The 107,691-nt window shown below is 38.0% G+C and carries 100 protein-coding genes (1 of these 100 running past the window's edge); 44 read left to right on the top strand and 56 right to left on the bottom strand.

Annotation, left to right across the window (positions count from 1 at the left end; translation table 11 throughout):
* Positions 1-675 (bottom strand): hypothetical protein (locus G7B20_RS15105; protein ID WP_164112251.1); only part of this gene is annotated, 675 nt, incomplete at its 3' end.
* Between the two features lie 546 nt (positions 676-1,221).
* On the opposite strand from G7B20_RS15105, the gene G7B20_RS15100 reads away from it, so the two are divergent.
* Positions 1,222-1,494 carry a helix-turn-helix domain-containing protein gene (locus G7B20_RS15100; protein ID WP_164112250.1) on the top strand — a complete coding sequence of 91 codons (273 nt, stop codon included), beginning with the start codon at positions 1,222-1,224 and terminating at the stop codon, positions 1,492-1,494.
* Between the two features lie 28 nt (positions 1,495-1,522).
* Here G7B20_RS15100 and G7B20_RS15095 read toward each other — a convergent pair whose 3' ends face one another.
* The 13 genes from G7B20_RS15095 to G7B20_RS15035 all read right to left on the bottom strand — a co-directional run bounded on the left by G7B20_RS15095 (position 1,523) and on the right by G7B20_RS15035 (position 17,695).
* Positions 1,523-2,389 (bottom strand): hypothetical protein, encoded by an 867-nt coding sequence (locus G7B20_RS15095; RefSeq protein WP_164112249.1) that lies wholly within the window; start codon positions 2,387-2,389, stop codon positions 1,523-1,525.
* Positions 2,390-2,444: 55 nt separating this feature from the next.
* Positions 2,445-3,074, bottom strand: coding sequence for a retron system putative HNH endonuclease (locus tag G7B20_RS15090; RefSeq protein ID WP_164112248.1), 630 nt, complete (start codon positions 3,072-3,074; stop codon positions 2,445-2,447).
* Entirely contained in the window at positions 3,071-4,378 is a 1,308-nt protein-coding gene (locus G7B20_RS15085) for an AAA family ATPase (RefSeq protein ID WP_164112247.1), read from the bottom strand. Before G7B20_RS15085 ends, G7B20_RS15090 begins: the two co-directional genes overlap by 4 nt.
* A 295-nt stretch (positions 4,379-4,673) precedes the next feature.
* Positions 4,674-5,138, bottom strand: a complete 465-nt coding sequence (locus G7B20_RS15080) for a hypothetical protein (protein WP_164112246.1) — start codon at positions 5,136-5,138, stop codon at positions 4,674-4,676.
* A gap of 259 nt (positions 5,139-5,397) precedes the next feature.
* Positions 5,398-6,222 (bottom strand): hypothetical protein, encoded by an 825-nt coding sequence (locus G7B20_RS15075; RefSeq protein WP_164112245.1) that lies wholly within the window; start codon positions 6,220-6,222, stop codon positions 5,398-5,400.
* Positions 6,223-6,269: 47 nt separating this feature from the next.
* Positions 6,270-6,920 (bottom strand): hypothetical protein, encoded by a 651-nt coding sequence (locus G7B20_RS15070; protein WP_164112244.1) that lies wholly within the window; start codon positions 6,918-6,920, stop codon positions 6,270-6,272.
* 13 nt (positions 6,921-6,933) lie between these two features.
* Complete coding sequence (locus G7B20_RS15065; RefSeq protein WP_164112243.1) at positions 6,934-7,707, bottom strand: hypothetical protein; 774 nt, start codon at positions 7,705-7,707, stop codon at positions 6,934-6,936.
* The gene (locus tag G7B20_RS15060) at positions 7,704-9,239 is read right to left on the bottom strand and encodes a restriction endonuclease subunit S (protein WP_164112242.1); all 1,536 of its coding nucleotides are present in this window, start codon (positions 9,237-9,239) and stop codon (positions 7,704-7,706) included. Before G7B20_RS15060 ends, G7B20_RS15065 begins: the two co-directional genes overlap by 4 nt.
* Entirely contained in the window at positions 9,239-10,705 is a 1,467-nt protein-coding gene (locus G7B20_RS15055) for a type I restriction-modification system subunit M (protein ID WP_164112241.1), read from the bottom strand. The genes G7B20_RS15060 and G7B20_RS15055 overlap by 1 nt, the downstream gene beginning before the upstream one ends.
* Before the next feature lie 81 nt (positions 10,706-10,786).
* Positions 10,787-14,035 (bottom strand): type I restriction-modification system endonuclease, encoded by a 3,249-nt coding sequence (gene hsdR, locus G7B20_RS15050; protein ID WP_164112240.1) that lies wholly within the window; start codon positions 14,033-14,035, stop codon positions 10,787-10,789.
* A 554-nt stretch (positions 14,036-14,589) separates the two neighbouring features.
* Positions 14,590-15,540 carry an STING domain-containing protein gene (locus tag G7B20_RS15045; RefSeq protein ID WP_164112239.1) on the bottom strand — a complete coding sequence of 317 codons (951 nt, stop codon included), beginning with the start codon at positions 15,538-15,540 and terminating at the stop codon, positions 14,590-14,592.
* A gap of 2 nt (positions 15,541-15,542) precedes the next feature.
* Complete coding sequence (locus G7B20_RS15040) at positions 15,543-16,601, bottom strand: hypothetical protein (RefSeq protein ID WP_164112238.1); 1,059 nt, start codon at positions 16,599-16,601, stop codon at positions 15,543-15,545.
* A gap of 83 nt (positions 16,602-16,684) precedes the next feature.
* Positions 16,685-17,695 carry a helix-turn-helix transcriptional regulator gene (locus G7B20_RS15035; RefSeq protein WP_164112237.1) on the bottom strand — a complete coding sequence of 337 codons (1,011 nt, stop codon included), beginning with the start codon at positions 17,693-17,695 and terminating at the stop codon, positions 16,685-16,687.
* A gap of 291 nt (positions 17,696-17,986) precedes the next feature.
* Between G7B20_RS15035 and G7B20_RS15030 the strand changes: the two genes are divergently transcribed.
* Both G7B20_RS15030 and G7B20_RS15025 read left to right on the top strand, forming a co-directional pair.
* Entirely contained in the window at positions 17,987-18,364 is a 378-nt protein-coding gene (locus G7B20_RS15030; RefSeq protein WP_164112236.1) for a hypothetical protein, read from the top strand.
* A 45-nt stretch (positions 18,365-18,409) separates the two neighbouring features.
* Positions 18,410-18,682 (top strand): hypothetical protein, encoded by a 273-nt coding sequence (locus G7B20_RS15025; RefSeq protein ID WP_164112235.1) that lies wholly within the window; start codon positions 18,410-18,412, stop codon positions 18,680-18,682.
* 22 nt (positions 18,683-18,704) lie between these two features.
* Here the strand turns inward: G7B20_RS15025 and istB are convergent, their stop codons facing one another.
* Both istB and istA read right to left on the bottom strand, forming a co-directional pair.
* Complete coding sequence (istB, locus tag G7B20_RS15020; RefSeq protein WP_164112234.1) at positions 18,705-19,421, bottom strand: IS21-like element helper ATPase IstB; 717 nt, start codon at positions 19,419-19,421, stop codon at positions 18,705-18,707.
* A 48-nt stretch (positions 19,422-19,469) separates the two neighbouring features.
* On the bottom strand, positions 19,470-21,038 hold the full coding sequence (gene istA, locus G7B20_RS15015) for an IS21 family transposase (RefSeq protein WP_240466020.1): 1,569 nt from the start codon (positions 21,036-21,038) through the stop codon (positions 19,470-19,472).
* Between the two features lie 208 nt (positions 21,039-21,246).
* On the opposite strand from istA, the gene G7B20_RS15010 reads away from it, so the two are divergent.
* On the top strand, positions 21,247-21,573 hold the full coding sequence (locus tag G7B20_RS15010; RefSeq protein WP_164112233.1) for a hypothetical protein: 327 nt from the start codon (positions 21,247-21,249) through the stop codon (positions 21,571-21,573).
* 306 nt (positions 21,574-21,879) lie between these two features.
* Here G7B20_RS15010 and G7B20_RS15005 read toward each other — a convergent pair whose 3' ends face one another.
* Genes G7B20_RS15005 through G7B20_RS14995 form a run of 3 tightly spaced genes read right to left on the bottom strand, consistent with a single transcriptional unit; the run spans position 21,880 to position 27,171 of the window.
* Positions 21,880-23,676 carry a hypothetical protein gene (locus G7B20_RS15005; RefSeq protein WP_164112232.1) on the bottom strand — a complete coding sequence of 599 codons (1,797 nt, stop codon included), beginning with the start codon at positions 23,674-23,676 and terminating at the stop codon, positions 21,880-21,882.
* 11 nt (positions 23,677-23,687) lie between these two features.
* Complete coding sequence (locus G7B20_RS15000) at positions 23,688-24,806, bottom strand: UvrD-helicase domain-containing protein (protein ID WP_164112231.1); 1,119 nt, start codon at positions 24,804-24,806, stop codon at positions 23,688-23,690.
* A gap of 28 nt (positions 24,807-24,834) precedes the next feature.
* On the bottom strand, positions 24,835-27,171 hold the full coding sequence (locus G7B20_RS14995; protein ID WP_164112230.1) for an Hsp70 family protein: 2,337 nt from the start codon (positions 27,169-27,171) through the stop codon (positions 24,835-24,837).
* A 632-nt stretch (positions 27,172-27,803) separates the two neighbouring features.
* On the opposite strand from G7B20_RS14995, the gene G7B20_RS14990 reads away from it, so the two are divergent.
* The 5 genes from G7B20_RS14990 (at position 27,804) to G7B20_RS14970 (ending at position 31,997) form a co-directional block, all read left to right on the top strand.
* Positions 27,804-28,166 (top strand): NINE protein, encoded by a 363-nt coding sequence (locus tag G7B20_RS14990; RefSeq protein WP_164112229.1) that lies wholly within the window; start codon positions 27,804-27,806, stop codon positions 28,164-28,166.
* Positions 28,167-28,184: 18 nt separating this feature from the next.
* Positions 28,185-28,619 (top strand): hypothetical protein, encoded by a 435-nt coding sequence (locus tag G7B20_RS14985; protein WP_164112228.1) that lies wholly within the window; start codon positions 28,185-28,187, stop codon positions 28,617-28,619.
* Between the two features lie 46 nt (positions 28,620-28,665).
* The gene (locus G7B20_RS14980; RefSeq protein ID WP_164112227.1) at positions 28,666-29,112 is read left to right on the top strand and encodes a hypothetical protein; all 447 of its coding nucleotides are present in this window, start codon (positions 28,666-28,668) and stop codon (positions 29,110-29,112) included.
* 315 nt (positions 29,113-29,427) lie between these two features.
* Positions 29,428-30,537: a hypothetical protein gene (locus tag G7B20_RS14975; RefSeq protein WP_164112226.1), complete on the top strand. Its 1,110-nt coding sequence runs from the start codon at positions 29,428-29,430 to the stop codon at positions 30,535-30,537.
* 266 nt (positions 30,538-30,803) lie between these two features.
* Entirely contained in the window at positions 30,804-31,997 is a 1,194-nt protein-coding gene (locus G7B20_RS14970; protein ID WP_164112225.1) for a hypothetical protein, read from the top strand.
* Between the two features lie 127 nt (positions 31,998-32,124).
* Here the strand turns inward: G7B20_RS14970 and G7B20_RS14965 are convergent, their stop codons facing one another.
* A complete protein-coding gene (locus tag G7B20_RS14965; RefSeq protein WP_164112224.1) occupies positions 32,125-32,427 on the bottom strand; it encodes a hypothetical protein in 303 nt (100 codons plus the stop codon).
* 277 nt (positions 32,428-32,704) lie between these two features.
* Here G7B20_RS14965 and msrB point away from each other — a divergent pair, with 277 nt between their 5' ends.
* Positions 32,705-33,205, top strand: a complete 501-nt coding sequence (gene msrB, locus G7B20_RS14960) for a peptide-methionine (R)-S-oxide reductase MsrB (RefSeq protein WP_164112223.1) — start codon at positions 32,705-32,707, stop codon at positions 33,203-33,205.
* Between the two features lie 81 nt (positions 33,206-33,286).
* Positions 33,287-33,859 (top strand): fasciclin domain-containing protein, encoded by a 573-nt coding sequence (locus G7B20_RS14955; protein WP_164112222.1) that lies wholly within the window; start codon positions 33,287-33,289, stop codon positions 33,857-33,859.
* Between the two features lie 667 nt (positions 33,860-34,526).
* On the opposite strand, the gene G7B20_RS14950 is transcribed toward G7B20_RS14955, so the two are convergent.
* The 5 genes from G7B20_RS14950 to G7B20_RS14930 form a co-directional block, all read right to left on the bottom strand.
* On the bottom strand, positions 34,527-34,925 hold the full coding sequence (locus G7B20_RS14950) for a hypothetical protein (protein ID WP_164112221.1): 399 nt from the start codon (positions 34,923-34,925) through the stop codon (positions 34,527-34,529).
* A 44-nt stretch (positions 34,926-34,969) separates the two neighbouring features.
* A complete protein-coding gene (locus tag G7B20_RS14945; protein WP_164112220.1) occupies positions 34,970-35,266 on the bottom strand; it encodes a hypothetical protein in 297 nt (98 codons plus the stop codon).
* Between the two features lie 20 nt (positions 35,267-35,286).
* On the bottom strand, positions 35,287-35,763 hold the full coding sequence (locus G7B20_RS14940; RefSeq protein ID WP_164112219.1) for a DUF4405 domain-containing protein: 477 nt from the start codon (positions 35,761-35,763) through the stop codon (positions 35,287-35,289).
* A 14-nt stretch (positions 35,764-35,777) separates the two neighbouring features.
* A complete protein-coding gene (locus G7B20_RS14935; protein WP_164112218.1) occupies positions 35,778-36,368 on the bottom strand; it encodes an NAD(P)H-dependent oxidoreductase in 591 nt (196 codons plus the stop codon).
* Between the two features lie 76 nt (positions 36,369-36,444).
* Positions 36,445-36,984: a Crp/Fnr family transcriptional regulator gene (locus G7B20_RS14930; protein WP_164112217.1), complete on the bottom strand. Its 540-nt coding sequence runs from the start codon at positions 36,982-36,984 to the stop codon at positions 36,445-36,447.
* Between the two features lie 383 nt (positions 36,985-37,367).
* Between G7B20_RS14930 and G7B20_RS14925 the strand changes: the two genes are divergently transcribed.
* The 7 genes from G7B20_RS14925 (at position 37,368) to G7B20_RS14895 (ending at position 40,458) form a co-directional block, all read left to right on the top strand.
* Positions 37,368-37,862, top strand: a complete 495-nt coding sequence (locus tag G7B20_RS14925; RefSeq protein WP_164112216.1) for a DDE-type integrase/transposase/recombinase — start codon at positions 37,368-37,370, stop codon at positions 37,860-37,862.
* A 52-nt stretch (positions 37,863-37,914) separates the two neighbouring features.
* Entirely contained in the window at positions 37,915-38,271 is a 357-nt protein-coding gene (locus G7B20_RS14920; protein WP_164112215.1) for a hypothetical protein, read from the top strand.
* A gap of 17 nt (positions 38,272-38,288) precedes the next feature.
* Positions 38,289-38,558 carry a DUF6934 family protein gene (locus tag G7B20_RS14915; RefSeq protein ID WP_164112214.1) on the top strand — a complete coding sequence of 90 codons (270 nt, stop codon included), beginning with the start codon at positions 38,289-38,291 and terminating at the stop codon, positions 38,556-38,558.
* Positions 38,559-38,582: 24 nt separating this feature from the next.
* On the top strand, positions 38,583-38,744 hold the full coding sequence (locus tag G7B20_RS14910) for a hypothetical protein (protein WP_021071930.1): 162 nt from the start codon (positions 38,583-38,585) through the stop codon (positions 38,742-38,744).
* Between the two features lie 40 nt (positions 38,745-38,784).
* Complete coding sequence (locus G7B20_RS14905) at positions 38,785-39,006, top strand: hypothetical protein (protein ID WP_164112213.1); 222 nt, start codon at positions 38,785-38,787, stop codon at positions 39,004-39,006.
* 92 nt (positions 39,007-39,098) lie between these two features.
* Complete coding sequence (locus tag G7B20_RS14900) at positions 39,099-39,683, top strand: ORF6N domain-containing protein (protein ID WP_240466019.1); 585 nt, start codon at positions 39,099-39,101, stop codon at positions 39,681-39,683.
* Positions 39,684-40,002: 319 nt separating this feature from the next.
* Complete coding sequence (locus G7B20_RS14895; RefSeq protein WP_164112212.1) at positions 40,003-40,458, top strand: hypothetical protein; 456 nt, start codon at positions 40,003-40,005, stop codon at positions 40,456-40,458.
* An 83-nt stretch (positions 40,459-40,541) separates the two neighbouring features.
* Here the strand turns inward: G7B20_RS14895 and fic are convergent, their stop codons facing one another.
* A complete protein-coding gene (gene fic, locus G7B20_RS19825; protein WP_164112211.1) occupies positions 40,542-41,414 on the bottom strand; it encodes a protein adenylyltransferase Fic in 873 nt (290 codons plus the stop codon).
* Between the two features lie 112 nt (positions 41,415-41,526).
* Positions 41,527-41,736, bottom strand: coding sequence for a hypothetical protein (locus tag G7B20_RS14885; protein ID WP_205600233.1), 210 nt, complete (start codon positions 41,734-41,736; stop codon positions 41,527-41,529).
* Between the two features lie 131 nt (positions 41,737-41,867).
* Between G7B20_RS14885 and G7B20_RS14880 the strand changes: the two genes are divergently transcribed.
* The 7 genes from G7B20_RS14880 (at position 41,868) to G7B20_RS14855 (ending at position 48,781) form a co-directional block, all read left to right on the top strand.
* Positions 41,868-42,125, top strand: a complete 258-nt coding sequence (locus G7B20_RS14880; protein ID WP_164112210.1) for a hypothetical protein — start codon at positions 41,868-41,870, stop codon at positions 42,123-42,125.
* 12 nt (positions 42,126-42,137) lie between these two features.
* The gene (locus tag G7B20_RS14875; RefSeq protein WP_164112209.1) at positions 42,138-43,142 is read left to right on the top strand and encodes a hypothetical protein; all 1,005 of its coding nucleotides are present in this window, start codon (positions 42,138-42,140) and stop codon (positions 43,140-43,142) included.
* Between the two features lie 393 nt (positions 43,143-43,535).
* Positions 43,536-43,763, top strand: coding sequence for a hypothetical protein (locus G7B20_RS14870; RefSeq protein WP_164112208.1), 228 nt, complete (start codon positions 43,536-43,538; stop codon positions 43,761-43,763).
* A gap of 672 nt (positions 43,764-44,435) precedes the next feature.
* Positions 44,436-45,536, top strand: a complete 1,101-nt coding sequence (locus G7B20_RS14865; protein ID WP_164112207.1) for a 6-bladed beta-propeller — start codon at positions 44,436-44,438, stop codon at positions 45,534-45,536.
* Positions 45,533-48,217, top strand: a complete 2,685-nt coding sequence (locus tag G7B20_RS14860) for a hypothetical protein (protein ID WP_164112206.1) — start codon at positions 45,533-45,535, stop codon at positions 48,215-48,217. Before G7B20_RS14865 ends, G7B20_RS14860 begins: the two co-directional genes overlap by 4 nt.
* Positions 48,218-48,278: 61 nt before the next feature.
* The gene (locus G7B20_RS19820) at positions 48,279-48,401 is read left to right on the top strand and encodes a hypothetical protein (protein WP_205600234.1); all 123 of its coding nucleotides are present in this window, start codon (positions 48,279-48,281) and stop codon (positions 48,399-48,401) included.
* Positions 48,402-48,421: 20 nt separating this feature from the next.
* Positions 48,422-48,781 (top strand): ORF6N domain-containing protein, encoded by a 360-nt coding sequence (locus G7B20_RS14855; protein WP_240466018.1) that lies wholly within the window; start codon positions 48,422-48,424, stop codon positions 48,779-48,781.
* Between the two features lie 9 nt (positions 48,782-48,790).
* Here the strand turns inward: G7B20_RS14855 and G7B20_RS14850 are convergent, their stop codons facing one another.
* From G7B20_RS14850 to G7B20_RS14835, 4 genes are all read right to left on the bottom strand, one after another.
* Positions 48,791-48,952 (bottom strand): hypothetical protein, encoded by a 162-nt coding sequence (locus G7B20_RS14850; RefSeq protein ID WP_164112205.1) that lies wholly within the window; start codon positions 48,950-48,952, stop codon positions 48,791-48,793.
* 235 nt (positions 48,953-49,187) lie between these two features.
* Positions 49,188-49,649 carry a hypothetical protein gene (locus G7B20_RS14845; RefSeq protein WP_164112204.1) on the bottom strand — a complete coding sequence of 154 codons (462 nt, stop codon included), beginning with the start codon at positions 49,647-49,649 and terminating at the stop codon, positions 49,188-49,190.
* A gap of 525 nt (positions 49,650-50,174) precedes the next feature.
* The gene (locus G7B20_RS14840; protein WP_164112203.1) at positions 50,175-51,902 is read right to left on the bottom strand and encodes a hypothetical protein; all 1,728 of its coding nucleotides are present in this window, start codon (positions 51,900-51,902) and stop codon (positions 50,175-50,177) included.
* Positions 51,903-52,840: 938 nt separating this feature from the next.
* Positions 52,841-53,542, bottom strand: coding sequence for a hypothetical protein (locus G7B20_RS14835; protein ID WP_164112202.1), 702 nt, complete (start codon positions 53,540-53,542; stop codon positions 52,841-52,843).
* 126 nt (positions 53,543-53,668) lie between these two features.
* Between G7B20_RS14835 and G7B20_RS14830 the strand changes: the two genes are divergently transcribed.
* The 3 genes from G7B20_RS14830 to G7B20_RS14820 all read left to right on the top strand — a co-directional run bounded on the left by G7B20_RS14830 (position 53,669) and on the right by G7B20_RS14820 (position 55,415).
* Positions 53,669-54,208 carry a hypothetical protein gene (locus G7B20_RS14830; protein ID WP_164112201.1) on the top strand — a complete coding sequence of 180 codons (540 nt, stop codon included), beginning with the start codon at positions 53,669-53,671 and terminating at the stop codon, positions 54,206-54,208.
* 146 nt (positions 54,209-54,354) lie between these two features.
* Positions 54,355-54,852: a hypothetical protein gene (locus G7B20_RS14825; RefSeq protein ID WP_164112200.1), complete on the top strand. Its 498-nt coding sequence runs from the start codon at positions 54,355-54,357 to the stop codon at positions 54,850-54,852.
* A 254-nt stretch (positions 54,853-55,106) separates the two neighbouring features.
* The gene (locus G7B20_RS14820) at positions 55,107-55,415 is read left to right on the top strand and encodes an ORF6N domain-containing protein (RefSeq protein ID WP_164112199.1); all 309 of its coding nucleotides are present in this window, start codon (positions 55,107-55,109) and stop codon (positions 55,413-55,415) included.
* Positions 55,416-55,421: 6 nt separating this feature from the next.
* Here G7B20_RS14820 and G7B20_RS14815 read toward each other — a convergent pair whose 3' ends face one another.
* Positions 55,422-55,922 (bottom strand): DUF4411 family protein, encoded by a 501-nt coding sequence (locus G7B20_RS14815; RefSeq protein ID WP_164112198.1) that lies wholly within the window; start codon positions 55,920-55,922, stop codon positions 55,422-55,424.
* Between the two features lie 6 nt (positions 55,923-55,928).
* Positions 55,929-57,071 carry an ImmA/IrrE family metallo-endopeptidase gene (locus G7B20_RS14810; RefSeq protein WP_164112197.1) on the bottom strand — a complete coding sequence of 381 codons (1,143 nt, stop codon included), beginning with the start codon at positions 57,069-57,071 and terminating at the stop codon, positions 55,929-55,931.
* A 92-nt stretch (positions 57,072-57,163) separates the two neighbouring features.
* Here G7B20_RS14810 and G7B20_RS19815 point away from each other — a divergent pair, with 92 nt between their 5' ends.
* Positions 57,164-57,490, top strand: coding sequence for a DUF6934 family protein (locus G7B20_RS19815; RefSeq protein ID WP_410528436.1), 327 nt, complete (start codon positions 57,164-57,166; stop codon positions 57,488-57,490).
* A 95-nt stretch (positions 57,491-57,585) separates the two neighbouring features.
* Here the strand turns inward: G7B20_RS19815 and G7B20_RS14805 are convergent, their stop codons facing one another.
* The 4 genes from G7B20_RS14805 to G7B20_RS14790 all read right to left on the bottom strand — a co-directional run bounded on the left by G7B20_RS14805 (position 57,586) and on the right by G7B20_RS14790 (position 64,668).
* Positions 57,586-58,977, bottom strand: a complete 1,392-nt coding sequence (locus G7B20_RS14805; protein ID WP_164112196.1) for a RagB/SusD family nutrient uptake outer membrane protein — start codon at positions 58,975-58,977, stop codon at positions 57,586-57,588.
* Between the two features lie 10 nt (positions 58,978-58,987).
* Positions 58,988-62,533, bottom strand: a complete 3,546-nt coding sequence (locus G7B20_RS14800; protein WP_164112195.1) for a SusC/RagA family TonB-linked outer membrane protein — start codon at positions 62,531-62,533, stop codon at positions 58,988-58,990.
* 180 nt (positions 62,534-62,713) lie between these two features.
* Positions 62,714-63,868, bottom strand: coding sequence for a FecR family protein (locus tag G7B20_RS14795; protein ID WP_164112194.1), 1,155 nt, complete (start codon positions 63,866-63,868; stop codon positions 62,714-62,716).
* Positions 63,869-64,065: 197 nt separating this feature from the next.
* A complete protein-coding gene (locus G7B20_RS14790; RefSeq protein WP_164112193.1) occupies positions 64,066-64,668 on the bottom strand; it encodes an RNA polymerase sigma factor in 603 nt (200 codons plus the stop codon).
* A 444-nt stretch (positions 64,669-65,112) separates the two neighbouring features.
* On the opposite strand from G7B20_RS14790, the gene G7B20_RS14785 reads away from it, so the two are divergent.
* The 5 genes from G7B20_RS14785 to G7B20_RS14765 all read left to right on the top strand — a co-directional run bounded on the left by G7B20_RS14785 (position 65,113) and on the right by G7B20_RS14765 (position 69,423).
* Positions 65,113-65,814: a type 1 glutamine amidotransferase domain-containing protein gene (locus G7B20_RS14785; protein WP_240466017.1), complete on the top strand. Its 702-nt coding sequence runs from the start codon at positions 65,113-65,115 to the stop codon at positions 65,812-65,814.
* Positions 65,814-66,755, top strand: a complete 942-nt coding sequence (locus G7B20_RS14780; RefSeq protein ID WP_240452851.1) for an NAD-dependent epimerase/dehydratase family protein — start codon at positions 65,814-65,816, stop codon at positions 66,753-66,755. Before G7B20_RS14785 ends, G7B20_RS14780 begins: the two co-directional genes overlap by 1 nt.
* 16 nt (positions 66,756-66,771) lie before the next feature.
* Positions 66,772-67,719 carry a helix-turn-helix domain-containing protein gene (locus G7B20_RS14775; RefSeq protein ID WP_164112191.1) on the top strand — a complete coding sequence of 316 codons (948 nt, stop codon included), beginning with the start codon at positions 66,772-66,774 and terminating at the stop codon, positions 67,717-67,719.
* 269 nt (positions 67,720-67,988) lie between these two features.
* The gene (locus G7B20_RS14770; protein ID WP_164112190.1) at positions 67,989-68,888 is read left to right on the top strand and encodes a sensor histidine kinase; all 900 of its coding nucleotides are present in this window, start codon (positions 67,989-67,991) and stop codon (positions 68,886-68,888) included.
* Positions 68,889-68,958: 70 nt separating this feature from the next.
* Positions 68,959-69,423, top strand: a complete 465-nt coding sequence (locus G7B20_RS14765) for a DinB family protein (protein WP_240466016.1) — start codon at positions 68,959-68,961, stop codon at positions 69,421-69,423.
* Positions 69,424-69,531: 108 nt separating this feature from the next.
* Here G7B20_RS14765 and G7B20_RS14760 read toward each other — a convergent pair whose 3' ends face one another.
* A complete protein-coding gene (locus tag G7B20_RS14760; RefSeq protein WP_164112189.1) occupies positions 69,532-70,062 on the bottom strand; it encodes an NAD(P)H-dependent oxidoreductase in 531 nt (176 codons plus the stop codon).
* A 97-nt stretch (positions 70,063-70,159) separates the two neighbouring features.
* On the opposite strand from G7B20_RS14760, the gene G7B20_RS14755 reads away from it, so the two are divergent.
* Together G7B20_RS14755 and G7B20_RS14750 are read left to right on the top strand one after the other, a co-directional pair.
* A complete protein-coding gene (locus G7B20_RS14755; RefSeq protein WP_164112188.1) occupies positions 70,160-70,513 on the top strand; it encodes a winged helix-turn-helix transcriptional regulator in 354 nt (117 codons plus the stop codon).
* A 279-nt stretch (positions 70,514-70,792) separates the two neighbouring features.
* Positions 70,793-71,851, top strand: coding sequence for a class I fructose-bisphosphate aldolase (locus tag G7B20_RS14750; RefSeq protein WP_164112187.1), 1,059 nt, complete (start codon positions 70,793-70,795; stop codon positions 71,849-71,851).
* Between the two features lie 229 nt (positions 71,852-72,080).
* Here G7B20_RS14750 and G7B20_RS14745 read toward each other — a convergent pair whose 3' ends face one another.
* A complete protein-coding gene (locus tag G7B20_RS14745) occupies positions 72,081-74,618 on the bottom strand; it encodes a tetratricopeptide repeat protein (protein ID WP_164112186.1) in 2,538 nt (845 codons plus the stop codon).
* 478 nt (positions 74,619-75,096) lie between these two features.
* On the opposite strand from G7B20_RS14745, the gene G7B20_RS14740 reads away from it, so the two are divergent.
* The 5 genes from G7B20_RS14740 (at position 75,097) to G7B20_RS14720 (ending at position 78,956) form a co-directional block, all read left to right on the top strand.
* Complete coding sequence (locus G7B20_RS14740) at positions 75,097-75,426, top strand: hypothetical protein (protein ID WP_164112185.1); 330 nt, start codon at positions 75,097-75,099, stop codon at positions 75,424-75,426.
* Positions 75,427-75,710: 284 nt separating this feature from the next.
* Positions 75,711-76,625, top strand: coding sequence for a CsgG/HfaB family protein (locus G7B20_RS14735; protein ID WP_164112184.1), 915 nt, complete (start codon positions 75,711-75,713; stop codon positions 76,623-76,625).
* Positions 76,626-76,657: 32 nt separating this feature from the next.
* Positions 76,658-77,146: a hypothetical protein gene (locus G7B20_RS14730; RefSeq protein ID WP_164112183.1), complete on the top strand. Its 489-nt coding sequence runs from the start codon at positions 76,658-76,660 to the stop codon at positions 77,144-77,146.
* A gap of 1 nt (position 77,147) precedes the next feature.
* A complete protein-coding gene (locus G7B20_RS14725) occupies positions 77,148-78,047 on the top strand; it encodes a DUF6175 family protein (RefSeq protein ID WP_164112182.1) in 900 nt (299 codons plus the stop codon).
* A gap of 6 nt (positions 78,048-78,053) precedes the next feature.
* Positions 78,054-78,956, top strand: coding sequence for a hypothetical protein (locus tag G7B20_RS14720; protein WP_164112181.1), 903 nt, complete (start codon positions 78,054-78,056; stop codon positions 78,954-78,956).
* Positions 78,957-79,143: 187 nt separating this feature from the next.
* Here G7B20_RS14720 and G7B20_RS14715 read toward each other — a convergent pair whose 3' ends face one another.
* From G7B20_RS14715 to G7B20_RS14655, 13 genes are all read right to left on the bottom strand, one after another.
* Positions 79,144-80,724 carry an efflux RND transporter periplasmic adaptor subunit gene (locus G7B20_RS14715; RefSeq protein ID WP_164112180.1) on the bottom strand — a complete coding sequence of 527 codons (1,581 nt, stop codon included), beginning with the start codon at positions 80,722-80,724 and terminating at the stop codon, positions 79,144-79,146.
* A 25-nt stretch (positions 80,725-80,749) separates the two neighbouring features.
* On the bottom strand, positions 80,750-82,207 hold the full coding sequence (locus G7B20_RS14710; protein ID WP_164112179.1) for a TolC family protein: 1,458 nt from the start codon (positions 82,205-82,207) through the stop codon (positions 80,750-80,752).
* Positions 82,194-86,048, bottom strand: coding sequence for an efflux RND transporter permease subunit (locus G7B20_RS14705; protein ID WP_164112178.1), 3,855 nt, complete (start codon positions 86,046-86,048; stop codon positions 82,194-82,196). Before G7B20_RS14705 ends, G7B20_RS14710 begins: the two co-directional genes overlap by 14 nt.
* 92 nt (positions 86,049-86,140) lie before the next feature.
* Positions 86,141-86,719, bottom strand: a complete 579-nt coding sequence (locus tag G7B20_RS14700; RefSeq protein ID WP_240452853.1) for a DUF3347 domain-containing protein — start codon at positions 86,717-86,719, stop codon at positions 86,141-86,143.
* A 271-nt stretch (positions 86,720-86,990) separates the two neighbouring features.
* Positions 86,991-87,545, bottom strand: coding sequence for a DUF3347 domain-containing protein (locus G7B20_RS14695; protein ID WP_240458436.1), 555 nt, complete (start codon positions 87,543-87,545; stop codon positions 86,991-86,993).
* 824 nt (positions 87,546-88,369) lie between these two features.
* On the bottom strand, positions 88,370-89,539 hold the full coding sequence (locus tag G7B20_RS14690) for a redoxin domain-containing protein (protein WP_164112176.1): 1,170 nt from the start codon (positions 89,537-89,539) through the stop codon (positions 88,370-88,372).
* Between the two features lie 59 nt (positions 89,540-89,598).
* Complete coding sequence (locus tag G7B20_RS14685) at positions 89,599-91,008, bottom strand: TlpA family protein disulfide reductase (protein ID WP_164112175.1); 1,410 nt, start codon at positions 91,006-91,008, stop codon at positions 89,599-89,601.
* A 52-nt stretch (positions 91,009-91,060) separates the two neighbouring features.
* A complete protein-coding gene (locus G7B20_RS14680) occupies positions 91,061-92,434 on the bottom strand; it encodes a TlpA family protein disulfide reductase (RefSeq protein WP_164112174.1) in 1,374 nt (457 codons plus the stop codon).
* 13 nt (positions 92,435-92,447) lie between these two features.
* Entirely contained in the window at positions 92,448-93,857 is a 1,410-nt protein-coding gene (locus G7B20_RS14675) for a BT_3987 domain-containing protein (RefSeq protein ID WP_164112173.1), read from the bottom strand.
* 1 nt (position 93,858) lies between these two features.
* Positions 93,859-95,130 carry a RagB/SusD family nutrient uptake outer membrane protein gene (locus G7B20_RS14670; protein ID WP_164112172.1) on the bottom strand — a complete coding sequence of 424 codons (1,272 nt, stop codon included), beginning with the start codon at positions 95,128-95,130 and terminating at the stop codon, positions 93,859-93,861.
* Between the two features lie 104 nt (positions 95,131-95,234).
* Positions 95,235-99,134, bottom strand: coding sequence for a SusC/RagA family TonB-linked outer membrane protein (locus G7B20_RS14665; protein WP_164112171.1), 3,900 nt, complete (start codon positions 99,132-99,134; stop codon positions 95,235-95,237).
* 253 nt (positions 99,135-99,387) lie between these two features.
* The gene (locus G7B20_RS14660) at positions 99,388-100,674 is read right to left on the bottom strand and encodes a FecR family protein (protein ID WP_164112170.1); all 1,287 of its coding nucleotides are present in this window, start codon (positions 100,672-100,674) and stop codon (positions 99,388-99,390) included.
* Positions 100,675-100,837: 163 nt separating this feature from the next.
* Complete coding sequence (locus tag G7B20_RS14655; RefSeq protein ID WP_164112169.1) at positions 100,838-101,437, bottom strand: RNA polymerase sigma-70 factor; 600 nt, start codon at positions 101,435-101,437, stop codon at positions 100,838-100,840.
* Positions 101,438-101,991: 554 nt separating this feature from the next.
* Between G7B20_RS14655 and G7B20_RS14650 the strand changes: the two genes are divergently transcribed.
* Complete coding sequence (locus G7B20_RS14650; RefSeq protein ID WP_164112168.1) at positions 101,992-102,342, top strand: DUF6799 domain-containing protein; 351 nt, start codon at positions 101,992-101,994, stop codon at positions 102,340-102,342.
* Between the two features lie 44 nt (positions 102,343-102,386).
* Here G7B20_RS14650 and G7B20_RS14645 read toward each other — a convergent pair whose 3' ends face one another.
* From G7B20_RS14645 to G7B20_RS14630, 4 genes are read right to left on the bottom strand one after another with little or no spacing between them, the layout of a single operon-like run.
* Positions 102,387-103,655 carry a TolC family protein gene (locus tag G7B20_RS14645; RefSeq protein ID WP_164112167.1) on the bottom strand — a complete coding sequence of 423 codons (1,269 nt, stop codon included), beginning with the start codon at positions 103,653-103,655 and terminating at the stop codon, positions 102,387-102,389.
* Position 103,656: 1 nt separating this feature from the next.
* Positions 103,657-104,790: an ABC transporter permease gene (locus tag G7B20_RS14640; protein ID WP_164112166.1), complete on the bottom strand. Its 1,134-nt coding sequence runs from the start codon at positions 104,788-104,790 to the stop codon at positions 103,657-103,659.
* Positions 104,790-105,746, bottom strand: a complete 957-nt coding sequence (locus G7B20_RS14635; protein WP_164112165.1) for an HlyD family secretion protein — start codon at positions 105,744-105,746, stop codon at positions 104,790-104,792. Before G7B20_RS14635 ends, G7B20_RS14640 begins: the two co-directional genes overlap by 1 nt.
* Positions 105,727-106,428, bottom strand: coding sequence for an ABC transporter ATP-binding protein (locus G7B20_RS14630; RefSeq protein ID WP_164112164.1), 702 nt, complete (start codon positions 106,426-106,428; stop codon positions 105,727-105,729). The genes G7B20_RS14635 and G7B20_RS14630 overlap by 20 nt, the downstream gene beginning before the upstream one ends.
* A gap of 374 nt (positions 106,429-106,802) precedes the next feature.
* On the opposite strand from G7B20_RS14630, the gene G7B20_RS14625 reads away from it, so the two are divergent.
* Together G7B20_RS14625 and G7B20_RS14620 are read left to right on the top strand one after the other, a co-directional pair.
* The gene (locus G7B20_RS14625) at positions 106,803-107,051 is read left to right on the top strand and encodes a hypothetical protein (RefSeq protein ID WP_164112163.1); all 249 of its coding nucleotides are present in this window, start codon (positions 106,803-106,805) and stop codon (positions 107,049-107,051) included.
* A 356-nt stretch (positions 107,052-107,407) separates the two neighbouring features.
* Positions 107,408-107,691, top strand: partial view of a hypothetical protein gene (locus G7B20_RS14620; protein WP_164112162.1) — the 5' portion only. The gene runs 91 nt beyond the window's last position; 284 of the gene's 375 nt are visible here — the first part of the coding sequence; it begins with the start codon at positions 107,408-107,410; its stop codon lies beyond the right edge, outside the window.

The following is a 107,691-nucleotide window of genomic DNA, read 5'->3' as shown; positions in this document are numbered from 1 at the left end:
TAGACATTTGCCGAACAAGGTGCGAACAAGGGGCGAACAAGGTGCGAACAAAGTCACTACCTCTCTCCTGTCGGACACCTCGTTGCCGCCTGCAAAGGCATTACCTATCTGCGGCTCTTTCTCTGGGCTTTGTTGGCGCTTGGCCTGTTTTTCGGTTGTTCCTTGGTTATTTCTTGCTTGTGAACCATCTGCTACGCCACCAGTAGGCGACAGATAAGCAGCGCTAGCCCCTACTGGGTACCTGCCAGAACCTGGGCAAATACCACTTTTCCCCGATGAACTTCCGATCGTTCTCCGATCGCGCCCCGATGGTGACCGGGGATTCATCGGGGATCCATCGGGGATCGACCGTGTTTTGGCAGAATCAAGGCCGGACAAGGGCAGGCCTTGGGCAGAATGAAATCGGTCGTCTTGAGCCCCTACAGGTTCCTTACCTGCTCTGTAGCTACTTCTTACCAAGAGTGGATCTGCTGGATATCTTTTTACCAGATTTATCACGGATTGCCCTGCCTCCCGTTCGTCATTGCGATGAGCTTCGCGAAGAAGCAACCCCGAAGGGCTCATCGTAGATAATCTATCTCGAAATCTATTGTTTTGTTCTATCGGGTGACTAGAAAGATCTTTGTCACTCTGTCCACAGGACAGTCCTTCCCCACCCCTAAAAAAATGTTTCATTTTTCAAGTAATTTAAGTTTGCCAAAAGCCTTGAAGAGCTCTTCGAGGTTTTAAGCTATATTAGCGACAAATAGATGGAAAGTCTTATTTCAGACAGTATTATTTAAAAATCTATATGTCAATAAATTAAACAATTTAACGCTATCGTTATACCTGGAGCGTGTGCTAATAGAAATAATTGGTTTTTATTTGGTGTAACCGATACTTTGAATAAATAAAAATGGTGAGTGAAACATACTATTCTGGGGGACAGATCAATAGCCTAAAAAGCCAACATTTCAGGTTGCCAATAAAATATAATGAACAGAAAAGGAACCTCCCTTGCTCAATGGTTGAGCGTGAGAAACTACGCGACCACGACCTTAAAAAATTAAGGGAGGCCCTATCTGAATATCTACGATTCTTATTTAAGTCTATACTTCTCATTCATACTGGTTTTAGGTTTCTCACGCCATTACCAACGAATGATAATTCAAATATAGTAATCAATTTCAATTATTCCAAATTTGGAATAATAAATAGCTTTTTTAAAATGTCTCTTTGTCTATGGCCGAACAATATATAGATAAGGGAAATCTAAAACTAGTTAGGGAAAGACTATGGTCAATATCTAATGAAAAGGGAATTACTTTGGAGGATATTGAAGACAGAACCGGATTCAGTTATAGCCAAGTTTACCGTATAATTAGAGGCGGAAATAATATGTCGGTAAGTGGTCTTATTGCTGTGTGCAAGGCTTTAGAAATACAACCTTCAGAGGTTTTCAATTTCAACATAGAAATACCTAAACATCTACCCTTACGTAGAGACAGGAAGTAAATAGAAAGAAATTTGTAATCAAATCAACCTACTCTAAAGACCTTAATCTTTCTTCTGATAATCGAAGTGAAATTCTTTCTAATATTTCAGCTTTCTTTATAAGATTTATTAGATCGTTAGAATCTAACGTGTAATGCAACGAATACCTTGCGTCAATGTAACTCCGATCTAACAGTCTATAGAGTCTATAATCCTCTTTTTCATCAGAAGTTACAAAAACAAAATTAAGATCATCTGAAATAACTTTTGTCAGATCACGCAATTCATCTAAATCGTGATTCTTGGGTTTATAACCCCTAAAAATTAAACTCAAACCTGCGTAAAAGCTTTCAAAACTCTGCCTAAGTACAAACAAAAGTTCTTTCAATTCCTCTTGATCCTCCAAAAAATCAGGAAGTGTTATCTTAACAATTCTCAAAAGTCTACTGCCTCCTTTTACATAAGAACGAAAGTAGTCGTTTGCTAATTCTCGCTGCTCCTCTATAGTTAACGGACGTGATGGAGAAAACGTTGTATTGCCATTATCAAACAATGTTATTCCTCTTTCAACTATCTCTTTAAAAAAGAATTGTCCAGTTTCCAAACCATAATTCACATACGATATACTACGCACCATCGGACTAACTCGGTGCCGAAAGCTTTTAGTTCGGTTAACAATTTTGCTTTTAATATTGTAATCTTTCTCATCAATCTGTTCCAATATTACGAGAAAGTCATAGTCACTACGATATTCGAGTTCTGCACCATGAACAAAATCAATATCATCCACCCAATCGTTGCTTGCGAAACTTCCATACAGAATTATTTTTGCAACTGGAGCTACATCTTTAATTACAGCTAAGGCAGCTAGGATCTCTCTCTGTTTATCTTCCGGCAAGTGGGATAATTGATTCATATTGTAAAGATAGGGAATTTTAGATTGGCGTCTTGCATATCACCGGAATATGCAGTTATGTTATCAATTGCCTAAGTACATTAATAATTACTGGCGAAAATGCCTCTAACATTCCAGCAGCATCTGGTGTTCTTAATTCATCAATCATGAGTTCTAAAAAATCAACATCTTCTAATACCATTTCTCCGAGATCATCCACATACTCAAAAATTATCAAATCAATTATATTCTTTCTTTTCTCGCTGAGTGCTGAATTCCGTAAGTTCAAAATACTAATAGTACGTTGTGCATCAGGATTTCTGTGGGTCATCTTACCATTAAGTTGATATATGATGTCTCCCTCGCAATTGCCCATTAAGGGGGTTAATGGAATAGCATTATTCTTCTTAAAATGACCACAATGATTGTTGGAATTACAACTCGCAACAATATTAGTATACTCTAAAGTCAAACTTGCACCCATAGGATCACTTTGCGGAATAATATGCTCATTGTGACTGCTAATATTATCAACTCTATCACAACAGTAAGCACACAATGAGAACTGTTCAGCAATACAGGACTGCCTGATATCTGAACGAATAACACTATATGCACCATCCATATCCTGATACGTAAATAGGGGTTGATCTAGCTTTAGTTGAGTTAAAGAAACGGGTTCTGGACCTTTATTGATACGCCTCATTTTTGCAGCTCGATTTTCCTCAATAATAAGCGTGATTTAATCATTTCGATATGATTGTCGGGCAATTGTTGACTCAATGTTCTAAATAAGGTCCTGGCAAGATCTACGTTTTTATCTGCTATAGCATCTCTAAAATTGTCCACATTGTCTTGTACCTCAGAATTACGAACGTCGGTATTCATTGCTTCGAGTAAAACCTGATTGACATCTAAACCAAATAGCTGATCTACTGGTTCTAGGTCACCATCAGATAATGAATAACAGATAATATCTTTAAAATCGCTAACCAATAATGGCGAATGCGTTGTGTAAATAAATTGACAATTAGGGAACGTATCATTCAACCTCTTAATAAGGCTTCTTTGCCATTGGGGATGTAGATGTAACTCAGCTTCGTCAATAATAACAATACCGGATCCATGCAGCGGGTTATCCAATTTTGGATTTAATATGGCTAAACGTCTAGCAATATCACCTACCATCGCCATGGTTAACTTTTCGCCTTGAGATAATTGTTCCAGATTGAGGTGTTCACCATTTTTATTGACAGCTAAATGTATTCTTGGCTTACGCTCTACCCGTATATTCTCAAACTCGGGCAAAAATGTTGTTAACGCCTGTCGAACTACATTCAACTGTTTATCCGTCGCTTGCCTTAATTCCTCTAAAAAACTGGCATCAAGATTTGAATTTCCGCCAATAGAATTTATTAGTTTAACTTTTCTCTCGTTCTCTAAATCTTCTTTCTCTCTAAACCATTCGAAAAAAGTACGGTAATCGACAATACCTTTCAAAGAATTGTCATACCCATTTAACTGTTCAAAGTTATGTTTTGTTCTGATCCGAACGGGTATATCTAGAACACCTCTATTGGCATCATAATAAGTAAGTAAAGGAAATGAAAGATCATCATCTTGTGTATAATTGGTTCTATATAAATCGGCCAATCTATTGACACCTTCTAAATTTGTCGGCACTTCATTCTTCTTGCCTTTTTTAGACTTGGAAATAGTCCATCGAAATGGGGTATTATGATCTTCTACATCAATCCTTATGTGTCCAGCATTCGCTTTATTGTTAATAGACAACTCTTGAATCTGCATTCCATTACCCTTCTCGCTTTTCACCCTTGATACAAACCAACTCAATGCTAAAGAAATGGACTCTAATATAGTAGTCTTACCGGATCCATTATTACCTATCAAGATGATGTGTTTTACGATTTGGTCATCAGTGTTGGTAAAGCCAATTTCTAGATCGGAAAACCTTCCAATATTGTCAATATGTACATTTTTTATCTTCACTGGATCAAATTAGTTTTTTGTTCTTATTAGATTTTCTATATACAAAGTAATAAAAAAAAGCTAAGATTTGAACAGTATACTTTCTTCTTTCTTCTTTTTGCTTTGGAGATCTGTATATTAGCCGCACTGGCAATACTTTACAAGGAGTGCCTTCTTAAACATTTGCTTCCCGATGGCCTAAGTCCTACGAGAGAAATGCCTCTTTGACGACATCCCGAAAGAAGTACAGCTCCTTCTCAAGCCCCTTATTTACATAATTGCGACATAACTGCAGAATAGTGTAAGGCCGAATGCCTTATTCCCTTTCGCAATTTTCTACATAAGATATTCCTTCTTCGGCATTATTCATTGCTTTCTTTGCGTAGTATTCAATATCTTCGGACGTATCTGAATTATATCCTTTTTTAGCATTACTATACCCATCCGATGCTGACCACGTCGCATTGGAACAATCTATATTATTGGCTTTTGTCTCCGCATTGGAGAAAGCATTCATCGCTTTTTTTAAATAATCTTGAGCATAGTCAATGTCATCACTATTTCTGTAGGCTTTTTTAGCATATTCGTATGCTTCTTCAAAATCAACTTTGTTGTTATCTGAGCTACGCGAATATGTATTGGGTGTATATGTTTTTGTAGAAGTGGAGGTATTGACTCCGTCGGTTGTTGTAGAATACTCTGTAATCGACCCATCGGGATTGACTGTTCGTTTTGTTTCTGTAATTGGTTCATGCCGTAATCCTTCCAAAGGATCTCGCATTTGTTCAGTTTTACTTTGTTCTTCTTGAAGAGCTTGCTCTTGATATTGAACGCTAGGTTGCTCTGTGTAATACTGACTTTCAGTCGATTGATCGTTTTCTTGGTTAGTTCTACTAGAACAACTCGATATTATTGTAGTGACTATTAATATAGCTAATGTATTTTTCATTTATACGTCGTGGTGTAAAAGTGTCCCTTCTTTAAGGATTCTATAAAATATGGGCTTTATATTTTTGTTGTAACGATTAGCAATAAGATAACTAAAACAATTCAGGTTGATGAAATGGGGTCATTTTACAGACATACTCCAAATATGTCTCCCAACCTAGCGCAGGAGCTAAAATGGTGTAGTCGTCTATACGTTCCCAAGACGTTGGTAAGTTATCGTTAAGTATGTCATTGGTCAGGAATACCATGTCATGCATCCGATTGCTGTTCATACTTTTGTTAAATAACAATGCATCATACTTTTTCAAAACGTATGAAACGTCGGCAGTGACCAGTTTGGCTATTTTCATCTCCTCAGCTTCGCCGATTTGTAGGATGTTATCACTTTCGCTTTTAGGTAATCTGTATAATACTTGCTGTATTAGCTGTTCAGTCCGCATCTCCCAACCAGCGGTTTGCATGTCGATCTTCGAAAAGGCATACTCTCCTAGGTAATAGTCGTGATTTGCCGCAGATAAAGTTATGGCTGTTTTATGCTGATTCGATAATTGGTACACCAACTCTATATCACGTTTGAAGTAGTTGTCTATCTCATTCTCTGAGAAAATATTGGCGGATTCTACCATCCTATCTTCAAACCATATCACCGTATCAGCAGGGTTCATTTCGAAAAATAGTATGACGCTCTTTGTTAGCTTATAATCTGCAGAATTAGCTAATGTGGTCAATCGAACTTCATACCCACCGTCTTCTTTGGAAACATCAATACCACGCGTAGAATACCCGTCGCGATAGAAGTATACAATGTCCGGAGAACGACCTATCGCAAATACGGACGGATCAGACTCCCATAGGAAGTCATAGAGTTTTTGAAAGTCTATAGTTGATGGCGTATTTATTTTAATCGTTTTGCTCATAATAATTAGCTATTTCTGCGTCGATTTTTAGTTAAGATTCGTCCTCATTAAATTTTGAGATGCTTTCTAGGAACTTTTACTCTAATTTCTGTAACGATATCTTTTGAAATCTGAATATATTCTTTCAAAACGACAAGAATATTATCGATGTCTAGTTGCATACTGCCAGCATATTTAATCACATTTTTCCATGCATCATCTTGTTGAGTCCATTCCATCCCGACATATTGCATGTACTGTGCAAGGCTTTCTTCAAAGGCATTCTGATTCGCTTTAAATTGAACTAAACAGTTGGTCAGCTCCTCTATTTTGTTATCATACCAGTCATTAAATACATTCGATTCAATATATAGGAATATAGAATTTGCTTCTATCTGATAATCATTTTGGAGCTTCGAAATTATTAGACTTACTTCTTGTAATTTAGGAAATATTGCCTCTAGGCCTTCAGCTTTGTTTTGGTACTCATCCAATGCTCCTTTCATCACTTCAAAGACCTTTTGCATTTCGATGAGCTTTGTATAGTATGTAAAATGATAACCTACGGCTTTTTCTGCCTTTTCAAGAATGCGCAAATGTGTTTGCTTTTTCATTTCCCTTTTGAACCTTACACTATCTTGAAAAAACGTTATGATAAATGTTAGAAGGCTACCTGCGATAGATCCTATTAGGGCAGAATTTAAAATAGTTAAATCCATCTTATTAATTTTTTTAAAACTCCGGATTATGATTGTTCTTCTTACAAAAGCATAAATAGCCAATGTAAGCTAACTGTGAATATAAATCTGATAAATTTTCAAATGCTTCCTTGTCTAAGAAAATTTTAGAACCGTCCTTTGAAAACCTGTAACAAAATATAATTTTTGAAAGATGATCTAAGTCTTCATATCCTTTCTTCTTTTTGTCTACACATTCGTTGTATTTGATAAATTCTTTTTCAAGGTCTGATACTTTACTGTCCGAATGAGTGATAGAATTGCGGAATAGACGCAAATTATGAAGTAATAGAATAGTTGGATATTTGTAGGATACCTTTTTATCGTCCAGTTCTTTTAGCTCAAATTTAAATTCAAGATAGAAATCATTAATAATTTCGAAGCTATTCCTCCTGACTTTTTTAGGTAAAAAATTTTCCAATAAGACTATAAAATTTTCAAAAATAGGAATGCTTAATTGAAGGTAAAGTTGAGATACAGCATCTGGAATAAGCTCTTCCTTGTTTTCCGGTTTTATGTAAAGTTGATTGCCCGAAGGTATTAACTTTCGCCATTTTATAGTATCACCTTCAGTTTTCATCAACCTATTGAAATGTTGAACTTGTTCTGGATCAGTTTGTTCATCTACGTTAAAAGGATCAGTGAAAGCATGATTACTGATGTGATTTTTTAGATTTTCACCCCAGCTATGATCGATTGGTTCTGTTGAAAGTTTGATCAGGAGCGATTTGTCAAAAAAATCCCTTAGTAACTCAGTTGGATTTTTCATTTTTGTTTCTTTTTACCTGCAATTTCTTTCTTCAACGCCATAATCTCTGCTAACAAATCCTTCGCATCACCATCTGTAGGAAGTTGAGGAACCAGTTCGCCTTTGAATGCTTTGTTTAAAATGGCTTGCGGTAAGCAGTCTATTTTGGCTTTTAAGGTTTGGTAACGTGCTTCTATAATGTCGGCTTTGGCAAAAAGGCTTTCTACTCGACGAACGATTTCCTCTTGTTCTTGAAGAGGTGTTAATGGAATTGCAAAATCTCTAATTTCAATTAAATGCAAATCAGGAACTCCAATTCCGGAAACTTTAAAATGTGCCTGGTTAAAAACTAATCCAGAATTAAATGCTATTTCTAAATATTTCGATAGAATTTTTCTAGACGGTTTTATCAATGCTAAACTTACGAAAATGCTAAATTCATAATTTAGTTCTATTACTGAAGCGTATCCGTATGTAGCTCCTATTTTTGTATAAAGAATATCTCCTGCTTCAGGATTACATCTTGTAATTAGTTTGCTGTGCTCTTCCGGAGAAATATATTTTGTATCTGTATCATTAATCGTAAAAGGTCGCACATTTTTAACACTTAGAAATTTGATACCTTGATCTATATAAGTAGGTCGATGGTGCGCACCGTCAGTAACTAAATAACAAATATCTTCACATCTATAATACCTCCAATTGTTTGGCAATTCAGGCAGTATTATATTTCCTTTCTCTGATTTTTTATTTTTCTTTTGATCCTTGGGTTTAGTTAGTTTGTTTCTCTTTGCTAATTCTAACTTATCGTTATAATGATTTTCGAGATCTAATGTTATTTGATTATAATAAACATCTATATCCATCAAGTCATTACCTTCCCGCCATTGTTCGGTTAGTTTTCCCGTGACTGCATGAGTCAATACTTGCTGACGGAAATTTTTTAGCAATTGCGGAATACGGTCAAGTGCTGCTTTTATCTTTTCGTGTTGGGCAAAGAGTTTATCCAACTTGACGACAATTCGTTCTTGTTCGGCTAGTGGAGGGAGAGGGATTTGTATTGTCTCATATTCCTTATATTTTAAGTTACGTAAATTATTACTACCACCTTGATATTTAACAACTTCTCCGCTGTAATAAAAAAAATCTAGATATGAACAAAAATAACTTGAATTGATTTGTGACACGGGGCGAATTAATCTCAAAAAGTTTGTACAAACTAAAGGTAGTTCGGGCAATCTATCAAAGGTATTTTCTGTGATCAAAACCACTCTGCCAACCGGTTGGTCAGGACCACCTCCTGAAATTTCTAAGAGTATGTCGCCATTTATTAATCGTCGACTATCAAGACTCGACTTCTTGATCTTTCTAACTACCGCAGTATCACCAAAATGCGTACTCCAATTTTTAATCTCACTACCTCTAATGCAATATACTTCAACATAATTTTCATCCTCAAAGTCAACATCTTTTCCCCAATCACCACCTAAAACATGTGCTATTAAATTAGTAAATTCCGTCTCTACCCATCCCTTAGGGAATACCTTTTCCATTAGCTCAACTCCTTTATCAAATCTTCCAATTCTTTATTAATTGCATTCAGCTCCAACATAGCTTCTTTTGCGATATCTATTGGTTCGCCGAGATCGTCCCCGTTACTTAACGAACTATCCGCTATTAAACCAATATCCAGCGAATCCCCTTTGGCTGCAATGGCCTCACGGCTGAATACTTGCCAACGGTTATCTTCTTTGGCTATTTCTGCACGTTTAACTTCATCAATATTTCCTTGCCAGTTTTCTTTGGCCTCATCTATTGAAATACCACCAGTATATGCCTTCACGAAATCGGCAAATGCTGCACGGGTGAATGGTGTGCGCTTACCGAAACTTGGAGCATTGGTACGCATGTCGTAAACCCATACGTTTTTAGTGTTGCCGGTTTCAGTATTTTCTCGGGTGAAGAATAAAACGTTCGTCTTGACACCAGCTGCGTAAAATATTCCTGTTGGAAGACGTAGTATGGTATGTAGATTACACTTGTCCATCAAGTCACGACGGATCTTTAAACCGTCACCGTCTTCAAACAATACGTTGTCTGGCAATACCACAGCTGCACGCGCTTTACCATCATTATGTAGTGAACGGTAGATGTGCTGTAAGAAATTCAGCTGCTTATTTGAGCTTAAGAACGTTAAATCCGTACGTGTTGGTCGTTCGCCTCCTTTTTTAGTGCCGAAAGGAGGATTAGCTAAGACACCGTCGTATCCTTTGAAGGATTCGCCTTCTTGGCTCAAGGTGTCAGCTAGTGCTATGGGCGACTCGATACCGTGTAGCTTGGCATTCATTAATGCTAAGCGGTGGGCGTCTTGTACGAGCTCGCAACCTGAAAAAGCTTCGTACTTTTGAAACTGTCTATCTTTTTCCGTTAGCGTGAAATAGTTGTCTGTTTTCTCTTTGAGATAATGGTCGGCTGCGATCATAAACCCAAAAGTACCCGCAGCAGGGTCGTTCCATTTTTCACCGATCTTAGGCACCATGAGATCAACCATTACATTGATCAAAGGACGTGGTGTGAAGTATTGACCAGCACCAGATTTCTTTTCGTTTGCATTTTTCTCTAACAATTCCTCATAAATCGTTGCGATCTGATCTTTCTCTGTATCCTCAAACCAATCGATACCGTCTATAGCTGTCACTAATGTGCGTAGATTGACGGGCTTGCGGAGCATACTGGAAGCATTGGTATAGATCTCTTTTATAGTTGCATTATCTGTTTTTGCAGAAATCGTAGCCAACAACTCACGGTATGTATCGTATAGCTCTTTGTTGTCTTTTACAGATTTGAATCTCTTCCAGCGGTATTCTTCTGGAATTTCATTTTCAAATTTCCTAACCTCTGAAAGCTTAAGGAAAAGGATATATGTTAATTCATTCAAATATTGGTGATAGGTTACTCCGTCGTCACGTAGGACATTACAGAGGTTCCATAGTTTTTGGGCAATTTCTTCAGCACTCATTTTATATGTTGTATTTTCTTTTTATTTTCAATTATTACTATTGCTACCTTAAATAGCTAGGAAGACAAATTAGCTTTAAGATTAAGCCGTTTGATTTCCGTTATACATGTAGGTATTAATTTTTTGCAGGATATCTGGCAACTGATTTCCAAATCTTTTATTGATCCGTTCAAAACCACCGTATTCTGTTGAGAAAGGTTCATTGTCTAGGTCTTCGACGGTAACGATAGCCTCAGCGATCATTTGTTTCTCGATACGTTGAAGCAAGTTCTTTTGGGAGACATTCCAGTTTTGCTCTTGGTAAAGTTTATCAAAAGCCTGTTTAACACGGTCTTCCTTACTCACCAATACGGAGCCCAACATCAAGGTACGTATATAAGCTATAATATCGGCGGCTACATCCTGTCTATTCGCGTTTTTCCATGCTTCACGTAGCGTACGAAGTGTATATCCTTTGGTGTCCAGCAACAAGATGAGTTCTTTTAGATCAGCACGTTTTAGCTGAGTAGGTGATGTCGCAATCAGTTTCAGAGCTGCAATTTTATTTTGATTTTCTTCTAAGAACTGCTTGAAGCCTTCGATATAGTCTTCAGGCTTTTCTGAATCTCCATATCCAATAGTAACTTCTCTCAATACATCAGTGTGATTGGAATAAAATTGGTGTGCCGGAGCGGATCTGAACTCGTCTAAGTATTTCCAAAGTTCATTCGTTTCGGATAAGATTTGGATTTGTTCTGCTATGTTTTTTTCTCGAATATTTTTAATAAAGTCATCTATAGAATCCATTCCAGTGAAATATTTTATCTTTTCCGTATCTAAACCTTTAGCACGTTTTTTACGTTGTAATTTGGCAATGATCTGATCTACTTGTTGTGCGGCTCTGTCTTCCGATTGTATATGTTGAAACTCGTAATTCAACGTCCTAAAGTCGGCGGAAGGATTTACAACCAACGGCTTCATCTCGGTATAATCTTTAATGTTTTCGTACAGGTTGACAGCATCAAAGACTCGAAAGCTTTCTTTGTTGATTTCAGGACATAATCGCGTAGCTCGACCTATCATTTGGTCATAGAGAATACGAGATCTGACACGACGCATGAAAACCAAGTTGCATATCTTTGGTACATCAATACCTGTAGTCAAAAGATCTACTGTGACGGCAATATTTGGGTATTTCTCGTTCTTATATCGTTTTACTTTATCTTCTGGTTGGTCCGATTTTCCTGTAATTTTGACTACAGCATCGTCTGGGATAGGGATTCCAGCAGTATCAAACTCTTCCTTTAAGATTTTGACAATCATGTCCGCATGTTCGTCGGTAGCTGCAAAAATCAAAGTTTTGGCTTCGCTATCCGGATCTATATGGTTTACCAATTCACGGAGAACCGTTCGGTTAAAGTTCTCGGTAATGACACGCTTATTGAATCCTGAAATATCGAATTTCAATTCATCTTCTAACTCATCTAATTCAACAATTTGGTTATCTTCTTTGTCATACACCATGGGCTTTTCACCTTTCTCCCAGACAATTCCCTCTTCCGACAATTGAGTCGTAATCTTAATCGGTGGATCCTGATCTACCAAATATCCATCCAATACGGCCTCTCGCAAGCCGTAATTGAATACAGGTCTGTTGAAAATTCCCGTAGTATGCAAAGCCGGAGTGGCTGTAAGACCAACAGCGAAAGCATCGAAGTAATCTAGGACCTGACGGTACTTGCTCACGTAATCGTCCTGGTCTTTGAAATAGATTTCTTCATCATCCATCTCTTTGTCCAGTAGATATCCGCGGTGAGCTTCGTCGACAATAATGCAATCATAGGTGTCGATACTAAGCGCTTTTCCTTCGCTATCTCCGTGATATAGTCTTTTGACCAAACTTTGTACCGTAGCAAAATGAATCCGGCTGTCGATATCAGGCCATATAGTTTTTAAACCATCGATATGATAGATGTCGTTAAAACTCTTTAGGTCATCGACTTTGTAATCTTTAAACCCATCTAATGCTTGTTTGGCCAATAATGTCCGGTCGACCAAAAACAAAATACGTTTGAAACGATTGGTCTGTATTAAACGATATGCTAGCCCAATAATGGTACGTGTTTTCCCGGTTCCGGTAGCCATTGCCAGTAATGCTCTGTTGGTATCGGGCTGATGGATGACCACATTTTCAACTGCTTGAATAGCCTTAATCTGATAATCGCGTAGGCCAAGTCCAGTTTTGAGCTGCAGGAAATCCAATGAGTTGTCTTCCAGTTTTTTATTTGCTAAGGCAATATCTTGCTCCAACTTTTTCTGTAGATCCTGCGGACTATGGAATCCTTTTACCGACCTGGAATTGTTGTATTTTTGACGAACGTCGAGATACCATACACCACTTTTTGTGGCAATTTGTTGTAGGTACTCTCTCCCATTTGTTGAATATAGAAATGGAACTTTGTAGCCATCCCAATCCCCAAGGATATCGACTCCGTCTTGTGGTATTATATTTAACGCATAGCGTTTGCTCTGATCAAGATTGGTCGATATGTCTTGTCCATATTTTTTTGCTTCGACGACAGCATAGAGGCTCGTTCCAATGAACAAGGCATAATCTGCATAACCTCCAGAGACTGGCCATTCGGCAATAGCTATGTTTCGTCCTCGTTCTGGTCGGGTTTTATGAATTTTGGCGTTTAACACTTTAGTATCGGCTTCCCAACCAATCTTACGTAGATTAAGGTCGATGAGTTCACGTGTCTGCGCTTCGTCCATATCCAGCTTGGACGCAGAGCGCTTAGCGCGTTCTGTTAACGCCTGACGTTGCTCGGCGCTAACCGTTTTGTGTTGCGCAATAATAGCCTCATCATACTGTTGCTTTAAAACCTTGTTTTCTTCTTCTAGTATATGAAGAGCGTGACGTGCGTCTAAGTTTTCTGGTTTACTGAACCTGATATTGGAAATATCACGATTCTTTACTGAATAGGCTTCATAAAACCATTTCCCTAACTTAAAAGCGGAAAAAAGTGAGGATGTAGCGTCTTCCGTGGTACCGACATATTCGTGAACGGCATCATTTCCCTGCTTACGCAAGATCGTAAAATGATCAATCACATTGCTTGGTAGAATGCCCTGATTTCTTAATGTATATACGAGGTTTTGAAATTTGGTATCTTCAGGTAAGTCGATTCCATAGATCTCAAATATCTGTTTGGCCATATACTCTCCATATTGCCTCAATTTAAATAAAGATGTAGCCGGATCTTGATATAGGTTGTACTCAGCCGCTTGTGCTAAGTTATACAGCAAGGCGTATTCTTCTTCTAAAAACTGGAAATTGGATTTGGCCATATTCTCTACTTAATGATTGTTGTCAGTTGGAACCAAATATACTTAAAATGCCGTTATTGGACGTGTTCAATTTGTGTTTAGGTGTTCATTGTAGAATTAACGTTTTCTAAGCTCAGTCGGGTTGTAAATTATTTTAATATAACTCTCGCTTTTGGATAGTTTATTCTTACACGACACACAAAAGAGAAATTGAAATTTACCATCGATTGAATATCTAGTAAAAGAAGACTTGGAAACGCGACATTTTGAACACTTTTCGATGATTTTTATTGACTCACCTCGCTTTCCCTTTAAAAATTGCTCTGCTTGTTCCAGCAGTAACTTGAGGCAGAAGGATTCAATTGAATTTCGAATTTTTAGACTCAATAATTTTTTGTCCTGATAATACAAGAAATGTCCATTTGCATATTCAAATCCAGGATAATGATTTTCTTCCAAATGCTGTAAGAATTTGCGGAGATCTTTTGGAAATTCGTGATTGCAAAGTGGACAGGAAGCGTGTTTCCTTCTGTGACCTTTGCTTTTTTGACTGATGGTCATTACCCCATAATTAATTACTTAATATTTCTCTCGTTAATAACGCTGATTAATTCATTATATCCATCTCTTAAAGCTAGTTTATTTAATGTGTATATAAACCGATCAAACTCCCTATTTAAAATGGAATCATAATCATCAGACATTGCGTTGAAATCGTTCGGCAATAGGTTGGATATCGCATAATTAATTCCGGATAAAACGGTTGGAAAATCGATAACGAACAATTTCCCATCTTTAACTAGCACCTCTACGTCAATGTTTCGAGGTCTACCCAAATAGTCAAAAGTCAATTTCTTGGTTTGAAACTTCCTTTTTAAAGTTTGAAACTGACTATTGACATCGGATGTCAAACGCTCTGGTATAATAATTTTGATGATGCAATCTTGGTACTTTACATTATCATCATTCAGGATGCCATTATTTTGAATGATATGTAAACATGTCGGTTTTATAAAATTTTCATAATATACAGCTGCCAATGTCGATGAAGGAAAAAAGTTTATTCCTGAATCCGATTGATTTTTAAACATGCTCTTTACCTGATTTATAGCTTTGGTGAATGTTTGCAACTTATTCCTTTCGAACCTGGCTAATGATATTCCTTTAATATCAGACAGTACTTTGATATCTTTGTCTATTAAAAATGCACAATTATTCAATCCAAGTCGTCCTATGAATAACCCTAACTCAAATAAAATATTATCCCTTGGTTGCAGATATTCTATTTCTCTAACCTCCACCTTATCGTCCTGCGTACCAATAAGAATTCCAAAATCAAACTGTAGTGTAGCTCTAATTAAATCATTTAGATAGTTGTTGTTTAATTTAAAAACTGCCTTATCCCATACCTCTTCATTCCATATTGTGACCTCAAAGGTGTTGTCTGCCTCTAAAATATCTTTTGCTGCGTTTGCTAAATCCAATTCTTCGCTTGAAGATCCGATAAATATTTTCTTCTTTCTCATACTTATAATTGTGGTTTTAAATCAGATAAAATTAGGTTTACATCACTCATTAGGTTTTTTAGTGATTGTAATTTTTCGGGATTATCTCTAAAAATATATTCTCGCCCATCCACGGAAGTAAGATTATTCGCTGAATACCCGTCAGTCGCAAGCTTATTAAGTTGGTTTAGCGCAACAGCTACAAGCATGTACTTGTTTAAATCTTTGTAGGCAATGACATCGATGTCGTAGCAAATGGCATTGAGATCGAAGCTGCTTAGATCAATTTCTTTATCACTATCGGCTTTAACATTTTTTAGAAAGCGAATCATTTTTTTTAATCGACCTTGGGTGCTTGCGCTCTTCTCATTAATACGCTTGATACTTAAAAAAGGGTAATCGACGTCTCCTTTAGAATGAGATTGTTTGTTATAGACTTGTATTCCACGATAATCATCATTTTTATCATTGATTACGGATTTTACGTCATCATACCAATTAGCAATTACTACATCGACATCTCGCTTAAGATGTTGGTTCGTGATTTTAATAGATTTAGGACGAGTAATATCACAGATATCATATTTATCATCCAGTTTGTACTCTGAATTTATACGATTTTCACGTAAATCTTGAAGAGCAGTATCGGTGCTATAACCTCCACCTTGTAGTTGACTTTTCAGACTGTTAATTTGGGACTCTCTTAGGTAAATCGTTTGACTGTAATCAGTCAATGCCTTCTCGATTCCGCTGCGATCAAAGGTGTAGAATTTATCTGTGATCACTAATAAGTCAATATCACTACTCCCTTTTATGTGTGTATTTGTCATTACCGAGCCTTGATATTTATAAATCACATCAGAGAGCGTTTCTTTTAAATGATTTTTGACTCTTTCACCGGCCTCTTTACTCCTTTCTGTGTAGGAAGGCTCTACGCCATTCATTGCTAGCGTGATATACTTCAAAACATCATTGTATTGAAGAGTAGATAGTTCATCTGAAAAAGCTTTTTCTAACACAACATTTTCCGGATTCGATCTTCTTTGGACATTGCCAATTAGTTGGCCGTAGTTCTTATTCATAATTTTTCTGCTTATAGCTTGTTAATTTTAAATATCAAAACAAAGGTATATGTAATCTGTGCACTCTATGTGCATAGGGTAAATTAGCTTTCATACCTGTCAAAACTTTCTTTGATTTTTTGACGAATTACAGCTCGTATCTCCATTGGCTCTATGATTTCAACCGCTGCTCCAAATCCTAGTATCTGCGCATAAAATTCGTAATTGGGAATAATCTCCAATTGGATAATGGTGTATTCTGCGCTGCGCTCAATAACAGTCTGAGATGGATGTAGTGGTTTGGAATCTATATAAGGCCATAGCGATTTGTTTATCTTAATCTTGACGTACTGACAGTCGCCATCGATCGGTTTGCTGACGCCGATAATGTCCTCGAAATAGTCGTCCGGTGATGCATTGCATGGGATAAACAAAGTGTCATCGGTGACGCTGATACCCACGATACGATCGAGGGCTAGACTGGTCCAGGTGTCAAAGCCCTGGCATTGTCCATAGAGAAACCAACGCTTGTTGTACTGCTTCAGGAAATAGGGATGAATGATTATATCTTCTTCTTCAGTCTGGTTGAAGGATCGGTACTGAATGCTTAAGACTTTCTTTTGATTGATAAGCTTCAGGATATCGCCCAGTAGGTGCAAGTTGCGCAGGTATTCGTTTTGATCGAAGTATATGCTGTGCTCGAGATCTTCTAGCTGAAAGCTTTTCTTGAGCTTTAGCGCCAGTTCTTGTACATAATCAAACTGGGGCAATCCTTTGAAGCGCCCAAGCATCTCTAGTGTGGTCTTCAATAACTCGGCTTCGACTGGATTGATCTGCTGCATGGCCAACGTATAGCTTTTGTCCTGATAGCGGTAGTAGGTCTTTTTCCCTTCTTTTAGACTTTCTATGGGCGCGCGGAATCCTGCTTCGCTGCGCATGAAATCCATATCCTTAAACAGTTGTCTTCTGGAAATGGTACTATCCGTACCGGTATATTTTTTTAGTGCTTCGGATACGTAAGTGATCAAATCGTCTATAAAGAAGTTTTTGCCTCTATTGGAAAAGCATCTGTCTAGGGCTTCGTATCGAATAATTGCATGTTTGTTGGTGGCCATCTTAATTGTATTGGTCTCGGGAAACGAATATACGTATAATGTGTGTATTGTATGTGCACAGTTAAATATTGTACTGTGTCCATAGAGTGCATTGAGAGTAGTAATCTTTGTACAATGATAAGATGCTATTATCATTTGATTTTACGGCGAACCGTAATTATTAAATGTTTGCATTGGATATGTTTGTCAAAATTTTAAACTATGAAATATCCATGTAGTACAGACTGCACAAACACGAATGAATATAGTTTGGATATTCCATATGACAGATAAAAATCAAATTATACACATATGAATAAAATTCTACTTTCAGCACTATTGGTGTTGTCATTTTCTTCTTGTACTAGTTACAAGTACGGCACAGAGGGTAATGCGCAAAAGAGTAACCTCACAATGGGGGTTGTTAAAAGTCATCTCGTGAACGGTAGTACAACGCAAGATGAAGTGCTTAAGCTATTCGGGGCTCCTAACCTTGTCTCGAAAAACAAATCGAACCTGGAGGTGTGGAGTTACAACCGTATGTCGGTGGAGCAGAAAGCGGGTTCGACGGATTTCTTTGCTGGCGAACGTGCCAGTCAAAGTAGCAGTAGTAGGTCTTTTGACTTGATCATCACGTTTGATGCGAATGATGTGATATCGGACTATTCGGTGGTCGCTACGGCTTTCTAAGTTGTCGCTTCCTGTATTATTGTTTATTGGATTTTTTAGAAATATATGAAAAGAGTTATTACCCTATTGATTGCTGTAGCCTTATTCAGCTCCTGTGCTACACAAATGGTGACGCGTACACCTACTGAAGTGAAAATGATGACTACTAAGCAATTTGATTCGGGACAGGATCTTGTATTCAAGTCTATCATCAGCCTGTTGCAGTCTGAGAGTTATATGGTAGTGCGCGCGGATAAGGAGACGGGATTGATTGGATATAATGTTGATGTTGACCCCTCTGCTGGACATACTGACCCCTCTAGAGAGTTTGTGTTTTAGTCCAACTGATGACCTGACAATATTACTTCTTTTTTCTTAGACTTTCGCCTTTAAGCTCGATTCTATATGAACCATGGATGAGTCTATCAAGTATTGCATCTGCAATAGTATCCTCTCCAATGACATCATACCAGCTGGCCACAGGCAACTGACTGGCAATTATGGTCGATGCCTTAGCGTGCCTATCTTCAATTATTTCCATCAGATCCAGTCTTTGCTGTTGGTCCAGATTCACTAGCCCAAAGTCGTCAACAATCAGCAGGTCTGTTTTTGAGATCTTATCCATCAGCTTGTGCAATGTTCCTTCCAAACGAGCCATTTTAGTCTTTAGGAGTAGCTTTTGTAGGTTAAAGTACAAGACTTTATACCCCTGAGCACAGGCATGATGACCCAGAGCTGAAGAGAGAAAGCTCTTCCCACATCCCGTAGCACCGCTGATGAGTATCGGATCTCCTTTTCTGATGTACTCGCCGGTGGCCAGCGTAGTGATCATTCCCTTGTCCAGACCTCGGGTGGCTACGATGTTTATCTCTTCTACCGAAGCCTGGTAACGGAACCCTGCATTCTGCCTGAGGCGGCCAAACCGCTTTTCATCCCGTTCATCTGCTTCTGCCTGCAGCAATAGCGATAGTCCTTCTGAAAGGGTAAGTTCGGTACTCCGTCGTGTTTCATTCAGTGCTTTCCAGTTGCGCTCCATACCATGCAAGCGCAATGCTCTCATTTGTGTTTCAATGTTCATTTTATTATTGTTTTGTTATTCTGTTCAGTTGTAAGCTGGTTATTGTATTCACAGTCCATCCTTTGGCTGATTAAAGAGTGTAGGCTGGTTACTTGCGTAATATGCTCTACCTCTGATGTTCGCATGCTCCGGCAAAGAGCTTTTCACCGAACCCTCTTCCTGATTGTTAGCAGTGCCGTTCTCAAGCACATTCCTAAAGTAGTAGTAGGTGTATAGTTTGTTTTTAAGGACGTACTTACATGCCCTGTCGAACTCTTCTTTAGGGAAGTCCCGCTTTAACCGGAACAGCCCGTCACAGGTACGGAATAACTGTTCGGGATAGCGTGCGCGCTCAAAGAGAGCTTCCAGTAGTTCAGCGAACTCCGCAGAATGGGCTTTTGCCCTTGTTAAGTATGTCTCATGGGATCGGTTTTTATAGGCCTGATGCTCGGATTTTAAGTGCTCTGCAACTGTTGTGTACGCATTTTCCTGATAGCTACGTATATGTGCAGCAACCTGTTTACCCTGACAATAGATTGATACCATACTACGTGTGTAAATGATCTTTACCCTTGTCCCGATATAGGCGAACGGTACGCTGTAATAATGTTTGTTACGCTGTAGGTAGATGTGTCCGTTTTCCCCAACTTTGAGATCAGCGTAGTATTTTAACTCAAACCGTTCTCTGGGAAGTTCACCCAATGTAGATTTTTCGGCACTTAAGAACCGTTCCTCGCGACAGTATGGCTTTTGCTGCATCCGTGTCTGGTTGTGCTTTATCATACAGGTCTTTATAGCTTCATTGAGCGAATGGATATCGAAGAACTGTCGGTCTCTCAATGGCGCAAAAACACGGGTGTATATCATTTTTACCTGATTCTCTACCAGTGATTTGTCTTTAGGACGACCTGCTCGGGCGGGCAGTACAACTGTACCGTAATGGTTGGCGAAGTCTTCCATAGACTGGTTTAAGATGGGTTCGTATTTATCTGCTTTGATCACTGCAGCTTTCAGATTGTCGGGAACAATAGCTTTGGGTACACCGCCCATAGTCTCCAGGCAACAACTCAAGGCGTACAAAAAGTCTGGAGTCTGCTGAGAGGGCACAGCCATGGCAAATGCATAGTCTGAAAAAGGCAGACAGGCTACAAATACCTCACAGGCGACCAGCTCTCCTGTGGAGCGGTCAATGTAATGGAGCTTTTTGCCGGAAAAGTCAATATATAATTTATCTCCAGGGCTGTGCTCCATCACCATGCTGCCCTTCCGGGAGATAAGCTGTTGTCTTAAGTGATAGGTAAACTGGGGATAGCTGTAGCCTGTGGGGTCGCTTTCAATGTATTCCTGCCAGAGCAACTGTTTGGTGACTCCAGTGCGTTTTAGTTCTTTTTCGTAATACGAAAGACGGCTTTTTAGGTATTCAAACTTATCTGCTTTATAAGCAGGGTTACCGGAATGAAATGACTTTTCTAATAAAGGTTCCTCCTGTTTAAGAAGTTCTTCGGTATTGAAACCGCCTTCGGCCATCTTTTTAAGATATGACCTCACCGTATTCTTGCTCATTCCCAGAATGCGGGCGATGGTTTTTATTCCGCTACCACCCTGATACAATCTGATTAATTGTTTTATCTGACTCATTCGTTTTGGTTTTCCAGCCATCAGTGATCCAAATTGTGTAATCACTAAGTAACAAAAACTACTCACTAAGGGGGCAACCCCGATTCTCGGGACAAGCTATGCTCCAGCGAAATGAACTGAAAAAAGAAATTAGGGGGTCAATATCCGCCAGTATGGCATGTGAATATAGGCTTTAAACCCAATATGACTCACTAAAACTAATTCAATTTTGAGGGGTCAGCTTGCTCCAGTATATCCATTGATCAATGCGAATAAGCGTATCGAGAACAAGAATGCTGCTTCGCAACGCTTCTGGACAGGTACGTCGAAGGATGCGAATACGTCTAAGGCTATGTTTTATGTGGAGGGTGTGAATGATGAGGTGACGGAGGTTAAGATCTCTATGTATGAGGGGGCAGAAACTAGTCGTAATGGCTACTGGGGACAGGTGAACAAGGAGAATAAGGAGCAGATGATCTACGAGCCACGTGTATACCAGGAATGGTTCCAGAGTCTGCAGGCTGAGATAGAACGCAGAAAGGCATTGGGCAGATAGATTTCTACTTATTGGATTTAGAACCGAGGCCCCTACCCTTTTGATTGGGCAGAGGCCTCGGTTTTTTACGATGGAATGGTAAATAGCCTTTACTCTCTACTAGCGCTCCTTTGCAAGGGGTGCTACTTGTAAACTTACTATGATTCTTTTAACATTGATTTATGCAACAGCCAAACGACAGCGCTAGCTACGAATAGCGATGTAATAAATACAAAATTGATTACATCTAATGGGGCTAAAATACCCACCAACATAACCAGGATACTTCTTAGCAAGCTCCTCTCTATACAGAATGTAAAATCACACCTATAGATTAATGATGGAATAGGATTTTTTGACCTCCGAATCCAAAATGTAAGATATGTTCGCACTAATCATCCATTCTAATATCGTATCATCAATGTTTTCATCCACTAGCTCCACATCCTTTATTTGATATTTTTCTATTATATGCTTCAAATTACGCTTTATTTCTCCATCAGAATTATTATTTAGATTTTTCACCAAGACGTGACAGTTTGCTCCGAATACGGAACGACAATAATTTTCAATTTTCAATTTATCTCGCTGAAATTCTATTGACTGAACATACTCTAAACTTTCATCTACCATCAGAACAATAACAGTTTCTTTAAAAATTTCCTCCTTCTCATGTTGGCTAACTAAATATTCATAGAAACTCAACAAACTACGATCATATGCCCCTATCTCTATGAAACTAACCAATACTTTTTTTGAGCCATCTATTAATTTCCTAATAGGCTTAGTTTTAATCTTCAAATCCTTCAACCATATCTCCGACTCACTGCCCTTAACTAAATAAAAGGTCACTTCATATGGCTTACTTTGTAGATTTATTAAGAAACCATCTCTTCCAAATTGACATTTATTTCGAATAAAATCGAATGAAAATTGAGAAGGCTCTAGTTCGAATCCCATTGAACGTAAGCTTGACGAATTGACATTATTCTTGTATAAACTTCTTAGCTCTTCTTGCGTTATAATTTTTAGATCTTTTAAGTTTCCGCCTTTTAATAATTGAATGTACTCAGTCAGACGATCATGTTCATTAATGCTAGGTAGGTTTGATTTTGAATTATTTAATTCGATATTTGAACAGAATAAAGAAAGAATGCTTTTCTCTATTATTTCTTGATCTTTTTGAAGAGAAGGAATAAAATACAAAAAGTCGATTTCGTCCTTATATATAGACTGGAAAAAAATTGACCAGAATAAAACAAAAGTATTTTTCCCTAAACCGATCTCATCTAAAATCTGTTGAAGATAAAAATAATAACCCTCGCCCACATTCGCTTCTTCATAAAAAGACGATGCAACATAATAGCCTAACAAAAACTCATAATGGTCAGCAAATATTAAAGGTGATTTTTTTATAGTATCTACAATGGTTTCAGTGTTATTTTTATCACTTAATGCTTTCAACCATTGTTTTCCCTCCGCGATGTGATCATCACTATAAGTATTGTCTTTAGATAAATATTCAAAAGTATATCTGCCCAACCATATAAACCTTTTAAACGCTTCTGTGTGAAATTTACCATCATTAATATCGAGAATCGGATAAAATTGGTTTCTAACAACTTCGTTAATAAAAAGAATATGGAAAGGATCCCATTTTTCCAAACTATTAATCAGTGAAAGTGCAGTGTGAATAAAGGCTTTTGATACCTTTTCATTGATAGCAAGTTGATAGCATTGTAATACTCCTCTTCGTATTCCTTTAAATACAAAAATCTGCTCTTCTGTAATTATGCTTTCAGCTGTACTGTCAAAAATATCCTTAACTTCTTTCCCATCTCTAAATTTACGATCTATTGTAAAGTAAAGGCCTTTAGGTATTTTGAAATGATTTAAAAACAAGCTTTCCTCTCTCTCAGGTATTTCAAAACACTTAATATTACTTGACAGAATTAAAAAGAAATTATCATCAAGCTGAAGAGCCTCATGATTTAGATATATTGCTATAGCCCAACTCTTCTGAGCACGGTCTACAGCTTGTCTATAGCTTGGAATAATTAATGCCTTATTAAAAACTAACGATTCTGCTTCGCTCAAAGAAATATAAATTTTAATATCTTTCATGCTTTAAAATTTTAGAACCAATCACTTGGATCCACAGCTGGCACAGGGGTTTTAAATAAATCAACGTTTTTTAATTCGTCTATCGTGTCCTCAGTCTTTATTATATACAAATTTGCATTTGTCCTTGTAATGCTAACATACAATACATCTCGTAACCTATTTTGATTACGTAGTCGTGTTACCATACCACTACTAGCATTGAAACCGAACAAGATTACATGCTCGAATTCTAGTCCTTTAGCACTGAAACTAGAGATTAATAAAGGCGTGGTTGAAGTAAAATCATGTGTTCTTAAATCTCTATTCTCCGGATAGTAATCGTATTCAACGTCTTTACTACCTAAAAAGTCTGAAAGGCTATCCAATAAATCTCTATCTGGACAAATTATACCAATGCGTTGACGTAAACTCTTTATTGAGGTCAAAATTTCGATAATTTTATCAAATTCATCATCCTTATTACTTTCGATAAACTGTGGTGTAGTTTGTGATAGTTTAATAACTTTAGACTCTAAGTCATCATTCGTACGCGAAAATAAAGATGCAAATTTTGCTATATTCTTATGAAATCTAAATATTTTAGTCAACCGTTCTAAAAGACTAGATTTTGTTATATCGTCTTTAGACAAATCGCTTTCATAAATACCTTGATTAAAGTCTCCTAAAGAAGTAATTCTTTTAGTTAATTTATTTATGAGTTCCCATTCTTTCGGATTTAGATCCTGAACTTCATCTACAACGGCAACATCATATATTTTGCTTAAAGGAATTGATTGCAATCCAGTAAGCAGGTTATCATACTTCTCGTTATAAGACCCGTATCCTGATTCAATATTAAACTCTCTCGCCAGATCCCAAAAAAACTTATCTTTCGTAGCTATTGTAATGTTATCTGCTATTTCCAGCTCTTTCATAGCTGTCTGCAAGTAACCATACAAGCTATGGTTATACATCAAGAGCAAAGGTCTTACTGTCCCTTCTTGAACCATATCACGAAGTGTATATAGACTAATAAGTGTTTTTCCTGATCCAGGAGGCCCCTCTACAAATAGATTTTTTTTCTCACGAGAGATTCTTTTTACAACCTCCTTTTGTTCTTCTGACAAACGATTATAGGAAATTAAAAACATAGTATAAGTTTATAGTAGCTAGTTAAGGTTAAAAAGGCAAATCACTCACTTCTAAATATTTAGACTCATCTTCCTGCCTACGGGTTACTTTTGGATCGATATAAGCATAAGGCTCATCTAACACCTTGAAAAGATCTCTTAATAAGACCTTTCTTTGAAACTCAGAATATCCTGCAGGAGATCTTTTATACTCCTCTACAATCTTCCTAGCTGCCTCACGGTCATTTTTCAAAAGTGTGATCTTACATTTTATATTCCTTTGTTTCTTAATCCCCTCCGTTAAACTCTCTAAATATGCTAACGCTTCCTCGTCGCTATTTTGTTCTAAGATTAAGGAATAGTTATAATGTAATACACTGTCTTCAGGAGATAATTCAATTGCACGATCCAATGCTTCTTTAGACGCCCTTTTACGTCCTAGCTTTGAATTCAAAATGTGATTCATATTCCATACCCATACATCTTGATCATCGAAACGCTTAATGTATAACTCCGTGTTTTCTAGGCCTCCTAAATAATTAATTGCATCATAGTGTTTCTCTATAAGTACACGCAATAAACGTTTTTCTTCAGATCTATTATTAGCTTGGCGTGCTTTGTTTAAAGCGGATTGTATCTGATAAGCCTCAAGCTGCTCTTCAGACAACTTACCAATAGCGAAAGGATTTTCAAACTCTGCATTACCGATAAGTTCATCGCCAGCATAGACCTGCATACTGAAAACCTTATCTTTGGTTATTTCGGCTTGTATTTTGATCGCTGTATCAATTGAATATATTTTCTTCAATGCACAACGGATCTCCCCTATCGGAAAATCCGCACCATTAATACAAACTGGCACCACAACCTCACTCAGCATATTCGTCTGTAGCTTAAAATCTGGAATATCGACTTTTTGAGGTAGAGATCTTCCTTTTTCAATAATAGGGAAGAAACGATTGCTTCTAAGACGAACCCCCAAATTATCACTTGTAATCGGACTGATCAAGGATACACCGTACTGATTCATAAAAAAAGAATACACCGCCGCTCCTTCTGCTACCAATTTATCAGGCTCGGAAGAAATCAACAAATGGGCATTAATCATCTTTTCTTTAATCATAGCCCCTAATAATGGGTTGAATGAACTCCCTCCTACCAGTAGAACATAGTCCACTGCATCTAATGTCTCGTCAGCTTTTTCTACAATTTCGCTGATGGAAGTACTAACTGTCGCAATCGTCTTATCATAATACTTAAACGAATAGCTCTTTCCTCTAAAAAACTTGATAAATAACTCCTTGAACTTTTCTGCAGTAATAGATATATTACCTAAGTCAATTTCTTCATTTTTGAACAAGATTATGTTATGGTTTCTTTGACCAATGATGGAAGCTAATGCTAATTTAGTCACGTCTCCGCTCCCTGCCTTTAGGCTCATGGTGTTACAAACCTGAACTTTAAGATCTTCCGCTATTACGGTCAACTGTGGAATAATATCCTGCTTGATATCACTGATTTGTAAACTGTCAAAATCGGGAATCAACGGTTCTACCATAGGTAATAGATATTCCTCTGCAATAAGCAAATCTATATCTTGTCCACCAAGATCATTATATCTTGAAATAGCCTTATTACTAATCGTAATTCCTGAATCAGTTCTAAAATCGACATTTAATAAAGATAAATCCAAGGTACCTCCACCAAAATCTACGACCAATACATTTTTATTGCGAACTTCTGCCGCCCAGCGATTTTTTTCCAGATCAGCTAATCTATTGAAATAACCAATAAAAGCTGCATTTGGTTCATCCAAAAGCATGGTCTCTGATGTGTTGATTTTAGCCATTGCAGCGGCTTTCAAGCTGTCTTTACGTTGATTGGCTTGGAAAGATGCAGGAACTGTAATAATCGTATTATCCAACGCATAATCCCCTCCATTGGTATAGTTTATCCGCATATAGTTCAAAATACTTCCCGCAATTTTGAAAGGCATATCCAATTTCTCAGATACAGCATTGGGATAGAGAGGATGGTGATCCACCCCCATTTCAACTTTCCAATGATAAAATATATTATGTTTGTACTTGAATTCAGGATGCCCCTTCAAATGATGAAGATTATTCCCCACGTAGGGTTTTCCCTTATACAGTGCAATAATAGATGCTATCTTTTCATCTTCTATAGTCTGATCATAGGGAAGAGGACTATATTGAGGAAAACGTACAAACTGGACTGGTATATGGTTGCTTTTGTCAAAATTTACATTTTGGGTATCCACAGTAGCCATCAAAGAATAGGTTGTACCTAAATCTATTCCTATAGAAATAGGTTTTTCTACTGGTACGTCCTTAACCGCGTCTGGAAATATTTTTGCTAAAGTCATGACTTTTATAATTTTCTAACGTACTATTAAACAAAGTTTCAATCTATTTTTTCTCCAACATTCTTTAAAGCATTCTTTTATTCTTTAAAGAATAGTCAGAAAACAATAAAGTCTAAAGCAAGTCGCAACTTTAAAGCCCACAGTATCATTTAAAAGCTCAACACACCAACTGACTTATATTTTAAAATACAACATTAATATACAAGACTCTCAAACCTCTTCTAAGGTTAATATCATGAAAGAGGATAAAACTTTCATGACACTGTTTTCCAAAACTTAACACTAACAAATAAGTTCAAAAGACAATCTATTAACATCTTGTCAAAAATAGCATTTATACTTTGTATTACAACAAAACATTGAATACCTTAGAGGAAAGTATTAACCACAATTAGGTAATACCTTAGGCCGTATTAAAGGACTGAATAAGCGACATTATGGGAAATTCGTTTATACGGCCCTATTTCTTAACACTATAATGGAGTAATTGGGTTGGATGTACTCCCAGATTATTGGTTTGTAGAGATCGTGGAATGATAGGCCTACATACGGCCTTACGGGAAACTGGAAGATACAATATGACCTATTTGTAGGTTTGCATCTAAAAAATCAAATTAACTAAAGATGAAATTATGAAAGATAAAGTTGTAGCAGCATTACTTGCCTTCTTCCTCGGAGGATTTGGCGTACATAGATTCTACCTAGGTCAAACAGGGCTAGGCTTCCTGTACCTTCTCTTCTGTTGGACTTTCATACCTCTCTTTATTGCGTTTATCGATTTCATTGTATTCCTTGTGACCAGCAATGAAAGCTTTGACGCGAAATACAATAAAGGCTATTATCCGCCTAAAGTGATTAATAATTACGTACCGTACACGCCCCCTACTACTCCACGAAGGGATATTGCTTCTGAAATAGAACGTCTACATGCGTTGAAGGAAAAGGGTATTATTTCGGAGATGGAGTTTGAAGAAGCAAAAAAGAAGTTGTTGTAGTTTATAGACGGAAGAGATTTGAGAGGATTTATATTAATTATTAGTCTTCTGTGCTGCACGCTATGTTTTGCACAGACTGGTACATCTATCAGACGGTGTATCGATGTGGTCAGATCTGACAATGGCAAGTACTACGCCTTGTACAGTGACAATACCTGGGAAGAAAGCACTTATGCTACCGCCGAAGTGATCAAAGTAATAAACAATAAGAATAAACCTCCTGCAAAGACTTCAGCTGCTGCCAACACCTACGGAATAGCGAGTTCCTCTCCTACTAAAACGACGAGTTCTCCGAGTAGAACATCCACATCTAGCAGATCCTACCAAAGCAGTAGAGCATCCAACACAAGAAAATCACTTTCAAGAACATATATCCGAGGGCCACGCGGTGGCTGCTATTACATCAACAGTAATGGCGGTAAGACGTATGTGGATAGGAGTTTGTGTGATTGATAAACAGAATATATATTAACACAGCTTTATTATAAACAATATCAATTTGATACTTTATGTAATCATTCTTTCATACCTAACAGCATGTGGTAACTCTGCACAGGAACATAAAAAAGTCGAACAAGAAAGTGTGACAACTACAGTTGTCAAAGAAGAAACAGCAGCTAAACCAATTCTTATTAATTTTTCTTTTAAAGATGTTGCAAGATTCACTATCTCGTCTATTATGAATCAGCCTTCAAAGAATATTAAAGTCTCTGAAAAGGATGGGCTGTATATACTGTCGTATATTAGGAAGTCAGATTCACAGAAATTCGACTACAAAATCAAATTTGAAGGGAACAATGTTATTTGGGCGAGTATAGACGGCCGCTGGCGTGATGCATCTTATGACGAACGTATTAGCTTCGAAGAAGGAATTGATAATTTAAAGATAATACAAACATTTAGTGACGGATCGGTAGACACTAAAGAATACCAAAAGGGGGATTGATACTTTTTGGTCACTAAGTCCATACAGCAGGCATCTGTTTGTAAAAGAATAAGAATCATCCTTCGCAATTCAACAAATTTAAATACCTTCGTCGAATTTTTTTCATCATAAAGTTTTATTGGGGAACATAAAATAAATGAAATAAAACCGAACCTGGTAGCTCACTTATTAACTTATAATCATATGAAATATCCATGTAGAAGTAGTTGCACAAACACCAATGACCGCGAAGTAGCATGCACAACTATTACAACAATCCGTGCATAATATACTTTGGATATTCCATATGACAGCTGAAAATCAAATTATATATATATGAAAATTAACTTACTACTGGTAGTCCTATGCTCTACTGCAATTCTCCAATCATCTTGTGGTACAAAAAAACAAATTACTAAAGAGATAACTTACAAATCTTTCAAAACAAATTTTGAGCCTTTGTCCGTTACTAGAGAGATAGACGAGGGCTTAAAACTTACAATAAGTCCTATTGATGCTAAAAACATTAACAACGAACTTTTTCAATCTTCCATGCTGGATGGTGATTACTCTAAAGAGCATGTAACGGCATACTATAAAGAGCTTAATAACGTAGACGGCAACTCTAAGATGGGTAAAAGGCCAAGAAAAATGTTAGAAAAAATATTCTCACAAATTGATGGCTTTCATACTAGTGGGAAAATCTCAAGAAGTCAAGCAATATTCTACAAAGAGAAGGTTTATACCAGTTTTATTTTGATCGATAAAACCTATGGTAGTGATGGCTCTGAAACAGAATTATACAAAAAAGAAAACTTCGCAGGCGCTAATCCATATTTTAGCAATGGAAAATACTTGAGTGTTTACAAACTTTCATTTGCTAGTACTGCAGACGGTGTAAAGGATGTTAATATCAATGATTTTCAAATCTTAAGTGAAAATGAACTATTATATCCTTTCCAGAACACATATTTTGAGAATTTGTACGAAAAAGAACAAGAAAAGCTTAAAACAGTTTACAGAATTAATATGCCAGAATCTATCCGTATTGTTAAAAATCAAAATGTTTCTAAGTTTTTTGCTACCCCACCAGTAAACCCATCTAAACACACACTTGTTGTAAACTATATCAAGGATAATAGTGTTAATGAATTTGCGTTTGCTATTACATCTGAAGAGCAGACTAATGTGATTAATTTAGATAGATACTCATTCCGGTTTAGTGATAGTCCACAAACAACAAAATTCAATATTATTGAAGCAGCTGATTACAGTATTAACCTAAAAGAAAATGAATTCTTTATCAATAGATTAGATGCTTCAAAAGAATTTATGTTGAAATGCTTATCTGTTAATTGGTTTGACGGTACTGCTTCTCTGCGGACACAGTCATTTACGCCTAGCAATGCAAACAAAAGGATTATAAAAATAGACAAGAAGGGTTAATGTATATTTGAAAAGGAGGAAGATTACCAAAATAGGTAATAACAAGCTGATCAACCTCCCCCACTCCTTTAGACGTCTATTTATTTCATTGACCAGTGGTCTATTATTTTGATAAATGAAATTGGAAGCGACAAGCTTTTGCAGTCTAGTAGGCTGCCTTTTCGGATAGACTCTAATTTGGAATTTTTATGTATGTTTGCCCGTAACTGCGAAAATCAAGATATTAACTCTTAATGAAACTTTTAATAGCATATTTGCCCCCTATAATGAGAAAGGTACACTTAATGATGTCTCTCGTCATGTTTTTTATACTACCAGCGACTCCTGCTTTATCTCAATTCAATTACTTGGCATTTAACAATGAATCTACACCTGAACTAATCATAAAACAGGTGGATCAATATGATTTCAGTACAGTAATACATTTTACCTACAATACGATATCCAGCCTGAGATTTAACGGTTCTGAAGATATAAAGCTAACACAAGCAGGTGAAGCTAAGGGGATGATTAATAGCTATAACTTGCCGCTGGATGAAAAGGTGCATATGTTTAACGAGACTGGGGAATATCTGAACTTTTCTCTAGAATTTGAAAAGATAGATATTAGTAAACCTTTTGAGATATCGAGTGTAAACAGCAGGTACTTTGATTTTGAAAAGGTAAGTATAGACACTGCTCAAAAGGGTGTATTTCAAAACGTAGATGCATTTGTGAGCCAAACGCCTTCGAGAGAGTATTATGTATTCTATCATGAAGGGTTTCCTGTTTTAAAATATGCGTATAAGGGAATAGTATTGGCTGTAAAATTGCAGTATGATCAAAATTATGGTTCTTTTTTTCAACCGCAAATCATAGTACAGAATTATAATAAAAAGGATGTATTGGTAGATCCGTCGAAAATATTTGCGCAATATGGTATCAAGGGGAAATATTTTAACGCATTGGTGATTGACTATAAGAAGTATCTGAACAACGTTAAAAGGGTTCAAAGCAATGAGAGGTTTTACACAGGCCTAGTCGATGGAATAGCTGCGATATCTGCTGGATATTCCTATATCTCGGCCAATTCTAACACCTATGTCACTGCCAATGGACGCACTCTAAACTATGGTTTCTTTGGAAACAATCTATATGCTAATGCCGGGTATAGCTCGGGCAGTGCATATACATCGACAAATGTCTCGGGACGCTCATTCGACGGGGGGAAAGTGTTTATAGCCGCTCAGGTGGCTAAACAAAATATGGACAATCTGAAGGTACAACAAGTCCAGAAGCTTAATACATTACAAAGTGGATATGTAAAGCTGAACACGATCTTTACTAACTCTGATTATGAGGGTTATATTAATATTCCATACGCAAAGAATGCAGATAAATTTCTGATGAAGATTGAGATAAACAATAATGAGTTTTTCTTTGAATGGGACGATAAAGAGCTAAAGAATCTTATTATGTAGGATCGTAAATCCCTATGATATATTTGCGCTGTTCATTCTCTCATGCTAAGAGGGGTGAATTTCGAAGTCCGGTATACCCAGATGTATATCGGACTTCGCAGTTAAATGGGATAGCTATGGAGGATTTCTATTTCATCCAATATCCTCCACTTCTCGGTGCTCCCCGAAACTCGATTTTATGATCATCTCTTAAGTTTTTGAGCCACCGTTCTATTGTCTTGACAGGGACGGATAATTCTTGTGCTAAAAAAGGTGCTCGCTTTCCTGGATTAGCTTTTATGTGATAAAGAAGTAGATTTACTCCCTCACTTACTCCCTCACTAGATTCTGAAAGTGGACTTGAAGATACAATAACACGAAAGCCATGTTGGAAGTTTTCAAAGATTGGCGGATGCAAAGCCTTCTCTGATGCGCTTGATACCCAATCCATATTTCTCAATAAAATGTGCTTCTTTGAACGTAGCAGATATCCTTTTATTCAGCCTTTCCGAATTTTGGTACTATTACAATTAATGGGGGAATTTTTAATGTTGAAGATGCGAAAACTAAAATGAGTTTGATCTTTAACATAGACAAAGCTGAGTTCCCTTTGTTAGGGAATAAAAACTTCAATATTTTATTTTAGTAAATATTAGAATTAAGTCCATACTATATATAAAAATCCAAATGTAAACTTCTTTCGTACTTATTTATAAAATAATAAGATTATGAAAAAATATTTTGTTTTATCCTTGCTTGTTTTCTTTTCACTCTGCACCTGTAAAGCGCAGACAGAAAAAAAAACTAACCCCTATTATTCTAGAATCGATACCACTTCACTAGTTAATGTGAAGGACCAGGATTGGAAAAAAGTTTTAGACGCAGATCTTTATGAAGTGGCTAGAAAAGGGGCAACAGAAAGAGCCTTTACTGGGAAATATTATGAATATGATGCTAAAGGTGTTTATTATTGTGCTGTTTGTGGCAATAAACTCTTTTATTCAGATTCTAAATTTTCATCCATGTGTGGATGGCCTTCATTTTACGAATCTGTAACACCCAAAAGTGTTATCTACAAACAAGATCATTCTTTCAATATGATTCGTACGGAAGTTTTGTGTGGGAGATGTAATTCACACTTAGGACATGTATTTGACGATGGACCTGAGCCAACAGGTAAACGATTTTGTATGAATTCCATCAGTCTGGAATTTGAATCCGAAAAATGAAAAAGTTTTTTTTTTTCGATTTAGAAATCCGATTGAAAACGTATCTCGTAAATGAAGTTATAAATCAAAAAATACGAAAACATGAAAAAAGTAACAAAAATTATCGCAATGGGGCTATTAACTGCAGGAATTCTTTTTACAACGGAAAGCTTTGCACAGAATAGCTCAAAAGAAAAAACTGTAACAGTAGGTGGTGCACCAATGTATCCTTCAAAAAACATCGTAGAAAATGCAGTTAATTCAAAAGACCACACAACTTTAGTTGCTGCAGTTAAAGCGGCTGGTTTAGTAGAAACATTAGCATCAGAAGGACCTTTTACTGTTTTTGCTCCAACAAATTCAGCATTTGATAAACTTCCGAAGGGAACAGTTGAGACGCTTGTAAAACCAGAAAACAAAACTCAATTGACAGCCGTATTAACTTATCATGTGCTAGCTGGTAAATACAGCACTCAACAATTGTGGGATGCTGTTAAAAAAGGAAACGGAAAAGCAACAATCGCAACTGTTCAAGGATCTGTTCTTACATTTTGGACAAAAGACAAAGATCTATATGTTACTGACAAGAATGGAAACAATGCAAAAGTTACCATAGCTGATGTAAATCAATCAAATGGAGTAATCCATGTTATTGATACCGTTCTCCTTCCCTGAAAAATAACTATTCATTTATTTACTGTTTCTGAGACAGGTTGATTAATTAAAGTCAACTTGTTTTTTTATTTTATCAAACAGCTAGATTATGGGACAGCATCCAGCAAGTGCAGTAGATACGAACCTCGCCGATGAGGCAGTTCTTGAATGATACGACACAGATACATTTAGACCATGCTGTAAAAAAATTGGCTAAAAAGCATGATGGGCATGACAAAAATATAGATCTAATGTTTCCTCAGTATTCAATATGAAACCATATGGAAGAGGAGAGCTACAAACATCATTTTCACTAGGATAAAATGATGTTTTATCGGTTTACCTACATCGACCGCCTAGAAGATAATCTGGATAAGCCTCCCCTATCTGAACGCGGTAAAATCGGATACACCAACTCTATAGCCTGCAGCTCTGCTGCTAGACGGTGAAGCCCCTCCTCTATCTTCTTAAGCTGAGGCTGACTTTTTTTTTCAACCCGGATGAGTAATGATAATTTCTCGGACTTGGTTTTTACTTTGGATGGGAATCCAATCCCGATGACTCTTGGGTTTCTTATATCTTTCCTGTAGTCATAATGCTATTATTGCTATATGGTTTTGTGTATGTAACTTTTTAGGTACCTAATAGTTTCTAATGATTATAAAATGCTAAAATTTGGTTTAAAATATCATTTAAATAAATTTAACTTCCTGCACCAATTAAAGAATCGGGTTAATTCATTCTGACTTAACTGATCATAGTGAAAAATCTTATGTGGAAATGGAATAACATTAGAGTAGACGCCGTCGATTGAGAAAATCAGTGCTGTTTTTTTTTCGTTAACATTCTTTAAATCAAAATATTGGCAGAAATTTTCCTGTTTGCTTTCAAAAAGTAATTCTGTAGGACAATCATCATTAATCAATACTATACAATCACAATATTCCACAATATTTTTATATTCAAACATACTACTATAGTTCTTCCCTATATATACTTGGTTTCCGTTGTTCCAAAAGAAATCTGCAATGTCGTAAACCCATTCACTTTCTTCTTGTGCTTTATTTTCTATTACTAAATACTTCATTATTAAACAAATGTTCGGCTATGTGTAAAATCTGATCACAATCTTCAAGGTAGAAATTCTATTTGTTGTCCGGAAGCTTGTCCAAATAGGGTTGTAACAACTGAATGTTGTCTAAGCCCTTCGGTTGTCAACATTTCTACTTTTCCCGCTAGGTATTTTCCTACACAACTAATGAAACTTCCTCTCTGGCAGGAATAAGGTATATCAATTTCTAATTCAAGTCCGGCAAATTGGCCTGATAGGTAGTTTAATTGTGACTGTGGTTGAGCAAAATATATCGTTATTGCATCGGCAGTTTCCTGTACAATATCATTAATATATAAGACGGTTTTATTGTTCATGTTTTTTTAAGTATAGTTAATTACTCCATAATCAGGTCAAATACTTCTTCGGGGTCGGCGTTGTTTTTAATCCAAATGTCTTCAAGTCTTGTTGCTCCATCGATGGATATACCGTTTGATTCTAATCTCTTAACTGCTCCCGAAGAATCAACATTCAATACTCTAAAAACATCATTGATCGGCGCTTTTATTATTCTGTCTAAAATCATTGTGTCAACTTTAGGATGGAGTTGTTGCTGAATGATAAATAGTAAGGATATGACTGCCACTGCTACCCCAGCAGGAATGAAAACGCCTCTTTTAAAATGGATTTTTAAGGCTTTCCAATTTAATATGATATGAAAAACAGTGCAAACAACGAAGAACAGACCTAAGAACTCGTGTACAATTTCTGTATAACCGTCAAATAAATGAAAAAACATAAACACCCCGGTAAGCCCTACAACTAGGAAAACCAAGGATATGAAAGGGGTAATATAATTTCTATTCAATTTCATAAGTGATCGTATTTTTAGCGATTTTTTGAAAATCTATTTTCAAGGTTATCTAGCCATTTTACCCGTTTTTCTTGGCTTACTGATTTTACGGATGTAAAATTTATCCAGTTGAGATTTTTATATCCCATTGTTTTAAACACACTTCTCAACACTGCTTTCTTGATTAAATTACCCATAAACAGTGAATACATTAATTTGGGCTTATTCATCGTAGTGATGATAGTGATGCTTTTGAGGTTCTTTAGAAGTGGTACTAATCCGTAACCTCTTGGATGATGGTCATATACTACACCCGGGCTTAAAACCCGGTCAATAAATCCTTTAGTCATTGCAGGCATTTGGTCCCACCAAATCGGGAAAATAAGAATCAGGTGATCTGCCTTTTCTAACCGTTGATTATAATCAACAACCTGAGGATCAATAGGTTTGTGAGCCACAAACGCTTTTAAATCTTCACTTGACATTGCGGGATTAAATCCATCATTGTCCAGATGCATCAGGTCAACCTCGTGGTATGCGTTTTTTAGTCCTTTTGTTACAGCATGAAGTATGGCGTTGCAGTAACTTAACTCATAAGGGTGGTTAAATACAATTACTGTTCTCATTTTGTTTCTGTTTAAATGCATTACAAAATTGAGAAGAGATTAGCTTATAGACGATAACAATTGTTAAGAAATGAACTTATTGTCTATTTCTTATCCTGCTTAATGAAACTGATGTAATTCCTAAATAGGAAGCAATATAATGTTGTGGTACACGTTGTACAATGTGTGGAAATTGCGTAATCAATTCTTCGTATCGTTGCTTAGGATTATTTTTCAGGTAAGAAAAAGCAAATTTTTGAGTTTGGAAAAGACGTCTAAATAAATGGGCTTCAAAGTCATTTTTCATTTCAGGATTGCTTTCAATAATCTGCTGAAAATCCTTCTGAGAAAGGGTCTGTAATGTACATGGGTCTATACTTTCGATACTGTATAAACTCATCTTGTTTGTTCTGAAGCTCTCTATTGAAGAAACGCTGTCGCCCTCAAAAAAAAATTGGGTCGTAATCTCTTTTCCATCATTATTAATCCAAGTGCGCAAACAGCCTTTCTCTATGAAATACATGGTTCTGGATATTTCGCCTTCCTGCAAAAGGATGGTTTTGGCGGAAACGTCTATTTTTTTGAAGTATGGTCTGAATATTTCCCAATTTTTTGGAGCAATATATTCTTGTTTCATTGTACGATGCTGTTTTTTAGATATTGGTGAATAGGACTAATGTATAAAATTTTCTTTTATTGTAATTCTTTCCATCTAATTTTTGTTTGTTGCCCCAATATTTGAGACAACTCATGAAAGGAAAAAAATCTTGCCTTGTTGCTCTATTGCACGATAATCGTTCATTGCAATTTCACTTTATTTTAGTAAAAGGCTACGGCAGTCATACTTCATGCTACAAAAGTAAATCAAACAATATCAATGGAGTGGGCGCATAAGTATCAATATCACGAGCAAAACCAAATGAGTAACCGATTAATTGAACCTTTTGCTTTATTGAATACCTAAAAAGCCGTCTGGATTATTACGAAAAAGAACTTAAGCGCACCGGAGTCACCAAACAGTTGCTCTGGCAGGAATACATTGAAAGCGATCCCACCGGTTATAGCTATCCGCAGTTCAACTATCATTTAAGACAACAGCTTGTCTCCCGAAAAGGCAGCATGGTGATGGAGCACATTGCCGGAGACAAATTATATATTGACTTTTCCGGCAAAAAGCTCCATTATATCGACCGCTCAACAGGAGAACTGGTCGCCTGTGAGGTATTTGTAGCCTGTCTGCCTTTTTCAGACTATGCATTTGCCATAGCGGTCCCCTCTCAGCAGACTCCAGACTTTTTGTATGCCTTAAGTTGTTGCCTAGAGGCCATGGGAGGTGTACCTAAAGCTATTGTTCCCGACAATCTGAAAGCAGCAGTGATCAAAGCAGATAAATACGAACCGATCTTAAACCAGTCTATGGAAGACTTCGCCAACCATTACGGTACAGTTGTAGTACCAGCCCGTGCAGGTGGCCTACTCGCTCAACTGGATACTGCTGTCGCAGGATGCCGGTGACCGCTTCTTCCCTATCCCGGATGGCCGTAACTCGAAGATGATGGCATTTAACATGGATACGCTGATACGCCTGAAGTATGTGGATCGATATCATCCGGAAAGCCTGGAAAAGCTGACGGAAAAGAAGAGTTATATAAGCAGGCTGGACAGATCGCTGTACATCGACAGGGATAGCGCGTATAAGGAGATAAATAGCCTGATCAAGGAGATAAGTGTACGGCTGTGGCATGATGATGCGGAAAAGGCAAAGCATCTGTTCTACACGGAGATGCTGCTGTTCTCGATAGCGGACCTGGAGGTATTCATGGATATTACCCGACATTTCAGCAGCATGGCTGGTACGCTGTACGATGTGCCCCGCCAGAGGACGGAATCCTCATTGCCTGCCTCGGCGATTACGATAGTATAACAAAAGAGATTAGTGATGTGACTATTACTAATAATCTTGATACTAAGAAAGTACTTTCCACTGTCGCCAGAGCTGTATTGGACTTTACCGAACAAAATCCGCAAGCTATCGTCATGGCTAAGGGAAGTACCCCTTCGCGCACTAGACTTTATCAAATGGGAATTTCTGAATTTTGGAACGAAATACAAGCTTTATTTGAAGTCAAGGCTTATTATGATGATAATTGGGAGTCGTTTCGAAAGGGTAAGAATTATGATGCTTTTTTATATTCAAAAAATAATAACTAACTTTGAATCAATAGCTTTAAAACTATGAACACAGATAAAAATAAAAGCAATAAGGATATAGATGACACGACGGCACTAGAGCGTCAAAGAATTTATAGTAATTCTACATTCTTTAAAAAGAAAAATGAGGAGGCTATAGAATTTTTGAAAAAGCATCCTATACCTAAAGAATTTTTAAAACGCTAGGCGTTTAATTTATATTTTTCATACTACCACTTTAGGAGTAATGAATTTCGAAGTCCGATATGCCCAGATGTATATCGGACTTCGCGTTTATATTAGGTATTATTTCCTGTTGACTCTCTACCACCCCATCTACCAACCTGATATAACGACCGCTAGCTTTCGAAATAGGAAATATGATGCGAGTAAAGTTGTCGAGCGTAAGATGTACCTAAAAGGCGGTGTGGTGGTTGATGAGTCGGAGATCGCGGAACGGTTGCTTTAGATGCTGGCCATGTGCTGTCACACAAACAAATACTAATATTATTAGTTTTATTAATTTTAATTAGTATCTTGGTATGACCAAATAACTAGATTATGGAACAGCATGCTGAAAATAAAATGGAAACGAGCCTGCCCAATGAGGTACTGATGAATAAGATATACGTCTTTCGTGGGCAGAAGGTCATGCTTGATAGTGACCTTGCGGAACTCTATGGAGTGGAAACTAAAGTTTTTAAGCAAGCTGTACGACGAAATATCGAAAGATTCCCTCCCGATTTCATGTTTGAATTGGATGAATCTGAATTTAATTCTTTGAGGTCACAAATTGTGACCTCAAAGAATGGCCGTGGAGGAAGCAGATATTTCCCAATGGTATTCACTGAACAAGGTGTCTCGATGCTATCATCTGTTCTGAAAAGCAAACAAGCTATTCAAATAAACATCCAGATCATGCGGATCTTTACCAAAATGAGGCAGTTCTTGAACGATACTACACAGATACATTTAGAGCTTGCGGATATGCGGCTCGCCATGGAAAAGCTCTCCAAGAAGCAGGATTCGCAGGGCAAAAACATAGACCTTGTATTTGAATATATCGACCGCCTAGAGAATAAACTAGATAAGCCTCCCCTACCTGAACGTGATAAAATCGGTTACAAGGTGGGGAAAGAGGGATAGTTCGCCCCTCCTATTTATGAACGGTAAAAGAATAAGTATATTAGAGACGTGAACTAACATTAAATATGATAGATGCATTCTTTTTTCACCTTGTATTATTCGCGCCTTTTATCATTTTGCTAGGCCTAATAATATTTGGTGTCTATTGGATCCTAAAGAAAACAGGGCACAAAGTGGCTGGCGTGATACTTTCTTCAGTTTTGGTATTTGCTATTTTATCAGCTGCTATATTCTTCGCTTTTGAGGATTCATTTTTCTCCAAATCTGATGCAACCGAACTATTAAGTAAACTTATAGATGAAAATTTATCGAAGAATTTATGAAGAGAAAATTAGTAGTACTGCCGGTATTAGCTTTGGTATTGTTAATTATAATGCTAATCCTGGAATTTTCTAATATTGGTAGCGATTTCGAATCAACTTCAATAGTATTCATTATTTTCTCTAGCTACTACCTGATTAAAATGTTCATCTTTTGCTTCGGCTTATATAATGATTTTAACTATTTTAAGGCTGTAAATGATCTTCAGAATGGAAAAATCCAACTGCTGCAAGCTGGCCAGTATTATTATTCTTGCGACGAAGAGTACAATGCCATTGATTCTTTATATACAAGCTATGGAATTGCTACCTCTGATATTGGAATTGTAACTCCTGGAATGTATCGATACAATGCGGTGGTAGAAATGTATCTTTCAAATAAATACGGAGAAAACTGGAATGAAAAATTTGGTGAACTAGCTGATTCCATACGTAATATTTATTGCAAAGAATAAAGCTTCTAGAGACAGAAATACAATCAAAAGCACTTGATAGATAGAATATTAATTGTGTTAACCCTTCAGAGAGCTTAACATCATTAATTCTCTTCATAATAATAGGAATAGTCAATTCCCTTCATAAACATCTCTCGGCTGTAAATATCGTCTGTAAGCGCACTCTGCAAAGCTACTTTTAATGGTCGACTGTCTGTTACGCTCCTTACCATCGCATGATGATAATCATTTTTAGCGATCTTACTCCAATCTACACATTTTTTCAATTCTCGCTTGAACATAAGGTCTAACCATATGCGGGTACTTCGTCCGTTGCCTTCCATAAATGGGTGAGCAATGTTCATTTCTACGTACTTGTCCACGATTTGATCGAATGTATTCTCTGCCATGTCATCTATACTTTTTAAGGTGCCTGATAGAAACTGTGCCATTGCAAACTGAAATCCACCTTTAGCAATATTCTTGGTACGTATCTGTCCTGCAAAATCATATAGACCGCCAAACAAATAGGCGTGTACCTGCTGTAAACCTTTGGTAGTGCCGATTTCTATACTATCGATAAAGGAGCTTTCGAATAAAGCATAAGCTTTATTTTTACTTTTGCCATCGATGGACTCGTCACTGTAGGTGAACCACTCTATAAATCGGTTTGCCTTGACTGCGGGAAAGGTCTTACCCAATGCTATAATACCATCATAGTCTAATACATCTGATTTATAAAGTTTGCCATCTGCCGCTAATAACTTCAGTTGGGTAGTGGCACTAACCAACTGATTGTTCTCTTTCTTTAACTTCGCTTTGAGGTATTTCCAATAATTTCGGGTTTTGCTGTAGTCATCCTGATCGGTCAATACCGCTACGATATCCAATACCGAAAACCACCATTTACTTTGCTGATCGTCCCAAATAGCACGTACCTCACGGTCATCAAAAAAACGAATGGAAACTTTATTCATAATGATTAGTCCGTTGTTTTCAAACGCTAAACTTACATAATTTACCGTTGCTATGCAACACGGGGCTGCATCTCTTCGGCGCTTCTTTGAGGGGTTGTTTAGTTAAAGATGTCTAACGTATTATTTGGATTAATATCAACTCCAAAGCCTTTAGCTCTGCTGTCAGATGATGATGCCTCTCTTCCATCTTCTTAAGCTGGGGCTGACGGGGCTTTTTCAATCCTGATGAGTAATGTTGCAGCTGACGCTGATTGATGCCTGTAATCTTCTCTAAAGCGGCATTGGTGAAGATACTTTCGGCATTCTCTGAAATTTCTCCCACTCATATAAGAAACAAATAGAAACGACTTTATCCAAGTGATCTTAAAATACGGAAACCCGTAAAACCCACAACATTTAACACGTAACTTAGTGATTATAAAAATCACTAAAATACAATAAAAACAAACAATTATGAGAAAACTAATGTATGCATGTATTGCACTGGGACTAGGCCTGAGTGCGTGTAAGAAGGAAGAAGCAAAATCTGAAGATAAATCTGATGAAATTGAGCTGAACGGTAAAATCTACTCCTTCAGTTTCTTAAAAGGAGAAATGGCTAAAAATCTAAATGTTCCTTTAGATTCTTTGATTTATATACCATCTGAGAAGGTTTTCATAGTTTCATACTATCCAGCTGCAACCTGGAGCATATACAGATTGGTGGATTAATAAATTACTATTATGAGAATATTACTTACATTATTTAGCATCTTAATATTTAGTGCACTAAACGCACAGGATACGCATGTTTTCGTTAAGACATTCCAAATTCATCCATCCGCGATGAAAAATGGCAAGATATATTACTATAATCCGCAAAACGATACCACTTACAATTTTGGATTTGCGATCGAAATCAACCCTTCTTCTATGGCCGGAAGACCTTTGCAAGTAGAGGCATACGCGGTATTTGCAAGATATGGTGGTTCGAACGAGTATCTGGCTTCTGGTATGATCTCTCTAACCAAAAGCAATTTCAATCAATTCAACAATGAATCCACAGGAATCCTTGAAAGAACATTTACCCTTAAGTCCAATGATAAAGAGGGAACTTTAAAATTCAAATACAGATATAAAACAGACTTACCGGGATACACAGATTGGACACCATGGAAGTACTCAACGCAAATGTATGAAACGGAAAGATACATCCCTCCTGCTCCAACTCCAACCATTACCGGTCCATCCCAGATTTGCTCAGAAGAAACATACATTATTACAGGTGCACAAACAGTTATTCTAGAAGATGCAACAGGAATAGCTACGTTGACGGATCTGGGGAATGGACAATGGAAGGTGACTCGAAATGGAGAAGGATATGCAATATTGAAAGCGAGTAATGGACCAGAAGTAACGACCAAAGTTATTAAGTTGGGAGCAAGTAGTCACTTGGGAACTATTAAATTGAAACCGAAGCTTTTTGCTGCTCAAGGAACTTACATGATTGATTTTGTGGATTCTGGAAATGACTTTAATGACATCAGTTGGTCCGTCTCTAGTTCAACAAATAGCGTTGCGATTACATATGACGGGTACAAAAAGGCTGTATTAAATGTAAATTCATGGAACAATGGTGGATCAAATACAGTAATGGTAAAAATAACAACAACTACAACTTGTGGAGAACCATATAGCAGAGAATTCACCTTGTCACCTGGCGCAGAAATTATTGACCCTGATATCTAAAAATTAATAAAAAGGTTCTTTTTTCAACACACTATATTGCTCATAACAATGCCACTGTTAAAGTGGTATTGTTAAATTGCTTGGGAGTCAATTCGTGTTAATCCTGATTTACCCCTTTAAAATTTACCTTGTGGTTCATTCAGCTCCTTTCAATAGCTTTGTAAAAATGATTGTAGAATAGCTAGCTTTAATATATTCTAACATAATCAACAACACAATGAACAATGAGGAGAAAAAGCGTCTTGAATGAATAAAGCTTTATGAAACCGCTAATAATGCAGACCCTAAATGTAAAGTTGACTTTATAAAGTGGGTCGGCAGATTGCTAAACTATACATTTGACGGTGATCCAATAGTGGATTATAAGGGTATTTCCAATCAAATACTGATATTATGGAATACAAAGTAGTACCTTTTGTAGCATCGATAGACCCAAGGACAGGAACATCGGATCAAGTAGCAAAACAATTAGAAACATTGATCAATCAGGGGGCATCGGAAGGATGGAACTATGTGAGGCTAGAAAGCGTGACGACTTATGTACATGCTGAGAATGGTTGTTTTAATAATAAACCTAGATATACGACAGCAAGACAGATGGTGGAATTTTCAAGGCTATGAGGTCTCTCCTATTGACCGCGATCCGGTTGTACAAAAGTACAGAGACGATTTGTAATCAATTTCCAGATTATACTTTTCGGACGCCCAAGTACCTTGTAAAATCTAAATCAAAGCATCGATAATCTTAATTATCTACGTTATAGGAAGCAGCATTCTGCTGTAAAAATAAATAAATCAATTTAACAAGCTTTATTTATTTAAAACTTAAATAAAATTTGTTAACTAATTAATAACCTCATAATATCAACAATATATCTTTACAGGAAAATTAAAATCCATACTATGAAATATATAATAAAGTTAAATACAAGGAGTGATTATGAGTGATTTTGTTGCTATAATTACTTTTATTGGGAACTCAATAACTAAATCTAAAAATTTGAATCTATATCTTTTTTTATTGTTTTGCTTTATTAGCCAAATTGGTATTGCTTTGCAAGTTATTCCTTTAGGACGGGCGACTCTAGTTGCAGATCGTTACATGTATCTCCCCTTAATTTTTTTGTTAGCATTAATTATTATTTCGCTTAGAACATACCTTAAAAAAGGGATTGGGATCACTTGTTTTTTATTTATAGTACTTTATTTTTTATACTACAATCAACAACTTATAGCTCAATGGGAAAAAATGAATTCAGTGCTAAATTAATCTTAATTATATTAGTTATTATTATGAATTCGCTATTTTATACGTTTAATAGCGTAGCGCAAATCCAATTTGCCCCCTCAGAAAGTAAAGGAGGAAATTTTTCTGATTTGTTTCAATCTGCGGATATCATACCATTGGAAACTAATGCGAAAAGTATATTTGGTTATATCGGCAAACTGGTTGTCTACAATAATACGTACTATATTCAAGATCCCGATACAAGATCAATTCTGCTATTTGATCTGAGCGGTAGATTTATTAGTCGGATCACAAATAGTCTTATTATAGATCCTAAATTAAAAAAACCTATAATTATCGATTTTTTCATTGATAAAGAAAAGAACAATCTCACTATAATATATAATAGTTTAACCCGGCAGGCAACTTTTTCTTTGAACGGAGATTTCAAAAAAATAACATCTCGGAATATAAATGTACAGGGGTATTCGGTCGGTAGATATAAATATACAGCAGATAAATTCATCAATATAGCTCAAAGAAAATTTCAAAGATTAAACATTACCAAAGATGAAAAGGAGGAAAAAATCTATACCCCTATTGATTCCTTTCAAGGAGATAAGTATTATGTAAGTAGCGATATATATCTATCAGATAAATTATTGTATACGCAGAGTCTAGACTATACGATCTACGAACTGAAAGATGGTAAGCGTGATAGTCTGATGAGTTTTGTATTTCCATTAGCTAATACCTTGTTTTTTGGTAAATATAGTAATGACTTTCGTCCTGTCACAGCATTGATAAGGAACCGACCTGACGGTATCTATGCAATATCTGATGTCTATGCCATAGGCGATCTGTTGTTTTTCAGATTAAGGACGCATTCGGAATTGAATGGTTATAACTCGTTTGTATGGAATGGTAAAACTAATATATTCTACTGTTTGAATAATCTAGTTCCCGACACGTCATCTCACCAGTTAAATCTGTTCTCCAATGCAATTGGGTCTGCATTTAAAGATTACAATTTTCTCTATGTTCAGGAAAAAGATCTCTATCTGACAATGCCTCCCAAGGAATATATTAACCAGAAAGGAATCAAAAATGATCTTTCTATAAAAGCAACTGACAATCCCGTAATTATTAAGGTCACTGTAAAATGAGGAATCGTTTAGTGATGAAATACTCTCTTCTTGCGTTTTTTATTTTTGCAGGAATACTGGGTGTTCTTGGCCAGAGCAAATCTATTATTGCGGGTACCGTGAAAGATCTTGAAAACAATAAATTTACCCAAAACATCAATGTTAAGCTATTATCAGTAATGGACTCGAGTCTGTATAAGATTTCATTAACGGATTATAGAGGAGGGTTCGTTTTTGAAGATTGTATCCCAGCAAAGTATATATTAAGATTGCAGCACGTCGGCTATATAACAAAAGATACGATAATAGATGCAAAACAGCAAAACCGTGTAACAGTGGATAATATAAACATAAAACTGAAGAACACGCTCATAGATAGTGTATTTGTCACTCCTGCGATATATTATAAAAAAGACACCTTAGAAATCAATTCTGACTCCTTTGGATTGGATAGTAATGCTGTAATAGAAGACCTGTTAAAGAAAGTTCCTAATTTTGTGATATGGGGCAACGGCGATATAACTTATAAAGGCGAAAAGATAAAAAGCTTTGTACTCAATGGGCAGCAATTCCTAAGTGGTAATCCTGAGATAATATTACAAAATATACCTGCATCAGCCACCTCAACGATTCAATTATACGCTAGATCATCGGATAAAAGTAACAGCAAGAATGATTCTAATCTTGAACTCAATATAAAAACAAAAAGCAAATCGCTAAGTTATTTCGGTGCGCTGGAACATATCTTGTCTAAGCGATATGACTCGTCAGTAGGATTAACTTTGTATCTTCCTAATAAATTTCAGTCTACATTTTTCTTTAATAGGAATAATGTCAACAAAGATGTGACAAATAATCTCGATTTCTTATTGAATTCGGCCTATAAATCAAGTCAGCGTATTCCTTCGGAAGATATTTTAAAACTGGGGATAAATAGAAATCTAGCATTCGGTACAATGCTGAAATATACATTTACTGATAAACCGGATCGGGAAGAGATAAATCGGATCGGATTTGAAGGGTCGAAAGATATCCGCAGTGCCTATTCGAATCGTCAAAGTAATATTGATAATCCCGATATATCTTTTTCTCAAAATCAAGTTCATGTCAGCGAGCGTAGAGTCGCACAAGAAAAATATAACCTAGATTATCAATATAAGAAGAACAAATTATTGATATCTTCGAAACTATCCCTGCTGAATTCTAAAATAGAATCGACAACAAGTGATTCTTCTTTTTTTCAATTGAATGAGGATATCTCAAGCGAAAATATGGAGAGGTTGAATTCGGATCGAGACCAGAATTTGGTATATGAATTAAACTATTCCAATATCCTTAAGAAATCAAAAATCAAGGTAAAAAGTTCAATCCGACTCGGGCTATTTGATAAACTCTCTACTGAAAATATACTTTTCAGTAGAGATGTAGTGAACGATGATCGAGAAATCAACGATAAGGAAAAAGGACATAATAATGTCGTCAAATTTGACTTAAGGAATATCCCTTTTTACCAGAAGCTCAATCTAAAATCTTTCGTAAACATAAGTAATGAGGCTATCAATTTAAAGGATGATCGTAAACTTATAAATAATGAAACCTTCTCTCCATCTCTATCCTATAATAACAACAGTAAAAAAAATATTAATATGGCTAGAATGGGAATAGAGTATGCTAAATATTTATCGTTGACCAATAGGTACTCGAAGAGTTATAATTTTCAGTTATTTGTATCAAGAGAAGCACTGTACGCTAAACAGACCTCATCGAACGCCCTTTTAGGTGATAAATTTTCGCAACAGTTATTTTCTCCAGGCTTATCGTTTAACTACGAAAAAAACGTTCTAGAGCTAACAACCTATAAAATCGACATAAAGGTGGATAAACGATTGGAAGCAATGGAACTGGATTATAGGGTTTTTCTGATTGACACATTAAGCCGATTCAATGTCTTTAGGCCCAATAACGATCTGAAAAGTGGGACCTATCAAAACATTGATCTTGTGTTATCAAAAGACAAAAGCTCTTTTAACAGTTCACTTGAATTTAATCTAAAGCTCTATAATAATGCAATAATAGATCAGATAGACCGATCAACAAGCAGATATGTATATAGGAATAAGATGAATAATGAAGGGGATAGTTATAAATCTACGCTGAGCGCAAACTTTAGAAAATACTTGAAGATAAAAGAAAGTCAAGTGACACTGCGGACAAATCTGGTATGGACCTCGACCGATCTACCGATCATACTTAATAATGATCTTATTAACGGAACGAATAATCGCTTTAACTTCAATTTTTGGGGGGATATTAATATAAATGAGCATCTGTTGATCGGGATATCTAATTCTGCTTCGATTGGCCTTATAAAGAGGGAGACAGATCAAACCTATAGCAATAATCGTCTAAAACTAGATGTCCAGAAGCGATTTATTAAAGATTTTAAGATCAGTGGATCTTCTATATATGACTATGCTAAATTTTCGCAACAAGGTAAATCCAGTACAGTGTTAAATTTTGCCATAGAATATCGTTTTCTTAAAAAGAGAAATGCAGAAATAAATCTCAACCTCTGGGATGCATTAGGGAATAACAAAGGCATTGAAAATTCATTTGACGGTGTCAACTATGTGTATGGTACTGAGTCTCGCATTACAAGATATTTGAGTCTGGGCTTTAAATTCTACCCTAGAAAATTCTAGTGGTAATGTATTAGTTAATACTTAGGTCTCTCCTATTGACCATCTCGCCGAGCTTTACGGAGTGACAACAGGAAATCTAAACAAAGCGGTTAAACGCAACATAAAAAGGTTTCCTATAAAGTTCATTTCTAGATTATTTTTTTATAGGAGAAATGGATTCCTACGGAATTTATGTTTCAATTAACGACAAACGAATGGAAAAACTTGAAATCACAAATTGTGACATCAAGTTGGGGTGGACGAAGAAAAGAACCAAATGTTTTCACTGAACACGGTGTCTTGATGCTATCTAGCGTGTTCAATAGTAAGCAAGCGATCTCAGTCAATATCCAGATCATGCGGATCTTTACCAAGATGAGGCAGTTCTTGAATGATACAACGCAGATACATCTGGAGCTTGCGGATATGCGGCTCGCCATGGAAAAGCTCTCCAAGAAGCAGGATTTGCAGGACAAAAACATAGACCTTGTATTTGAATATATCGACCGCCTAGAGAATAAACGAGATAAGCCTCCCCTACCTGAACGTGATAAAATCGGTTACAAGGTGGGGAAAGAGGGATAAAAGATTTCGCTACACCAACTCTACAGCCTGTAGCTCTGCTGCCAGACGGTGAAGCCCCTCTTCTATCTTCCTAAGCTGCGGCTGACGGGGCTTTTTCAATCCTGATGAATAATGGCCGATAAGGAAAAATTCAGGGAGAAACGATTGAAGCAAGTACAGAAGAATATTCATAATCTAAAGCTTAGTCAAGATGAACTTAATCAACTTATGCAGCGTTGTCTACTTCAGGTATAATAAAGTGTTGTACAGAAATAGCTATACACTAAATTGCAAAGTTTTTGAGCAATACATTAGAGGCGACTATAAGCGGTAGTATAAAATAGATATGAGCTAAAACAAAGCTACCTAGAATCATCTAAGTAACTCTATTTAAAGGCCCTCATCTAAATTTAAGCACTCCGAACGCCTAATTGTCATTTTCTTGCTTAACAGGGCTTCGCTCTACATAACGGTCCACGCAAAAATAGAGTATCAAGGCGAACAATGTACCTAAAGCTAATAGAATCGCAAAAAGCTCTAACCGTTCTCGCATTTCTGTCATCGGCGGACGGAATAAGAAAGCGAAAACAACAGACATAATTCCAAAAAGTATCAGACATTTTTTCCATAGTTTTAGTGCTCTATTGTTTTTATTGTAACAGTAGCTTTTTATAATCTGGAAAGGCAATAGAACAAGTATCAACGAAAATATGTAAACGAAACCATAAGTCTGTCCATATATCTGATACAGCAGCTCTCCAAGTGTTTCAATATGAAAATCATAGTATTCGTATTTACCATACACAACACCATTGTAGATATTAGGCCACCATCTAACTGGAGCTATTAGCGCTACCACCAATAGCGTCAGGAGAAAAGTAAAAACCATAGCTACTGCAATGAGATTACCTGTGTAAAATTGGTTCCCCTCAATGGATCATGGGAATCAATTATCTAATTACTTGCCCTTTCAAACCTATAACGATCAACAACTAAATACAAAAAACCATGAACCATCGAAGAAAAGAGGATTAAGGTGAAAATAAAAGGAATGTTATAGTCAACTGCTCCGTAATCCGTAAATAGTAAATAGCCGTACCCCGTGATGCAAACCAAAAATAGATTAATTGAAATATAAACTGCCAAGGATTTGAGATAATAGCCTTTTTTTATTCTGTATAGCATATGGTACTTAATCAAATGATAAGGCAGTAAAGACGCTAATAACAATACCGTTGAAAAAAGAAAAAAGCCAATGAAAACCCGATCTAAAAAAGGCCAGATAGAATCATATTGAAAAGCCTCCCCCTGATAATCACGATTAATAAGATTACACCAATAATCCTTTATATAAAAAATGGGAAACAAAATATAGGTGACAAATATATTTCCTACGATACTCCTAGTTATGAATTTAGTCATTACAATCTGTACTTAATGTGCTTAGTGGTTTTTTTCCGTCTACAACTTCTTTGATTTTTACCCAATCAGGCCGTTCAATATCAGGTGTTCCAATAGTAGAGCTCCCTTGCCTGCTATCTACAAAACTCTTAACTTTTTGCTGAAAGGATTTCCATAATTCGTCTGCGGCAAAGAATGCAACATTTTGCATACTTGCATCAACCCCCGTTGTTAGTCGATCTACTCCTCTGGTATAAAAGGTATATGACCCATCTGAATTTTGAAAATACCCAAAGTCTCTATTACCAGAAACAGGGTGAATCCCATACTTCGGATCATAGACTGTTGTAAAAGTCCAGCCTATATTATTATGTTTACTTACGATTACCGTTCCATTATCTGGTCCTGCTATATCTATACCAATCATCGTATTCAATGGGTTTGCGGAGTTCCAAAGAGATTCGTCATTAATCCCATGCCATCTGTAAGGTTCAAATTTTGAATAAGCGGTATTAACAAAGCTATTAATATTTTTCCGTATATACTCTTTAAATTGAGAAGCAGTTAATCTTTGTCCGTCCACTACAGGGAGCTGGCTAATTGTTATCGGAAAATAATCCATGTTTACAACAGTACTATAGGCATTATTAATGCTTTGAACATGTGCTATATCTTGAATCTTGTAAGCAGGTGTACCGAGAATCGAAACGTCTACTATATTATTTACAACACTATTTAGTTTGTCTATTTGCGCTTGCTGGACTTGATGTCTCGCCGTTTCTACCCAATTTCTCACTATGTCGCAATCTAAATCACCAAACAAAGCAAAGGGTTTATTTGCTATTTGATTTTTAATCTGCTGTTCTGAAGGCTTACTAATCGGTGGTATTCCTCCTCCTGGGTTTCCTCCACCCCCCGGAGTACCACCACCTGGAGGAAACGGGTCTGGGTATCCATTATCTGGATTATCTTTGTGGCTATTTTGCACGAGGCATTGATAGAAAAGATCTTCAATTACGAAAATAGCAGTCTCATAATCGCCACAGTTCTGCCCATTGTTTCTTAAATGAAAATCCCTGTACCAATCTGTTAGTCTAGAATTAGCCTCAGCCGCGCAAAGGTAAGTGTAAGGGTGTGTTGTTCGATCGATTCGCAGGAGTTCACTACGGATAGAGAGATCAAACCTAGGGTATGCCCCTGGCATCTCACATCTAGTGACCCAAACATCATCTATAACATTTGACCTAAATTTTAGCTTGTTGGGTAATTTGTAAGAAGGAGGAAGCTTAATATCGGTATATTCAGTAAACAGCTGCTCCATATACTTAGGATCAACCATCTTTTTGTCCATCTCTGCATAAATGATAGGGTAAATACTATCGAGGTACACGTCAATATCCTGATGAATAGAATCCTTAAAGTGTTCGTTTAAAAAACCTCTATAATATGCTCTGGCTTTTTCAGAAAAACTAAAGAGCGCTTCTCGATAGGCTAGCGAATCTATCCGTTCCTTTTTACCCTGTTCCAAAGTCTTAAAATGGGAGTAGGTATACCATCTACCTGATCGGGCCTCGGCCCATTTAATTTCTATCTCTTTTTGGGTAAATTCTTTCTGCTTGCCCATAGGGTCTAAAAAATCTCTTTTACAGGCTGTAAGACAGATGACAGCAATAAAGATGGAAACAATGAAAACATTAAATAATCTTATAAGTTCTTTCGTAATAATAATTGATGCTGCCAAAGGTATTATTTTCTATTATTAAGAAATACGGGAATCCGTAATCAGTAGCGATAAAGCCACTAAAAGATGGTCTAGCCCCCTAAAGAACAGGGGACTTTTATATGGATAATTTATGATAATATTTGAAGATAGAATCTAGTTGCCTAATTAATGATTTACAAACTTTAGGGGACACTGCCCACAATGAAATTCAATTCTATTACAAAGGCGCCCTAATACTTCATGATGTTTTTGAGATTCATCGTAACATATTTCATTTCTTTAACGGTACTGGCTGAATACATTACACCCTATTGTAAAATCATCGTAGCATATTTTGAAACCTTAACGCTAATTTTCGAATATATCGTAACATATTTCAAATCCTTTATAAGCTATTGCAAAAACATCGCGAACTGACATTTTCGTTAAACTGTCCTAAATAAACCCCAAAAACCTGCTTTAAGTGTGATGAAACAAAGAAAAAAGCGGCGAACAGGTCTCTGCTTTATAGCATTTTAGGGGTAATATTACGCCAAAAAGTTTTTCAGCCTTTCGGAATTTTGGCACTATTTTACCCCTATTAAGTTGAAAACAATTGTTATATTACAAATCAAGTTCCTTGCTAACAGTCTTAACTGGCTGACTGATTACAGAAAAAGGTATGTTTGTATCATCATAAGATCGCCACACGGACCTAACGCATTAAGAATTGAATATTCATGTGATAAAAAAGCAGAAAATTGAAAAAACAATTAATTAAACGGTTGAATTACTATTATCCAATGGAAACGGGAAGGCTTCAAAAACAGGGAAGTCTACCGTTACAAATAGTTATATAGCTTGTTATGCTAAAGATAGTAAATTGCTTCTAAAGGATAGTACTTACGGCGTCTAGCTTTCTAACTGTTGTAGGAATGAGAATTGATAGAGGTGAAAGATATTTTCTGTCTTTTCTTTTAAAATATACTCCTACCGTATTTTGACTTTCCCTCTCCGATCAATTCCTTCTTTGCATTGTATCGTTTGATGCGTTCTAATATAAACTCGTACTTAAGCTTCGGTTCATTCTCAATCTCTGCGATGAGTTCTGGTGAATTGTCCAAATAATCGGATAGGTTTCTGTTAATTTTCGTTCCCGACACCTGAAAAAAGACAACGGTGCCTGTTTTCCGTAATTCTAATATCTCATTCGTAGATTTCTTCAATGCATAGTAGCGGTCTGATCTGCTGGATGCGCCTGGAGTCATCATTCCATTCGATCCAAAAGAAGGTCCCGAATTTCGATGCAATGAAAATGAATATACGATGATCTCGCCGTCTTCATGGATCTGTGCAAACAAAGGTTTCTCGGTTTCGCGAAGACGCTCGCTGATTTTATACATCTTAGGTTTAGAATCCTCAATTCTGACGATACAGTTCTGGATATATGAAGGTCCGTACAGGTCGGATTTGTCGGCATCGTATACCCTATACACTTGCTTTGGATCTAATGTCGTCTTCTTGTCATTGACTTTGAATTTGATCTTACCATTAGAAATAGAGCGGAATTCGCCATAAACCGTGTCCATATTCATATTGATATAGTAGTCGGCCGATTGACCAGAACAATGGAACTGACTTAAAAACAGGAGACACAGGATCAGTATTGGTAATTTCATTTTAAAATATGGTTTATGAATGTAATGTATAGCGTTTAATCAGCTCAAAAGTAGCAATTATTGCTTGTTTTGCAAGAAAACATTGAATACCTTAGAAGATAAAAACTATAAGCGGACTTAGCATCTATGATAAGGAAATCAATCGGAATAGCGCTTATTGTTTTAATGGTCGCATTGAAGGTATTGCTGAACCATAATATAGAATATTGGGCCACAGTGAAGTCACTGGGTCTATGGATAGGATTTATTGGGTTTGTAGTTCTCTTTTTTAATGTATTTGAAAAAATTGATACGATGAAGCCCCGCAGTTTTAGGATGTACCCTGTGCAGTATTTGCTATATCTGATATATTTTGGTGTATTCTTAACGGCCAATGTGTACGCTATAATTAAATTGGAAGATTTGGCCGAATGGGGCAATAATAAGCTCAAGGAATACTATTTGGCAGAGGACACAGAAGAAGCTGATGCAGTCGTGATGGGAGATACGGATATTTATTATACCATCAAGTATAATAAGCATACGGAGCGATTTACGATAATTGAATACAATGTCGATGACGAGACTATTACCCAGGCGGGCAAAGCTGACGGAAGAATAGTCGCAGGAGATCGAATCAGGTTGATCTATTCGAAAAGACACCCTACTTTCTTTGAGATCAGGTAAGTGATATCAATTCTACTTCGTTTGGCCAATGAAGTAGGTAATCACTTTGGCGGCTGGCCGTCGTTCTAAAAGTGGGATTTACGACGGACAACTTTCTGATGGTGGAATGGCAGTGGATATATGATCCAGGATAGCAATAAAATGACATGAACAGAATTCGGAAACATAGGGGACTCAAAAGATATTATAGAAATCTTGTATTTAAAAACGAACTTAACGACTCGACCTGCCTTGATTTTGACAATCCTGACGCCTGGTTTGACAATTGGCATCTACATTTTGATTGCAAAGGATATGGTAACGATAGCTTTAAAAGACGAAAGCCACATCTAGACAAATTGTTTAGACACTTTGATTTGCTCGTAGACAAGACTAAACAATTGAAAAAAGAATTTCAACTCTATTCTATTGTCCTTGACTTTGACAGTTATAGCGATGCCTTGTTTTTAAATACACATAATCCAAGCAACAGTCAGTTCCCTTTTTATATTCCAAATTTGCAGTTGATATCGACATTGACGAATAGCCAATTGAATAATTACCTTAATAAATTGGACGGCTACGAAAAGCTATATGGACGCGCTGATGAAGCATTCTGCATACTATTTAAGAAAAATGTCGGACTGGGGTTTCGACAGAATTAGCACTGATTGAAATAACTAACCTAAAATAAATCGTGATAATCCTTTACGACCGATAGCTTTATAATTATATATTCGGTATGGTTTTTAGAATTCAAAAGCTAATATATTTAGTTTTTGTGTTTTAGATTAGTATCTTAGTATAACCAAACAGCTAGGTTATGGAACGGCATCGAGCAAACGCAGTAGATACGAACCTCGCAGATGAGGTATTGATGAATAGAATTCATTTTGAGTCAATTGTTTTATAAGGGAAAATGGAGTCCTTCGGAATTTACGTCTTTCGTGGGCAGAAGGTCATGCTTGATAGTGACCTTGCGGAACTTTATGGAGTGGAGACAAAACAGTTAAAAAGACAAGTGCGTCGTAACTTGGAGCGCTTTCCGTCAGAATTTATGTTTGAGCTTACTGAAAAGGAACACCAATCTTTGAGGAGCCAAATTGGCTCCTCAAAGATTGCAAGAGGTGGGGCTGAAAGATGGTATCTACCTGGGTATACTGAAAGAGGATGGCTCGGTGCAGGATTAGGATTTTGTAAACAGATTTTGCGATTGGTGATTGTATAAATAAAATTAAATACGTACACCTATTGCTCTAAACATAGTTATGCTATCCATAAAGCCAACATTTACGGCTTTACAGGCTTCTGGGATCTTAATCTTGTTGCGTGCCTCAGGTCTACTGACCTCATGTGTGATAAGATGGCGGTTATCACGATCAGCGAGTGCATAGGCTACAAGCCATGCATCAGCTTCGTCTGCATGCAGAAACTCACTCAAAGCGGCGGGCTTGTAATGACTAGACTTTGATGTTGCCCATTTTACTACCTCTGCATAATGTGGGATTATGGCTTCGGTAGAGACGAAGAATTCTTTTGTTAAACAATCATCTACCCACTTTGTGAGGGCATCATTGTTATGTCTTAACTCATTGTATACTTTATCTATGCTCACTAGAACACCTTCCTGACAGAGCCTATGTACGGTATCCCAAAAACTTGGGAACACATCAAATGGGTAGTGCTGACGGTGTGCCTGTACAAAGAAGTTGGTATCCAGAATATAACAGGACATACTTGGTTATTTTATGACAATATCTCGTATAAATCTAGTGTAAACGTCTCCAAAGATACCTGTAAGCTTAAATGCATCCTGATAGGTAATAGCACCGCTCTTAACTGCGCTATCTACATAACTGGCGAATGTCGGGCTGACACGTCTTTTACTGGTTCTATAAAAATCTCCCCCTCCACTACTCTGCTCTTTTTTGAGTCGCACAGCTTCCATATACTGGTTGTAAAATTCAAAAAATAGCGCTTTACTGACCATACCTAAATCTAGCGCCCGTCGGGCAATGACTACAGGGCTTACTTTGAACCGTGTAGAAAGCATGCGGATATCTCGAATATCTGTCCAAACATCTTTTAATAAATGGGCAGGTACCAAGAACTCGGCTGCCACGCTATCGCATAAAGACTCTATTGGATCATCGGCCGGCAATAATTGATCTTGGTTAAACCCTGCGCTCTTGCCCAACCATACATGTGCAAGCTCATGAACCAATGTGAATAGTTGCGCTGCCTTGGCATCGCTATTATTGACAAATAGAAATGGTGCATACTCATCGACCAACACAAAACCTCGACACTCGTCTACAGGTATAGAACGGCTGGTATTATTGCCTACTACGCCGTTTTGTATAACTATAATCCCTACCCGCTCTATAGCATCCATGAGCACAGTAAGCGTGTCTTCCCAAGTTGGGCTGGCTAAAGTCCAACCCGCTCTAAGATCTAGTGTTTTGCGAAGATCATGAACAAACTGATCTACCGGAGTACCGACATCGAATCGACCCACATATTCTAATGGCCTCGCATCCAACTGTTGCAGGTAGTCGCGTAGCCAGTCTTGACGTCGGCTTAAATCTAAAATGGTATCATAAACATTGGGGCTCACCTTATAACTCGGTGTTTTATGCCCTGTTCTGAAAAACGGAAATTCTATAGTTTCACTAGGTGGTTCTTCGAGAAAGAGGTAACCAAAAGGCACATGGACCTTTTTGGAGAAGTCCTCTAATTGCTTAACGGTCGGTTGTTTTTCTCCATACAACCATTTCTCGACCTTCAAACTCGGATATTTGAGAGAAAACGCCGTCAAATCATATCCTGCACGTGCTAATGCCCATGTGATAATATGCTCTTTAACTGGAATCGTTACTGCCATAATATACAAAGGTACTTACTTTTGATCTTATTTTGTCGATTAATCCTCTTATCTTCTTTTGCACAAATGATTTACAAAAGGTTCTTACTTAGATTACTAATCATTGTAAGATACAACTTTTTATTGAACTGCGACTGGTAGAAAAAAAATCATATAAGAAAGTACTTTCCACTGTCGCCAGAGCTGTATTGGACTTTACCGAACAAAATCCGCAAGCTATCGTCATGGCCGAAGGAAGTACCCCTTCGGGCACTAGACTTTATCAAAGGGGAATTTCTGAATTTTGGAACGAAATACAAGCATTATTTGAAGCCAGGCTTATTATGATGATAATTGGGAGTCGTTTCGAAAGGGTAAGAATTATAATAACTTTCTATAACGCCAAAAGCCATTTCTTAAACAACAGAAATGGCTTTTGATTTACCTTAATGGCTTTTGATGAGTCCTTTTTAGAAAACTAACAAATTAAACGAATTTATGTCGGCTCATTAAGTGTAAAATTACTATTCTTGAACTACCGTTCATTTTGTGGTAGATTATTGAGTTCAATTTCATTCTTTGGAATCGGCCATACCCACCGGGGACTATTTGGAACGAGCTCATATCTCTTTCCTGCCACTTCACGAACTAAGGTTGTCGCAAATCGGGGATCCTTATTTAACCTGCGCAAATCCTCCCAACGAACTCCTCTAAAAAACAATTGTTTTCTTCTTTCTTTTAAAATAAAGGCCAATATATTGTCTTCACCTTCCACGACGAAGGGCTCAAAGGTTCCTGTTTTATAACGATACTTTAATAGATGATTTACATCTTCCATTGCGCCCTGATAATTTTTCAATCTAGCCTTACATTCTGCGCTCATCAGCCATAACTCATCGGTAGCAAAACCAGTAAACATTGCCGACTGATTAAATTGATAAGAGCCTTTAAAAGTACGCCTACCATCGGGTTGCATAGTAAAGTAAGCTCCTCTTCGTAGGTCATTTAGCTCATACATAGTATAAATCTCATCCGGAATGTTGGTAACCCGCGAAGATGAAAGTATTTCCATTACTATACTCGTGGAAAAATAAAATACTTCGGGATTCGAGACTGCATAGTCGCCGGCAGGAAAGGTATTGACTGTGTTTAAGTTTAAGGTATTATAATCTAATAACGTGTTTTGGATTCCTAAACTTGTATTAACATGTTCCAATGCCAATTCGTATTTACCCATACTCAGATAAATTTTGGCTAATAGATGATTTGCGGCTATCCGTGAAGGACGGAAGATATGCTCTGCTCGATCAGGTAAAAGTTGAGCCGCAGTTCTTAAATCTTCTATCATTCGTTGATACAGTTCTTCGACAGTACCTCGATCGTATTTCACCGTAACATCATAGTCCAAACGAATCGGTACCCCTAGATCGTTCTTTGCCGTTTGTGCGTCGTATGGTTTACAGAAAAGCTGAGCCAGTTGATAGAAATTCAATGCTCGAATAAACAATGCACTTCCTTTCACATTATTCCAGGCATTCTGCTCGCCCGCTTTAGGAGAAACTCTATTTATATCCAAAATCAGATTGGCATGCAATATTCGTTGGTAGGCATTATTCCAATCTTTAGATTCAAGTTCTTCGAACACATCTTTTTCCCACACATAGGCATTTTTCAGATACACGTCAGTACCGGTAAGCCCATTTTCCCATACTTGATCCGAGACCTTATATTCATCTGCTCCAGCCAAACTTAAGGCATAGGATTGTTGGGTATTCATTATCCCCATTCTATCTAATAGCGCCTGATAATCGGCAGTTGTAGAGGGAATTGCCAAAGCCATATCCCTTTTTTTGTCCAAAAATTCTTTCCCACAAGAAGTTAAAGCAGAAAAGAATATTACAACCATTATATGTTTTAATACTTTCATTTCTTCTAAATTAAAAATCAATTTGTAAGCCTAAAGCAAGCGTCTTCGGACTAGTATATTCTGCGTTTGGGTAATCAGGATCGATGTTATGCTTATTGGCTTTCCAAATTACACCGAGATTACGTGCATAAGCATAAATGCGGATTCGTTGAATTTGCAGTTTACCGATCTGCTGAGGTCTCAACGTATAACTAATATTGATATCCTGAAGTCGTATCTGATCACCTTTGGTAATTAATGCCTCGGAATTCCAATACACCGTACCTGAACCTGATATCACCTTGTCTGCTCGTGCCGGGACAACTGTATTTAATTCATCACCCGGAGACTTCCAACGTTTAAAATAATCCATATGGTATTCGCCTAGATATTCAACGCCAGGTGACAATGATGTACGACGAAACACATAGCCTGCTTTCCAGGAAACCAATGCTGAAAATGAGAAGTTCTTCCATGTGAAATCATTTCTAACAGATCCAAAATAGGGCGCTACACTTACCCCTGCCTCAACAAGATCTTCGACAGAAAGACTGTTATAGAAGGCTGTGTAATCACTGGTTTTGGTACCGTCGATATACATTAACTGTTGACCTGTTTCTGGATCTAATCCATACCAAGGTATTGCATAAACTATATCGCGACTTTTACCTATTGAAGGAGCAGAGTTTGCGTTAATATAATTATCCAATCTTACTTTGTTATTGGTATTAAAGTGTGTTATCTTATTCCTGACTTTGCTTACTAAAAATGACGAATTCCATTGAAATGCGCCTACTAGATTCTTGGTGTTTAGCTGTAAATCTAATCCTTTTGTCAGTAAATTTGCATAATTAATGATGTTTGATGATGATGCAGTGCCTCCTGTGACAACGCCCGTGCTAGGTGGTAAATAATCTGCTCCGATCAAATCTTGGGCATCCTTAATATAGTACTCCAAGCTTCCGGCAATCCTTCTATTCTTACTGCCAAAATCAACCCCTAGATTAAGTGTATTGACCTGTTCCCACCGCAAAGACGGGTTTCCAATACTCAAAAGATTGGCATAGGGAAAACTAGTTATTGACTCAATACCCATATTTCGCATTACAGGAAAAGCACTAACGCTTGAATTTACATTACCACTGCTTCCATAAGTGGTTCTTAAACGCAAATAGGGCAACCATTCTACGCTATAAAAACCTTCTTTACTGGCTTCCCAACTTGCTCCTACCGACCAGAGCGGGGTTCCTTTCTGACTGGTTTTAACGCCAAACAAGTTGCTCCCATCCCAACGAGCTGAAGCTGATATTATATATCGTTGATTATAAATGTAGCTACCATTACCAAAATAAGAAAGATAGCGATCTGTAAATCTGGTATTATTCTCATTAGTAAAAGGTATCCGCCCTGTCCCATTCGGACGAGTTGGAAAAGACTTTGTGTAATCATAATACCTTGTACCGGTCAATAAATTTGGGTCATAATTAAATAATTGGTATCCTGGAAAAGTATTCTGAACTACTTCGCGGATATCCGTCCCCACTAGTGCAGTTACCGAATGTAATTCACCAAATGTTTGATTATAATTCAGTTGCGCCCTTCCCGAGTGGGAATAAATTTCGCGGTTATTGGTACTTGAATAAATACCGCCATAAGGGATTTCTCTTTTTCCATTAGCCTGTGTATAACGATTGACCAAATTTCTGACATAATAACTGTCTTTATCGTACTCTTGGATACTTCCACCGCTGCTTTTTACATATTGATAGGTCCCACTGAAATTGAAATGGTCCAAAAAGCTGTAATTTATTCCGCCAGTAAGCTTAATCTCGGTGCTTTTGGATGATCTATCTGTTAACCGCTGCTCATCTAAAGGTCTATAGGCCCAATCTAATAGGCCAGACTCTTGTGCGGCATTGACATACGGTAACCGATAGTCTTTGACGATAGGTAAAGCACCTCCTTCATCCTTCAATCGAATATAAGGGGATAAATAAACAGCGCCTAAACCACTGAGACTACTCAATACTAATCCGTTATTTTGCGCTTTTTGTTGCGTATACCACATTCCTACATTCAACTCCAGCCCTTTCGTAGGTTTAAAGGTGTTTTGTAAGCTGATGTTAAGTCTCTCATTATCATCCCCGATTACATTGCTTCTATTCTTATCTTGGCCTGCAGATCCAAAGTAGCGGTAAAAATCGCCACCTCCCTTTACGTTGAATGCATATTGTTGATTAATGGACGATTGGTATAAGTACTTTAGGGCTTCTTCTCGAACATCTGTATTTTTTAACTGTTGTACTTTTGCTAAAAAATCTGCTTCACTTAATGTTCCATTGCCGTTGTTATATTGAATGAGCAATTCTACATATTCAGGAAAAGGTGTTTGACTAGTGCCGGGCAAATAATACCCCCCCTTTTCGTACTTCTCCTTTTCTATCTGCATAACGACTTCGCTGGGAAGTCGTTTCTGACTATAAAAAAGATCTGGCTTTTCACCTATGGTAACATTGCTATTTAAAGAAACCTTTGCTTTCTCACCAAACTGCCCTCGCTTAGTAGTGATAACGATCACCCCATTTCCAGCACTCGCTCCCCAGATACTGGCTGCAGCTGCGTCCTTCAAAACGGTGATGCTTTCCACATCATTAGGATTGATATTATTGATATCACCTTCATAGGGAAAATTATCGACTACAATTAAGGGGGAATCATGGGACATAATTGTCGCTACCCCTCTGACTCGGATATCCTTTGCCTCGGTGCCATTTGCTTTTACAAACTGTACTCCTGATGCTATCCCTTCAAGTCGCTGTAAAATGTTGCCTCCTACGGCACGGTTTAATGTTGCATTATCGATGTGGGTAAAACTTCCTGTAGCCCTTTCTTTAGGCACAGTATAGAAGCCTGTATTCATTACTACTTCTACTTCATTTAAATCGGCTTGATTAGCGAACAGGATAATTGTCCCCATATCCGCAGATACTTTTCGTTCTTGAGGTTTATAGCCTAGGAACGTTATGATAAGAACGGCATCTTTCTCTACATTTCTTAGTGTAAAGGATCCTTGACCATCTGTTAATACGGCATGCTGTGTCCCTTTAACTTTTATCGTAGCCCCTATTAGTGGATTCCCTATACTGTCAGTCACTTTTCCCTTTATGGTAAGTAATTGCAACGCAATTTCAGAATGCGATAAATTCGCCTTAGGGCTATCCTTAATCACGATTGTCTTATCAATTATCTCGAAACTCAACGGCTGATCAGCCATTATTTTTTTTAAAGCTTGCTCTATGCCGATTCCTTTCAGATCCACAGTTACTTTTAAAGCTCCTTTAAGTGCATTATTCTTGTAGAAGAACGTGTAGCCGGTTTGGATTTCGATCTTCTTGAACACCTCAGTTAAGGTTTGGTTTCTTTCTGATAATGTCACGCTTTGCCCATAAACAGTGCCCGACACTTTCAGGCAAGTTAATATGATGATCAGGATGGTCAGTTTCATGATGATGAGGTATTTAAAGATTGTCTTGTCTCGGCAATTAAATACATGGGGTAAACCTATAGAAAAATTCATAACTTTGTTTTGGTTTAGTTTTAAGAATCTGTTGAATGATAAATGACTATTCCATTTTAACCGGAGCGTTTCCTTACGACGTTTCGGTTTTTTTTAAATGTCCTTTTGTTGGATAATGTGTGGATTGCTATGTCATGGTTTTAGTTTTTTAAGGTGAAAACACTGTGTTTATTATCAAATTTATTGTTGAACAACCAATTTATTTCCTTGCGTAGTTCTTATTAACGTGAACTGTAGCCCCGTTTTTTCGAGAACCTTCAATAAAGAAGACAACGTTGCCTTTCTGCTTATTCCTCCGCTATAGAGTTCCTTGGTCGGTTTTGTTTTATACGCTACTTCTATGTCGTACCAGCGACTCACTTCTTTTAGAATGTCTTCAATAGGGGCATCTTTAAAGTAGATTTGATCATTGACCCAGGCTAGGGAAGTTTTGAAGTCGGCGGGTTGTACTATTATATTCCCGTCTTTATTAATGCTCTCTTGACCCGGAACAAGTAGGATTGGGCTGTTAGGTGCATAAAGATCACTTGTCTTACGGGATGATATTTGTGAAATAGAGCTTACTTGTACAGCGCCTTCTACTAGCGTTGTTTTTATATTGCTTTCATCGGTATAGGCCTTTATGTTGAAGTGGGTCCCAAGGACTCTCACTTCCTGTCCTACACTTTGTACGATGAAGGGCGTATCTTGTGCCCCTTGTTTTGCATCCCTTCTCTTGCGCCCTGAAGCTACTTCAAAGTAGGCTTCACCTTCTAGCTCAACACGGCGATCTTTGCCGGTAAAACGGGCGGGGTATTTTAGCGTTGTGGCAGCGTTCAGGCGTACTTTGGATCCGTCGGGTAAGGTGACTTGGTATTGGCCGCCTTTGGGAGTTGTGAGGGCGAGAGTTTGTACCGGTGTATTCGTATTTCTTGTGGATAATGACCCTGCGTTATCGCGCTGGATGGTAGAAAGAGATGATCCATCTGCATATGAAATTGAGTCTGCTCCAATGATGATTCCTATTTGCTCATCACTTAGGTTAATGGCGCTACCGTCGGCGAGGGTTAGAATAGCACGGTTACCGCCTGGCTTAACATCTAGGCTGATCAGGTCTTTATTCTTATTGTCGCTGAAGCTCAGCTTTTCTTTTTTTGAATAAAAATAGAGTGCGAAGCTTAGGGCAATGATCAAGCAAGCAGCGGCTACGACTGTAAATTGTTTATGATGCGTGATTTTTTGTTTTTCATGGGGAATGGTTCCTATTCGAGAATGTAGGTCAAAAAGGTCAGTTTTTAGGTTTTCTTCCGTCAGTTTGTCCCCTTCTGTATTCATTTGAAGGTACCAATCTTCCACCCAGGCTTTTTCCTCAGGGGTACAAATTCCTTCTTTATATTTTTGTAAGATGGCTTTCGCCTTAAATACATTCTCGTTCATGGTTGTCGTTAAAGGTTCTTTTTCCTTTTCTTACTTACATGACCGTTAACTCGAGGCTATGGGGGGGTATAAATGATAAATATTTTAATCTATTAGAAATAGAGAAGTTGAGAAGACTAAAGAAAAGCCCAAAATAAGTTCCCAAACTTAAGTTTCAAGGCTCTTAAGGCTATTTTTACATAACCACGAACCGTATGTTCAGTAAGATTTAATTTTTCAGCAATTTCTTTATGACTGAGGTATTCTTTCCTGCTGAGTTCAAAAACTTTCCTGATTTGTGGTGGTAATTGCTCAATTTCTTTCTCCACTAAAGCCTTAAATTCTCTTTCACGAACTAAATGATCGGTTGTGTTTGCTGGAGCGTTTAGATATTGCCCAAAGGACTGAATATAACTGGAACTGACATTCTGATTAGCCACATAATTAATCACCCGGTTCCTGACCGATTGATATAAATACGCTGTCAAACTATCTTTAATTTGAAACTTTTCCCTTTTATCCCAGATATACGTAAATAAATCGTGCACGATGTCCTTTGCCACTTCCCTATCCTTTATTTTCTGATAAGCATGTAAATACAGCTGGGCATAATACCGCTCATAAAGTATAGAAAACGCCATGTTATTTCCTAACCTCAGCTTCTCAAGCAAGTATTGCTCACTATCGTCTAGTGCCCTTTGGGTATTTAAGAAATCTTCTGGTTTAGTAAAGGTATTCACAACTAGCTTTGTCTAATGGTTATATTATATCAAATATAGAAAAAATGGATTGGAAAATGAAAATAATCAAAGAAGGCATTGCTTTAAAATCAAGTGGTAAAGGTGTGTTTATTGAATAGCTTGAGCTAATGACAAAAATAGTTTTAGAAATACTTAAAGGTTGGCTGAAAGAGGGGTATTTCAACGACAGCGTTATCGGTAATAGACTTTATCCGAATATATAAATGAGAAATTTACTATCTATTTGCAGCAGAAACAAATGGAGGAATCGAACTGCGCCGTGGTGTGGCTATAAGAATGGGCAGGCGGTGTCGCTGGCTGTGATTGTCTCTATGTCGATAAGCATTAGCAGCACGGAGATTTTGTTACAATTTTCCTTGATGCGGCTACATCAACTTTAATTTTCTTTTGGAACTTTGTATCATTAATAATAGCAATATGAGTATGTTGAAAATTCTAATCGTTGTGACAAACATCAATGCTTATGCGAGCGGCAACCTCGAAACGGGTTTGTGGTTAAGCGAATTAACGCATATCTACCACGCAGCAAAGGAAAAGGGATATGAAATTACGATTGCCAGTCCGAACGGTGGCAATGTGCCGATAGACCCCGAAAGCCTGAAGCCGCTAACGCTTGACAAAATTTCTAAATCATATTGGAATGATCCTGGTTTTCGGGAGTTACTGAAAAACAGCAAGAGTTTAGTGGAAGTGTCTGCGCAAAAATTTGATTGCGTGTATCTGGCAGGTGGACATGGTACGATGTATGATTTTCCGAATGATGCGACCATGCAGACCATCATCAGAAGGCAGTATGAAAGCGGTAAAATGCTGGTTGCGATTTGCCACGGTGTCGGTGGACTGCTGAATGTAAAATTATCCAATGGAGAATTCCTGATTAAAGACAGGAAGATAACAGGCTTTAATTGGTTTGAAGAAAGTCTTGCCCGAAGAAAAAAAGAAGTCCCCTTTAATCTTGAAGCTGGACTGAAAGGAAGAGGTGCTGATTACAGGAAAGCATTCATTCCGATGACTTCAAAAGTGGTGATGGACGGAAATCTGATAACCGGGCAAAATCCGTTCAGTTCAAAGGAAACGGCAAAAGTGGTCATGAAAGAACTGGAAAAACAAACGCAAAATAAATAATGATGCAAACGATATTAGGAGCCAACGGACAGATTGGCGAAGAACTGGCCAGGGTACTCAAACGGAACTTTACCTCTGCTATCAGGATTGTAAGCAGGAATGCCAAGAAAGTGAACGATACCGACACCGTTTTTTCTGCGGATTTATCCATCCGAGAGCAGGCAATAGAAGCTGTAAAAGGCAGTGAAATCGCATATTTTACATTAGGGCTTCCGATAAATTCTGATCTATGGGAGCAACAATTTGCGTTGATTATCCAAAACGTGATTGATGCCTGTAAAATCAATGGTGCAAAACTGGTATTCTTTGACAATACTTATATGTACCCGCAGGATGACCGTGTACTTACGGAACTAACGCCTTTCGCTCCGGTGGGCAGGAAAGGTAAAGTAAGAAAGACGATGGCGGAAATGGTTTTAAGGGAAATGCAGACTGGCGGGCTGGAAGCCGTAATTTGCCGTGCGCCGGAGTTTTACGGTCCCGGTAAAACGCAGAGCATTACCAATACCTTACTTTTCGATAACATCAAAGTGGGCAAAAAATTGAAAGTACCGCTAAGCGATACCAAAAAAAGAAGTTTGATTTGGACACCCGATGCGAGCTGGGCAACTGCTTTAATTGGCAATACGCCCGATGCTTTCGGACAGACGTGGCATCTGCCTGTGGATGATAGCCATCCTACCTACAAAGAGCTTGTTGAATTGGCTACAGCTGTGTACAAGAAAGAATTGAAGTACGCCGTCGTTCCGAAGTTCCTTTTTAAGATAGGATCACTTTTCAATAAAAGGGTAAAGGAACTGCTGGAGTTGTTGCCAAGATATGAACACGACAATGTGTTTGAGGATACAAAATTCAGAAATCGTTTTCCTAATTTTGTGGTGACTACTTACAGGGAAGGTATAGAACAGATTAAGAACGAACAGCTTTCATTACAAAAATAAAAGTGATAATTTAGCGATGTATAAATCTGAAGATCAACAAATGAAAGCCCCGGCAAAAGTTTCGTCGATAAGTGCATTACATCAGTTTTTGGGATTGACGAAACCGTCCAATCCCCTGATTAGTGTATTTGATTTCGATGATGTAAAACTGGCGCCGAAAACCATTTTAAGTGCAGTTACCACAGATTTTTATGTGGTTGCCTTAAAAAAGGATTGTGCAGGCGGTAAATGCAAATATGGTCAGCAATATTATGATTTCGATGATGGTATTATGTATTTTATTGCTCCGCACCAGGTATTGCAATTTGAAGATGTGCTGCTCAATGGAGTAAAGGGCTTTGTTTTGGTTGTACATCCCGATTTTCTTCACGGTTATCCCTTAGCTTCGGAAATTAAGGACTATGGGTACTTTTCTTATGCCACCAATGAAGCTCTTCACCTTGCTGTTAAAGAAGAAAAAGCTATAATGCAGATTATAGAAAATATGGACAGGGAGATAACCGGTAATATGGATGGCTTTACACAGGACTTGCTGATCTCCAATATGGATTTGCTCTTAAAATATTGTGACCGTTTTTACAACCGCCAGTTTCTGACAAGGAAGAAAGCCAATAACGATTTGCTCACGAAGTTGGAAGACTTGCTGGATGCGTATTTTAGAACTGAAAGATTGGCTGAAAAAGGCATTCCTACCGTTCAGTTCGTGGCCGGTGAACTGCATTTAAGCCCCAATTATTTGAGTGATCTGCTCCGTGTTCATACAGGACAAACCACACAGCAACATATTCAAAACAGGTTGATAGAAAAAGCGAAAGAACTCTTATCCGCTACCTCAATGTCGGTATCTGAAATAGCCTATCAGTTGGGTTTTGAGCATTCACAGTCGTTTCATCGCCTGTTCAAAAACCGCACTTCGGTTTCTCCATTGGAGTTTAGGCACTCTTTTAATTCGGGTAAATCTTAGCACATTTTTGGCGATTAGGCTAATATCCGGAGGAAGTAGAGCTCTCAATAACAAGTTTACATATCTTCTTCAAGATATACACTAGAAATGGGTTGAAATGAAAAACTACCCATCCTCGAAAACGAGTTTTTAAAGCATAAATCCTATCGAGCTTTAAGTAACTTATGGTTGTTTGTTTTTGTGATGCTAACTGTCTTTTCAGTCACACTTTTTACCTAAATTTGGGACTCAAATTATATCAGACTATTTTATTTTAGTAATTAATTACCTTGGAATCCGAAACAATAATCAATATTTTGCTTGCTGGAATTGTCGTAAGTAAAACAATAATCGTCATTTTAGCCTATTTATTGGTGAAAAAAAACAGCGTATTGAAAGCTGAAAAAATAAAGCTGGAAGAAGCAAATGCTGAACTTGTTAAACAGTCTTTAGCTATCAGAAAATATGTTGAGGAACTTAAAGCCGCGGAAAATTTCAAAACTAAAGTACTGTCTATAGCTTCTCATGATCTAAGAGCTCCTTTTGCGTCAATTGAATCATTATTAAAATTTGAAGACTTATTGTTGATGGGCAGAAGGGAGTTGGAAGCATTTTTTGAAACCTTAAGACAAGAGGTTGGGAAATCCAGAGTTATGCTCGATGAAGTTTTACTTTGGACGGAATCTCAGCTTCGGGATACTATTGAAAACAAAGCTGTTTTAAACTTGAACGTTGAAATAGGCAAGCTCTTGAATCAGTTCAGCTACGATATTGAAAAGCAAGGAAAAAAGGTCTTCAATAATATTGATCAAAACTCCTATTTAAATATAAACAAACCTATTTTTACTTTTGTTATTAGAAATGTGATCAGTAACGCAATCAAATATGGTCGGCCTGAAGGTGTTATTTCTGTGGATTACATCAAGAAAGAAAGTGGAGAATGCTGTGTTATCATATCGAATGAAAGTGAAGAGCTGGCAGAGCATACTATTAAAAATCTTAACTATGGAAAAAGTTGGGAACGAAGGAAAATGGCTAACAGTGAGGGGACCGGTCTTGGAATTTCTCTTTGTAAAGATCTATTCAAAAGGATAGGTGGTATTATACATTTTGAGAACAAGATAGGAAAGGGTATTGCCGTTACAATTATTTTTCCTAATGATGCTTGCGAGATGGCTTCTTGTTGTTGAATTGCTGTAAGATGGCTATATTTACCATTATATTCCAGATGTTAAATAACTATAAATCAATAATAAGATTATGATGACAAGAAATCTATTTATGGCAAACCGACTGAGAGAAGTCTTGCTAAACGGCCATTGGATCGCTAATACAAACTATAGAGAACAAATAGAGGGATTAAATTGGCAACAGGCCATTCGAAAAATTGGAGATCTGAATACTATTGCTGCTTTGACCTACCACGTAAACTATTACTTGGAGGGTCTTTTAACTGCCCTTGAAAGTGGAAAACTGGAAATTAGTGATAAATACAGTTTTGATCTTCCGCCGATCACTTCTGAAATGGATTGGAATAAATTAGTGGCTAAGTTTTTAGACAACGCTGAAAATTTTGCCAACAACATCGAACTATTGGAAGATGGTGTTTTCGACAAGCCTTTTATTGACGCAAAGTATGGAACGTTATTGCGTAATATTGAGGGCGTTATTGAACATAGTTACTATCACTTAGGACAGATTTCATTGATTAGGAAAATTTTATAACACCCCACATAACAATAAAATACAGCCGCCGTGACAGCTGAGTAGTAATTTCGCGCCCCCCCCTACCGTGTAAAAGAATAGGGGAATAGCTCTTATCTTGTTGTAAACTCAGAATTTTTTTAAAAAGTCCAAATAAGAGGATATACTGCTTTCAATCCATTCTTCTGTACTGTCCAACTCTATTCCATAGTAAGCAAAGAAGGGTCTATAATCCGCTTTTACATATTCAAAAGTTAGCTCAAAAGGACGGAGTAATTCACTCAAAGTATATTTATATTTTTTATTTGAATTATATTCGTGCTCATCAATTCCTACTGAAACGGCTAACGTTATTTTCTTTCCCTTAATCTTATAACCGCTTTTGCTACCGTAGGCCCAACCATAGGTTAAGACTTCATCCAGCCATTTTTTGAATAACGGCGGACAATTAAACCAATAAAAAGGAAACTGAAATACAATCTTATCGTACTGTTCTATGAGTTTTTGTTCTGCCTGTACATCAATTTTTTCTTCGGAATAAACCTTGTGCAACTCATGAAGTTGGTATTTGTCGGGATGACTTTTTATCTCTTCTATCCATTTTTTATTCACGACGGAACTCTCTATATTCGGATGAATAACAACTATTAATGTTCGCATATATCATTTATACTAAAATCACTGTACAAAGGTAACTGTCAAAAAATAATTCTAACTGTATGGCTCCAATTGTACGGTACTATAAAAAATGTAAGCAATGACCAAAATAAAAGAAACTTCTACAAACTTCATGAACAAACAGGCTTTAGCTAAGGATTGTTTAGAAGTGTACGCTTCCAACATAATCGGTGGACAATGGACTTTAGCTATCTGCTGTTACCTAATAGACGGTAAACTCCGTTTTGGGGAACTAAAAAAATGTCTGCCTAATATTACAGAACGTATGCTCACAATGCAACTTCGAAAGCTGGAAGAAAACAAGATAGTACAACGAACGGTTTACGCAGAAGTGCCTGCCCGGGTAGAATATGAACTTACTCAAATAGGCTACGAATTGAAACCAATTATCAAAGAACTTAAAAAGTGGGGCGAGAAACACAAAGTGCTTTAATTGTCTACATCGGTTTGAATTTTACCATAATTGTTTTCCTTTCCTGCTTTACGAAATATTTGAATGCAGGTCATTACCGGAGACAATGTGCTTCTTGCACTGAATTGGGGAATGCAGGGCGGTGATGTGTTTGCTGATATCCTGACTTGCCTATTTGCTTTAAAACTAATGTGTTAAAAACATGATGCTGTCAAAATATATAATTAACTTTAGATAACGTAAAAAACATGTAACTACCGATCATCAATATGTAGATTATAGCTAATATACCATCACCACATGAACTACAAGAGCATTTTATTAGATTTGGGTTCGGAAGGGGAAAATCTTCTCAACTTTAGCAACCCCAAAATTGACAAGGAGCAACTGCACCTGCCCTCTCCAAAATTTATAGATGATATATTTCAGCAAAGTAACCGAAGTGCGCAGGTGCTTAAAAACTTTGCTGCGCTCTATCAACATGGCCGTCTAAAAAATACAGGGTATTTATCAATATTACCTATAGACCAGGGAATAGAGCATACTGCAGGTGCTTCATTTGCTCAAAATCCGCTCTATTTTGATCCCGAAAATATCATAAAACTGGCTATTGAAGGAGGGTGTAATGCTATCGCTACAACGTTTGGTAACCTTGCGGTCATGTCTCGAAAATATGCACATAAAATTCCATTTATCGTAAAAATAAATCATAACGAGCTACTTACTTACCCAACAAAATATGACCAAATCATGTTTGGGAGTATTAAAGAAGCCTGGAATCTGGGGGCTACAGCTATAGGTGCCACCATTTACTTTGGTTCAAAAAATTCGGACAGGCAGATTATGGAAGTGGCAGAAGCATTTGAAAGTGCTCATGAGTTAGGAATGCCTTGTATTTTATGGTGTTATGCCCGTAATAATAGTTTTATAAAGGACGCTATTAACTATGAAGTTGCTGCAGATATTACAGGCCAGGCCAACTATTTAGGTGTTAATATACAGGCAGATATTATTAAGCAAAAACTTCCGGTAAACAATGGTGGATTTACTGCGATCAATTTTGCAAAAAATGATCCAAAGATGTACTCTGATCTCTGTTCTATGCACCCTATTGATCTGTGTCGTTATCAGGTTGCAAATTGTTTTATGGGTAGAATTGGCCTGATTAATTCGGGAGGTGAGTCAAAAGGAGCCAGTGATCTTACTGAAGCCATTAGAACGGCAATAATAAACAAACGAGCTGGAGGTACAGGTCTAATACTGGGAAGAAAGGCTTTCCAACGCCCGTTTACCGAAGGTGTGGAGCTACTTAGAGCCATTCAAGATATTTACCTGGACAATACCATTTCGATAGCGTAATGTATATCGCTATGACCAACAAGCACTAAAACGTTCTATCCATCCTATTTAGACGCTCTTTAGCTCTCATCAACATCGAGGTGAAGGCGGTATCAAAAACATGCTCCATAAGTTTATGTCTGCCAAGCTCTGTCAAACCCATATCACGTGTTGTGGTAAAACGGTTTTGAAAATTGGACACTGACTGTCTGTGCCGCACAAAAATTCATGTAGCTCCGCCCCTAGTCTCTTACTTTTTTTTCAATTGCTGTAAACGCTCTTTTGCTAAAGGAATGACATCATCATCTCCATCATAATTTTCAATGATACTCTCCAAGGTACTCTTGGCCTGAAACGTATCTCCTTTGCGTGCATAGGTGTCGGCAAGCAGGATGAAACTCTTGGCCACCCAATAGTCATGTGAATCCATATTCTCGATCACATCAAAAGCCGACTTTTGGGCGCTATTGTATTCCTTGTTCTCATACTGCAATAGCCCTATGCGATATCTCGCCTCTGCACTGACTGCTGCCTGGCTTTTTAGGGCGGCCAAATTCAATTCCTTTAATGCAGATTCCTTATTTCCTTGCTGTAACATTGCCTTGGCGGTATATAGGTGTGCTGTCGCAATTTCTTCATCAGATGCCCGATCGTAACTTTGGATCAATTTTATGTACTTGTCCATCTGCTTTAAGTCACCGATCTCGAAATAGCAAATCATCAGATTGGTGACGGCGTAACCGTAGTTAGCTTTATAATCGGTATTGAGCTCGAGTTTTTTGAGGTGCACGATAGCTTCGTTGTATTCCTTTAGGCTCAGGTATAAGGCCGCGGCCGTCAGGAGTGTCTTCTCGGTATAAGGGCTTGTCCAGTCGTTCAGGATAATGTTCAGGTCTTTCAATGCCTCTCTAGGCCGACCAGTATGGTATAAGCTCACGCCTCTAATGTAGCGGGCATACTTTTCTTGTCTGGGTTTAGGGAATTTATCGAAATACGCATTGATCGCCTCTACGGCCGGGCCGTACTGCCCTCTTGAAAACAACGTAAGACCTGCCTGAAACGCCAGATTGTCCAATTCTGCGGGACTCAGCTCGGTAATATTATTGCTCATGGCATACTGAATATAACTGGAAGCATCCCCTTGATCGAGATAGATGTTTTCAATGGATCGCATCGCTTGAGCTGCTTCTCTGCTGGTGCTATATTCCTGGATCACCTTCTGGAAAGTGGCCATCGCGGATTCGGAATCATCCTGATTGTATTGGACCAGTCCGATAGTCAGTAATGCTCTGGGCACGTAGCTGCTGCGCGGGTATTTTTCGATCATCTTTTTCAGTCCTTGGATAGCCCCTTCGTAATCGCCTGTCAGGAAATATACATAGGGAATCTCAAAGGCAACGTCGTCGGCGTAGTTTGAGGTCGGAAATTTTTCAACGACAGCCCGTAGGGTGTTGAGTTTGGCGGCATTGTCTCCCTGTAATCCCTGAATAATACCGTGCTGGAACAGGGCGTAATCCTGATTGGGAGCTTTACGGTGGATGAGCTGGTCATAATATCCTTTGGCCCGTTCATAATTTCGCATGGCCAAATAGGAGTCTCCTAATCGGGCGATGACATCATAATATATGTTTTTGTCCAGTGAACTTTCGGCCGTGGCTAAGAAGCGTTCAAAATACTGCGCCGCCGCACTGTATCTGTCGATTCGGAAGGCTGCATAGGCCAGGGCATAGTTTGCATAGTTGTATACATCGGTGTTTCGTGCAGCAGGAAGGCTCAGGAATCGGGAGAAATTGTCCACAGCCTCTTTGTACTTACGTACTTCGTACATGGCCTCTGCTTTCCAATAAGTGGCCAACGCGGCCATTTCCATATCGATAGGTAGTTTTTCGGCCCGCATTAACATGGATATACTGTTCTCAAAGGCGCGTTCGTTGTAAAACTCTAATCCCCGATAATAGGTTATTTTTTGATAGACGGCATCGGCTTTCTGCTTTCGAGGGCTGAATGATTCGAACAGATGTACAGCTGTCTCAAAATTACTGCCTCCAGACAGGATTTCGGCTGTCCGGGTTTCGGTATTCTGATTTTTTTCTGTTTGTGGATTGATATTTACGTATTTGAGCGCGAGGTATTCCTGAAGGGGTGTCAGGGCTGCCTGAACCGAATCCAAGTCTCCTAAGATCTTGGCGTAGTTATATAGGGCATCTGCCTTCAGCTCCTGATCGAAATCCATTTTCGATGCTTTGGAAAAGGCAGCTCTCGCACTTTGCTTATCTCCTGTCTCTTGTGCAATTTTACCTAAAGCAATAATCGAACTCTGATAGAAAGCATCGGAGGGCTCTACTTTTTTCAGAATGGTGGTCGCTCTATCGTACTCACCTGCGTGATAGGCCAATATACCAATCCTGTTATTATCGATATTGTCACGTAAGGCGTTGGGGTACCTATCCTGCAAGGGACTATGAAAAGGCCTCTTAAAATCATTCATATCAAAATACATGCGGGCAACCGTTTGCCGCAATTCGGCCTCCAGGTCTTTCCGCTCTATCTTCATGTCAGGACTCCGACGGACCTTGACCGCATCGGCAAGCATCGGACGGTAATCACGTACGACCTCAATGGAATCTAAAACTGTTGATCGTGTAGCGGCCTTTTGCTCGCCAACCTGTCGCTTTTCGTCCTGCTTTTTTTCCTGGTCCTGCGCATAACCGGTAAGCAGCAGAACGGAGAAGATCCCACTAAGTATATGTTTTCGATAACTATAGTCTATGCTTTGTTTGAGTCTCATTGTTTTTCCTTTTTTATGAAAGTGTTTGTTGCCAAAAGCCATCAAGCACTTTCAAGATGTTATTCTTTACTGTTGGCTTTCAGGGGCTTTTCCGGTAACATCGGGATCGGCTCATGTTTGTTGATAATCTACCTGCCGACAGTTCCTGAAAGTTTCTTTTCTCGGCTTTTAAAATCCTTTTCTGAGCCTGGTCATACTAATGATAGGGAAATTTTCCCAAGAATCAGAATTAATCCACTAACTTGTAAGTGTAAGATATAGTAAAATCCATGCCATAATCTAAGGTCATTGATAAAAATTGATCAATAATAGCGCAGAACGAATAGTACAATGGTCTACTACCGGAAAGATCCGCTTTGGCAGTATCCAAATACAGCGCGAAACGTTACATTTACTATTTTAAACACGGCTTTTGCTATTTTAAGGTTTTGATTTTGCTATTATTGTGACAAGTTTGATGTAAATTAAACTAGAGGCCATGAACAAAACCTTATTTACATTTCTCAGTTTCCTATTAATATTGTCCGCAGTATACGCACAAAAGGGCACTAACTTTAATCGCAGCTATCCTGGAGGAGGTAGATTGCTTATGTCGGTGGATAGCACCGCTAAAAATGTCTATTACGGCACCACTTTTCCCAATCTATATAACCCCTCCGTTAGTTACAGACTTTTCTCGTTTAAACAGGAAATTTTCAGCCATACTGCCTGCGCAGGAAAGGAAGACAGGGGCTATTCGCAAAACCAGCGAATATTGACCTTCTCAAAAGAAATTTTTAGCCAAAAAATGTACTTCAGGAGGGGCTAAAGCCTAAAGAATTGGATTTGAACCGGATTGCTTTGCGCATAGCCTAAAGAAATACCCGGCACTACCCCTTTACTACTCGATAAGATCGGCCCACTACCTATCACTGTCTTCGCAAACTACCTTTAAACTACCGCCAGACTACCCTCGATATCCTTGTGCAGCTATTAAAAAAGCTAAAACTTTGCGGCGCCAAATAGTAGTAGATGGCAACGACGAATTGCTGTACAATGAAGTTAATTCATCGCTACAATAAAATACATTAATAAAAAAAACGACACCCAACTATGTTTAAACAGTCTCTATGCTTTTTGTCACTTATGTGGGCAGGTATCCAATTGCAGGCACAAGAAAAAATCAATGTAGCATTCATCCCTATAACTTATGATGAAACAAGTGTTTCGCCCGCTCATTCGAAGATTATTCAAGAGGGAATTGTAAACTCCTTTGTTTCTACCAAAAGATTTACCGTGGTAGACCGTAGTAATCTGGAGGCGCTCGAAAAAGAGAAAAAACTACAGCGTACGGAAGCTTTTATGGATAGCAAAGAGACGTTCAAAGATGGCGTGAGCAAAGGTGCAAGCTATCTGGTGGAAGGAAATATTCTGTCGGTTAAAAATTACGGAAAGAAAGATAAATGGAAAAGTGATGTAAACCTGCAACTTAAAGTTATTGATGTCTCAACTGGAGAAATTGTAAATACAGAGAGCATCAACAGTACGCTTGAGGAAGACGACAAAAATACGCAACGCTCACCTAGCACCTTAAAGGCACGAAAGATCCTTGCCAAGAAACTGTCGGAAACCCAGGAGACGACAGATGCTGCCCTGGCGCAGGCCATAGCGGGTCTGCATGAAAATGTAAAGGATTTTGTCGGTTCCAATTTTCCGTTGCGACTTCAATTTGTGGAATGGCTGGACAGTAAAGGAAATAAATTGACCGCTGATAAAGGAGCTTATAAGTTTTTTTTAGTTACGGGAGGTAGCGACATCGGTATTCAAGAAGAACAATTGTTGGACTTGGTCACCTTTAGCAGCGTCTCGGTTGGCGACAAAACTATCGCTAGGCAACAGAAAATCGGGACTGCGATAATTACGAAGGTGGATGGTGCCAATTTTTCTACAGCTAGATTGCTAAGTGGTGAAAAGGAAATAAAGAATGCTGTTCAAAAGGGTGAAAATTTTGCTATCGTCTGTAAATAATAGTTAGTTAAAGCTTTTTTAAAAAAATAGATATGAAAAAAAACAAACTAATCGTTTTAATGGCCATCGGCCTGCTTTGTGCCACTGGTTGTTCCAAAAAATTATACACCAATCCGTACGCTGACTCGGCAGTGCTGAAACACGATACCCAGGGCCTGGTTACCTTGAGAGGTGTAAGTGATGATTTTCCAAATAACAAGAAAAATGAAGGGCAACAGGTAGCGCTTAAAAATGCACATAAGAAAGCCTTGCAGCAACTTTTCTACATGGGTTTTCCGGGTACCGACTTCAAGAATGGTATAATTCGTAAGGGTATATCGGTAGAGACGCAGCATAAAGCGTTTTTTGATAAATTCTGGGCTGGTGGCTATCAGCAATTTGTTACTCAATCCAATGCGAAATTCTACGGCTGTGCAGATAATAAAAAATGTGTATCTGCAGTTTCTGAGTTTACAGTAAATTACAATGCACTTCGCACAGAATTGGAAAAGAATAAGGTATTGAACAAAATAGGCTTTTAACATGAAGAAGGTTATCCTTGGCTGTCTTCTTTCTTTGCTATCCGTCTTTTCCTTTCAAGGGGTAAAGGCGCAGCTGGCAGCAACACAGAGCAGCGAGCGCGCGCGTGCAGCAGCCAAAATCATGGTGGTCCCTTACAGTAAACAGGGCGAGAATATACAAACTGTCTTGGATGATAATCCCGCTGTGCGTACGGCGGTGATTAAAGTCAAAGAAGCTTTTGACCAGCGCGGATGGTCTACGGTAGATTTTGTCGCCAATCTCCGTGCAGCACAGGCCAATTCTGCGTTTACGGCTGATCGACAGTCGAACTTTAAAACAGAGCTATTAACTGGTTCGGGATCTGATTTTTATGTGCAGGTAGATGTGCAGAACAATACGGACGACAATGGAACGAATATCACATTGAATCTTACTGCTTTCGAAACCCATACGGGAGCGAGTTTTTCCAACCAGACTGCGTCAAGTGGACGATTTGCAACCAGCGACGTGGAAAAGCTTATAAGCAAAGCTTTTGAAAAGATTCAAGAAGAGTTCTTAAATAACCTGATGGTCAAGACCGATGAAATTCGGGATATCGGAAGAGCATTGGTCATACATTTCAATTTGGATGAAAACTGTTCTTTGGATTTCGATGCTGAAGTCGGAGATGGTAGTTTTTTAAACGAGGTAATTGAAGATTGGATTGCTGAAAATGCCTTTCAAGGAAGAGCTAATCTTGCAGGCATCATCGAAAATAAAATGATATTTGACGAAGTACGCATCCCTTTGTTCGATCAGGAGACGGATAAACCGTATAACCCGAATAGATTTGCTAACGAAATTATTCGCTTCTTGAAGACTAAAAACATTACGGCGACTCGTAATATTAAGGGACAGAATTTATTTGTAACGATTAAATAGTATTAGATGTTTAAGACTTTGTATGCTCTGTTGGGGAGTCTATTGCTTTTTTCGGCTTCTGTAGCAGCTCAAGAGATAAAAATCAATGCTATTGCTTATCAGGTGTTGGTACCAAAAGGTAATGCCGATTTTCAATCCAAACACTATCAGGCGCTTGCGGATCGCATCAAGCTTCATTTAAAGAATACAGTTAGCTTTTCCAATCAATCCTCGTTTTGTATCGTACCGGAGATACACCTACTCAGCGATATGACTGCTGGGGAGGTGCAAGATACAAAAGTATTGAAATTGGAGTTTGTCTTTAGTCTCCAAAACCCCGATCTAAACGTAACTTTTCATACTTTTAGCAAGAAGGTTATAGTGACTGCGGACGATACGGATCTGGCTGTACAAAAGGCGATAAAGGAAATAAGACCTAATGATAAAAACTTGGTTGCCTTCTTGCAGAATGGAGAACAGTTGATCAAAAAGTTTTATAACGACAATTGTCCCAAGATTATGCAGGCGGCCCAAGTGAAGATCGATCGCAAAGAGTATAATGCTGCATTTTCGCTTTTGCGTTATGTGCCTGAACAATTGGCCTGCTCAAAGGAAATCGAAAATACCATTACAGGGATATATCAGCATTATAAGGATGAATACTGTAGCAAACAGCTTCATATAGCACAAATAAAGGCTTCCCAAGAAGAGTATGGCAGTGCGCTAGCTATTCTGCAATATATTGATCCTAGAGCTGCCTGTAAGGATGAGGCTTCTGCCTTGTTGCAACAAATAGCAGACAAGGTAAACCAGGAGACTATCCGAAAGTTTGAGATGGATAAAACTATTTTCGAAAAAAACTCCGAAATGGAGAAGATGAAAATTCTGGTACAGCATATGGATGAAGTAGCGTTACATCTTCATCATTAATACGCTCTTGAATAGCCCGCTACATTTTGATAGATGGCATTGACAAATATACTGTTTCATGATGAGTATATAAATTATAGAAATGTGAAGTTCAACTGGACTTCACATTTTTTTTGTTTAACTTGACTTTATAATAATCTGGGGGCGCCCACCAAGATTAATGCTTTAAGTATCCTATCGATTACTGCTATCTTTTGTAAAGACAACAACTCGGTAACTTGTCATATACTGCTTTGGGAGCCTTGTCCAACGCTGTATCATGTCCGACATTGGCAATAGCTTTGCTAATGTCTTTTTTTGAAGTTAGTTTGGAATCGAATTCCAGATGGATAACTTTTGCTTTCACATCCCAGTTTGCAGAAACCACTCCCTTTATACTTTTCGCTGCTTTCTCGATACGACTTTGACACATTTCACAATTTCCTGATACTTTCAACTTATCATGCTTTATATGGACATTGGTTTGTACGTCGTTATGTTCATCTCCGGCGGCCGATGATACAGCATCGTTATTCATCATACTGCTTTTACCTTCCAACTGTGCACTTGCATCCACAGTGAAAGCCCCATTGGTCACGATTTCTTCGCCAATTCTAAGGCCTGACATAACCACATACTGGTCGCCCAATGAGGGACCCAGCACAATCTCCCGAAGTTTAAAAGCAGGTGTGGAGGTAGTGGGCTGTTTTACGTAAACTATAGAGCGCTTACCTGTCCATAAAACGGCCGACTTGGGGATAACCATTTCTTTGTTGTAACCTTTTAAAGGAGCAGTGATTCCTGCTGTCGCATACATTTCAGGTTTGAGATTGCGATCGTGGTTATCGGCTTCAACCCTTATTTTTGCCGTTCTTGAATTGGCATCAATAATAGGGTTAATAAAAGTAATCCTTCCTTTATAAACCTTTCCAGGCAAACTCTGTAATGTATATTCCAGTTGATCTCCCACTTTTAGAAATGGCAAATCTGTTTCATATGCATCAAAAACAGCCCATAATTTGGAAAGGTTTGAAATGGTATAGAGCACGCTTCCTTGGGTAATATAATCACCGGTGTTGACGTTTTTCGACATAACAATACCGCTTGTATTTGCATATATATTTACGTAAGGTGAAACGCTGTTGGAAACAAGTATAGTGTTTATCTGATCCTCTGACACTTTCCATAGGCGCAACTTTTCTTTTGCCGCATCAAGCAATAAGGGTTGGAGGTCTTGTAACTTTGCTGCTTCCAACAGTTCCTGTTGTGCTGTCAGCAGGTCTGGGGAATAAATCCTGGCAATCAATTGGCCTTCGCTCACAGACTCGCCGGTAAAGGTTACGTAAAGATTTTCAATACGGCCATTGACATGCGAAGTTTGGGATTGTTGTAAACGTTCGTCCACCTGAATAGTTCCATATAACCGTACCTCTTTAACAACGCCTTGATGGCCGACAATCGAAGTCTGGATGTTTGCCAGGGCTACGGCTTCTTGTGACATTTGAATGGCATCATCGTCTATCACATCATCGCCGCCCCCTGCTGATTTTAGGGGAATCAGATCCATTGCGCATATCGGGCATTTTCCGGGTTTATCCATTCGGATCTGTGGGTGCATGGAGCAAGTCCATATAGTAGCTTGCTCTGCGGACACTTCCTTTTCAGGATCCTGATTGTGATCATGGGACGAATCTCTTCCAAATATCACCCAGCCTAGGAGTACTCCAGTCAAGAGTATAAGTCCATAAACTGCGGCCTTTTTTCTAAAAATATTTTTCAGTTTATTCATTGCTAAGAATTTTAAAATAATTTCATTATTTAGGGTCTGCTAATAATTTTTTTATTGACACGACCATGGTATTATAGTCGGCAAGAGATTCGGCTTTCTTAAGCTGATAATCCAATAGCTGCCGCTGTACCTGAATAACGTTAGTCAAGTCACTTTTTCCTGTGACAAACTCTTTTACGATCAGATTATATGTCGTTTGGGCGAGTGTCGTTTGTTTTTCGTACAGGGTCATCACGCGTTCCGCATCATCGAGTTGGCTTTTGAAGGTATAAAAATCGCTTATCAGGGTGTTGAACGTGTTTTTAAAATTCTCCTCGCTCGATTTCCGCCACATTCTGCTTTCGTTTTGCTGGGCATTATACTTTTTACGGAAGATAGGCAGGCTCACTGAAACCATAGGCATAATCATATCCTTACCGTTCATCCCGTCCATTGTGAGTGAATTGTTCGTTTTTCCTACAACCATGTATTGTGCACCGATACCGATCATCGGGTAGCTCATTTTTCGATCCATCTCCGCTTTTGCTTTATACGCTAATCCTTGTTCGGTAATCATTTCAAGCATAGGGTTGTTTGTCTCCATAGCTCTCAACGCTTCTTCTTCGCTGTATAAAAAAGTCAGCTTATGGATTTCCTGGCCTAACATTACTTTTTCAGCTGGTTCCCGATTCAGAAAGGCATTGAATTTTGCTTTTTCGGCATTGATCTGAGCGTATAAGCTTTCAATGTTGTTTTCAATTTCAGCGATTTCCATTTGAACACGAAGCACTTCTGACATACCCGATCCAGCGCCACTTTGCATAGTCCCCATGCCATCGCCAGAAGGCATACTCTTATTACTAGCAGGAGCCAGACTGCTTCCCATATTATTCATCCCTCCCATAGTCGATGAAGCGCTTTGCTGGGTTGTCGCGGGTGGTGTAATACTGCTTACGACGGGTGCTCCGCTTGTTGGTGAGTTGTTTGGGGATGCAGAGAATTTCCGTAATGCCAATTGTTCTAATTGTTTTAGAAACACTATGTTTTCCTGATTATTACGGAGTTGCTCGTTTAACTTTTGCATCGTATACCACTGTGTACTCACCTGAAGAATTAGGGTATTTACTGCTTCCCGATACTGCTGTTCCTGCATATTGGCCATATGTGCAGCCTCTGTACGCGCAGCTTTTCTCGCGCCAAACCATGGGAACATTTGCATCACGCTTACATTTCCAATAGAACGCCCTCCTATGATTTCCATAGGCATCGTATAGGCTTCAAGAGACAATTCCGGATCTTGATATGCTCCGGCTTGTGGAATTTTTTCCAGGTAAGCCTCATATGCATATCTTTGTGATTTTACTCCTGGATTGTTGTCGATTGCGACTTGTATATAATAAGACAGCGAATCAATTGTCTGATTTTGGTCCGCAGCATGTGAAAACATGCTCGCGCATGTCAATACAGCCACGGTTATATAACGTTTTATCTTATTCGTCTTCATTCGCTATTATTTTACTATTTTTTCTATTTTCTTTTTTTATTGCCGATTCTCTCCACCAACATTGGAATACCGGAACGACAAACATGGTCATAGACTGGATGAGCATACCGCCAAAAGTGGGGATAGCCATCGGAACCATGATCTCCGCACCTTTACCGGTAGAGGTCAGAACAGGGAGTAACGCGATGAGGGCTGTAGCTGTGGTCATCGCTGCTGGTCTGACACGCTTTAAACCTGCGTAAATGACGGCTTCTCGTATTTCATCTTTGTTTTTTGGACTTCGGGCTTCAAATGTGTCGTGTATGTACGTTCCCATCAATACACCATCGCTGGTAGCCAGTCCAAACAGGGCGATAAATCCTACCCAAACAGCAATACTGAGGTTGATGCTGTGCATCTGAAACAAGTCTCTCATATTTGTACCTGCGACGGAAAAATCCATAAACCAGGTCTGCCCGTATAGCCATAACAAGATGAAACCTCCTGCCAATGCCACAAAGACACCCGAGAAGTGAATCAACGAGGCCGTGACTGTTCGGAACTGAAAGTAGAGAATGATTAAAATGGCTAATAAACTCAAGGGTATAATAAGCATCAATCTCTTTGCCGCCCGTTCTTGCTGTTCATAATTTCCTGCAAACTTATAGGTCACCCCATTGGGTAAATCAAGTTCTCCAGACGCTATTTTTTGCTTTAGAATTTGATCTGCTTCGTGTACTACGTCGACTTCTGCTATGCCGGTTTTTTTATCAAAAATTACATAGCCCAACAAAAATGTATTTTCACTTTGAATCATCTGTGCTCCCTTGGCATATTCGATGTCTACGACATCTCCCAATGGGATCTGAGCTCCTGTAGCTGTAGGAACGATTATTTTTCGCAGCGCATCTGGATCGTCCCGTAATTCACGAGGATATCGTAACCGTACAGGGAATCGTTCCCGGCCTTCGACCGTTGTCGTTAACGTCATGCCGCCCACTGCCGCACTGATCACTTCCTGAAGCTCAGCAACAGTAATACCGTACCTGGCCATTTTGTCCCGGTTTAGATGCATTTCAATATAAGGCGCACCAACAGCCCGATCGTAGAAAACGGTCGATGGCATAACGGATGGGATACCTTTTAAAGCCGCTTCAAGTGCCTTACCTCCTGCTTCAATAGACTCGAGATCGGGACCCGAAACTTTCAATCCCATGGGGGCTCTCATTCCGGTAGAAAGCATCACCATCCTTGCTTCAATAGGTTGGAGCTTTGGAGCTGAGGTCAGACCCGGCATATGCGACACATTAACAATCTCTTGCCATATGTCGTCAGCTTTTTTTATTTTAGGACGCCACCTGCGGAAAAATTCACCTTCTTTATCTACGATCAGACTATCTCGGGGTATAGCTCGAAATCCATCAGAAACAGCATAAGTCCGGCCACCTTTCAATACAAACTGCCCAGATCTATTGACTTTAAATCTTTCACGGCGACCATCTTCGTCCAGATAAAATTCCGGAATATAATTGATCGTGTTTTCAAACATCTGCGTCGGAGCAGGATCCAATGCTGAATTTACACGTCCCCATTTCCCCACGATAAGCTCGACTTCCGGTATATTTTGGATGCGCTTGTCCAAGGTTTTGATAAGCTGTAAATTTTGCTCAATTCCTGTATGCGGCATACTGGTGGGCATCAAAAGGAAAGAGCCTTCATGGAGACTGGGCATAAACTCTTCTCCCATGCCTGGAAATGTTTCTGTCGATTTTTGCCAAAAAGCGGTCTGGCGAAATGATTTCCAACCTATCTTTTCTAGGCCGTTTGCCACGGTACCTAAGCTTCTCTCCATGCCAATCCAAGCCAATAATCCTATTAACAGAGTGATCATCGGTATAGCCATGAATTTCCATCTATTTGAAAGTGCCCATCGGAGGATTCTTTCATAATAAATCACCAATACCCACAACATGGAAAGGATAGATCCAATGGCCAGCAGCACGAACACAAAGTTGAGTATAGTGCCTGCCTGGGTTCCTAATGGCAGCCACTCGACTGTTAGGTAATATATCGCAACGAAAAGTGTGATACCGACATTGATGTAATTGACGACTTTTGCCCCTTTCCATCGGTGTACAAAAAGGTTGTTAACACCGATCAGCGTTAAGGCGAATGTGACAAAAAAACCGGTGTAGATCCAAAGAGCGACGCCTGCAATTATCAGCACATAGTTGGCTATTCTTCGGAATCTATTCCCGTTGAGCCGGACCGAAAAAATATAATAGGCTAATGTGGGTAGCGCGATAATTCCCAGCACAAAGGCTGATACGAGGGCAAATGTCTTGGTATAAGCTAAAGGAATGAACAGCTTTCCTTCCTGTGCTTCCATCATAAAGACTGGAAGAAAACTTATGATGGTCGTAAGCATAGCTGTTGACAAAGCTCCGGAAACTTCTGAAACGGCTAGAGAAATCAAATTTGCAAATGCTTTCCCGCGACTCCTCTGCCCTCCCCTTTCTTTTTCTTCGTCCATATGACGAAGGATACTTTCTATAAAGACAATCCCGACATCGACCATGACCCCAATGGCAATGGCGATACCGGAAAGGGCCACGATATTCGCTTCGACTCCCATTTGCTTCATGATGATAAAGGTTGCCAGTACTCCGATAGGCAGAATGCTGGAGATGAGTATGGAAGCACGAAGATTAATCACCAGCACAATGACCACGATAATAGAAATCAGGACTTCGTGAGCAAGGGCACTTTCCAGCGTCCCGATGGTTTCCTGAATTAGACCCGACCGGTCGTAAAATGGAACAACAGTTACTTTGGAGATGGTTCCGTCCGCTAATGTTTTTTGAGGAAAGCCTGCTTCCATTTCTTTAATTTTTGCCTTGACGTTGTTGATGACCTCCATGGGGTTTGTGCCATGCCGAGCCACTACCACACCGCCAACTGCTTCAACGCCTTCCTTATCTAGGCCTCCACGCCGGGTAGATGGCCCTAAATTGACAAAGGCGATATCTTTTATTTTCACCGGAATATTGTTCCGGACTGTTACAACCGCATTTTCTAGATCCTCGACGCTTTTCAAATAGCCAAGGCCTCGCACTAAATATTCCGCTTTATTTATTTCGATAGTCTCTGCACCAATATCGAGATTACTGTTTTGAATAGCCGACATGATATCCATAACGGATACGTTGTAGGCGCGCATCGCGTCAGGATTAATATCGACCTGATATTCTTTCACAAATCCGCCAACAGAAGCTACTTCGGATACCCCTTCTGATGCTGCCAAATTATATTTTGCGTAAAAATCCTGAATCGTACGCAGTTCATCCGGTCCCCAACCTCCGGCGGGTTCTCCCGTTTCGGGGTTGCGCCCTTCCAGAGTGTACCAAAAGACCTGCCCCAAAGCCGTGGCATCGGGTCCTAATGTAGGCGTTACACCGGATGGAAGTGTGCCAGCAGGCAATGAGTTCAATTTTTCCAGTATACGGGAACGGCTCCAATAAAACTCGACATCCTCCTCAAAAATAACATAGAGAAAGGACATTCCGAACATCGAACTGCTCCGGATAGTTTTTACGCCGGGGATTCCCAGTAAAGAGGTAGTAAGGGGATAGGTAATTTGATCTTGGATATCTTTGGGGGATCTCCCCATCCATTCTGTTGCGACGATTTGCTGGTTCTCTCCAATGTTTGGAATAGCATCGACGGGTACCGGATCGCTTGGCAATGCATTTTGACGCCAATTAAATGGTGCTGTTATCATCCCCCAGGTAAGGACAATGAGAAGTAATAACAGTGTTATTAACCTGTTCTCCAGAAAATATTTGATGACTTTATTAAGCATAACATATACATAGTTTACATTTAAATATCAGACACAAGCCAACAGAAGCCGACCTGTACCTGATAATGGAATTCTAAGCGTTAATCCATCTTTTACTTTAGTTCTTCTTGGACCTCTCCACAGGAAAGCATCTCTTCACCGTAATACGGATTTTTAATTTCTTTACTGTCGCTCAACCAAAATGCTCCTTTGTTATTATCGTACATCGAGCAGAAAACTTTGTACATAGGCTTTTCGGTACCGAATTCTTTGGCAATATCGTAAAAGCGCTTACTTAATGTGACCAAATGTGCTCTTTGATGGGCTATATCGCCTTTGTTATCTGCTATGTGTTCGGATTGCTCCTGGATATCAGCAGCTATATGATCAAAGCTGGTCTTTTGTTCTGTGGTAAAGCCTTCGGTTTTAATTTTGGAAAGTGCCTCCAGCATACCTTTGGCGGCATTTGTCGCTTCCTCATCATTGTCGGAAGACAGTGCGAAGGTCAGGTGCCGGTAATGGGAAAACAATTCTGAGAAATTTCCTTGACCGTTTACAGCATTGTTTTCTTTGGATGCAGTTGCTTCTTGGGAGACATTAACGTCGTCTTCAGCTTTCTTTTCAGAAGTAGCGTTGCATGCTCCTAGCGTGAATACGAATAAGGCAATGAAGCCTAAAAATAAATTTTTCATTGTCATGGTTCTTGTTTTAATGATTAGAATTGATTTATGTAATTTGCATATGTGTTTATTGTTATCAAAATATGATGCTCCGCTGTGACTGCCTTTATTACTATTATAGCAGTCGATTCATCTATTTGCTTCTTGGAAAAGGGATCTGTTGCAATGCGTGTAGATGTATCTTTTGGAATACTTTTTTGCACATTTGTACGCATAATCGAGCTTTCTAAAGCAGATGTATTATCCGGGCAAACCTTATCCAGAAATACCTCATAACGGCAGACTAGTTTAATTTTTCTATAGTTCTGCCGCAGCTAAGCATTTTTGAACCGTAATACGGATTTTTGATAGCCGGACTTTTACTCAACCAAGTTCCACCTTTGCCATTATTATACATCGAGCATTGCTGGTAGTAAATTGTCGCTTCTAGATTTGATACTTTTGCTAATTCATAGATATTCTTAGAAAGCGAATTTAATGCTGTACGTTGCTTCACAAGCTCTTTTGATTTTACAATGCTTTCAGTATTTAAAGAAAGTTCTTTCCTTACCTTCATCCATACGGTATGTTCCTCGGCGGAAAGCTTGCCCATATCCAATGCTTTAATAGCTGCAGCCAACGCTGTAGCATTTGAAGATGCTTTCTTGGTATCGGCGCTTACCAATGCATCTTTAATTGAAAAATACTTATCAAATATGGCCTGTAATTGTGTTAAATTTTGTGAAGTAACGGCGGGCATTTGCCCTTTGTGATGTTGTTCGTTTTGGTTTTGAGCAAAACTCTTTGCTACGGATAGTAATACAACGATTACCATCAGAATTTTTGATAGTGATTTCATTTGGAAATTTTTTAAGTATTGATAATGAGAAATAATGAAAAACCAAGTCTGGTTTTTCAAACAGAAATGTATTGCGGATAGGTACTAAATCAACAGATTTTGCACACCTATGGCTATACAGGCTTAAATTAACCTATTTTAGGCGGCTGCCAAATGGAAGATCCTTGTGAAGTATAAGCGTGTTGCTGGTATAGGGAATAAGATTTTTTACTTTCAAAAATTAGATTATTTTGAACGTATTTGGAAACCGGGAGTGTTGCAGAAAAACTATTAAGAGAACTGTGGCAGGACGCAGAGCCACATTTTCCAGAACATTCATTGCTTGTGCGATCGTTCGACTTACAACAGTCTTTCTCTCCTTCATCTTCTGAATCATGCTGCTTATTGACGCTACAGCATAAACTCTCGGAAGTGACAATTTCTTTGGAATGCAATTTACAGGTACAGGATTGAGTTGGGATTAGAAAAAAGTCCAACAAGCATATAATCAACAATATGTTTATCCTTTTTAACATGCACAAATCAAAAGACCTCATTTCAAATATAATTATATTTTTTAAATAATTTCCATTTTTTTAAAAATATCGGACTAGTTTTGGAGAAAGCATTTGCTAATTTCGAATAATTTGCCTTGCTATGAAAACATGTGTCCTGAATTAAATCTATTTAAGCCCTAACATTCACTGTCTCCCCCAAAATGGCCATTTGGCTTGCAGGATAAATACTTTTAAATATGAATTAACAGCAAAGGGTAATATTTAGTCCCGAAGCACTAAACATTACCCTTTTGTACTGTTTTATTTAATATCATCCAACTGATGGATTTAGCTTTTTGCTAGCTCGATCATAGTGGATAGCTCTGCAACTACTTTATCTATACTTGCGCCTCCACCTACTGATTTGAACCTAACATTTCCTTTTTTATCGATAATGAACTTTGTCGGGATACCGGTAATCCCGAATGCGCTTGCTGCGGTGTTTTTGCGCGTACTTGTATTTTTTAGATCCATAAACAACTCGAAGTTGTAATTATTATCGTCTAGATATTTCTTTGCTGCAGTGGTTGCATTTGCTGCCCTCTCGAAAGTGTGAATGAATAAAAACCTCACATCTTTGTCGTCTTTAAATTTGTTAACGGCAGCCTGCATAGCTGGAAAAGAACCTTTACAAGGTCCACACCAAGTGGCCCAGAAATCAAGCACCAGAACTTTTCCCTTTAAGTCCTCTTTTGTCACTTTTCTTCCCTCAAGGTCAGTGATGAAGAAATCTGGAGCTGCATTATTCATCATAGTGCTTGCAAAATGTTGTTTCAAACTATCCGTAAATTTTTTATTCAAACCTCTTAGATACGCGTTAAAATCTTTATTACCGAGCGCATGATATGATTTTTCTAAAAGATTGTTAACTTCATCGGATGATAATCCAGCTGCAACAGCACTGGAAAGAAGTGGTAATGCTTTTTCGTATTTCCCACATTTGGCTAATAGTTCGCCATAAATTCTATTGTATGCTACATGCGGTTTCACCTGTGCTTTATAGACCTCGCCTGCAAGCTGAACAGCTTCTTCGCATTGCCCCAACTCTTGAAGGGCTTTTGCTAATTCACCTTTTAGTGTTAAGATGGATGGATCAGCAAATCTCTTCATTGCGGCAGGGGCCTTTTCCATCACTTTAATTTCGTCTCTCAAATAGGAAACCCGAAAACTAGCTTCTTGCTTGTTTACCAAACCCAACACCATGTCAACCAGTGAATAACGCAGCTTATCTGTGTCATCAATTTGATTTTGGTATTTAATAGCATCGGTCAGATTGTTGTCCTTAATGCTTTTCAAAAATAATCTTAAGGAGGAAGTATCTCTTTGTACTTCTGCATGACCGATTGAACTCTCATTGACCTTAACTTTGTTTTGAGATTTTGAGTCGTAAGAATTTGCACGCACTAGTTGGCAGCTTAAAAATATCGATACTATAAGGTGAAAATAAATCAATTTCATAATCTTAATATTGTTTTTTATATACAAAAATTTATTTAAAGGTATTCAGTTAATCAAAATCAATTAGATCCGGATAAGAGTCTGTCTAACTGTATTCGTAACATACTATTTGAGGGTCGATCGGCATTTGCCGTGATAATTTTACCTTCTTTATCAAACAACAAGAAACGAGGTATACCCGTAATATCGTAGTTCTTCACTATTCCTGAACTAAAATCTTTATCGGCCATCAACTGGACTCCTCCCAATTGTTGACTTTTTACAAAATCTTTCCACTTTTGCTGATCCTTCATTTTATCGACAGAAATACTCATAAACACAATATCTTTATCTTTATAATCATGTTCTAATTCTTGTAAATGTGGAATTTCCTTCTTACATGGCCCACACCAGGTCGCCCAAACATCGATATATAAGAATTTGCCTTTAAAATCAGAAAAGGAAACCGTTTTACCATTTATATCTGGATAACTAAATTCAAATCCCGGTTGTCCCTTATCCTTATGCATCTGCTTTTCGTATTCCAAAATATACGTCTTACTTTCATCAGAAGTTAAATATGAATATAAGGGTTGTATCACTACTTTATATTGTTCAGGCTTAAGCTTCAATTCCTTCAAAACCGCTAAACTATAAACTTCCTTCAGTTTTATGTCAGAAATTTGCTTTGTATCGTTTGCTATTATATCAACATTATTAACCGTAGCCCCATCTCTCCCTCTATAATAAGAGAAATAACTCGTCATCCAACTTACCCCATTATCCAGCTTAAGAATATTAGGCTCATTAAATTTAATTTCCTCAGCCTTTAATTGACTGTATAATGTGGGTCTATCAAATTTGTCCGGATGGGCAGTGCGAGGTAACCTGAAGAAAAAGTAGGCTTCATTTTCAAAATCAGCCTGAACAGCTAAACGCAACAAATCATTAAATGTATTGTCTTTTGTATTGATTGACTTCTTAAATTGGTCGACCATTTTTGTTCCCTGATTCTCCAAAAAAGGAAAAAAATCAACGTATGTCTTTCTGGCATCTAAACGGTTATATGCGCGAAACTTATTGTTTATTTCATTGGCTTGGTGTACTAAAGTATTGTGGCCAAGATTTTTGCCCCCTAAAGTATAGTCATTTTCATTAATCGTTAAATCAAGCGATATTTCCGGCTCCAAATATAATCTGATATTCTGCCCTCTTAGCCGATTGTTAAACTGTCCGTAGTCTATAAAGTAAAATCCAGATTCGGCTATAGGGACATTAAAACCAAATTCTCTATTTTTATTAAGCACGGTTGTTGAATGTTCCTTTAATGATCCGTTATAAACCTGATAGAGCGTGATCTTATCAATTTTAAAATCGAAATCGGATACTTTGCCTTGAATCATTGCCATTTGAGGATCGTGTCCAGCCTGTGTAGTTTTTAACAAAAACAATATGCTAAACACTATTGTTACTATTCGTAAAGCTTTCATAATTATTTATTTTCCGTTAGACGGTTTTTAAACAGTTTTCTTTCTAATTTTGTTATCGTAACAATTCATTTTCCAATATTTGCTTTAAGCTGGGGTCAGATGGACGTGGCGCATCATCCAAAATGATACGGCCCTCCTTGTCAAAAAGTATAAAGCGTGGAATGCCTGTAATATTATAATCTCTTTTTATTTTTGAATTCGGTCCTGCAAATAGATGGATACCTCCCATTTCTTCCTCTCTAACCATCTTTTTCCATTTTTCTATGTCCTGCTGACTGTCGGTCGAAATACTGATAAAAACGATATCCTTGCCATGCATTGCCTTCTCCAGTTCCTTAAGATGAGGAATTTGCTGACGGCAAGGACCGCACCAGGTTGCCCATACATCAACATAAACGACTTTGCCTTTTTGTTGATATAGTGACACCATATCACCATCTATATTGGGAAATTCAAAATCTGCCGCCTGAATACGGGATTTGTTCTCTGGAAATTTTTTCTTTAGGCGTTCTACTTGTTCCTTTTGATCTTTGGTCGCAAAATATTGCCCGTAAGAATCTAACATCGTTTTTAATTGATCATAGAGCTGTATTTTTGGCGTAAAGACTCCTAACAGATATTCACCTTTCTGACGGTTAGTGCTAAGGAGAGCAATTTTACTTTCAACATCCTGACTATGATTTGTAGCAAAATTAAGATATAATCTCAAAAACTGCTTTCCGTAAGGTAGGTCAAATACCGAGTCGTCCGGAAATTTATTTTCAATTATCATTGCCTTGTAAAGAGCCGGATAATCTTCCTTTTTAGGATGCTTGGTCCGTGGCGTTGACAAATACTGCAGTGCGTAAAACTCCATATCAAATGATGTTAACTTGTTCAGTAACTCATCAAACTTTGGATTGCCTGTCTTTATACCTTTTCTAAAATTCACTGCTTTTTTTGCTGTCTCATCAAGATCTGGAAAGAAGTCTTCATAATTAGTAATGCCATCTACTGTATATGAATACATAAAATGTACGGATTTTCTCTTCAGCGATTGCGTCAAATCCATCCAACTGCCTAGCTTCTTATTTTCAACGGTATTATCGCCGATAAACCGCGCGTGTACGCCCTCTATAATCAATTCTGCTTTATCACCAGGTTTTATATAAACCGGAAATTGACCGTCTTGACTTTTAGGAGAGCCTACCATATAAAGCCCTTCATATCCTGGCTCATAAGAAAACTCAAATCGTCCTCCTTCTTTGAGTTTTGCACTAGTTAATACTCTAGGTTCGCCATTTTCGATTTTCATTAAAGACACACTCCCTTTTATACTTGCACCTTTAGGATCAACTATACCTTTTATGATGCTAGTCTGAGCGATGGCATGACTAGCTAAAAATGTCACTATAGTGACTACAAATAACTTTTTTATTGTTTTCATCTTTAAGTATTATTTATTGAATAGCATTTATTTCGGCAAGACCGGCAAAAGGAGGTACTTGGGACTTCTTAAAGATAAACTTGAAATGCTGTGCTTTCACTGGTTGTTTAAATTTCAACACCTTAATATCTGGACTTGCTGGCGATGAAGTAGTACTAGTTGCACTTCCATAATAAACACCTTGCAATTTCCAATTCACCCCATCATCGCTTGATAAAACATCTGTTTCCAATAATCCTGAGGTGCGGTATGAGCCATAAGCAGGAGTAATTTGAAATGCACGAATTTCATTTTTTTCTTTCATATCAATAGAAAACCAGCCGTTGCCACCTAAAGCAACCGATATCCAGTGGGTTGTGTTGTCATTATCCTTAATATTGCCAATCGATCCATTTAAAGTAGCTCCCGATTTTAAAGCCCAATTTGTCTTGTCTATGAAAGGTCCACTTGAAACTGGATGAATACCGCTTAATATGTTGCTAAGTTCTAAGAACAAATAGGAAACTTCACTAGTTTCTTCTGCAGCAACTGAGGGATAATCAATATAATTGGTCTTAAGTGGCAATATATACTTTACTCCATCTTTAAAGAGGCTGACATCGTCAAACTGTACTTTAATACTCGTTGCGTTAAACAATTGGTTTGCTGCTACCGTCGCTGTATTTAAAAGTTTATAAGACCCTCTTGGGAAATAAATATACTCTGTATTGTTCTTCTTGTTATATTCTTCTGCCAACGTAGCACTGTTGTTTTCATCAAGAGTAACGACTACAGGCTTAAAAAAAGGCTGATTTAATGTCACTCTAAAAGTCGCTGCTGCGTTCTGTCGATCAGGAGTTATAATTACATTTAGGTCACGGACAGTCGCTGAACTTGAAACAGATGCCTTCAAATTCATAACGTTAACTTTGTATCGAATATACATTAATTCACTTTTCAACTTACCTGATCCCTGTATTACCTTCAATCGAACAGGCACAACAAAAGTTTTAATTCCCTCTGATAACCCATTTATATCATTCAACATTAACGATACGCTATCAGTAGAGGCTAGTTTTCCAGCCTTAACTTGTATTTCAGAATGCTCAATTTTAAAACGATTACTTGTCAAAATTGGAGAAGATGAACCATAAATTCCATCAAAAACCACAATTAGGTCATAACTTGTATCTATTTCAGCAGATACTGTTGTATTTCCTGAAACAGTATCTAATAAGATTACTGGAAATTTCCCCTTGTTGTCGCTTGGCTTCATGTAATTCATGTTGGCTATAACATGGTCACTACCATTTACCGGTATAACATCATAAGCTGCTATATTGTCAGATACATACTTCAAAAGATTAGTTTGCGACTCTTCCTTTTTACAACTTATTAGAAGTGTGATAAAACAAGAAAATAAAAATATGATGTACCTATTCATACTAACGTTCATTTTGAATGATTAAATTATTATTAGCTATCACCACTGGAGAGAATGGCATTAAATATCGTGGCGAGAAGGGCTGTAATGAATTATAGAGCTCAGTAGAATCATCATTATAACGTTGTATGACTACTTTATACTTCCCCTCGCTATTGAGTCTTTTGAGATCAAAAAGCCTTAATCCTCCTTTTGCATATAACTCCCGTCGACGTTCTTCCAGAACTCGCTCTACAACATCTCCTTCAGGTATTAATTCCACATAATCGGAAGTTTTAAAGCGGAACTGACGAAGATGATTTAATACCTCAATAGCTTCCTGATCTCTATTTTTTCTTGCTAAACACTCTGCTTTAATCAGTAACATTTCTGGAACTCCCAAGCTATAGTTGAACGGGTTAGTGGTAATCCCACGATTTGTATAAGTAGGCAACGTTGCTTTGCCTGTAGTTGCTTTGTAAACAGTATTATACGCCAATCTTAAATCTTTGGGTTCTTTTAAAAAAACATCCAATAAACTCTTACTTAATTGTAAGTTTTGATTATGTAGACCAAAAAACTGAACATCATATCCAACTTTTGCTATATATAACTCAGGGTTATTTTGCTGATCAACAATAGATATTAACTTACCATTAACTCCAAGTTCCGGGTTGTTTTGATTTTTGAAAGACATCTTCCTGTAGTCCTGTAAAGTATCCTTTAAATCCAAAGCAGCTTGGGCATGACTCAAAGCAAGTTCAAAATTAGACATCATCAGGTAGACTCTCGCCAACAAGGCATGCGCTGAAGCTTTTCCTGGATGAAGTATGTCTACTCCAAAGTTGGGTAATTGTTTTTCATTCAATACATCATTTAATTCGTTAATGATATAGGAATAAACTTCATGTACTGTCCCTCTAGCGGGAGTGTGGTTAGAAGACGGCACTAATACCAATGGCACTGCTAAATCAGAAAGTGCTTGTGTCTTTTTATAATCCCATCCGTAGATTCCCACAAGCTGCGTATAATAATATGCTCTATGAAATTTAGCTTGTGCTAAAACTATAGCTTTCCTTTCGTTAGAACCCTCCACAGCCAAATTTATATCATTAATTACTATATTTGCCTGTAATATAGCTTTATAGGTTTCATTATACGTAATATCATTCTCAGATTTACTAAATATGGCATCACTCCATAAATATGTGTTTACATAGACGGATGAAGTGCCAGCATTTTCAATAATCTGATCATTAATATGCAAATCATCTGTAATTAAGTCCGCTAACAAAAATTTTTAGGTCGAACATCTAAAAATGAATCACAACTACCAAGTATTAATAATAGTGATATGCAATAAATCGCATTTTTTAATTTTGTTCTCATAATTCTAGTTTACATTTCTAAACTGATACTCATTACATAGTTTTTTGGTCTTGCCAATCCAATAGCTCCATTCGTACTTATAGCCTCTGGATCGACACCTAGATCATTACGAACCCATAAAAAGGGATTTTCCAACTGTCCGGAAATAGTTATTCCTTTTACAAACAGGCCTTTTAAAAGACTAGGCGGAACTCGATAGCCAAGTTGTATCTCGGTAATACGTATATGATCTGCAGTCATAATCGTATTGCTTGCGTTTTGAATTCCAATTACCCTATCCAGATCATGCTTAGCCATAACAGGTACATTTGTTTTTGTTTCATCACCTGGCTCTCGCCAACGGTCTTTAATAAATATATTCCGGTCTATTTTAGGTGTCATTTCCGGAATATAACGACGAAAGACATGTCCAAAATTGAAAACGGATCGAATAGACATAAACATTCCCTTATAGTCTAAATTTGTTGACAGTCCTCCTGAATAAGGCGCGCGTCTTCGACCACTATAAATCACTGAGGTGCCATCTGGTAGTTTTATGATTTCGCCAAGACCGCTGTAATACTGCGGATTACCCAAAGTATCAAGCCCTGCCCAATTGTAACTCCAAATATTGTCAGTTGTATATCCAGTCCTGGAAGCATTTAAATACTGTGTAGTTAGCGAAAAGGGCTGATCTGGAACCTCAAGAGCTCTATTCTCATTATAAGCTGCATTTAAAACAAATCGCCACTTCAAATTAGGTTTACTCAATACGCCCGCACTGATAGAAACAGCAACTCCTCTATTTGTGATTCTACTGTAATTTACCTTAGAAGATAGCCCCGAAGAAGGGTCTGCAGGAATACTGCCTTGCTCTAACCCAGATGTATTATTGTCATAAACTCTTGCATTTAAAGAGTATCTGTTGCTTAATATTCCAATGTTGAAATTAAGCTCTTTATTAACTTTGGTTGGAGGCAATAAACCCGATGTACTCTCAATAGGCGTACTTGTCCCCCCTCCTCCAGTTACTGAATTCGCACCCATCATAATTTCCATCCCAGCATAAGGAGTGATATTCTGTATTGCTAAGCCGAAACTTAAATTATTAATCAGATTCGATTTGAAATACTTTGAGGTCGCTATATCATAATTTAAGCGACCATTCCAAGTATTCCCACTTTTAGAGTTCTTATCAAATTTCCATTGTATATTTAAGGCATTTTTAAAAAATCCTCCATCAACAATTGCTGATATAGCAATATTCGATTGCCCACTCTGCTCGGCGTAGTTAAAACTATTGATATTTATTGCCGTGTTCGCCCAACTTGTCTGATCAAAGCGACTTGCTGAAATCTGATTATGTGGTAATTCAGGCACAGAAACGGAGCTAGCCGATGTAGTGAGTCTCAGTTTATCTACAAAACTCACCCAACCTTGCATAAACTTTTCATTACTAACGTTCCAAGATAAACTACCGCGTCGACTCACCGTACTTGAATACGAAGGTGTTCGTCCAAAATTAGGTTTGTAACTGGATAGGTACTGTATTCCCAATTCGTATCGATTCAAAAAGCTGTAACGAAAGCTCCCATTCATGTTAATGCTTCTAATATTCGTCTCTGATCCGGTACCTACTGCATTCAATCTTATAAAATTCAATCTATTACCTTCAAAATTAGTCAATGTTTCATCTTCAATAGCTAACAGAGGATAACCTATAGCCAAGCTTTCGTTGTACCCATACAAAGTTCTGCCAGGTGAATTAAGAGACTTGCTGCTTGCTAAGCCAAAGTCTATGTTAGCATTTATCGTATGAATTTGACTGAATCTTTTACTTAACGCAAAACCAGAATTCAATCTATATTCAAATGCTGAATTGTTTATTCTCTTAAACATATCACCGACAGGTATATAATATTGCACATTATCCGTTCCAGGATGTATAACCCCAAAGTCATTGAATAGCTGCCTAGCTTTGCTCGACTCAGCACCTATAATATTGTCACTGAATCCTGAGGACTTGGAAATCCGAAACGAGTTGGCCCATTTTAACATTTTAAAAGGCTGAAAGTCTATTTTTAAATCAGAATTTATCGACCGTCTACCTGTCTCTGTAAAAGAAGATATCGCATCTTGAAAGAGATTAACCCCATTATTCAAATAGCCCACCTTACTCATGCGCTCATTTAAATAAGCATCGGGGTAATGGTAAACAAAATCTCCATTATGGTCAAAAAGCATTTGATAGGGGTCGTATGAATCTGTTCGCCCTTCTGTACTATGTGCATCGGATTTATCGAAATTAATTAACATAGAAGCTGTTAGTTTTCCATTCAACAATCGTAGATTATTACGTAAGTTAAAACCGTAACTCTGATCTTTAGAACCAATATTTTGTGATCTATTAAGCCTATACATTCCATTAAATGCATACTGATATATCTTGCTCCCTCCTGATAATTGAAGAGAATGATTTTGATTAAAAATATTTTGTTTCAGTGACCGCAATTGATCTCTGTTATTCAATAAGCTTAAAGAATCCCATTTTACTTGAAATTGTTCTTTACTTAAGGTGCCTTTACCTAATTCAAAAAGGAAAGTTTCAGCAGGACTCAAATTCCCCGGATTAACGGCAGAAGCATCCTTTGGGTAATATGTTGCTATCTTGCGGTCAAAAGCCTCCTTATAGTAATCCAATACATCTACCGAACTTGCCAGTTGCATCGCTTCCAAACTATTGTCAACAGGACGAGAAAAATAAATATTTGAACGATAATTAATCCTGACTTTACCAGGTTCTCCTCTTTTAGTTGTGATGAAAATAATACCTCCTGAAGCCTTGGGTCCCCATTTCAAGCACTCTTCGGGATCAGTAACGATCTCTATAGACTCTACATTATTCATTGGAAAATCACTAGGAAAACCTTCTTGTGGAAAACCATCAATTACGACCAACATACCCGAGGTTTCTGCACCAAAGCTACTGGCACCCAACATTTGCGGCAACATTCCTCTATTATTCACCTTTGCCTCTCCTATGCGCGTTGTAGCAGATTCTAAAAACTTCATATCTCTTATGAATATTTCATAAGTGGGAAACATTTCATACCTATACTCATCTCCATACTGAGGGTGGTTTAACGCTGCTTCATACGACTCTCTCGCTAATAGACCATCTTTAGTTATATATATTTCCCCTGGCGTGGAGGTAACCAATGGCTGCATGGTTAACCCTGGTACCCCACCCTCTAATATCTGTCCTAAGTTTTGGTGTAATTTATCTTTCAAATCCAATTGGGTTCCTGCCGACCTTCTCGCCCTAACCTCGGCCTGCTCAATTTGATTATTTTTACGCTCAAGCACTATTTTTCCGATGTTAGCTTTTGCTTTTACTTCTTGAGGTACATAGCCAACACAGGATATGACCAAAATCTGTCCCTCGCTTACATTTCGAAATAGAAAGCTTCCATCGTCTTTGGTTAATATAAAACCCCGTGTCCCCTTCAGTCTTACGGTTACTCCTTTTATAGGCTTGTTATTTTCATCGATAACGATGCCTTTGATATCTATCGCTATATTTTCCGAAAACTCTCCATCTTCTTCTGATTTGTTCGAACTTATAATCGAATGTATAGGCTTATCTTTAACAAAAACAGTTTTGTTTTGAATCTCTAATAAAATTGGTTGGTCATTGCAGATAAGCTTTAATGCTTCAGCTAATGAAGCGTTTTTAATGTCAATATCAACCAGATGTGTATTCTTTAACGCGTCTGCTGAATAAATAAAACCATAACCGGTTTGCTTTCCAATTTCTAAAAACAGTGACTCTAATGTCGTTTTTTTCTTTGAAATATTGATTTTTTGTGCAAATGTCTCCGCACTCACATACATAAGTGAACACAATAGGATAACGGTAGTCAACCTCATAATGAGCCATAGTTTTTTTATATACGAATTTGGGACACCCCGTCTTTGTGTATAAAGAATATTCATAAATTAGTATTGCAACAGAAATAAACAGACTGCCAGTGCATTTGAATTACCAGCAATTTCCTTATTTTTGTTAGGTCTTGAAATGTATGATGTGCCGACCATTTGCCGTGAGAAAGCACATCAAAGTTAATTAGTTAGCTTTTTGATAGACTTAGCCATCTCTTTTTAGGGGTGGCTTTTTTCTTTCTTACTTCATCACGATGACCCTCCTTCCCTCGACTTTAAATTTGACCGCACTAGCTTTTTCAATTACAGATAGTGTTTCATCTAGTCCCCCGTCTTTAGACGTAAAACCACTGATCCGTTTTGTCGGTCTCTCCCCTTGATATTCTATCTCGACGTCGTAACGTCGTTTTATCTGATCTAGCACCTGCTCCACGCTTTCGTTATCAAAATGTAAGATACCATCCCGCCATGATACGGCGGTAGCTACTTCTACTTCTTTCACTGTTATACGCCCACAAAGCAATGTCGCTTGCTGTCCAGGTCTTATTTCAACAGGATTTTCCGGTGTCTCTTTTCCTTCTTCAATAGCCTTTAAGCGTACTGATCCCTCTAGTAATGTAGTCTGCGTACTATTATAGCTAGGATAGGCTTTAATATTAAAATGTGTTCCCAATACGACAGTCTCTTGTCCCTTCGTTTCAACGATAAATTGCTTGCGACCTTTTGCCTGTCCATCTTTGGTAAGGGCTAAAGGTGCGACTTCAAAATAGGCTTCTCCTTCCAACATTACCCGCCTTTCATACCCTTTGAACGAACTTGGATACGTCAGCGTTGATTCTGAATTTAGCCAGACTTTGGTTCCGTCAGCGAGCAACACTTGATACTTTGCACCTCGGGGAATCGACAACACAAGCTTCCTTTCTGTCCCTTGTGAAGACATTGCAATAGCTGTTCCATCACTATAAGTGATCATTCCAGAATCAATTGCTAAACCTTCGTGATCACGACTCAATTCAACCACACTTCCATCTTCTAGTGTTAGTAACGGTACGCCCGAATTTAAATCCGATACAGATTTTACCGGAGTAGAATTAACCAACAAATTATCGACACTAGGTATGCTGTGTTTACTTATAAAATAGAATCCTAACCCAATAAAAAGAACGCACAGTATTGCTGCCAAACGTATTTGCGGTAATTGTAACCAAGCTTGGAATTTATACCTAATCGCCATTAACACCGTTACATCTTCTTTTTTATTTTCTTCTGTGTTTACGACATTGGCCTCTAATATTAACTTTTCTTTAAACTTTTGATGTGCAACAAGTGTATCTACCGACTTAAACGCTTCTCTATACGATTGAAAAAACTCGGGATTGGTTAATTCTTCAAAAACCCGTCTGTTACTTGGGGATTCATTTAACCAAGCATCAAGTGATTGAGATTGCTCTTCGCTTAAACTTTCACATAAGTAGCCGACAATCAACTCGCTTACAAAATATGCTTGTTTAATATCTTTTCTTTCCATTTTTAACATTTAGGTCTAGCCCGATACAAGTTCATTTACGGTTGCAGATCGGGGCTTTTACTCTAAAAACAACTATGATCGGACTTTTGTCCAAACCAAAATCACTTTTTTTAAAAAAATTTGGTACTATAGGATGATAGATTCGAAATAATAATATGGAGACTTATAAATTTACGGCTTGATTTGCAATAAGGATGATAAGCAAAAGGTCAAAGTCGTTTTTCGATAAGCTCTTTTTTAACAAGCTAAGCCCTCTCGCTTTTTGACTATTTACGGTGCTGATGTTTAGATTTAACTTCTCGGCGATTTCTTTAGGCTTCAGGTCTTCCTCAAACAACATTCTAATAATTTTGCCGCATTGATCTGGTAGTTTATCTATGGCGCATGAAAGGTTTGACCAGACTTCGGAGCGAATAATCTGGTTCAGAACGGGCTGTTCGTCACCCTCACTTAATTTGACATAGTACTCTTCATATTTTTCTCTATTCTGGCTTTTCTTTATATAATTTAAACAACCATTTTTTGTCGATATATATAGGAATGCTTTTAAAGATGCGACAGTTTGGAAACTATGTTTGCCCTGCCACAGCTTTACAAATACATCTTGAACTATTTCATCAGAATCAGCTTCATCGTTCATCAGTCTTTTGGCAAAAAGAAACAATAATGGATAAAATTTATAAAAAAAATAATCTAAAGCACTCTCACTTCCAGCATTCAACGCTAAAAGTAACAACCGTTCTTGATGATCATTGGGTTTCATAATTGTATTCACCGTACAAAACCTGGGGTAAAAAAAACACGACTTAAAACCCAAAGTTTGTGAAGGGTCAAATATAAACATTAAAATAATAGATTTCCTACAGCAGGAATGATGATTTTTCGATTAAAAATGAAATGTACCCTGCACTCGAGATCCTGCCTCCCCTCCCAATAAGCTTATATTAAAGTCTCATAGCAATAACCAACTGGCTTTTTGGAACTATCTTAAGCTCGAAAGTACGGTTTCGATCACGGTGAATTTCTCATTTAAACTGTAAAAACTAAGGTTTCTCCTTAATAGAAAGATTACTTTATTCTTCCTCTTTGACTCTATAAAGCTGAATTTCGAGCTCTCTGGTCTTGGAGTCGCTTTTACTGAATCGATAAGACGTATGAGGAAGACAAAACAAATGGCCGGACTGCCCCGTGACCTATGCCACGGCAAGTACTAACAGATGCTAGAAAAAAGCGTTCTATTATGAAAACTTTATGGTTCGCGGCTTGTTATTACAGTCCTAAGGAATTCATCCTTAGGGTTTAATAGTGTTTTAAAACATGAAAAAGTTAGTTTTATCAGTAGCATTGATTTCCTGGATCGGATTTAGTGCTTCGGCTCAAGAACAAAAAAAGGAACACAACAAGGAGAAACACCACATGCAAAAGGAACACAGTATGCAACATTGGTGCTGGAAAGATGGAAAAATAATGGAGATGAAAGATGGTAAATCGATGCAATTGACCAAAGAAACCAAAGTTGGCGATGTTTGGATACGCCCCAACGGGGAGGTGGTGATGAAAGATAAGAAAGTCGTGCAGCTGAAAGCGGACCAGTATCTCGACCATACCGGTGCAATCCATCAGATGATGAAACCAAAAGAAATGAAAATGCCCCCTTCTAAGAAGTAGAAAAAAAAACGACCTATTGGTAAGCATGATGGAGTAACGGCAACTTACTCCATCATTAATTTGATAAGCTCAAAAGATTGCTGCCATACTGCGCGCTGCGCTTGGTGTACTTGAATAATCGATTGATTCAGGTCGGATAATAAGGCACGGCCTTCGTTGTACAACGCCTGTTGGAACTGCTTAGATGATTGCGTCAGGTCTACGATGACATTTAAGCGATCGAGCTTTTGTTTAGCTGCATTAATTTTGGCCTGTTTTTGCTGTAATCGAATATGATCAACTTTTTGCTCCTGCTGAATATTTAGCCCTGTGGCATTTGCTTGCCACAAAATCTTGTTTAATGTGGGTTTGGCCGTAAAAAAAGAAGATAAAGGGATCCGCATCGTCAGATTCACGTAGCTGTTGCCATACCACTCTGAGCCTCTATCCAAACGAAACTCATTGCTGAAATACTGTTCGCCAAAGTATGCATTTATTTTTAATGCGGGGTATAGTTGCCTCTTTATCGCTTTCTGTTGTAATGTATAATCTTTTAAATCAACCTGCAAGGTGGATAGGTTGTAATTTTGGCTTTGATAAGCCTCAAGAAGTGCTATCATATCGGCTATGCTGGAGCTCAGATAAGGGATGCTGTCTAGGTCAATGTATTTCCTGAGTTCAAGATCGGCGTCGAGCAAGACAGCCCATGCTTCGCCCAGTTGTATGCGTTTACGTTCGAACTCCTGTTGTGCACCCCGGTAATTGATGTCGGTTTCCCGCCCTTCCTCGTAACGTATTTTGGAAATCTTGAGTATATTATCGTACTGAATAGAATCCTGTTGGGCAACGATATACTGTTTGGTCGCTAATACAACAGCGGCATAGGCCAAGGTAGCTTTCTCCTTCCATTCTTGCTTGTAAGCTTCTATATTTAAGTTTGCCTTTTGTATGGCGAGATCTTTCTGTTGATATTCAAGGTTTTGCTTAGGATCAAATATAACCCATTCCAACTGTACTCCGGCTTTGGAAGACCATTTTGTTGCAAATTTTAGAGGGACGACTGCGCCGTCCTTTGCGGATGGATCAAAGGCTATTGCCGGCACAGGTGTAGTGGGAATAATAAGGTTACGCTGCAAGTTGGCATCTATATAAAATACTGGAATCCGATTGGTCTTCAGTTCGTTCAACTCCTCTTGCTTTACTTTTTTCTGTAGGTTGCGCTGCTGCACAACTAAGTCCTTATCCGATTGGTTCCAAAGATCTTGGATCGTTAAACTTTGACCAAAAGTTAAGAATGGCGCCAGTAATAAATATAGGTGTAATAGTCGAGTCATGTTAAAATACTGAAGCAGGTTCAAGTTTGGAAATTTTACGCACCGCAAATAGAGAGCCACCGATAGAGATGAATAAAGTAACAGCTAATAAAAATAGGCAGAAGGTAATGGACAAATCTATGATTAACCCTGCATTTTTAACGCCCAGCTTAAATCCAAATAGAAATAGCATAGCGATAGCGTATCCGAAGAGTGCATAAAGAAAAGCTTGCATAATGATTAACTTGTTAACGTAGCTGCTTGTTGCTCCAATGGCTTTTAATGTGCCGTAATCTTTGAGACGGTCCAATGCGGAGGAGTACAATGTGAGCCCTATAATAAAAAATCCGCTTACGATGGCAAAGATCACAAGGGTACCAAAACTCATGCCCATGTTGGATGTGATCAAAATCTCTTTTACGGTGGACTTCTGGAGTGCACGTGCATCCCAGGCTCTCAAGTGCGGAAACAATCTGTGTATAGCGGATATAGCCTGCTCCTTGTCAGTGGTGGGCTTTAGATCAACGATTATCACACTCACCTCGTAGGGCGATACGTTGCCAAGTGTCCGGACATTTTCTAGACTGGTATACATCAGACTGGCGCCAAATGCCTGGGCATTTTTTGTCAATAGTCCAATACGAGCGGCCTTTCCGTTGATTTCTACGGCTTTGTCAAGAGACAGTTGGGTATCCCAGCTTTTTGCACTATAAATCTCTGCCGAAAGTGTATTCGGATTTGTCAACGAACTGAGGTTGCCTTCGACTATTTTTTCGGGAACGGGTCCCATGATAAACTGAGTTGCGTCGGCGCCTACCAAGGTAACGGTAGCAGTCTTGCCGTCTAAGAAGGAAACACGAGCGGAAGCGAGTACAACCGGGTAAGCGGCTTTGACATCAGGAAGACTGCCGATCTGGTATACCAACCTTTGGTCTATGCTATTTACGATATTAATATTCTTACTCTGTCCTTCGATGATCCAAAGCTGATTGTCTTTTACAGGAGCGTTGCCGATAAGGTTGCCCATTAACCCCATTAAAAAAATCAGTAAACTAAGCTGTTGACCAATCAAGAAAATGCTGATCACAATAGCTGTAATCACACCAATGCTTTTGGCTTTGTCAAATTTGATGAATTTGAAGGCTATTCTTAACATTACTTAATCTTTATTATGCAGTCTACCTTGCTGTTGATAACCAGATTGTTGGGTCCGGTAATCTCTATTTTAACCTGACGTACCCTGCGGTCCACGGCTTCGTTAGCCGTTTCGTACAATATGGACTTGTTGGATAGTATCGGACTGATGTAAAATATTTTACCGCTAGAAACTTTATCTAATCTACCTACAGGGAATATTTCTACGTGTTGTCCGACTCGAATATCATTAGCGAACAACTCATCGACTTCGGCTTGTATTATCGGATTTTCGATTTGAATAATGGTACCTAATTTTTCGGTACTGCTGATACTTTGCCCGATACGTGCCGGAAAATCACTGATGGTGCCCGAAACGGCGGCTTTGATTTGCAGATCATGTAAGCGCCTATCTGCCTTTTCAATTTTTATGCGTTGTTCTTTTTCTTGGGCGCGATGGACTTCTAACTGTTGATAAAGGCCCTGCAGATTGGACCTTTGTTGTTGCCAATTGGATAAGTCACCTTCTAGATTCTCTCGTGTTTCCGCGTTTTGGGAAAACAGTCTTTTGGAAGTCTGGTATTTTCCCTCCAGTTCACGAAGCTTGATCTCCGCATTCTTTATGTTTTCAAGAGTCACTTTTTCGTTAGATTGTAGTTGCTGTAACTGTGCTCTGGTTTGCTCGAGCTCGAGATCCGTATTATCGGACTTCAAAGTGATCAGTGTTTGACCTGCAAGCACGGAGTCGCCCTCTTGAACAAATATTTCTTTAATAATTCCTGTGGATGGACTTGATATCAGTACATCTCCTTGAACTGAGGTGACCTTTCCAATAGCTCTGGTCTCGGTAACTTCATTGAGTATGGTTTGCGCTCGTTTATCATCCTGTGATTCTTTTTTTGATGAACTACAGGACTGTAAAATGGAAAATCCCAGGTATAAGCATACCAGGGCAGAGTTATTTATAATCTTCTTCATTTTTAAGTGTATTAGATACCACCCCTTCTTCGACGTATACAACTCTGTCGGCAAATTTCCGTAACCGCAGATCATGGGTCACAATGACTACTGCTTTGCCAGCAGTGGCTAATTCCTGTAGTTTACGCATAATGACTTCGGCACTTTTGGCGTCTAGTGATGCCGTGGGCTCGTCGCAAAGGATCATAGAAGGGTTTGTTACCAACGCTCTCGTTATGGCTACTCGTTGTTTCTGGCCTCCGCTAAGTTTCTTAGGTAGGTTTTCTAAACGATCTCCGAGACCGATGTTTACCAATGCTTCTTTGGCCTTTTGTCTAACTACAGGTAGTGCCAATCCTTGTAAGAGTAAGGGTTGCATAACATTCTCCAAGGCGGTAAGTGGCTCTATCAAATTGAAGTGTTGAAACACAAATCCTATTTCTTGAAGCCTGATTTTGGCAAGTTCTCTTTCTTTAAAGTTTGTAATATTTTGATTTTTGTAATACACCTCGCCCTCAGTAGGATAAATAACACAACCTAATATTGAAAGTAAGGTGGTTTTTCCACTTCCGGAAGGGCCCATTATTAGGGTCAAGCTGTTGGTCTCAAACCGAATATCGGTAGAAGCCAGAGCCGTAATCTTTGTATCACCTGTCTTGTATATTTTATTAACGTTCCGTAGTTCAACAATAACCTCTTTCATACGATGATATTTATTCGTGTATTTATTAACTTCTCCACAGAACTCATGAATGCTTTGCTTTTATTTCATGATTTCTCTGCTGCTGTCTCAATAGGTATGTGCGGTTTTATGCCAAATGGGTATTTCATATGCTGCTTTAGAATGAACAACAAACCATACGATCTTATGTTTCGAACCTGTACATGTAATTTGTCTTACCCAATAATGACTGTAATGCATTAAAATTTATAAATATAATGAAAAGTGTATTGAATAATAAAAACGAATTGGAATAGCATCGGATTTGTAGATGGCCGATATAGAAGTTAATCGGGATCGGGATAAAATCGGTTAACAAGTTGCCTATTAAGGGTATTTTTTGTACATTAGGCTATATGGGATTAGAAAACATTACAAAGCAAAGGCTTTTGGATGCTCAGAACCATGGGTATACTGCAATTATTACAAAACAAGACTCCAACCCCTTGGATCCTATTTGGATCTTTGAAAAAGTAAAGGAAGCTGAGTTAAAACACCTTTCAAAGAAGCTCAATGCCACATATCAGCTTGGCTACTCAATTTCGGAAGCGCTAAAAACTATTGATGACTATGCGTTTATAGGTAAGGTTAGTCTACCAGACTAGTCGGGTTAAAAATCAAGGTTAAAACTTTTTTAGAAAATATAAACGGCTGCTTCTGATCTTTATATGAAGTAGCCGTTTTTGTTACAAAACTATAAATGGCTGTGTATTTGGACTTGGACTTGACAAGCACAATTGCTAACGGCTCTAATACGGTATTCTTTTTACGTTTCATAACACTGTGCCGAGATATAATTTGAAAGGTATAGGATGTTAATATACGGCTTTTTATGACTCCATTGTGGTCCCTATATCTCTTTGGCTCAGAAAGTAGTTATTAAGTTTATTTTTAACAATTTCAAATTACACATTCAATTAAACATAATTAAATTTCTCACTATATTTACATAGTGAGAAAAATGGTAACCATATTGTTTTTATCAGTATATCTGACCACTTTCACTCCTTTCAAGGAGGTGTGGAAGCTCCCTATACTGATCGAGCATTTTATGGAGCACCGCGCAGAAGATCCCTCGATTTCAATTTCGGCTTTTTTGGATATGCACTACATGCAGGGCAATCCGCGTGATGCCGATTATGAGCGGGACATGCAATTGCCTTTTAAGGTGATTTCGCATGCTGGAGTAATCTCCGTTGCGATCCCCCCTTCGTATATTTTTTTCCAAGCTGCTCCTCCTTTATA

Origin of the sequence: Sphingobacterium sp. xlx-96 (assembly GCF_011007365.1) — a bacterium.
In the GTDB taxonomy this organism is placed as follows: Bacteria; Bacteroidota; Bacteroidia; order Sphingobacteriales; family Sphingobacteriaceae; genus Sphingobacterium; species Sphingobacterium luzhongxinii.
The sequence above is the reverse complement of the archived record's forward strand: the minus strand, read 5'-3'. Positions and strand labels throughout refer to the sequence as shown.

Coding starts and splice junctions, on each gene's coding strand:
- G7B20_RS15100 (WP_164112250.1), top strand. CDS start 1,222: ATGGCCGAACAATATATAGATAAGGGAAATCTAAAACTAGTTAGGGAA.
- G7B20_RS15095 (WP_164112249.1), bottom strand. CDS start 2,389: ATGAATCAATTATCCCACTTGCCGGAAGATAAACAGAGAGAGATCCTA.
- G7B20_RS15090 (WP_164112248.1), bottom strand. CDS start 3,074: ATGAGGCGTATCAATAAAGGTCCAGAACCCGTTTCTTTAACTCAACTA.
- G7B20_RS15080 (WP_164112246.1), bottom strand. CDS start 5,138: ATGCGAGATCCTTTGGAAGGATTACGGCATGAACCAATTACAGAAACA.
- G7B20_RS15075 (WP_164112245.1), bottom strand. CDS start 6,222: ATGAGCAAAACGATTAAAATAAATACGCCATCAACTATAGACTTTCAA.
- G7B20_RS15070 (WP_164112244.1), bottom strand. CDS start 6,920: ATGGATTTAACTATTTTAAATTCTGCCCTAATAGGATCTATCGCAGGT.
- G7B20_RS15065 (WP_164112243.1), bottom strand. CDS start 7,707: ATGAAAAATCCAACTGAGTTACTAAGGGATTTTTTTGACAAATCGCTC.
- G7B20_RS15060 (WP_164112242.1), bottom strand. CDS start 9,239: ATGGAAAAGGTATTCCCTAAGGGATGGGTAGAGACGGAATTTACTAAT.
- G7B20_RS15055 (WP_164112241.1), bottom strand. CDS start 10,705: ATGAGTGCTGAAGAAATTGCCCAAAAACTATGGAACCTCTGTAATGTC.
- hsdR (WP_164112240.1), bottom strand. CDS start 14,035: ATGGCCAAATCCAATTTCCAGTTTTTAGAAGAAGAATACGCCTTGCTG.
- G7B20_RS15045 (WP_164112239.1), bottom strand. CDS start 15,540: ATGAGAAAGAAGAAAATATTTATCGGATCTTCAAGCGAAGAATTGGAT.
- G7B20_RS15040 (WP_164112238.1), bottom strand. CDS start 16,601: ATGAATAAGAACTACGGCCAACTAATTGGCAATGTCCAAAGAAGATCG.
- G7B20_RS15035 (WP_164112237.1), bottom strand. CDS start 17,695: ATGGCCACCAACAAACATGCAATTATTCGATACGAAGCCCTAGACAGA.
- G7B20_RS15030 (WP_164112236.1), top strand. CDS start 17,987: ATGAATAAAATTCTACTTTCAGCACTATTGGTGTTGTCATTTTCTTCT.
- G7B20_RS15025 (WP_164112235.1), top strand. CDS start 18,410: ATGAAAAGAGTTATTACCCTATTGATTGCTGTAGCCTTATTCAGCTCC.
- istB (WP_164112234.1), bottom strand. CDS start 19,421: ATGAACATTGAAACACAAATGAGAGCATTGCGCTTGCATGGTATGGAG.
- istA (WP_240466020.1), bottom strand. CDS start 21,038: ATGAGTCAGATAAAACAATTAATCAGATTGTATCAGGGTGGTAGCGGA.
- G7B20_RS15005 (WP_164112232.1), bottom strand. CDS start 23,676: ATGAAAGATATTAAAATTTATATTTCTTTGAGCGAAGCAGAATCGTTA.
- G7B20_RS15000 (WP_164112231.1), bottom strand. CDS start 24,806: ATGTTTTTAATTTCCTATAATCGTTTGTCAGAAGAACAAAAGGAGGTT.
- G7B20_RS14995 (WP_164112230.1), bottom strand. CDS start 27,171: ATGACTTTAGCAAAAATATTTCCAGACGCGGTTAAGGACGTACCAGTA.
- G7B20_RS14990 (WP_164112229.1), top strand. CDS start 27,804: ATGAAAGATAAAGTTGTAGCAGCATTACTTGCCTTCTTCCTCGGAGGA.
- G7B20_RS14975 (WP_164112226.1), top strand. CDS start 29,428: ATGAAAATTAACTTACTACTGGTAGTCCTATGCTCTACTGCAATTCTC.
- G7B20_RS14970 (WP_164112225.1), top strand. CDS start 30,804: ATGAGAAAGGTACACTTAATGATGTCTCTCGTCATGTTTTTTATACTA.
- G7B20_RS14965 (WP_164112224.1), bottom strand. CDS start 32,427: ATGGATTGGGTATCAAGCGCATCAGAGAAGGCTTTGCATCCGCCAATC.
- msrB (WP_164112223.1), top strand. CDS start 32,705: ATGAAAAAATATTTTGTTTTATCCTTGCTTGTTTTCTTTTCACTCTGC.
- G7B20_RS14955 (WP_164112222.1), top strand. CDS start 33,287: ATGAAAAAAGTAACAAAAATTATCGCAATGGGGCTATTAACTGCAGGA.
- G7B20_RS14950 (WP_164112221.1), bottom strand. CDS start 34,925: ATGAAGTATTTAGTAATAGAAAATAAAGCACAAGAAGAAAGTGAATGG.
- G7B20_RS14945 (WP_164112220.1), bottom strand. CDS start 35,266: ATGAACAATAAAACCGTCTTATATATTAATGATATTGTACAGGAAACT.
- G7B20_RS14940 (WP_164112219.1), bottom strand. CDS start 35,763: ATGAAATTGAATAGAAATTATATTACCCCTTTCATATCCTTGGTTTTC.
- G7B20_RS14935 (WP_164112218.1), bottom strand. CDS start 36,368: ATGAGAACAGTAATTGTATTTAACCACCCTTATGAGTTAAGTTACTGC.
- G7B20_RS14930 (WP_164112217.1), bottom strand. CDS start 36,984: ATGAAACAAGAATATATTGCTCCAAAAAATTGGGAAATATTCAGACCA.
- G7B20_RS14920 (WP_164112215.1), top strand. CDS start 37,915: ATGGATACGCTGATACGCCTGAAGTATGTGGATCGATATCATCCGGAA.
- G7B20_RS14910 (WP_021071930.1), top strand. CDS start 38,583: ATGAACACAGATAAAAATAAAAGCAATAAGGATATAGATGACACGACG.
- G7B20_RS14905 (WP_164112213.1), top strand. CDS start 38,785: ATGAATTTCGAAGTCCGATATGCCCAGATGTATATCGGACTTCGCGTT.
- G7B20_RS14900 (WP_240466019.1), top strand. CDS start 39,099: ATGGAACAGCATGCTGAAAATAAAATGGAAACGAGCCTGCCCAATGAG.
- G7B20_RS14895 (WP_164112212.1), top strand. CDS start 40,003: ATGAAGAGAAAATTAGTAGTACTGCCGGTATTAGCTTTGGTATTGTTA.
- fic (WP_164112211.1), bottom strand. CDS start 41,414: ATGAATAAAGTTTCCATTCGTTTTTTTGATGACCGTGAGGTACGTGCT.
- G7B20_RS14880 (WP_164112210.1), top strand. CDS start 41,868: ATGAGAAAACTAATGTATGCATGTATTGCACTGGGACTAGGCCTGAGT.
- G7B20_RS14875 (WP_164112209.1), top strand. CDS start 42,138: ATGAGAATATTACTTACATTATTTAGCATCTTAATATTTAGTGCACTA.
- G7B20_RS14870 (WP_164112208.1), top strand. CDS start 43,536: ATGGAATACAAAGTAGTACCTTTTGTAGCATCGATAGACCCAAGGACA.
- G7B20_RS14865 (WP_164112207.1), top strand. CDS start 44,436: ATGAATTCGCTATTTTATACGTTTAATAGCGTAGCGCAAATCCAATTT.
- G7B20_RS14860 (WP_164112206.1), top strand. CDS start 45,533: ATGAGGAATCGTTTAGTGATGAAATACTCTCTTCTTGCGTTTTTTATT.
- G7B20_RS14850 (WP_164112205.1), bottom strand. CDS start 48,952: ATGAATATTCTTCTGTACTTGCTTCAATCGTTTCTCCCTGAATTTTTC.
- G7B20_RS14845 (WP_164112204.1), bottom strand. CDS start 49,649: ATGGTTTTTACTTTTCTCCTGACGCTATTGGTGGTAGCGCTAATAGCT.
- G7B20_RS14835 (WP_164112202.1), bottom strand. CDS start 53,542: ATGAAATTACCAATACTGATCCTGTGTCTCCTGTTTTTAAGTCAGTTC.
- G7B20_RS14830 (WP_164112201.1), top strand. CDS start 53,669: ATGATAAGGAAATCAATCGGAATAGCGCTTATTGTTTTAATGGTCGCA.
- G7B20_RS14825 (WP_164112200.1), top strand. CDS start 54,355: ATGAACAGAATTCGGAAACATAGGGGACTCAAAAGATATTATAGAAAT.
- G7B20_RS14820 (WP_164112199.1), top strand. CDS start 55,107: ATGGAGTCCTTCGGAATTTACGTCTTTCGTGGGCAGAAGGTCATGCTT.
- G7B20_RS14815 (WP_164112198.1), bottom strand. CDS start 55,922: ATGTCCTGTTATATTCTGGATACCAACTTCTTTGTACAGGCACACCGT.
- G7B20_RS14810 (WP_164112197.1), bottom strand. CDS start 57,071: ATGGCAGTAACGATTCCAGTTAAAGAGCATATTATCACATGGGCATTA.
- G7B20_RS14805 (WP_164112196.1), bottom strand. CDS start 58,977: ATGAAAGTATTAAAACATATAATGGTTGTAATATTCTTTTCTGCTTTA.
- G7B20_RS14800 (WP_164112195.1), bottom strand. CDS start 62,533: ATGAATTTTTCTATAGGTTTACCCCATGTATTTAATTGCCGAGACAAG.
- G7B20_RS14785 (WP_240466017.1), top strand. CDS start 65,113: ATGTTGAAAATTCTAATCGTTGTGACAAACATCAATGCTTATGCGAGC.
- G7B20_RS14780 (WP_240452851.1), top strand. CDS start 65,814: ATGATGCAAACGATATTAGGAGCCAACGGACAGATTGGCGAAGAACTG.
- G7B20_RS14775 (WP_164112191.1), top strand. CDS start 66,772: ATGTATAAATCTGAAGATCAACAAATGAAAGCCCCGGCAAAAGTTTCG.
- G7B20_RS14765 (WP_240466016.1), top strand. CDS start 68,959: ATGATGACAAGAAATCTATTTATGGCAAACCGACTGAGAGAAGTCTTG.
- G7B20_RS14760 (WP_164112189.1), bottom strand. CDS start 70,062: ATGCGAACATTAATAGTTGTTATTCATCCGAATATAGAGAGTTCCGTC.
- G7B20_RS14755 (WP_164112188.1), top strand. CDS start 70,160: ATGACCAAAATAAAAGAAACTTCTACAAACTTCATGAACAAACAGGCT.
- G7B20_RS14750 (WP_164112187.1), top strand. CDS start 70,793: ATGAACTACAAGAGCATTTTATTAGATTTGGGTTCGGAAGGGGAAAAT.
- G7B20_RS14745 (WP_164112186.1), bottom strand. CDS start 74,618: ATGAGACTCAAACAAAGCATAGACTATAGTTATCGAAAACATATACTT.
- G7B20_RS14740 (WP_164112185.1), top strand. CDS start 75,097: ATGAACAAAACCTTATTTACATTTCTCAGTTTCCTATTAATATTGTCC.
- G7B20_RS14735 (WP_164112184.1), top strand. CDS start 75,711: ATGTTTAAACAGTCTCTATGCTTTTTGTCACTTATGTGGGCAGGTATC.
- G7B20_RS14730 (WP_164112183.1), top strand. CDS start 76,658: ATGAAAAAAAACAAACTAATCGTTTTAATGGCCATCGGCCTGCTTTGT.
- G7B20_RS14725 (WP_164112182.1), top strand. CDS start 77,148: ATGAAGAAGGTTATCCTTGGCTGTCTTCTTTCTTTGCTATCCGTCTTT.
- G7B20_RS14720 (WP_164112181.1), top strand. CDS start 78,054: ATGTTTAAGACTTTGTATGCTCTGTTGGGGAGTCTATTGCTTTTTTCG.
- G7B20_RS14715 (WP_164112180.1), bottom strand. CDS start 80,724: ATGAATAAACTGAAAAATATTTTTAGAAAAAAGGCCGCAGTTTATGGA.
- G7B20_RS14710 (WP_164112179.1), bottom strand. CDS start 82,207: ATGAAGACGAATAAGATAAAACGTTATATAACCGTGGCTGTATTGACA.
- G7B20_RS14705 (WP_164112178.1), bottom strand. CDS start 86,048: ATGCTTAATAAAGTCATCAAATATTTTCTGGAGAACAGGTTAATAACA.
- G7B20_RS14700 (WP_240452853.1), bottom strand. CDS start 86,719: ATGAAAAATTTATTTTTAGGCTTCATTGCCTTATTCGTATTCACGCTA.
- G7B20_RS14695 (WP_240458436.1), bottom strand. CDS start 87,545: ATGAAATCACTATCAAAAATTCTGATGGTAATCGTTGTATTACTATCC.
- G7B20_RS14690 (WP_164112176.1), bottom strand. CDS start 89,539: ATGAAATTGATTTATTTTCACCTTATAGTATCGATATTTTTAAGCTGC.
- G7B20_RS14685 (WP_164112175.1), bottom strand. CDS start 91,008: ATGAAAGCTTTACGAATAGTAACAATAGTGTTTAGCATATTGTTTTTG.
- G7B20_RS14680 (WP_164112174.1), bottom strand. CDS start 92,434: ATGAAAACAATAAAAAAGTTATTTGTAGTCACTATAGTGACATTTTTA.
- G7B20_RS14675 (WP_164112173.1), bottom strand. CDS start 93,857: ATGAATAGGTACATCATATTTTTATTTTCTTGTTTTATCACACTTCTA.
- G7B20_RS14665 (WP_164112171.1), bottom strand. CDS start 99,134: ATGAGGTTGACTACCGTTATCCTATTGTGTTCACTTATGTATGTGAGT.
- G7B20_RS14660 (WP_164112170.1), bottom strand. CDS start 100,674: ATGGAAAGAAAAGATATTAAACAAGCATATTTTGTAAGCGAGTTGATT.
- G7B20_RS14655 (WP_164112169.1), bottom strand. CDS start 101,437: ATGAAACCCAATGATCATCAAGAACGGTTGTTACTTTTAGCGTTGAAT.
- G7B20_RS14650 (WP_164112168.1), top strand. CDS start 101,992: ATGAAAAAGTTAGTTTTATCAGTAGCATTGATTTCCTGGATCGGATTT.
- G7B20_RS14645 (WP_164112167.1), bottom strand. CDS start 103,655: ATGACTCGACTATTACACCTATATTTATTACTGGCGCCATTCTTAACT.
- G7B20_RS14640 (WP_164112166.1), bottom strand. CDS start 104,790: ATGTTAAGAATAGCCTTCAAATTCATCAAATTTGACAAAGCCAAAAGC.
- G7B20_RS14635 (WP_164112165.1), bottom strand. CDS start 105,746: ATGAAGAAGATTATAAATAACTCTGCCCTGGTATGCTTATACCTGGGA.
- G7B20_RS14630 (WP_164112164.1), bottom strand. CDS start 106,428: ATGAAAGAGGTTATTGTTGAACTACGGAACGTTAATAAAATATACAAG.
- G7B20_RS14625 (WP_164112163.1), top strand. CDS start 106,803: ATGGGATTAGAAAACATTACAAAGCAAAGGCTTTTGGATGCTCAGAAC.